This is a genomic window from Priestia sp. 53B2 (genome assembly GCF_056099005.1).
Genome location: NZ_JBLZXA010000001.1, coordinates 221,759 through 332,614, shown reverse-complemented (window position 1 = coordinate 332,614; position 110,856 = coordinate 221,759). Strand labels below are relative to the sequence as shown.

Here is a 110,856-nt window from a genome sequence, read left to right as displayed (position 1 = left end):
GTCATGCACGGCACAAGAGAAATCAGTATTGAAACATTGCCTATACCACAAATTGATGAAAATGAAGTTTTAATTAAAGTAATGGCTGTAGGAATTTGTGGCTCAGACTTACATTATTATACCCATGGTAGAATTGGTAAATACAAAGTAGAAAAACCATTTATCCTTGGACATGAGTGCTCAGGTGAGGTTGTAGCTATTGGATCAGCTGTGGAAAGATTTAGAGTAGGGGATCGCGTAGCCGTTGAACCAGGAGTAACCTGTGGACATTGTGAAGCATGCAAAGAGGGAAGGTACAACCTTTGTCCAGATGTTCAATTCTTAGCAACACCACCAGTTGATGGTGCCTTTGTTCAATATATAAAAATTCGTCAGGATTTTGTCTTTTTAATCCCGGATTCCCTTTCCTATGAAGATGCTGCCTTAATAGAGCCTTTTTCAGTTGGTATCCATGCAGCGACGAGAACAAAACTTCAGCCTGGGTCAACAATTGCGATTATGGGAATGGGACCGGTAGGGTTAATGGCTGTAGCAGCAGCGAAAGCATTTGGAGCAAGTACAATAATAGCAACAGACTTAGAACCATTGCGTCTTGAGGCAGCAAAACGAATGGGGGCAACTCACGTTATTAATATCAGAGAGCAAGATCCTCTTAATGAAATTAAAAATATTACTGAAAACGTAGGCGTTGACGTTGCATGGGAGACTGCAGGGAATCCAAAAGCATTACAATCTTCACTATCTTCAATTCGTCGTGGTGGGAAATTAGCAATCGTAGGTTTACCTTCTCAAAGCGATATTCCACTCGATGTACCATTTATTGCTGATAATGAGATTGATATATATGGTATTTTCCGCTATGCCAACACTTATCCAAAAGGAATTAAATTTCTTACTTCCGGTGCAATTGACACAAAGAATCTTGTAACAGATAGATATCCGTTAGCCGGCACACGTGAAGCGATGGAGAGAGCACTAAATTTTAAAAACGAATGTTTAAAAATTATAGTGTATCCAAACGAATAAAAACATTATACTTGAAAGCTAGGTTTCTAGTTGGTATTTATGACAAGATTCTTGAACTTTTAATTTTCAGATGCGGAGTTAAAATAGGACATTTGCAACTAAACCGCATCTGTTTTTTCTTTAAGGTAAATGTTTATAATACGGACTTTCTACTAGCTTTCTTAACATATTTTTGAAAACGCATTCTGGAGGTATTACCTATGTTAAACGCAGAACAATCACAAATATTAGAGGCTGAAAGTAAAGGTAAACCTAATTCTATTCCTAGGTTATCCTGGTTAGAACGGTTTGGATATGGAGCGGGAGACATGGCATATAATATTGTTTTTCAATTCGTTAATGCCTATCTACTTTTTTATTATACTGATGTCGGAGGTATCCATCCTGCAGCTGTTGCAACGCTATTTTTAGTAGTACGAGTTCTAGATGCTATTTGCGACCCTATAATGGGAGTTATTTTAGATAAAACTAATACACGTTGGGGAAAAGCCAGACCATATTTGTTATGGGTCTCACTTCCTTTTGCTTTATTCACTATCCTATGTTTTACCAACCCTCACTTAGGGTCAACTGGAAATATTATATATATGTATATTACCTATATCTTATTAGGGATGACGTTTAGTATGCAAACGATTCCAGTTAATAGCTTAACAGGACGAATTACTAATAATGTTCAGGAACGCACGGTTTTAACAACTACTCGTATGATATTGGTTTATGTAGGAATCCTCCTTTCCATTTCATGCGCAACCCCTCTTGTAACAGCTATTGGAGGCGAAAATCAAGAATTTGGATTTCAGATGACTGCTCTAGTCTATGCTGCTGTAAGTATAATTTTAAATCTGTTTAGCTTCTTTACAGTACGCGAGCGCATTGCTCCTAAAAAGAGTAAAAAACATGGAATTAAAGTAACTTTATCTGTTTTGTTTAAAAACAAACCACTACTAGTACTAGTTTCGTCTTTCTTGGCATTTGCTATTGGTTTTAATATTAAACTTAGTACAATGGTTTACTATTTTACTTACAATGTTCATCAAAAGGAATTAGTATTTTGGGGCACTGTTTTATTTTTTGGAGCTGCGCTAATTAGTAACTTATTTATTCCTTTATTCTCTGATAAATGGGGTAGAAAGAGTGTAATGATTGTATCAGCTACAGTATCTCTTATTTCATATATAGGACTCCAATTTACTTCTTTTGATTCAGTTGCTTTAATTTTATTTTGGCTGTTTGCTTCGGGATTCTTTACCACTCCACTAAACACACTAGCTTGGGGGATGGTTGCCGATTGTGTAGATTATGCTGAATGGAAAACTGGAGTTCGAGCAGATGGTGTTGTTATTTCCTTAATGAGTTTTACTAATAAGTTAGGGGTTGCACTTGCTGGATCATTCTCAGCCATCTATTTGGGGATAGCAGGCTATGTAGCTAATGCAGAACAAACCGTAGCTTCCTTAAATGCTATAAAAAATATGAATGCTCTAGTGCCAGGAATTTTCATTTTACTTTCTGTATTAATAATCTGCTTTTATCCTTTAACTGAAAAAACATACAATAAAATGATTTTGGATTTAGAGAAAAAATCTAAGTAAATGAGTGTGATATAAGTGCAAAATAGCATAAGTGAAAATGCTCCAGTTGTTTGTGTAGGAGAATTATTAATTGATTTCTTTTGTAGCAATATTAATTCCAATTTAATAGAGGGACGCCAATTTTTAAAAAATGCCGGTGGAGCACCAGCAAATGTATGCGCAACCATAGCGAAACTAGGGGGTAATGCATCATTTAGTGGTAAAGTAGGTAAAGACCCATTCGGTTACTTTTTAGAAGAAACCTTAAATTCATTAAACGTAGATACTTCGATGCTTGCTTGGGATGAAAAGGTAGCAACTACCCTAGCTTTTGTGTCTCTACAAGAAAATGGTGAGCGAGACTTTGTATTTCATAGGGGAGCTGACGCTTTAATGACAATGGAGGACATTAACCTAAATGAAATAAATAAAGCTGAAATCCTTCATTTTGGTTCAGCCACGGCAATGTTAACTTCTCCATTCCGTGAAACTTATTTAAGCCTTATCTCTAGTGCTAAAGAGGAAGGAAAGTTTATTTCTTTTGATCCTAACTATCGAAGAGATTTATGGAAAGGAAGATTAATTGATTTCATCTCAATTGCAAAGAAAGCTATTGCTTTAAGTGATTTTGTAAAAGTAAGTGATGAAGAATTAGAGATTATCACAGGCATTAAGAATCATGAAGTAGGTGTTGATACCCTACATAAAATGGGAGCTAAAATTGTAGCAGTTACGCTTGGAAAAAGGGGAACATTGATATCTAATAGTAGAAAAAAAGAACTAGTGAAGAGTATTCCTATTAAGTCAATTGACTCTACAGGAGCTGGGGATGCTTTTGTAGGTGCAACGTTGTTCAAATTAGCTAATACACAGAATATCAAATCCATTAAAAATGATTTCGAGCATTTACTCGACATTATTGCATTTGCAAACCGAGTTGGAGCGCTGGTATGTACAAAGATAGGAGCAATTGAAGCACTGCCAAATATTGAAGAAATAGAAATTACTAGTGTATAAACAGCCTAGCAGTAATAATACAATAATTAGACATCATTTTATATTAGTCCTATAGCAAAGGCATTTTATACAATATACGCCTTGTCTTTGGCTATAAAAGAAATACCTCAGAGAACGTTAATTTAGTTCAGATTTTCCATATGGAGATCGATATTTACATCTACAGGCTGTTAAGCGTCATACATCTAGTCAAGAAGTTATAGATAGAGTATTAGGTGGAAATGAGATACTTTCTTTTTTATTTTAATTCTGTTTTCATAATAGAATTAAAATTCTCTTTAGCATGGTGCCTCTTTTGCACATAAGTCTTCCTCACTCTATAAAAGAAACCTCAGTTCAATTCATAAATTTGAACTGAGGTTTCTTATTATCCTCGAAAGATTAAATTTATTTTTTATTTACTTGGCGTCCACTTTTTTTCTGGCTCTGGGAACCTGTGTTGCCAACTTGAAATTCATTACCTAATTCAACATCATTTCTTTTATCTTGCTTCTCTACTTGCTCTCTTGTTTGATTCTTTTTCTGTATCCCTTGTTTTGACATTACTTATCTCATCTCGCTTTCATCTAGTATTGTTTTTAATATGTGCAACTATAAGAAAAAACATATAAATTAAATAAATAAATTGTTAGTTGCTTCTGAACCAAAGCCCTATTTGCCACTAGGCTAATCCCAGCATATAAACAATCGAGCACATCTTACATTACTACCTACACCTTACCTAATGCAGTAATTATTCTTTTTTAGTTTTAGGGTGGACGGCCAAGCTTTATGGGATTAATTTGATTTTGGAATAAGTGAGAATAGTATCTTAAAAATGACACATAATTAGTAAAACAATTACTGTTGTTTAATATGTCAAGAGATGAAGATTTTACTCATTTTTGGAGGAAGTTGTAATGGAGAAAGATCAAACTTTGAAAAATGCGATGAATGAATGGGCACGTGTAACTGAGAATCCACAAATGTTAATGACTTATGAAGTAAACCAGGAATTCCAAGTAGATGAAAAATTGACATTAAAAAAAGCTGAAAAACAAGGGGAAAAAAGAGCTATTAAGGGAGTAGCATTAAGAATGCTACAAAAAGGTATGGATAATCAAACAATATCTGAATTAACTGAGCTTACAGAAGAAGAGATTGAACAGATTCGTAAATAACGAATGTAAACCGAGGGTAGGAAGAAATATATCCAAAACAAAATTTTATTTTATCACGATAAAAAAAGGGCTACCCCAAAATAGGAAAGAGGTAGCTTGCTCTACTCAAGCTAAAAATTGAATACATTGGTTGAGTTAAAACAACTACATTATTTTAACATGTATAAAATTTTTAGTGAAACGCTATCATTTCCAGTTTTATTAACTAATTTCCTCTGCTAAAATGGAATCATAGGGATGAAGAGAGAAGGGTAGATGAGGCATATGAGTACGAGTCTATTGCTAACTTTAGGGGTTATATTTTTGGCAACAATAGCTATAGCCATTTTAATTAAGATTCCAGAAGAAGATTAAACTGAATAATAAAATGAAAAGCTATCTCAAATTATGAACGAGATAGCTTCTTTACTACTTAATGTCTCATTTGAAAAATTAAAATTAATTTTATATAGAGGAATTAGATGTATAAAAATTAATTAAAAACAAATACTTTCACTGTCATAAATAAAAAGGAGGCTAGATAAAGGTGGATGCACAAAGAGCACAAGAAATTGCCAATTCAGTGGACATGGCCAATGTAATATATAATGGAAAAAGTATTTACATTGAGCATGTAGACCAACAAAATGGGGTAGCTACAATTCATAACCTGGATGAACCAAATAATAAGCAAAGTGTTTCTATATCTGAACTAGCAGAACAGTAATTTATTCTTAAAATAAAAAAGCCGTTTTATTTAGGCTTTTTTTTATTTTTCTCTTATTTTTATCGAGAGAGGAAGAGAGGATGAGAAGAAAAAATCACCACATCAGAAAAGTGTTGTTAGATCAAGGATGTATAAAAATCTAACCATAATGAACTTCACTTTTAAGTGGAGGACTCAATATAATGAAACGCGACTCCTTATAACTTCCATCTTTCAAAGAAATCTCTTCCCAACAACAGTAAATCAAGCAAATAAGAAAATATTGTATGAGGGTTAGGGGTCATTTTTTCGCTTATGTTGACTTCTGCGAAATTATAAGGTAGAATAATTTTTGTTGGTGGCGAAACAGATATTAATTATTAAATTACTAGTCCATGTTTCATATGAAGGGGTAGCATAAGAATAAACACGACTTACTGTAAATTATTTCTATATTTATTGGTGGCATAGCTAAGTGGTAAGGCGAAGGTCTGCAATACCTTTTTCGCCGGTTCAAATCCGGTTGCCGTCTCCACATTCTAATAGAGAACTTAGAAAGGACCTTTAGCTCAGCTGGTTAGAGCAGATGGCTCATAACCGTCCGGTCGTAGGTTCGAGTCCTACAAGGTCCACCATTGAACCTGAAATATGGAGGAATACCCAAGTCTGGCTGAAGGGATCGGTCTTGAAAACCGACAGGGGTGTCAAAGCCCGCGGGGGTTCGAATCCCTCTTCCTCTTCCATTATATCTTTATTATTATCGCGGGGTGGAGCAGTCTGGTAGCTCGTCGGGCTCATAACCCGAAGGTCGCAGGTTCAAATCCTGTCCCCGCAACCATTTTTCACATGCGGATGTGGCGGAATTGGCAGACGCGCTAGACTTAGGATCTAGTGTCTTATGACGTGGGGGTTCAAGTCCCTTCATCCGCACCATTTTAGGAAGCGCACGTAGCTCAATTGGATAGAGCGTTTGACTACGGATCAAAAGGTTAGGGGTTCGACTCCTCTCGGGCGCGCCATAAACGGGAAGTAGATCAGTTTTGTAGAGCCCAAATCTGATAAGCGTGAGGTCGGTGTCAAGCCCACTTAGGCCTACCATTATTCCACAGTATTTCAGTGGGAGATCCATACAGAGAAGTACCCAAGCGGCTCAAGGGGCTCCCCTGCTAAGGGAGTAGATCGTTAACGCGATGCGAGGGTTCGAATCCCTTCTTCTCTGCCATTTTATAATTTTATCTGGTCCGTTGGCCGAGTGGTCGAGAAATTGCCCTTTTAAAAAGGTAACACGGGTTCGAATCCCGGACGGGTCATTACAAAAAAGGCAGTTTGCTGATAAAGCAAGCTGTCTTTTTATTGGATAAGAGATATTGCTTTAATCCATTATGTAAAACTAATTTAAATGTTATTAGAATGAAGATAAGAAAAACATTTGATAATAGTGGCGATAACTAGGAGTATGTCAACAGAGATATTTAATAAATTTCAACATTGTAGAAACGCTCTAGCTATAATCCCAAATGAACCAGCCCCAACAAAAAAGCACTCACCAAAGTGAGTGCTTTCCTATTAAATAAACAATCCAACCATAATACCTGTTAAAATCGAGCCCATTGTAGCGACTAACAGCATTTTCAAGCCGAACTTTGCAACCCGTGAAGCTTGTTCGCCGTTGATTGCTTGGATCGTACCAAGAACGATACCAATTGAGCTGAAGTTTGCAAATGAGATTAAGTAAGCTGATACGATACCAACCGTTTTTTCAGAAAGGTGAGGCATCATTTTTTGGAAGTCAAGCATGGCAACGAATTCGTTTGCTACTACTTTTGTTCCCATTACGCCGCCGGCTCTCATTAGTTCATCTGCCGGAATACCCATGATAAAGGCAATTGGGTAGAAGATATAGCCTAAAATGTCTTGAACAGTTAATCCGATTACGCCGTTTAATACGTAGTTCACTAATGCTAAAAGACCAACGTACGTTACAAGCATCGCTGCTACGATTAACGCAACGCGTCCGCCGTCTAGTGCTCCGTCACCGATTGCTTCAAACAGCGTGCCTTGCTTAGCAGGCGCTTTAATATCGACTTCGTTTTCATCTTCTACTTTTACAGGTGCAACGATAGAAGAAACGATTAAGCCAGAGAATACGTTTAGCGGAAGGGCAATTAATACGTATTCAGCCGGAATCATCTGCATGTATGCGCCTAGAATCGAACAAGAAACGGATACTAAAGATGTTGTTGTAACGATAAATAAACGGTTTGGTGTTAAACCTCCGATGTGGTTTTTCACCGCAATTAGCGCCGTTGTATCACCAAAAATCATTGCGTTCACTGCTGTGAAGCTTTCAATTTGGGGAAGTCCGGTAATTTTTGAAACAAGTCCTCCGATATATTTGATCCCAAAGGGTAAAATACGAGAGTAGTTTAAAATACTTAATAATGCTGAAACGAATACAATCATAACTAACGTTTGGATAAAGAAAATGCCTTTTCCTGCAAGATCTCCAAACACGAACGAAATTCCGTCGTTACCAAATGATAAGATCTTTGTAAATACACTCGTAATAAAGTCAAGCACCTTGCGACCAATCGATGTATTCATCATAAAAGCAGAGATAGCAAGCTGAATAACCAGCATAACTGCGATGCCTTTGTAGTTGATAAGTTTCTTGTCGTTTGACATGAGGAACGCAACTGCTAAGACAATTACAATTCCGATAATTCCCATTAAAATTGACATTTACTTTTCTCCTTACATGTACTCTATATTTATAAAAGAGGGACGTGCATAGAAATGACTATGTAAGTCGGCCTCTATTTTATATAAAAATCAGGACTTTCACGCTAGTTTTAGTAAAAATGGGCAAAATTTTTTAGGGCATTGTAAAAAATGATGTAATTGTAAAATAATATTTACTATGTGCTAATATGTAAAAAAACATGCAGAACTGACATAATAACTTATATTTCGACAGCCTCTACTATCTTAAATCATTTCGAACAAAAGAAAAAGAGGAAATGAAGATATTTTTAATATAATTGTGAAATATTTTTTAAACTTTCATGATATTGCCAAGATTTTAGTGGAATACACAAAAAATAAGAGCGCCATCTTTAAAATGTGGTAAAATATGACGTAATTAGTAAGGGAAAACGGGGAAGGGAGAGGTACGAATGAATCAACGTAAAATAATTCATTTAGCAACCGGCATGCCTGAACAAATGGCATACAGTCCTGACAAAGAAATGCGCACAGGCATATGCAAGAAGCAAGTAGACGAGACCTTTTTAGCAAAAAAAGGGTTTCAAGGCGACGGCGTAGCGAACTTAAAGTATCACGGCGGACCGGATCGTGCGGTGTGCGTGTATCCGTATGAACACTACAAAAAATGGAACGAAGAATTTGATACGGAGCTGCCGATGTCTGCGTTTGGAGAAAATCTTGTTGTTGCAGGCATGGTTGAAAAAGACGTATGCATTGGAGACGTTTATCAAGTAGGAGACGCCGTTATTCAAGTGACGCAAGGGCGAAATCCATGTGACACGATTACAAAGCGAACGGGCGTTAAAGGGATTTTAAAACGAATGATTGATACAAGCTATACCGGCTATCTTTGCCGCGTGCTGAAAGAAGGTACGATTACGCAAGGTGCAGAAGTGAAATTGATTGAAGCTCATCCAAACCAAGTATCCGTTTGGTTTACGCTTGATTTATATTTCCATCGCCCAAAAGATGTAGAAGGGATGAAGCGGGCTTTAGAAGTGGCTGAGCTAGCTGAAGACTGGAAGCATAAATTTCAAACGCGTATTGAAAAGGCGCTTTCCGTCGCGCAGAGATAAAAAGTAAATGCCCTCTAATCGTTAGAACGTATCTAACGATTAGAGGGCATTTTTTTCTTAGAAGCGTCCGTATCCTAAGAAATGATCTTGGTAGTAAGAAACATCTAGGTCAGCTACAGCTACACCGTGTGAACCAGCATGAATCATTTGGCCGTTTCCGATGTAGATTCCCATGTGAGATGGGCCGCTTGTGTATGTGTTTTGGAAGAATACTAGATCCCCTGGTTGTGGAGACGAAATTTTTGTCGCCATGTTCCAGTAGTTTGCTACGCTTGTACGTGAAATGCTGTGACCGCTATGGTTGAACACGTATGCGATAAAGCCTGAGCAGTCAAATCCGCTTGGTGTGTTTCCTGCCCATTGGTAAGGTGATCCTACTAAACTACGTGCAACATTTACTGTGCTTCCAGAAGCCGTGCTTGTTGTTGGAGCAGGTGCTGGTGTGCTTGTTTCTTGTGCTGCAGATGGAGATGCAGATGCTGTAGAAGTAGAAGGAGTTGATGTGCTTACACCTTTTACTTGACTTGCGCTTGGTTTACCTGATGCAATTGTTACGTAGCTTGAGCTTTTTGAAATCCATTTGTTTGGTGCAATTTCAACTAAGCCGTTTGCTTCTTTTAAAATAGCAAACTCTTGGCCTTGTGTTGCAGTTCCAACGACCGGAGATGAAAAGCTAGCTCCTTGACGAATATTTAACGCACTCACGTTTACGATGACTTTTTGATTAGTAGTAGTAGTTGCTTGTTGTTGAGGTACGCTTGGCGTTACCTTTTCTTGTACGGGTGCTGGTGCAGCGCCTCCGTCATTTGCACTTGCTGAAGTTGTGCTAAATGTTAGGGCAGCGGGAACAAGTAATGCTGCTAACCCCATATTCATAACTGTACGATTTGCTTTCTTTAGCATGTTCTTTCTCCCTTTCCATAACTTGTTTTATTCACAACTGTGAGTCTATCAATCCTGACAGGAAAAGTAAACATCTAATTCCAAATTACGACATTTTGTAACATAGTTTTAATATTAAAGAGCGGTATAAGTAGAATTGTCACCTTCTCTGTAATAATTCTGACAATTTATCTAGGTAGAAATGTTTAGGGAATTCATAGATTTATTAGAAAATATGTAAAGGGTATGGAATTTTTCTATTTTTATGTTAAAAAAGAGGGGGAATTAAGGAAACAGCGGCTATTTAGCTGCTGTTTCTAAGAGATATAGTTCGATGGTAATATAGTTTACTAACTCATCTATTGAATAACAGGTTACAAATTTCAGCTAATGTATATAGAGAGAATACCAAAACTAAGTAAAAAAACCGTATTCGCAACTCGAATACGGTTTTTCGTTTATTCAGTGACTTCAGTTTCATTTGCTTTTAGCTTTTCATAAAATACGCCAAGCGAAGTCGTTACATACGGAACGAGCCATAATAACCCAATGCCAAGCGTGATGATACTTAAAATTCCCCAGCCGATAAAGCTTAAAACAAGTAAAAAGTAGGTCCACTTGTAGCCGTTCATTAACCGTCTGCTTTCAGTAATAGACTGGTTGACTGAATAATCTGGGTTATCGCGGAATACGTAGTAAGCCTGTGAATAGGCAAGGCTTTTGATGATGCCGGGAATGATTAATAAAATGCTCCATAGCACGGTATAAATAATCGTTAGCAAGTAAAGTCCGAGTGTTCTAAAATATAAGCCCGCAGATGAAAACGAATCAAACACATTTCCAACACGTACACTTTCTCCTCGCACCAAACGCAGCAGTACCCAGTAGTAAGAGAAAAAGAGCGGTACGAGCAGCAGGGATACAATATTAGCTAAGGTAGACTGAGAGTATTCGGTTTCGGACCCGTTTGGAAATCCGTTGATTAAAAAGTCAATAAGTCCTGGAATACCGGCAGCGATTAGATACGTAACGAACGTAAGCAGTACGGCAAATCCCCAGCGGTTTTTCAGCGCTGCGAGTGCACCTTGCTTCACTTCTTTTATTCTCATAACTTGATGTCCCCCTCTAGGTGAGTTTATACAGAGAATTTAACCTGTACATTAGTCAATATATTAGCGATTTTTGAATATATGAATGCTTGCACTAATAAGTTGTGTAAAGATTTTTTAGACGCTTGAAATTTGTGGAAAGTTCTTTAAAATGGAAGTATAAGGATATTTTAAGTGGGAGGAGAAAAGGAAATGACGCTTTTGTATTTGCTGATTCTGGCAGTCGTCTATGTCTTTCTGGATTTTTGCCTGCGAAAAAAGCTGCATACAAAGATGAAAAAGCTATTGGAGAAGCTTTAAAGGAAGGCGTCCTCTGTTTATCACAATTGAAATGGTGATGCTTGCTGCGTTTTTAGTGCTGATCTTTGTTATACCTCCAGCCTACACCTCTGTTTTTATATTTCTTTTCTTTTTTTTCCTATACGTAATTCGAGGTTTCGAAGAATGGAAGTTTGAAAGAAAGCAAAAAGAGCACTACCACTCGTGGTTTGGTGCAACTTTTTTCTTATTAGGGACGTTTATATTACTGATGACAGATATGTAAAACAAAATTGAGACATAACGAAATGAAGCGCGGTTGATTTTCGTGCAAGGCTTCGCTTTCCGCGGGCGGCCGGTGAGCCTCCTCGTCGCGTGCGCTCCTGCGGGGTCTCACCCGTCCCGCTTTTCCCGCAGGAGTCTTCGTCTTGCCCTCCAATCAACCACTAGAAACACCTACATATATGAAACAAGCCTACGTTCACCATACCCATGAAAAAATCCGAACGAATTTGATTCTCCATCAAGAATCAAGTTCGTTCGGATCTTCCTTCAATCAAACTACTTTTCTCACGTCCTTATTATTTTACGTAAAGTATTGAACGACCGTGCTTTTGTTCTTCTCTACGTTAACACGAGCATACGCGCCGTTAATAAGCGTGAGCTGAGGAGGGAGGTGGCCGCAGTCGATATCATAGATAACTGGAATATGTAAGTCTGAGGCAAGGTCATGATACACATCTTCAGCGGTGTAGGAATCAACGGGTTTATTAGCGCTGCTTCTGCCGAATAAAATACCTGAGCAGTTGTCAAACCAGCCCGCTAACTTAAGCTGAAGAAGTGAACGGCGAAGGTCAGCCGTCGTCAGTTCACAGTTATCAAAATACCAAATGACTGGATCAGCAGGAATATGTTTTTCTCGAAAAGCTTTTACGTCTCCAAAAGGAGTGCCCGCTAAGTGTCTGATCACGTCAATACATCCTCCGAGCAGACGCCCTTCGATGTGAACGTCGCTTAACTCTGTATGTTTCCAAGCGGTTTGTTCCGTTAAATGAAACACGCATGGTGACGGATTATCGTGCTGCCATTCTTTTTGATAGCAATCAGAAGAAACTTGAACCACGCTTTCTCCTTTTTTGGTCGTCAGCACCTGCTGCCACATCGCAGTCGTTGGATCCCAGTATTCTCCTCGTAAGTCCACAAAGTTGGTTCCATGAGCCGTTGCAATCCCGGTATTAAGTGTAATAGCCAGCAAAAGAACGCTGGTGTCAGAATAGCCAAGCACCCATTTTGCTGTCCATTTTGTAAAGTCGAGATGTTCAAGAGTTTCAATCAGCAGTTCGCCTCCCCAAGGAGGAATAATAATATCAATAATGTTTTCATCTTCTATCATGGCTTGAAGCTCATTCGCACGTTTTTTAGGAGAAGCGGACTTTGCTTTGTGCTGCGTCCAAACGGTTTCTCCCGGTATAACAGAAAAGCCTTTTTCCTTCATTCGTTCACACGATAAAGAAAACATGGAATGAAGAGCTTGAGGTACACCAGAAGAAGGTGCGGTTACGCCGATGGTAGGGTTAGATGTAAGAAAAGGATAGGTAATCATAGCGGCCTCCTTCAAAGGTTTTAGCTTATTTTACCAGCGAGGGAAATACTGAACAAGCTTATTTTTTATTTAATTTAAGAGTGTTGATAGGTTTTATAAAAGAAATTCGTATTAATAGATGTAAAAGCAAGCGGAAAGGAGCAATGTCATGGAAGATGACTGGATTGTTGCATGTATAACGAGAAAAAAAGAAAAAGGATTAGAGCTGTTAATCGATCAGTACGGAGGATTAATTACCTCTATTGTACGCAAGCATTTAAGCACGTTAAAAAGCTACGAAGAAGAGTGTGTAAACGACGTGTTATTAGCGGTATGGCACCATATTCACCGCTTTGATTCGGAGAAAAACACGTTTAAAAATTGGGTTGCAGCTGTTGCTAAGTACAAAGCCATTGACTATCAGCGCAAATACATAAAAACGCAGCATGAATCCCTTAGCGAAGCGGAATTTGATGAAAAAGCAGAAGGTAGCGTCCAAGCAGGCGACGTGGAAGAACTTTTAGGTCACTTAAATGAAGGAGACCGCGAGCTGTTTAAAGCGTATTACTTACAAGAAATTGAGCTTAAACAAATTGCTCAAAAGCAGCAGACCACGATCAGCAATTTATATAACCGGCTGTCGCGCGGACGAAAAAAATTAAAAGCGATTTTCAAATAAGAAATAAGGAGGGACAAAGATGAAAAATCAATATGACTTATTAAATGGATCTTCTGTAGATTTTGATGAATATGAAGAAATTGAGCTAACGGCAAGCGAGAAAAAGCGAATGAAAAAACGCTTAAAGCGTGACATAAAGCCGACTCGAAAAAAAGCGCGTCCGCTGATCGCCGCTGCGGTGCTGCTGCTTGCTGTGACACCTGTAATGATGCAAAACGAAACGGTATGGGCATCGGCTGTGCGAATCAGTCAGCAAATTGGCCAGCAAATCGAGCTGCTTATGAACAAGCCTGAAGGCAGCTTGAGCAGCTATAAAAAAACGGTAAATGAAACGGCAACGGATCAAGGCATTCAAGTAAAAGTAAATGAGCTGATGCTTGATGACAGACAGGTGCTCCTTGGGTTGACGATTAGCGCAGATGAATTTAGAAGAACCGCACTAGGGCTTCACCGAGACGCGCCAATTCGACCGGGAGAGCTGCGCGTGAAAATTGGAAACATGTCGTTTTTTGATTCGGCTTCAAGTATTAGAGAGGAACCAATCAAAAACAAAGACGGAAGCTGGAACTATCTGTACGCTTTAAAACTAACGCAAGCGGACACGAACGGAGACGGGAAAATCGATGTGGAAGGCTACAATGTGCTAGATCATATTGATCCGAATAAAAACTATCAAATCAGCGCTCAGTTCACGAGCCTTGATTTTGAAAAGAATCCTGCTCAGACGAAAAGTGGGAACTACCGAGATTCTTACGGGGAGATTAAAGGAAATTGGACCGTGCATACAAGCGTAAACGGCTCAAAAATTATTGCTGACACAAAAGTGTATCCGTTAAATAAAGAAATTCCGATTAATGAAAAAGGAATAGAAGGCTTATTGTCTATTAAAGAAGTTCGCGTATCGCCTGTTTCGATTAAAATGCACTATACGTTTACAGCTTCAAAAGGAAGCATTCGAAACGGAACGAACGTGGGCGTAAAAATAAAAGACCAAAATGGAAGAGATCTTTCTGAAAGCGGCAGTGGAGGAGGAACAGACAGAGTGCTAGAAATAGACGAAGAGTACCGAAACGACAAAGGGGTGGTTATGCTTCGATTTGTTCCGTATGTAAGTGATTGCGAAAATGACAGTTCAAAAGATTTAACCTCGGACGCCTTTAATTTGAAGGTAAATAACAAATAACAAAATAAAAACCAGATGCCTGCTTAGCGGGCATCTGGTTTTTATTAGATATCCATTTTATTTAACAAGCGAAGAAACGTCTGTAATTCTTCATCCGTAAAATGGCTAAGCTTTTCACCATATTCTTTAGTGAGTACTTTTTCCATTTCTTCTGCAAACGCTTTTCCTTTATCCGTAATGGATAAGTAGACAACGCGGCGGTCTTTTTGACTGCGTACGCGCGTGACAAATTCTCTTTCCATGAGACGGTCGCTGACGCACGTCATGCTGCTGTTTGAGATGTGCATATGCTCTGCAATCTCAGAAACGATATGATTGCCTTCTTTATACAGCAGGCGAAGCGCTAAAAATTCATTTAAAGGAATATATGATTTTAAAGTGGGGATAACCGATAGCTGCATTTTTTTCGTTTGGTTTCGCATCGTGGAAACCACATTTTGGATAAGTTGATCTCGTGTATTCATAGAGGTTGTATGCTCCTTTTTCCGTTCAAACAATTCTTTTTCTTTTCTATTGTACCATATTGTTCATAAAGAGAAGAGGCAGGTTTTTTAGAGAAAAAAAGAGAAGTAGTACATATCTGTTGCGATAGAAAGGGGCTTGAGTGATGGAAAAGGTAATTGAGTTTAAAACGACGCTGCTTCCTTTTGATGGAGCAAAGAAGCTTTTGAACGCAAATAATTCGGAAAGTGACTTATTATACAAGGAATATTATGATCTAGGAGACGGTAAGCAGATGTGCACGCTTGTGTTTGAACGCTATTTTTTCCGCACCGGCGGCAGAGGATCACTAACGATTATTTTAGAAAATGTGTCGGGTCCAAACAAAGTTAAGTGTATTCCTTCAGGAAGCGCAGAAGGGATATTAAATATTGACTGGGGAGCAAGCAAAGATTTTGTACGATGGGTAGAAAACGCACTGTCTGCTTATACGTTAGAAGAACCGCAAAGATAAAGGCAAAGCTGGAGAAGGCAATAAGCTTCTTCAGCTTTTTTGTGAAGGAAATGACGAGTAGAGAAATGAAAAGATGCAAAAGCTACTGTAGAAATAAGAACTTTATGTGGACAATAAGCATTTTTTCTCTTTTTACCGGATAAATGAGTATAATATGAAATTGCAGGAAGACTTCACATTTACATAACAAAGGAGAACGTAATGAAAAAACTCAGCATCGTATTATTCGTTTTAATGATAGCTATAGTAGGCTGTTCAAAAGGAAATGATTCAAGTTCCAAAGAAGTAAAAGGAACGATTGAAGTACCGGAATCAATTCAAGCAAATGAACAAGTCAAACTTAAAGTCCTTGTGACGCAAGGAGATAAAAAAGTGGAAAACGCGGATGACGTGCAGTTCCAAGTTGAAAAAGAAGGCTACATCAATCAAGAAATGACAAAAGCACCGCACGAAGGAAAAGGTGTATACAGCACGGACTATACGTTTAAAGAAGACGGCGAATATATGATTACCGCTCACGTTACGGTAGACGGTGACATGAAAATGTTTACGAAAAAAGTAGAGATAGGCAAGTCTAAAGAGTAAAGCATACAGATGAAGAAGGGGCTTATATAGCCATAAAAAAGAGAATGTCACGCGCATTCTCTTTTTTTAATAAGGTCGTTTTTTCAATGTTTTTTACCGTTAAAACGAAATGGTCCAATTTTTTAATCATTTCTTTTCCTACTAGACACCAAACTAAATATTGAGAAAATATGTTAAAATTAGGATAATAACAGTAATCTTGTTCAACTAACGGGACAGTAAAGTTGAACAAAACCTTTTTTCTAAAAAAGAATATTCTCTTTCCTTCCGTAATTAACAATGAAGGAAATTTAGTATAGGGGATGAAAAGAATGAATCATTTTCTGAATCGGATTGCCAAAGACTTAACTAATACGAACTTAGAAAGGTATTGGCCAAATTTCGAACTTGTTGCTTATGCATTGTACGATAAAAACAGTGTATTCCTGTTCAATCATCCTAGATATAATCAAGTTCCTCCTAAAACATATAAAATTTTAAAATGGGACGAGCAGTTTGTGGGAAATACGCTTATTCTATTTGATGGCTATCCTACTGCTATTGCTGATATGGAATTGTACGATGACTATGAAGGACTTTTTTCAATATTGGTCCACGAATTATTCCACGGAAATCAGTATATAAAAGAGGAAAAACGCTTCCCTGATGAAATGCTGGGAATAACCTATCCCTTAACAAAAGAGAATGTAGAAATTCGAAATCGGGAAAGAAAAAATCTTTATAATGCATTGTTAGAAACTGATATCAGTAAAAAGAAAAAGTATTTAAAGAAGTTTATCGGCCTAAGGGAAAAAAGGGCAGAAGGAATAAAAGAGCATCTAACATATGAAAATTTAATTGAATCTGTTGAAGGACCTGCCTGGTACGTTGAAATAAAGGCTTTTTCAGAAAAATCCTCGCTCGCTAATGATTTGATTTTAAAAAAATATGGAAAAAATCTAATAGACGTGGTTGAACCCACTTCCAATATAAGACGGAGCTGTTATAGTTCAGGCTTATTTATGTGTTTGTTGCTGGATGAATTGTCACCTGATTGGAAGGAAAGTTTTTTGGATACTAATGCAACACTATTTGACTTGATTAAACGTCTTAATATTGCCGCTGGAAAAAAGGCAATTGAAGATGTTCAAATAAGCCATGAAACAGAAGCAGCAGTAAATTTTGCTGTTGAATCAAGGAAGAAAGAACTTGATGAATTCGAAGAACAGATAGGAACCCATCTTTTTATCGAAGGAGAAATCATTGCTTTATCTTTTGATCCGATGAATATTGTCCCTTTGGAGGGCAGGTTATTACATAAAAATTATATAAAAGTAAGGATAAATAACCAAGAATACCTTGTCCAACAACCATCTCTTACCTATTGTGCAGAAGGATTAAAAAATATAAATAAATTACTCGTCGTATTAAAGGATAAACCATTGGAAACTGGTGATTCACTTTTAATCACGGGTATCGGAGAAATAAAGGGGCAGTATGCAATAGAGGGAGATACGATCAATTTGGTTGTTAAATAGATTGTAAGGGCGCATTTTATAGGAAGCAAGGTCCCTTACATAATAAAGAAAGCTCGCAAACCTCTATTGCGAGTTTTCTTTTGGGTTCCTACGATATAGCAACAATATTTACGAAAACAGCTTTTTTAAGAAGAACGCTTTAATCTACGTAATTGGATAACTCAATTAAATTGTAATCAGGATCTCTAATATAAACAGAAACAATAGGGCCTACAGCACCTGTTCGTTTGACCGGTTCTTCTTCGATTTCTACATCATGTTTTTGTAAATAACTAATTACGCTTTCAATTTTTTCTTTTGTGATAAAACATAAATCAGCAGAGCCGGGAAGAGGGTGCTTTGCTTTTGGCTCAAATTCATGGCCTGCTTGATGTAAGTTTATTTTTTGTTCACCAAAACGAAGCCCTATTCTTCCTTCTCCGAACGTTTCTTTTTGCATGCCGAAAATAACCGTATAAAAGTGAGTCGTTTTTTCAATGTCTTTTACCGTTAGCACAAAATGATCCAACTTTTTAATCATTTCGTTTCCTCCTCACAATGTAAACTTTCTTTCTCTGACGGTAGGGTAAGTACTGGGTGAGATCTGAGAGGTTTTTCTATAAATAAGTATATCATTTGTAAGGTGGAGGATAGCCAAAGACAGCTTTATGTCCATTTCTAGTTCAAAAGAGCGTTTTATAAATAGTCTGTTTTCTAAAATATTATGGTTTTACATAATACATTAAAGAATTATGGAATTTTATGTTAATATTAGAGAGATTATGTTTAAAGGGCAGTTATACAGAATACAAGGTTATTAAATTTTATACACGAAAGTGCCATTTATTTGAGTGTTTTCGCCTTGGAAGTTTGTTGATTAGAGGTGTTGAAAATTTAAATACATATTAAGAAAGGAGATGCCCATATGTCTATGGGGATTATTTCTTTAATCACTTTTGTTATCTGGTTTGTAGCAATTCAAGAGTTTTTAAAACCTGAAAAGAATCAGAGTAACCGAAAAATAATGATGTTAACATCCGCAGGCTCCTTGCTGACGCTAGTTCTGACCATTTCTCTTTTTCAAACACTATAAAAATACCTCAACAAGCAATTTTTCCTCGGCTATCAGAAGCGTAATGTAGGCAGTCCTGGGTTCTTCTGTGGGTGTATAATTTGATTTTCTGAAAAACGATGGTAAAGGGGGAGTAGAGATTGTGAAGAAGAACTACACATTAATCTTTTGTTTCCTATTTTTGTCATCAATGATAGGCGGGCTGGCGTTAAAAGATGCGTCTTCCTATTCAATGATGATTGGAAGCGGGTTAGGGCTCATCTTTCTTTTTTGCTCCGCTTATTCTGCAGAAAAAAAGAAAAAGAAGCTTGTGAACTGATGGTTCGCAGGCTTCTTTTTTTCATGCAGTAGGCTAGTTTTATACGACTGACAATCTTATTTATAAACGCTGGACGGGATTTTAAACGTATGAATGCCGTTAGAATAAGGGCCGTACTCATACTCACCAAATATAATGGCAATTCCGCTACTTGTGTAGTAAAACTGATCTTCTTTTAAATTTACAGACTTAAACTCATTAACCCAGAATTGAGCACCTTTTTTATTACGAGCAATCATTTCATTGCGAATATAGTTATTAACTTTATTTAACTTAGTATTATTGTTAATAACATCTTTTAAATTAATTTGTCGAGCTTTTAACAAATCGTAATTGTACGTATCAATCCAAGCGTTGCCGTGAGCGCCGCCAGCGTACGCATCATTCGTAATAGCAACACTTAAAATATTATCTTGGTTGTAAGGTACAGAGTATGTCATATTACGAGAATAAGGACCTGGTGCCCAGCCGTTTTTGCGGTCTTCCTTTTCTTGTTCTTTTAGCTCGTTGTGTTCTTTTTGTGCTTCTTTCGCAATGTTTAAAAACTTTCGATTATAGCTAGCCTCAAATGGTTTATTGATAAGGCCGGATACCTGGGGATAGCTAATGTTGCTTGCTAAAGATTTCTTCGTAACCGTTACTCCTAGTGCTTGAATTTTGTCACTAGGCGCTTTTTCATACTTAATACTTGATGACTTTTGAGCATAGGTACCCTTTGATACTCCATAAAGACCACCAAATTTGCTAGACTCAGAATACACGCGGAATACTTGCCCTTTTGTCACTTTTCTAGCTGCTACTAACTTGTTGTTTTCGATGTTGTAAAGATTCGTGTTCTTTAAAACGGTAACGCGTCCTATTTGCCCTTTAACCAGTTCCTGATTCCCCCACACGACTTTTGCTTCTGAAACTGTTTGCGGAGCAAGCGGTGAGAATAACAAAGCCAAACCTAAAACAACTGCGCTAACTCTTTTGAACCTTTTCATAAAAGCCCCCTAAAGTGATTTTTGTAGGTTTTAAAGCTAATCGATACTTTATTTTCAAAAAAAACCCATTCACCAGTATAGCATATTTTTACAGCTTTTTACTTTTATCAATTCGTTTTTACTAAATTATTTTTCGACTTGATTCCTCTTATTAAATGATTAAATAAAATAGACCGGCGCACTTTATGCCTTTAGTAGAAATAAGAAAAAACACAGTATTTTACCCTGGACTAAAAAAGTTTCCTGTGGTAAACTTTCGGTATCATGACAAGTAAAAACTGAAAATTTTAAATAAATTATGTTGACATGTTCATTTTTCTGCACCAGCAGAATACCCTATTAAAAATCAACGAGCATATTTTTTTACCTTAAAAGTTGGTCTGATGAAAAAAACATAACCTTAGGTAAAAAATGAGAAGGGACGAAAAATAGATGGCTAGTGTAAATAATTATCCATTGTCTACATTTACGACAGGTGAAACGGTACAGCTAGAGCGAATCGAAATCGAAGGTGCCTTAAAGCGACGCTTGTTAGATTTAGGATTTATTCCAGGAGCAATTATCAAAGTGCTTCAAAAAAGCCCGTTAGGAGATCCTGTTGCTTATCAAGTCAGTCATACAACAATTGGTCTCAGAAAAGAAGAAAGCTCAAAAATTTATGTAAAAAAAGTAGGTGACGATGATGAGTAAGTATCGTATTGCATTAGCAGGAAATCCGAACACAGGAAAAAGTACGTTATTTAATAGCTTGACCGGTCTTAAGCAGCACACGGGAAACTGGACGGGAAAAACGGTAGCCAAAGCAGAAGGGACGTTTGAACATCACCAGCAGCTCTACACAATCGTCGATTTGCCTGGAACATATTCACTGTATTCAAACTCGGCAGATGAAGAAGTAGCGCGTGACTATATTTTATTTGAAAGACCTGACGTTACGGTTGTGGTGGTCGATGCAACGGCGATGGAACGAAATCTTAATTTAGCGCTGCAAGTGATGGAAATGACTGAAAACGTCGTGATCTGTGTGAACTTAATGGATGAAGCAAAGAAAAAAGGAATTGTGATTAATGAAAAAAAGCTGGCTGAATCGTTAGGCGTACCGGTTGTACCTATATCAGCACGTAATAAAAAAGGGATTACAAATTTGCTAGATGCAATTGAAGGAGTCGTGCGAGGGCAGGTAAAGCTTAATCCTTACCAGGTGCAGTACACAAAAGAAATTGAAGCGTCATTAAAGGAGCTAGAACCTCAAGTCGCTTCTATTGTGGGAAATCAATTTCCTCTGCGCTGGATTGCTTTACGGGTTCTTGATGGAGACACGTCATTTTTAGAAACGATTCAGCAGCGTCAGCAGCAAGATATCAGTCACACAGAAAGGAGGAACAGCGCATATGGGAAATCCGTTAACTCCTGAAAACTCATTAGCGATGGAACAGCTAACGCGCTATGCGCAGCAGGCAAAAGAAAAAGATCATCGTTCAAATATGGTCGCAAGCATTTACAAGTCTTCACAGCAAATATGTAAAAAATCAGTTGTGTACGAAGACCGCTCAAAGCTTCAGCGCACAGAAAAGCTAGATAAAGTCTTTACCTCGCCAATTTGGGGCTTTCCGATTATGCTTGGTATTTTATCGGTTATCTTTTATATCACCATAGCCGGCGCAAATGTTCCTTCCGGATTAATCGCACAAGGTTTTGGCTGGGCGGAAGGGTATTTAACAGCTTTCTTTCAAGCAATGCACGCGCCAGAATGGCTGCACGGAATTCTTGTATTAGGGCTGTTTCGCGGCACAGGGTGGGTTATTAGCGTCATGCTGCCACCGATGGCTATCTTTTTCCCTGTTTTTGCGCTTTTAGAAAACTACGGCTACTTGCCTCGCGTAGCGTTTAATATGGATCGTTTGTTCAAACGAGCAGGCGCACACGGCAAGCAGTCACTGACAATGGCGATGGGATTTGGATGTAACGCCGCAGCGATTATGTCGACTCGTATTATTGAATCGCCGCGTGAACGCATGATGGCGATTTTAACAAATAATTTTGTTCCGTGTAACGGCAGATGGCCTACGCTGATTTTATTAGCTTCTTTATTTATGGCGACCGGCTTTACAGGAAGCGCTAAAACCTTTGTAACGGCGCTTGTGGTAGTCGGAACAGTGTTATTTGGAATTGTGGTGACTCTGTTCGTATCGTGGGCACTGTCTAAAACGGCACTGCGCGGGGTTCCAACTCACTATACGCTAGAGCTTCCGCCTTACCGCAAGCCGAAATTTGTTGATACAATTGTGCGCGCGACGCTGGATAAATCGCTGTACGTGTTAAAACGCGCGATTATCGTAGCCGCACCCGCAGCGGTGTTAACGTGGGTACTGGCCAACATCTATATCGGTGATACGAGTATTTTAATGCATTTTGTTCAGTTTCTTGATCCGTTTGCTAAATCGCTAGGACTAGACGGTTATATATTAGCTGCTTTTATCATTGGCTTGCCGGCTAATGAAATTGTCGTACCAGTTTTACTGATGGCGTATTTATCAACGGGTTCATTAATTGAAATTGAAGATGCGACTCGACTCAAACAAATTTTCCTTGATCACCACTGGACGTGGCTAACGGCCCTTAACATGATGTTGTTTTCGCTTCTGCATTTTCCGTGCGGAACGACGCTTGTGAACATTTATAAAGAAACCAAAAATGCAAAGTGGACGTTTCTTGCTTTTGCAATACCAACAGTGATTGCGATTGGCGTTACGTTTACGGTTGCTCAAGTGGTAAAAGCGTTTAACCTTATTTAAATATGAAATAAAAGTGCAGGGCTTTGAAAAGAGCCCTGTATTTTTTATGAGTAGTCAATGAGATAGTATAATAATAGGGTGAACTTGATTGCTATTTGTTAGGTTAAATGGTAATTTGTATGATGTAGATTCATTTCATGTATAAGATAAATTAATAGATAAAACGTGCAGATAGATTGCTAAAAGGGGACTGACTGTGGGGTTATTTTTCAGCAAAACAAATTCAAAAAAAGCTAATAAGTATCAAACAAGGCTATATTCTTGCTTCACCATTCTCATCATAGTGAATGTGATCAACAGCTGGTTTCTCGATTGGTTTTGGCTTTATATGACCACAAGCAGTATCCTTGTTATACTAGTGGTATTCCTGCTCAAAACACCTAAACGCGATTCTAATGAAGAGTGGAAACAGCTAGAAATAGACAAAGACAAGGCTTTTGAAAACAAAGTCAATCTTTTGATTCGAAATGGCAGAAGAGACGTTGATGTTATTAAATACATACGGAAAGAAAAAAATCTTGGTTTGCTTCCTGCGAAGCAGTATTTTGATCGTATTAAAGCGTCAAGTGAATAATAAAAAACGACCTCTGGTAAGACGAGGTCGTTTTTAGTTACAGGCAGATGGAACCCTGCGATGTCTCATGTAAGATTAAAATAAGTCCAAAATAGCTAGTAAAAGGAGAGAAGGATATGCTTATACTTTATGATGAGCTGTACGGAAAATTTGAAGCAGACGGCGTTCTTTTAGAACTCATTCAAAGTGATCCCGTACAGCGTTTAAAAGGAATTTACCAAGGCGGAGCGAGCCGGTTTGTAAATGAAAACTGGAATACTACTCGATATGATCATTCCGTTGGTGCGATGATGCTTGTACATAGACTCGGAGGCTCTTTGGAAGAGCAAATAGCGGCTTTATTACATGACGTTTCACATACGGCATTTTCTCATGTGATTGACTATGTTTTGGAACAAAAAGAAGAAAATTATCATGAAATGATTTACGAACAAATTGTGACCCAGTCGTCTATTCCTCATATTTTAAAGAGCGCCGGTTTAAACTGGCGAGATATCTTACTTGATGAAAGCCAGTGGACGCTGCTCGAACAGAAAGCTCCGCACTTATGCGCTGATCGCGTTGATTATACGCTGCGGGATTTGTACGTATGCGGGGAGATTACTTTACAAGAAGTGCATGCGTTTTTGGATCAGCTTGTCGTATTTAATGGACAAATGGCATGCAGTAATTTATCAGCGGCAGAGTGGTTTGTGGATGCTTACTACAAAGAAGTGATTGGCTTTTTTATGAATCCGCTTAATATGTTTGGAAATTATCAGCTGACGAAAATTATCAAGCTCGCTTTGCAAAAAGATATTTTATCCATAGAAGATTTTTTAAAACAGGATGACGATGTGGTTCGGTTGCTGAAAAATGCTGGAGACATCAGCATTGAAGGGATGTTATCGGCTCTTTTTAACAGCAAAGTACAAAAAGGAACAGCGTCTTGTCATGATGTTCACCAAACGACAAAAATGCGCTGGGTTGATCCTCTTGTTATTGGTTCAGATGGGGCGACTCCTGTATCTCAGTTATCACTTACCGCTAAAAGAGTAATAGAACAAGCAAAACAAAGGATAGAAAAAGGAGTATATCTCAACATTCAGGCTCCGTTATAAAGAGAATCATTACATAAAGAAAGGGATGCATAATAACGTGCATCCCTTTCTCTCATAAGAAGTTTTATAGACCTCTAAGGAAGCCTTCTCTTAACGAACTTCATCACGCTTCGCGTTTAACTCTTTAATCGTTTCACCTTCAACTAACACAGGCTGATAGTAGGTTTCGGTTGGCAACTCTTTTTTGCCCTGCAGCTTTTTAATAATCCAGTCAGCCGCGTCGTGTCCCATTTGTTCCTGCGGATGGGTTAACGTTGTTAAATTAATCGTCGCATTTTTAGCGATGTATGAATTGTCTTGACCAATAATTGACAACTTGTCCGGAATGGAAATGCCAAGCTGCCTGCATACATTTACAACTTCTAATCCGACTTCATCGTTATAGCAGACAAGGGCCGTCATTTCATCTTGATTTTCAGTGAGAAACGTTTTTAAATTAGCGTACAAATCGAGCTTTGTTTCGGTATTAAAAGACAAAATTTGCTCAGGCTGAAAGCGGAGCTTTGCTTCACCGAGCGCTTTTATGTAGCCTTTCATTCGATACTTTCCTTGAAGGTCATCCATTTTTGCGATGAGCCCAATTTGTGTATGTCCTTTTGAAATTAATTCGTTTGTGGCAAGGTAACTTGACTGAACGTCGTCTAGACAAAAAAACGGAACGTCCAATTCTTCGTAGTAAGCGTTAATCATTGTAAACGGAACGTCTTGTTCTTTGAATGATAAATAATACGAGATGTTTGGATTGTACAAATTACTTTTTGTAGGCTCAACAATTAAGCCGTCTACTCCGTAGGAAAGCATCATTTCCAACGCTTTTTTTTCTTGTTCCACATCATTATTCGTACTCGCCAGCAGCAGCGAATAATTATCTTTATTTAATCTGCTTTCAATTCCGCGAATAATAGAAGGGAAGATATAGTCGGAAATATACGTGGTAATAACGCCGATCGTTTTGTTTGCAGAAGCCCCGGTCGCTTTGGATTGATACTGATTGCTTACATAGGTGCCAGATCCTTTTTCGCTTCTTAAAAATCCTTCATTAGACAGCTCTAAAATGGCTTTTCGAACCGTATGTCTGCTGACACCATACGTTTCTTGCATGACCGATTCAGTCGGGATTTGTTCGCCGATGCTGTAATCGCCTGAAAGAATTTTGCTTTTTATATCCTCAATAATCACCTGATATTTTGGCTTCATGTTTTCACTTCTTTCGTAGTTGTATACATTCAACTTTTTTTATGTGTAAAATTTGTATGGACATATTTTATCATGAACGTGAATAAATGAAAAGATTTCCTTGGTTTTTAATCGAAAGGAGAATGATTTAAGGGTTGGATACCGACTTTTTAAAAGTTCAATAAGGGAAGAGTAGGGTGTTTTGGATATTTGTGTGCATATATAATTTTTATATTGACAAATGTACGTACAAATAAATATACTTAAGTTGTTAACAAATTCAAACAGCGTTACATAAAACGGAAAGCGCTTCCTTACTGCTATAGGTATCTTTATAGCTATCAGAAAGGAGATTAAACGTGAAAACAGCTCAAGAAAGCATAAAACAAGCAATTGCGAAAGGGAAAACGTCCCTTGGAATTGAACTTGGATCTACTCGTATTAAAGCAGTGCTGATTGATGAAAACTTTGAAACGATCGCATCTGGAAGTTATGAATGGGAAAATCTTTTGGAAGACGGTTTTTGGACGTACAACTTACTCGATATTATTACAGGTCTGCAAAGTGCTTACCGTGAAATGAAGCAAGAAGTGGAACGAAGCTACGGGATCACGATTCGAACAGTTGGCTCCATCGGCGTTTCAGCTATGATGCACGGATATATGGCGTTTGATAAAACGGGTGAGCTGCTAGTTCCGTTTCGAACGTGGCGTAATGCAACAACAAGCACAGCAGCAAAAGAATTAACTGAACATTTCCAATTTAATATTCCTGAACGATGGAGCATTGCGCATCTGTATCAGGCAATCATCAATCAAGAAAAACATCTGCCGCGCATTGACTACATGACAACGCTAGCCGGCTATATTCACTGGCTGCTGACGGGCAGTAAATCGCTTGGAATTGGAGATGCTTCGGGGATGTTTCCGATTGATGAACGCACGCAAAATTACAGTGAAGCTATGATTAAGCAGTTTGATGAGCTCATTTCTCATAGAGGATATCCGTGGAAACTAACAGATATTCTGCCTGCAGTTCATACTTCAGGCGAGCAAGCAGGTACATTAACAGCGATAGGAGCTAGCATTTTAGATCAATCAAAAAATTTGCAGCCGGGCATTCCATTTTGTCCTCCAGAAGGAGATGCAGGAACAGGAATGGTGGCGACAAACAGCGTGAGAAAACGCACGGGAAATGTTTCAGTAGGAACGTCCGTTTTTGCGATGATTGTATTAGATAAAAAGCTTTCAAACGTTTATCCGGAAATTGATTTGGTTACCACGCCAAACGGCAGTCCAGTTGGAATGGTTCATGCGAATAACTGCTCAAGCGACTTAAACGCCTGGCTCGGATTGTTTCGTGAATTTTCGGAGGCGATGGGGCAAAAAGTAGAGTCGGATAAATTGTTCGAAGTGATGTTAAATAAAGCGCTAGAAGCTGATCCTGATGGAGGGGGATTGCTTAGCTACGGCTATTTCTCAGGTGAAAATATTACCGGAGTAGAAAGTGGACGTCCGTTATTTGTCCGTTCAGCAAAAAGCAATTTTAATCTAGCAAACTTTATGCGAACGCATCTTTTTACAGCTTTTGGTGCTTTGAAAATAGGAATGGATCTTTTAGTCAAAGAAGAAAACGTAATGATTCACAGTATTTTAGCGCACGGAGGGTTATTTAAAACGCCGGTAGTTGGCCAGAAAATGATGGCAGCGGCAATTAATACCCCGGTTTCCGTCATGGACACAGCAGGAGAAGGAGGCGCGTGGGGAATGGCTATTCTTTCTTCTTATATGCTCAATAAAAGTGAGAATGAAAGTTTAGAAGATTTCTTGGATGATAAAGTCTTTAAAGAAGTGACCGCACAAGAAATTTATCCTGACGAACTCGATGTAAAAGGATTTGAAGCATTTATTAAAAGATATAAAAAAGGGCTAGTGATTGAAAAAGCAGCTGCAGAGCACCACAGCGAAGAACGGGAGGAGTTAGTGTGCTAGATAAATTAAAAGAAGAAGTATTTCAAGCAAACGTCGATTTGCCAAAACACGGACTGGTCAAGTACACGTGGGGAAATGTAAGTGCAATTGATCGAGACCGCGGTTTGTTTGTGATTAAACCAAGCGGCGTTACGTATGAAAAAATGACAGCCAAAGACATGGTAGTCGTTGATTTAGATGGCCACGTGGTAGAAGGTGAGCTTAATCCGTCATCTGATACGCTGACACATGCCGTACTCTATAAACATTACCCGCAAATTGGCGGTATTGCCCATACGCATTCAACGTGGGCGACCATTTGGGCTCAAGCAGGACTTGATGTGCAGGCAATGGGAACGACTCATGCCGATACCTTTTATGGTTCCGTACCGTGCGCGCGCTTTTTGACAGAAAAAGAAGTGAATGACGGATATGAAGTGGAAACGGGCAAGGTAATCATTGAAACATTTGAAGAGCGCGGCTTAGATGTGCTAGCGGTTCCTGGTATTTTACTTCAAGGACACGGGCCGTTTACGTGGGGGAAAGATGCCAAATCGGCGGTAATGAACAGCGTCGTACTAGACGAAGTATCAAAAATGAACTTCTTTACTCAAAAATTAAACGGGCTGGCTGAAGAGCTGCCGCAGCGTATATTAGACAAACATTATTTACGAAAACACGGACAAAACGCGTATTACGGGCAAGGACAGTAAAAGACTTACATAGAGAAAAGGGGATTATCATGTTAAAAACGACTCAAAAAGAATTTTGGTTTATTGTTGGTTCACAGCATCTTTACGGAAAAGAAGCGCTAGCAGAAGTAAAAGCACACGCGCAAGCGATGACTGATGCTTTAAATGAAAGCGGTATCTTGCCTTATCCGATTGTTCTGCAAGATTTAGCTGTGAGTGCTGATACGATTACAAGCATGATGAAAGAAGTGAATTACCGAGATGAAGTTGCCGGCGTAATCACGTGGATGCATACGTTCTCGCCTGCAAAAATGTGGATTCGAGGCACCAAGTTACTACAAAAACCGCTGCTTCATTTAGCAACACAATTTAACGAAAGCATTCCTTGGGAAACGATTGATATGGATTTTATGAACTTGAATCAGTCTGCTCACGGTGATCGTGAATACGGCTTTATCAACGCGCGTTTAAAGAAACAAAATAAAATTGTAGTAGGCTACTGGGAGCGCCCCGAAGTACAGCAGCAAATTGCACAATGGATGGATGTAGCCGCTGCTTATAACGAAAGCTTCAACATCAAAGTCGCGCGTTTCGGCGACAATATGCGCAACGTCGGAGTAACGGAAGGAGATAAAATTGAAGCGCAAATTCAATTTGGCTGGACGGTTGACTACTTTGGAATCGGTGACCTTGTTCAATATGTAAATGCCGTTACGGAAGAAGAAATCAATGATTTATTTACTGAATATGCAGACGCGTACGAATTTGTCTACGGTGACTATTCTGTAGAAGACTGGGAGTCTAGCGTAAAAGTACAGGCAAGCTATGAAATTGCGATTAAACGTTTTCTAGATGAAGGCGGCTACAGCGCTTTTACGACTAACTTTGAAGATCTATACGGTATGAAACAGCTTCCTGGTCTAGCCGTACAGCGCTTGATGGCACAAGGATACGGCTTTGCTGGTGAAGGAGACTGGAAAACAGCGGCGCTTGACCGCCTGCTCAAAGTAATGAGCCATAATCAGTCAACGGGCTTTATGGAAGACTACACGTATGAATTGGCTCCCGGACGTGAGTCTGTGCTTCAATCACACATGCTTGAAGTAGATCCAACGCTAGCGGTAAACAAACCAAAACTAATCGTTTCGCCGCTAGGTATCGGTAACCGCGAAGACCCGGCTCGCTTAGTGTTTGACGGTAAACAAGGAGAAGGCGTAGTGGTTTCCATGGCGGACTTCGGCACGCATTACAAGCTGTTAATTAACGAAGTATCGGCATTTGAGCCGGAAGTTCCAGCTCCAAATCTTCCGGTAGCGCGCGTGCTTTGGAACATTAAGCCGAACTTTCAAGACGGCGTTAAAGCGTGGATTGAAAACGGAGGAGGCCATCATACGGTTCTTTCATTAAATTTAACGACGGATCAAATCGTGAGCTATGCAAAGCTTGTTGATCTAGAGTACGTCATTATTAAGTAAGCATCACTACTTCCGAGGGAGCGCTGCTTCCTTGGAAGTGAAAATATAGCGTTAGTAAAAGAACGCCGTTTTTAGAAATAAATGAAAGCGTTTTAAATTTGTGTGATAGGAAGCAAAACTAAGACAATACAAAGGGGATATATAATCATGAGTAAAGTATCAAGTAAGTTTATCTTCTTCTTCGGCTCATTTGCCGGTATTTTATTCGGTTATGATATTGGGATTATTGCTGGTGCAGAAGGTCATATCCGTGAAGCGTTTCATTTAAGTCCGCTCTGGCTGGGGATTGTGGTTTCGTCGCTAATGGGAGGAGCAATTATCGGTTCCATTTTAAGCGGGTTATTAGGCGATAAGTTTGGACGAAGAAAGTTAATTTTAATTTCGTCTATCATCTTTCTTTTAGGCTCCATCGGTTCAGCGATTGCACCAGAGGAAATTACGTTAACGATTGCGCGCGTCTTTTTAGGTACAGCAGTAGGAACGGCTTCTTCTTTAGTTCCTGCCTATATGTCAGAAATCGCACCTGCTAATATTCGCGGGAAGCTTTCAGGTTTAAATCAGCTAATGATTGTAATTGGATTATTATTAAGCTATATCGTAGCCTTTATTTTTGAGCCGGTTCCAAACAGCTGGCGACTCATGCTTGGCAGCGCCGGTGTTTTTGCGATCGTCTTATGCATCGGTATGATTAAGCTTCCAGAGTCACCTCGCTACTTAATTAAAAACGGAATGGCAGATAAAGCGCGTGAAGTGCTGCGCACGCTTCGCCGGTCAACAGCTGAAGTGGAAGCTGAAGTGTCTGAAATTGAAAGCGTAGCTGTGCATGAAAAATCAGGCATTAAACAGCTGTTTCAGAAAAAGTTTCGTTTAGCTTTAATTATCGGTGTCGGAATGGCAACTTTTCAGCAGATTCAAGGCTCAAACTCAATTGTTTATTATGCAACAAGCATTGCTCGTCAAGTTGGTTTAGCCCCGCAGGTAGCTGCTGGTTTTACGGTCATTGTTGGGGTAATCTTCGTTGTGACAACACTTATTTTTCTGCAGTTTGTTGATAGATTCAACCGCCGTACCATTCTTACGATTGGCGGCGCGGGTATGGCTCTTTCATTTTTCACACCGGCTATTCTAGGAGCATTAGGTGTTAATGAAGTCGTCGTTAACTGGGTTACGTTAATTGCTCTTTGTTGCTTTATCCTTTGCTATGCGTTTTCATGGGCGCCGCTTACGTGGATCATTGTAGGAGAAATTTTCCCGCTTTCTGTACGCGGAATCGGTGCTGGGATTTCATCTGCTTTTAACTGGACAGGATCGCTGGCAGTGGGGCTTGTGTTTCCTATTTTAGCTGATCAGTTTAGCTTGGGCATTATCTTTTCAACGTTCGGGATCATTTGTATTCTCGGATTATTCTTCATACGTTTTGTAGTTGTTGAAACAAAAGGACGTAGCCTAGAGCAAATTGAAACGGACATGGCAGCTCGTTCTGCAAGGAAGTCTTTAAGTCCGGTTGAGCGTAATAAGTACGTTTGATTATGGTGAACGCTCTACTTGTAAGAACCCTTTGCTATCTCAGCAAGGGGTTCTTTTTTAGATTAGGAGGATTCTAGCTTTTATGTTGCCCTATCAGTGCTTAACAAAATGAAAGGATAGATAGGCTATGGAAACTAATTTAAATGTGCGTTCTGCTTACAAGAAGGTAGTGACCTTCATCAACAAATTCTCATATAAATAAGTAAGCTTGTTTACTTTTAACTGAATTTATTTAGTAATAGGGGGATTAACTAGTTGATGAATTTGACGCTTCATGAACGTTCTGAAAAGTTATTAAAGCAAAGAATTAAACAATTAAATCCGAGAGATCCATTTAACTTTGTTTTTATGGGTGACAGCAGAGGTGACGGACCAAACGATAATTGTTTCACGATGAGCGGTGAATTTGAGCTTGTATTAAAAAAGGCGGTGGAATTGGACCCGCTGTTTATTATTCATGGGGGAGACACCGTCTATACAGGGAAAAAAGAGTACTTGGAGCACTTTGTTAAGGTTGTTGAAAAAATCGCACCAAACATTCCTATGTTTGTATGCGTAGGGAATCATGATGAACTGTACCTTGATGAAAGCAATCTCGAAAACTTCAGAGCTACTATCGGAAAAGTACACTGAATCATTGATATTCCTATCTTCAACTTCCGGTGCATCGCATTAAATAATGTCATCAGTCCCAAGAATAAAATATATGGATTTACAGATAAAGAGCTTAATTATTTAGAGCAGCAGCTAGAGGATGCTCCTCGTAATACCGTTGTAGCCATGCATGCGCAGCCAAATATTGGCCGGTGGTCAAACCTTGAAGGGTTTCCTGTAACGACTCCTCAAAGTCAGCAATTTTTTGACTTGCACCGCGTGAAAAAAGTGCTCGTTAGCCACGTGCATGCATATGACGAACAGTTTATTAGAAAAAATAGAAACGGGACGTTTACGCTTGGAAGAGGCACTGATTTTGTATTGTCAGGAGGCGCCGGTGCTCCCCTTGATTTTGAGCTGCCTTTAATTTTAAATAATTATAATTTTACGGAGTTTTTTGTAAGCAGATACGACATTTTAGGTCCTCTTCTTTGGAAGGATTTTGGACGACCTCGAAGAAATTGTTTGTAAAAACAAGAAAGTAGAAAGCTAGGTTTAGCCAAAAGCGTGCCCGTGATTCACAGCCAGACTTTTGGAAGATTATGCATAATGTTTAAAGAAACCTTGTAGCAGAAGGCTAAGTCAAACGTTATAATAGATAATGAATGATGATATATTCTCTATATTTGTCATATATTTGTATTACATATGTAATTAAAGAAAAACATTCACTTGATATACTGTTTAATGACTTAACTTTATCTTAAAATTTACAGTGAAATGCCTGTTTATAAAGGCTTAGAACATACACAGCAAATGGAGGAGCAATCATGGCAAACGAAAAGATGCAAGAAGGACTTGATCGTTTTATCAAGGAGGATTTAAATGACCTTTTAGGTAGACTGTTCCCCTTAATGGATCGGGAGTGTGCCGAAGAAAAAAGAAAGCTTATTGAAACGGCGGTAGAGTACATTTATTCTTCAGGCTATCACCAAGGAGCAAAAGATTTAATCGAAACACATCGAAAAGATGATTACAAATTGTTAAGGCAAAAATTAGCGTCAACGCCTCCTGAAAACTAATTTTTTTGAAATTTCTTTTGACAACATAAATGTAAGGTGTTAAGATGACTCTACATTCAAAATATTATAAATAATTAAAACTCTTATTGAGAGAGGCGGAGGGACTGGCCCTGTGAAGCCCGGCAACCATTTAACATTCTTGTTGAAAAGGTGCTACATCCTGCAAAGCGTACAGCTTTGGAAAATAAGAGAGGATTTCATAGATACTATGCCTCTCTATTCGTGATAGAGAGGCTTTTTATTTTATGTGAATATGTTTTGAATGAACAATTTTATAAAAATGCATCAGGTGCTGTGTAACGAATATACGCAGCTTAAAAGGGAAGACCGGTGAAAAGCCGGCGCGGTCCCGCCACTGTAATGGGGAGCAACTTATTAACCACTGTTTCATGTTGAAATGGGAAGGGATAGGAAGCGATGAACCTAAGTCAGGAGACCTGCCTGTTGTATGCACTTAAGCTCTACGGGATATAGAGAGGAGTGAGGAATACGTGTTGGGAAAAACAGGCTATCTCAACTTTAGTTAAGTATGCGTATCATCTCTCTTTTCATTTCGAAAAGAGAGATTTTTTAGTTTATCGATAAAAAAATATACAGGGAGTGGAAAAAATGAGCAGTGTAAAAAGTTCAAACTTAGGTTATCCAAGAATTGGTGAAAAACGAGAATGGAAAAAAGCGCTTGAGCAGTTTTGGGCAGGAAAGCTAGAGAAAGATATCTTTCTGCAGGAAATTGAAGCTCTTCGTCTAGCACATCTAAAAAAACAGCGTGATGCAGGAATTGAATTAATTCCAGTCGGTGATTTTAGCTTATACGATCATGTGTTAGATACAGCCGCTATGTTTGGTCTAGTGCCAAAGCGCTTTGATTATGACGGAGGACCAGTATCGCTTGAAACGTATTTTGACATCGCGCGAGGAACAAAAGGTGCGGTAGCCTCTACGATGACAAAATGGTTTAACACAAATTATCACTACATCGTACCAGAGCTTGAGGAATGTACGCCGTCCCTTGTAGAAAATCGCCCGCTTCAATTTTACAAAGAAGCAAAACAGAAGCTGAATATTGAAGGCAAGCCTGTGATTTTAGGTCCAGTAACATTTGTGAAGCTGTCAAAAGGATATAAAAAAAGTGAGTTTAAAGAAGTAGTTGAACAATTTGTTCCTCTTTATGTGACTATCTTAGCGGAGCTGCAAGCGGAAGGAGTAGAGTGGGTACAAATAGATGAGCCGGTTTTAGCTACAACGCTATCAAAAGAAGACCTCGCACTGTACAAAGAAGTCTATCAAGCTTTGAAAAAAGCGGCACCGAATGTAAAAGTCATTTTGCAAACGTATTTTGACAGCGTTGATTATTACCAAGAAGTTGTTTCTCTTCCCGTTCATGGAATTGGTTTAGACTTTGTGCATGACCGAGGAGAAAATCTCACGGCGCTTAATCAATATGGGTTTCCGACTGATAAAGTGCTGGCAGCAGGAGTGATTGACGGACGAAACATTTGGCGTGAGAATCTGGATGAACAGCTTTTAACAATCAGTGAAATTGAAGAAGCTGTATCAAAAGACCGTTTGATTCTGCAGCCTTCATCAAGTCTACTACATGTTCCTGTTACGGTGAAAAATGAAGAAACCATTGAGCCAGTGTTAAAAAATGCGCTCTCTTTTGCAGATGAAAAGCTAAAGGAAATTGCGCTGTTAACAAAAGCGGTGCAGCAAGGAAAAGAAAAAATAGAAGAAGAAATAAACGTAAGCAAACAGGCAATTCAAGCATTAAATGGATCATCTTTTCGAAATCATCAAGACGTACAAAAAGAGCTGAAGCAGCTGCACAGCTATAAAGCAGAGCGTCAAGCGCCGTTTGACGTACGTCAACGCGTTCAGCAAGAAGCTTTTCAACTGCCGCTTCTTCCAACGACAACAATTGGAAGCTTTCCGCAAACAAAAGAAGTGCGAAAAGAGCGTCTAAAATGGCGTAAAGGCGAGTTAAGCGATGAAGCATATGAAGCGTACATTAACGAGGAAATAAAAAAATGGATTAAAATTCAAGAAGACATCGGCTTAGATGTCCTTGTGCACGGAGAGTTTGAGCGTACGGACATGGTCGAATACTTCGGTGAGAAATTAGGAGGCTTTCAGTTTACGAAGTTTGGCTGGGTACAATCTTACGGTTCTCGCTGCGTGAAGCCGCCGCTTATTTACGGAGATGTATCGTACGAGCAGGCGATGACGATCAAAGAAACGGTCTACGCACAGTCTCTAACAAATAAGCCGGTCAAAGGAATGCTGACGGGGCCGATTACGATTTTAAACTGGTCGTTTGTGCGTGATGATATCCCGCGCTACGACGTGGCAAATCAAATCGCGCTTGCTCTTAGAAAAGAAGTAGAAGCACTTGAAAGTCAGGGCATTTCAATGATCCAAGTAGATGAACCGGCGCTTCGTGAAGGATTGCCGTTAAAACGAGAAAACTGGGACAGCTACTTAAATGCTGCGGTGTATGCGTTCAAGCTAGCCACGGTATCGGTGCAAAACGAGACGCAAATTCACACGCATATGTGCTATTCAGAATTCGAAGAGATTATTGATGCGATCAAAGCGCTTGATGCCGACGTGATTTCTATTGAAACATCTAAAAGCCACGGTGAATTAATTTATGCATTTGAAAAACATACGTACAATCAAGGAATCGGACTTGGCGTATATGATATCCACAGCCCGCGCGTACCGAAGCTTGAAGAGCTTCAGCGAAACATTGACCGCGCTCTGCAGGTACTTGATCCTGCATTATTTTGGATTAATCCCGACTGCGGCCTTAAAACAAGAGGAATCAGCGAGACGGTTGAAGCTTTAAAAGTGATGGTTGAGTCTGCAAAACAAACCAGACAAAATTTATTACAAAACGTTTAATGATAAGAAATTAAAGACTAAGCAGTGTAACCGCTACACTGCTTGGTCTTATGGGATTTTAAAAGGCCAAAAATATCCATTGACACTTCCCCTACATTTTTGTATCTTTTTAAAGGTGTTTTTAAAATCAGGGAGGTACAACATGAGTAACAACAGTACGCAGCACGTTAAAATTGTAACAGCGGATCCATCAGCGCTAGGTCTATTTGGACTTGCCATGGTGACACTTGTTGCATCGTTTCAAAAGCTTGGGGTAACCGATGGTGTTTCATTGGTATTGCCATGGGCGATTTTTTTAGGCGGAATAGGGCAGTTAATCGCGTCTATGCAAGATTTCAAACATAATAATACCTTCGGCGCAACTGCTTTTGGTGCCTTCGGGTTATTTTGGCTAGGTGTAGCTATGACATGGCTTATTCAGCTTGGAGCATTTGGAGAAGCGCTCGCAAAAGAAGCGGATCCGAAGCAGCTCGCATTTGCTTTTGTCGGCTACTTGATTTTCAGCGTTTTTATGACAGTTGGAGCAATGGGCACTCATAAAGTATTATTTATTATTTTTGTGTTAATTGATTTCTTATTCATTGGATTATCGCTAAGTACATTTGATGTGGCATATGAATACACACATTTATTAGCAGCAGTATCGGAGCTATTGATTGCTCTGTTTTCATTCTATGGATCTGCAGCGGCCGTATTAAATACTCACTACGGTCGAGTTGTGCTTCCGGTGGGCAAGCCATTTGGTGCATTTATTAAATAATCAAGACGTTAATTAAAAAGCGAAGTAGGATTGAATTCTGTATGATGCAGAGGTCAATCCTTTTTTGTTTGGGCGTTTTTATATATAGTAGAAAGAGATAGTTATATGTAATAGAAGCTTTTAGAGAAAAAAGAGAAATACATAATGAGAGGAAACGTTTCAATGATTATAAGAAAAGTGGATGAAAAAGATTTAAACCAATTAATTACGTTAGAAAACAAAGGCTTTACACCTGAAGAAGCTGCCTCAAAAGATGCATTTATTACGCGGATCAACACCATTCCTGATACGTTTATCATCGCCGAAGAAAATGAAGAAATAATCGGATATGTGAACGGTCCCGTCATTTCAGCTCCGTTTATCACGGATGATTTGTTTGAAAAAACGATTTCGAACCCTGAGACAGGCGGTCATCAAAGTATTTTAGGGATTGTCGTAAATCCTAAGCATCATCACAAAGGAATTGCGAGTAAGCTGCTAAGAGAGTTTGAAAAACAAGCGCGCAACAAACTGCGCTTAACGGTTACTTTAACATGTAAAGAAGAATTGATTCCTTTTTACGAAAAAAACGGATATGTGAACCAAGGAGTAGCGGAGTCTCAGCATGCAGGCGTGCAGTGGTTTAATATGAGTAAGAAGCTTTAATGTTACTACTCTGAATCGCTTGTTACACCGCTAATGATTTCCGTGCAAGGCTTCGCTTTCCGCGGGCGGCCGCTGAGTCTCCTCGTCGCTTGCGCTCCTGCGGGGTCTCACCTGTTCCGCTTTTCCCCGCAGGAGTCTTCGCCTTGCCCTCCAATCATTAGCTAGAAGCACCTACATACACGAAACCTACGTTCACCATACCCATAAAAAAATTAGCACGAGGTGAATTCTTAATCAAACTCGTTCGCATTGTCCTTCAACTAACCTACTTTTGTTCCAACCTCTATTTCAGTTATGTAAAAGACTCTACTTTGTCAAACATATTTGACAGTAACAAGGAAGATAATATAAGATATGGATGTAAAAAGTTTTTTACATTTTAGAGATGAGTGATGAATGGTGGAAAATCGAATTAAAGAACTGCGTAAAATCAAACGGATGTCTCAAGACGAACTGGCAAAAGTATGCGGCGTATCGAGACAAACGATTAATGCAATTGAAAACAATAAGTATGATCCAAGCTTAACGCTAGCTTTTCAGCTGGCTGAGGAGCTGGGAGCAACAGTAGATGAGCTGTTTTTATTTAGAAAATCATGATTTAGGTAAAGAGTAGAAGGTAATCTGAAGCAAAGAGCTTACTAGTAGGCGTTTTGACACTTCTGTCTTATAAGCGAACAATACATAAATAAGTATAAGATTAATAATACTTTTATCACTTCATATAAAAAAGATTTACAGAGCAACGGTGGTGAAATGAATGAAAAATCGAGCTGCCGAAGTAGCTCTTACAAGTACGGGCATGGTACTGTTGGTGGTAACGTTAATACTTCCTGTTCCGGGATTAATCTATAGTCTGCTTGTAGGAGGCAGCATTCTATTAAAGGGCTGCGGAACAGGAGGGATAAAACGATGTATCACCTGAATGCAGCATGGTGTAGAAAAGGAGGTTCCTTTTGAAAAAAGAACGATTATTATAGGCGCACTTTTATTTATCGTAGTATTTTACTTTACATACACAGGGAAAACCTATCAGTTAAAAGATGTCATAAAAGTAGACGAAGCAAACGTTACGCGTATTGAAATAGATACGGACGGAGGAAAACGTGTAGTAGACGATAAAAAGAATATGAAAGAGATCGTACACTCTTTGTCAAAAGTAGACGTGAAAAAAAGCAAGGAACGAGATCCAAAGTATGATCAGGCTTACTGGGTAAAAATCGTTGAAAACGGAAAAGATGCGTATGGTTTAACGATTTACGATGATGATTACATAAAAGCATTTAACTTTGAAGATAAAAAACAGGCTACGTATAAGATTGTTAAGGATCAAAAAATAGATGTTAAAAAGCTGTTTTCAACTAAATAAACCTGAAAAGTACCATAAGTTTTTTCAAGCCTACTAAAAAAGACAGCCTGCGCTGTCTCTTTTTTTCACAAAAATAGATTGAAAATTTTGACTATTTTAAGCAGAATTAATCCTTGCCTATATAATTAATAAATGATTGGATTAGGTCAATATCAGGGTTAACCAATAGTGCTGGAAGAAGGCCGAATGTTAATAATACAAGAACGTTTGCTCCAATAAAGATACGAAGTGCTTTTTTGATTTTCATGATATTTCCTCCCTTTTTTATATTTTCGTATAAAAAGAGAAAAAAATCAATAGAAATGTGACGAAATTGTGAACTTTTTGTCTGAGAGTCCCTGATAGATTATAAAAATTCCCTCTCTATACTAGATAAAGAGGGGATATAGCAAGTCATAAAATATGTAGAAACATTAAAAGTACATGCGCAGATTCCCGATGAAACGATAAAGAAAATAGCATGAAAAACCAATTAAGATACATCCTGCCGCAATAGAAACCCATTTAATATAAAGCTGATTCAGCACTTTTCTAGTTCCGGAGACAATCGTCATTAAGCCTAGGTCATGAATTAAAATCCCTGTTAATATTCCAGCGGCAATCAGCAGGAAATGAAAAGAATGAGAGGATTGAAGCGAATTGGTCAGCACCGTTCCAAACACGCTGAGCCAAAAAATGAGATTGCTAGGAGAAATCGCAACAAAGATCCCGTTCACATAAGAAGATGCAAACGACTTTTTTACGTGTTCTCCAGGAGCCGTTATGTCATGGTCGGCATGTCTAATGCTGTCATAGCCAATATAAAGTAAAAAAAGCGCTCCTATAAGCCACATGATAAGTTGGATAAAAGGAGCAGATAAAAAAGAAGCCAATCCAGAATAAAGAAGCACAATTAGTAATAAATCAACTGTCATTCCTCCGAGTCCAACAACCCATCCGTGAAGAAACCCGTTTTTTAAACCTTGCTTTGTCATTTCAATCGTCACCGTGCCAACGGGAAGGGCAATTGAAAGACCGAGCAGTACATTTGTTAAAAATAACGTCACCAAAAACAAAACCTCTTTCAATCTCGTATCTACTATCGTTTTCCGTTTAAGTGGTCTTTCATTATATAAAAATATGTAATAAAATTCAATATTATGTATAAAAAAACATATGATGAATATAAGAGGAGGAAAAAAGTAAATGAAATTAATTTGTGAATCGTTGGAAAAAGAAGACTATACGCAAGAACTTCCAGAGGTGAACTTTACACATCCTTTGATTCAACAAAAGGTACGTGAACTCAAAAGCGGCTTGCCTTATTCTTCACTAGCGTACATAAAAAAAGCATATGAGTTTGTGAGAGATGAAGTATCTCATTCCTGGATATTCAAAGCAGAATCATCACGAAAACCGCTTTACAGGCTTTAAAAGAAAAGGAAGGAATTTGTTACAGCAAGTGTAATCTATTAGCTGCTTTGCTGCGTGCAGAAGGGATTCCTGCAGGCTTTTGTTATCAAAGGCTGATACTTGGAGATACGTTAGACACAGGCTACTGTATTCATGCCTTAAATGCTGTCTACATTAAAAGTGAAGAGAGATGGATCCGATTAGACGCAAGAGGAAATAAAGAAGGAGTGCAGGCCGACTTTTCGCTAAAAAAAGAAAAACTGGCTTTTCCGGCGAATTCTATACGGGGTGAAATTGACTATCCGGTTATTTATACAAAACCTCATAAAAAAACAATGGACGTGTTGTCTCAGTACGAAGACTGCTTAGATATGTATTTGCACTACTTGCCTACCGAGCTATAAAAAGAGGTTGGGACAAAAGTATTTTAGTTGAAGCGAGATTAGAACGATGAATTGAGATTCTTGGTGGAGAATCCAACTCGTTGGAATTTTTTATTGGAAGGTTTCATGTATATGGCTGCTTCTAGCTTATGATTGGAGGGCAAGACGAAGATTCCTGCGGGAAAAGCGGAAGCTACGAGGAGGCTCACCGGCCGCCCGCGGAAAGCGAAGCCTTGCACGGAAATCAACAGCGGTGTAACAAGCAGTTCAGCTCATCTCTCCAATTTGTTCGTCTTTAGGCAAAATGGACTCAGTTATGCCTCAACCTCCTCACCATTTTAAACGCTTTCCTGTACGTTGACTGACGGTCTTTTAAACGCAGCAACAAACCACACAATATTCGTAATCAGCAAACCTAAACAAGAAATCATTATTCCTATAATTGAAGCTAAGTTTCCTGAGAAATCTTCTAATCCGAATAAAAACAGAGCCGGCATCAGTAATAGAGTACTAGAAGCGAATAAAAGTCCGATGCTGCAAAAAGCGGCCATCACAAATTTTAAGAAATTGATTCCCAATATATAAAAAGCTAAAGGCAATAGGTATAAAAATAGAACCATGCCAAGAGATAACCACAGCTCTGTTGAACCAAACGTATTAACGTTGGGGCCTGAATCTGCTAGAGGAGAAAGCGAACCAAGAACCAAAATGAAGCAGAAAAATAGTGCAGAAAGCAAAGTGGCGATTATCACACTATTTTTTGCTGTAGAATTACGCACTGTTTTTTAACCTCCTTTCCAATAAATAAGTATATGGATTAATTTTACAATACAAAAGTTTATAAATCACCAGTTTTTTACAAAAATAGTTTAGTAGGTTGGATAATAATGAAGAAAAGCTGGGTTAAGATAATACACGTGTACATATTTTTTGTGCGGACCTGGATAGTGGGTTTCGTGCCAATATTGCGCCAGTATTGTTTGAATAGGGTGCGAATGAGGGGCTTCGCCGTAATGTCCGTAGTAGAGGCCGCTGCCTGAATAAGGAGAATACACAAAATCACCTGCCTGTTTAAATGAATGTGTTACACGGTATGTTTTTGTATTGAATAATGTTCTTGTAGAATGTAAAAAGGGCACAAATAGGTCGTTTGCTGTATAAATGCCTCATTCCAGTAAAAAAGACCTCTAAAAGCAAGAGGTCATAAGCTAGGCATCTGTATGTTCTTCACTTGGATTTCTTTGAAAATCCAAAAAACGAGTTCCTTGAAACGTCAGCATTCCTTCGTCTCCTTCTGCAAGTATGCCGTATTCACGGCCTGAAACAGTAAATTCAGAGCGGTCGGTGCTTTCAAACTGAAAGGTTACGTAGTAAGTTGTAGACGTGTGAGAGTGATGATGTTCGTGAGCGTGACTGTTGTGGCGATAGACGTTTGTCCGTTTGTCCGTAATTTTTGCTTTTACGAAGAGACGGGGAGACTGCTCATTTTTACTCCATGTGCCGATCCCTTTAAAAATAGAAAATAGAAAAATACCAATAACAATAACAAAAAATAGCATCACAAACGTAGGCATTCCGTTAAATAACGCGTCATCTGGAAAAAAAGCGCCTCCGCTTACGTCATCGGGCACATCACCTTCAAAAACAATGTCATCTCCGGACGGATCATCTTCAAATATCATTTCATCTTCAAACATTCGTATTCCCTCTTACTATAAATACGATTACTGAATGGAAAAAGTTTCATCTTTATAGTAGGCTTATGATAGGATAGCTAGTTACTATTCATACATATGAGTGAACAAGGAAAAGGAGAGATACACATGGGGAAATACAAAGTTGTTATGTCTGGAAAAACATGGCCAAACGCTTACGAGAAGCTAGCGGAGCACTGCGATATTCAAATGTGGGAAGGAGAAGGAAAGATTCCACAAGAAACGCTGCGCGACTGGCTTCGTGATGCCGACGGCTTTTTTAATATCGGCCACATCACAGTGGATGAAGAGCTGTTAGAAGCAGCGCCGAATCTGCGCGTTATTTCTCAATCAGGCGTCGGGTATGACAGTGTAGATGTCGAAGCATGCACCAAAAAAGGGGTGCCGTTTAGTAATACGCCAGGCGTGCTAGTAGAAGCAACGGCTGACTTAACGTTTGGGCTCTTGCTGTCAGCAGCTCGCCGCATTCATGAAGGCTATGAAAAAGTGAAACAAGGAAACTGGGAAACGGTATTTGGCGTCGATTTATTTGGAAAAACGCTTGGTATTGTTGGAATGGGCGATATCGGAAGCGCCGTTGCCAGACGAGCAAAAGCGTCCGGCATGAACATCGTTTACCACAACCGAAGCCGCAAGCATGAAGCCGAAAAAGAGCTTGATGCCGTATACCTTTCATTTGAAGAACTTCTTCACACAGCTGACTGTATCGTATGCTTAGTGCCGCTTTCAGATGAAAGCAAGGGCATGTTCGGAGAAGCGGAATTTAAAACAATGAAAAACAGCGCGTATTTTGTAAACGCAGCGCGCGGAGGGTTAGTGGATACGGAAGCACTGTACGAAGCGCTGAAAAATGAAGAAATTGCGTATGCCGCACTAGATGTAACAGATCCAGAACCGCTTCCGGCAGATCATAAGCTGCTGCAGCTTTCAAATGTGTTAGTAACACCGCATATTGGAAGCGCTACGTACGAAACGCGCAATCGAATGGCAGATTTAGCCGTACAGAACTTGCTGTTAGGACTTGAGAAAAAGCCTTTAGTGACGTGTGTGAATGAAGAAGTGAATTACAAGTAAGGAGAGATTTTTTGTTAAAAGCATTACAGCTTATTCTTTCAATTATTACTGTTGGACTGGCTCTTTATATCATGCTCACTCACAGCTACCAGTTCCTTTCGTTTTTAAATATACTGCTCGGGTTTACCATGCTAGTTTTAGGAGCAATCGAGTGGCAAAAGAGAAAGAAAATCAGCGCGTGGCTGCTGTTTTTCGTTGCGCTGTTCAGCTGGTTTGTTGGTATGTACCGCATGACCATTTAAAAACGCTTGGCATATGCCAAGCGTTTTTTTAATGTGCTTCCAGCTTTGTTTCTAACACTTTTTCAATAACCGAAGCTACTCCGTTTTCATCGTTCGTTAATGTAACATCATCAGCTAACGCTTTAATTTCTGCGTGCGCATTTGCCATAGCGATTCCTTTTCCAGCCGTTTGCAGCATCGATACGTCGTTAAAGCTGTCTCCAATGGCAATGGTATCGTGAAGAGAGCCGCCAAGCTCTTTGACAACGTAGGTTAATGCGTTTCCTTTTGACGCGTCTTTATGTTCGAGTTCAAAGTTATGATCAGCGGAAGAGACAAGCGTCATGTCGTGCTGCTTGCTAAAGTGATCCCAGCCTTTTTTTCGTTTTTCATCATCAAATGAAAAAGCCAGTACGTTATAAAGCTCAGCGTTTGTATTTAAAATATCTTCATAGGATGCAACAAAGGCAAATCCCGTTTGGCTGTACTGTTTAGCCGCTGCGTGATGAAGTCTTTCTTCGTCCACATTTTTATTGGCGCTTTTTACTCGGTCAATTTCAATAGCCAGCAGCTCACGGCCTGAGTTTGGCGTATAAATTGCATGTTCAGCAAACACTTCATAGTAAAATTCGTTTGCATCCAGCCACTGAAGCGCTTCTTTTACGTGATGTGCATCAATCGGAACAGAATGTCTGAGCTGTCCATTCGGGTCATGAATAGTCGCTCCGTTTGCGGCAATCACCCAAAGATTTGAAAGCTCAGCTTTTTTTAAAATTTCCTGCACGTCGAAATAAGCACGCCCTGTAGCAACCACGACTTCAACTCCGTGTTTTTGCGCTTTTTTAATTGCTTCTGCATTAATTGTACTAATTTCACTGCTGCTATTTAAAAGAGTTCCATCTAAGTCTGTAAAAATCATCTTCATAAAATATCTCTCCCTTTGACTATCATTACTTGTTTTTGCGTGTTTTATCTTGTTTATCCTACAATAAACGAAAAAACACTGATAATCAAGCGTTTTTACATTGTTTTTACAAAATAAACAAGTATAATAAAGTAAAAAGCAGAAAGAAAACAGGTGAACAAGCAATGTTAAAACAAGAAAGACGCAAACAAATTATGAATTTGCTTGAAAAAGAAGGGCGAATTGTGGCTACGACGCTTAGCCAAACGCTGAATGTTTCAGAAGATACAATCCGCAGAGATCTGCGGGAAATGGACGCGCTTGGTCTGCTGCAGCGCGTACATGGAGGAGCGCTTCCGCGTTCCACGTCTGCGGTTGATTACAAAGAGCGAAAACGTGAATTGATGGATGTTAAGCATTCACTTGCCGTTGCGGCGCTTCCGTTAATTAAAGACGGGCAGGTGCTCTTGATGGACGGAAGTACAACGAATATTCAGCTCGTCAAAGCTTTTCCAAAGAATTTAAACGTTACGGTTATTACAAACAGTCCGTTAATTACCGTTGCACTAGCGGAACATGACTTTGTAGAAGTTGTTTCTCTTGGAGGAACGTTTCGAAAAGAATCGATGGTCACGATAGGACAAAGCGTGGTTGATACGCTTAAACAAATTCGAGCGGATCTTTGTTTTTTAGGCGTATACGCAATCGATCCTAAAATCGGTATGAGCATTCCTTTGCTTGAAGAAATGCACATTAAAAGCCAAATGATTAAAAGTGCGAGTGAAGTAGCGGCTATTGTAACAGCGAAAAAACTCAATACATCGTCAACGTACACGTTCAGCTCAGCCAACTCACTAGATTGGCTCATTACAGAAGAACATGTGAACGAAACCGTATTAAATGCTTACCGCGAAATCGGCATTGAAGTGATCACAAATAAATAGTAGTTTTAGTAAGGAAGTATATGGTAATGTAGAGTAAAAAGGAGCTTGAGCGATGAGCGAACAAATAGATGTTACGCAGGAATTAGCGAAGCTTCAGCAAAGAGTCGAACACCTAGAGGAAAGAGTGGAAAAAGCAGAGTCTAAGCAAGGTCCTTTGCGGTCATTCTGGGAAGCCATACGATCGATTTTAATTGGATTGTTCATTGTAGGACCTGTAGCGGCAATCATTCTTGGCGTTTTAGCGGCACTAGCGGGAAAATGAAAAAGGTTGAGATATAACTAAATCAATATAATCTCAAGGCGAACAAATTGGATAAATGATCTAGTATGTTCGCTTGTTACACCGCTGTTGATTTCCGTGCAAGACTTCGCTTTCCACGGGCGGCTGGTGAGCCTCCTCGTCGCTTTCGCTCCTGCGGGGTCTCACCTAGTCCGCTTTTCCCGCAGGAGTCTTCGTCTTGCCCTCTAATCAACAGCTAGAAGCCGCTACATATATGAATGTTCACCATACTAATAAAAATCCGAACAAATTTGATTCTCAATCAAGAATCAAACTCGTTCGGATTTTCCTTTGACTAAAATACTTTTGTCTCAGTCTCGTTTTATTATTATTTTTCTGAATCAGAACGAAACTTCGTGCTGACAAAAATGATAATGGCTAACAAAATAACAATTGGCAGCCAAATAATTTCAAATTTATAAGCAGGCTCTGCAAGTGCGGCGATAACAGCGCCAAAGCAGTAAAGTACAAGAGACAGCGCGCGAAGAATGGCATCGGTTGTAAACGTTTTGCGGTAGCGAGGGCTGCGCAAACGTGCCGTTACGTCTTCAAAGAAATTAGCAAGCGTCCCTGTTAATACAGTTGTTGAAATTCCGGCTACGCCAAGCTTTCGAGCAGCCGTTGTTTGAAGACCCATTGCTGAGCTTAATAAGAAAATAAACAAGTAAGTTAAGTGTAAAGAAGGAGAAAACGAAGATAAAAGTGCAAAAACAAGTAAAAGTAATCCTTCTATTCCAAGGACAATCGTTACGGCTTTAGGCCAAAACGTTTTTTCTTTGTTTCCAACAAGGATTGCAGCGCCTACAACTCCTACAATAAAACCTCCTAAAGCTGTGAGGGAATGAAAAACAGTTGTTTCAAGCGAGTTTCCGATTGCTAACCCGAGCAGCACGATGTTTCCGGTCATATTTGCAGTAAAGATATGGCCAAGGCTTAAGTAGCCAATTACATCGACGATACCCGCTGTTACGCAAAGAACGAGTAAAATAATGTTTCGATAAGTAGAATTCGTCACGGTAAGTCATCCTTTCTTTTTATACCAACTAAACAGTTTACCGTGAAGAAAAAAATCTGTCCAGAGAGTTGTCTTACAAATTTTTAAGCGTGTCCCACCCAAAAGCCACTTCAGATAGAGATCTGCCGTCAATGATCACGTCAGCGCGATCGATTCTTTTTCCGCCAAGCGCTTCGTAAAACTGACAGGCGCCGTTTTGTTCAAAAGCCCATGTGAGCATCGTATGTATATGTTGGTTTGCCAACTCTTGCGCTATTTTATGCATAAGCGCTTTTCCAATTCCTTTTCGCTGATGCTCTGCGAGTAAATACATGGCATACAGTTCTCCGGTATAGGAAGGATGCTTGCAGGTTCTTTCTTTACCATAAGAAGCGAAGCCTACGATTTGACCGTTTTCTTCTGCAACGAGAATAGAATTTGACTCCAGCTGCTTTTTCCAAAGAGGTTTTCGCTTTTCAGCGCTCAAAGAATCTAAAAAAGAATCCGTAACAAGTCCTTTATAAGTTGATTTCCAGCTTTCTACGTGTACATTTGCGATGCTTGCTTCATCGCCAATTCTGCCTTGACGTATCATATGCTCACCTCGTTTTTTCTATATTTTAACATAATTTTAAAGCGGGCATCCCCGTTTTTCTGTTTTCTTTGTATATATATAGTAGCTATTTTACATAACAAAGGAGATGACGTAATGAGTAAATTATTATTAAAAGAACAGCCGTTAATCGTACTGCCGGCGCTAGCAGTTAAAGTAGGAGTGAACGGAGCGCTGTTTCTTCAGCAGCTTCACTACTGGCTTGAAAAAAGCGTAAATGTACAGGACGGATATACGTGGGTATATAACACCAATCAGCAGTGGCTGCAGCAGTTTCCATTTTGGTCGCTTTCAACGATTCAACGCATCATTTCAAAGCTTGAAAAAGAAGGCCTGATTATAAAAGGAAAGTACAACCGCTCTAAATTTAACAACACGGTCTGGTACCGGATTGATTATAAGAAACTAGAAGAGCTTATGCCAAGTGATGAGTTTGAAGAGCTCGAAGATGTCAATTTGACAGAAGGGGAGAGTCAAATTGAAGCAGCGGATTCACTCACTGTGACGGCTTCATTAACAGAGACTACAGCAGAAAATACAAATCAAATAAAAAGAGAAGAAGACGCGCATGATGCTTACGTACAAACGTTAGAAGCCGCTTTTATTGCTAGAAGAAACCGAGGGGTGTATCCTTCAGCAAGTGACTTGAAGCATATGTACGAAGTCGCAAAAAGCGAAATACCTGTAGAAGAGGCGCTCTCTGGACTGCATGAAGCATTTGATCACTAGGTGCCTAAATACAGCGGCGATACCATTCGGGCATTTGCCTATATCAAACAGCATCTTTTTCATAAGCATTATGTAACGTCACAGCGTACGCTAGCGAGTCAGCAGACTGAAAAGCCGCTTTCCTACGCTACTAAAAAGCGCGTCATTCGCAAGGAATTGACGCCGGATTGGCTAAGAGAAAATGAAGAGACAGAGCCTTCAGCTCTTGCTTTTAAAGACGATGCTCACTTTGAAGAAGAAAAGAAAAAGCTTGCTGAAAGTCTTCGTGAGCTGGAGCAGGAATTAAAAAATAATTGAAAATACCCCTGGACTTTTATAAGATAAAAGATAGTAAACCTTTTGAATACGAAAGGTTTACTAGGTAAAAGAAAAGCGGCTTTTAAAGAAGGTGCGCCATAAACGTGATAAAATTTTTGTTTTTGCTGTTTATGCCAACAATCTTTGTTTTTTTCGGTTTGTGGCTTATCCAAAATGTGTTGGTAACATTTGTTTGCTTTTACGGCTGGATGTTTATGATTTTATATGCGAATAATAAAATTAACTTTAAGGTAGCGCTTACAAAAAAATCTCTGTATGTGGGAACTCTGAGCGGAGTTCTATGTGCCGCTGTGATAATTGGAAGCAGCCTGTTTTTTTCTGGTAAAATCTTTCATGCAGAAGATATGCAAGCGGTTTTGCAAATATGGGGATTTAGCGAATGGAAAGTTATCATTTTAGCCGTCATTTTGATTTTTATTAACCCTTATTTAGAAGAAATGTATTGGCGAGTATATATACAGAATAAAGTGAAGAAGCATCTATCTTTACCTGCTTCAACCATTGTTACATCAAGCTTTTATACGCTTTATCACCTGTTTATTATTCTGCCCGTTTTTGCGTTTCCTTTTAATTGGATCTCGGCTGCAGGCGTTTTTTTAGCAGGTATAATGTGGGCGTGTATAAGGGAACGATATGGTGCCGAAACGGCAATTATTAGTCATGCGTTAGCGGACGCGGCGATTATGATTGTATACGGATTATATGTAAGATAGTGGTATTATGTCAAAAAACCATGAATCGTTATTCATTTATAACTTGTTTTCATGGTATAATAACAATAATAGTAAAATTTTATCAACACATTTGAATTGAAATAATGTATACTTGTAATACAAAGATTGAAGCGTTTACATAAATCGGAATACACATAGTTAATCTGGGTCCGATGAAAACTAAAAAAAAGAGAGAGATAATTACTTGGAGGAGGAATAGAAGTATGTTTGTACCTATTGAGCGTAAAAAAGTATCTAGTCAAGTGCTTGATCAATTAAAAAAGATGATTAAAGAGAAAACGTTCCCGCCAGAGTCTCGTTTGCCGTCGGAACATGAGTTATCCAAAATGTTTGGAGTGAGCCGCGCACCAATTCGTGAAGCACTAAGCGTTCTTTCTGCCAGCGGATTAATTGAATCACGACAAGGCGGAGGAAGCTACGTAAAGCGTGTAAACTTAGTTGGCATGCTTGATCCAATGACGTTTGAAATGGTTGAAGCAGATCAAGTGCTTGAATTAATTGAAATGCGTATTATCATCGAGTCGCAAGCAGCAAGCTTAGCCGCGCTGCGCCGTACGGATGAAGAACTGATTGAAATTAAAGAATCGTTAGAAGCATTTAAAAAGACGGTTCATAACAGTGAAGAAATTGGACATGAAGCGGACTATCGTTTCCATCATGATATTGTAAAAGCTGCTCATAACTCATTCCTTCTTCATGCTGTAGAAGATTTAGGTCATTTGTATCGAAAAGCGCTTGCTTATTCGTTAAATAAAAGCCAAAAAGAAAATCGCAAGCAAACGGATGCCGATCATGAGCGTATTTTTGAAGCGATTAAAAATGGAGAGCCAGAAGAAGCAGCAGAAGCGGTTCGTGATCACTTAGAGCACGTTCGCCAAAAAGTAATGGTATCTCAATAATAAAAAACGATAGCCTCAAGGGCTATCGTTTTTTATTATTTCGTTCATGTGAGGAAATAAAACATGTTGAAAACGAAAATTTACGCTTAAGCCGGTGCGAATGTGCCGGCTTTTTTGTATGAAAAAAGAGAAAATATCTAATTATACTCTTGAATAATCAGAAAATACAGTATTGTTAATAATTTTATAGCGTGGTATTTTTATTAACAAATGTTACTTTTATTTACATTTTAATGTTAGTTAATCTAACATTAAAAGGAAGGGGAGGGATAAGATGCTTTCATCAAGCGTCGGGTATTTGATTTTACTGATTTTTGGAGGAGGCTTTACAGCCGTTACAATCATGATGCAGCGCCGTCAAGGAAAGGAAATGACGGCTGAGCAGTTTAGTACAGCCGGAAGAAATGTAGGCGTTGGTCTGGCGAGTGCATCCATTATTGCTGCATGGACATGGGCCGCTACGTTAATGATGTCTTCTTCTACAGGCTATCAGTACGGCATTAGCGGACCGTATTGGTACGCAGCGGGAGCAAGCATTCAAATTTTGCTGTTTGCCATTGTAGCGATTAACCTGAAGAAAAAAGCGCCGAACGCTCATACGTTTTTAGAATTTATTGCACAGCGTTTCGACGTAAAAAATCATCGTTTAATGCTTGGCTTTGCTCTTATGACAAATATTATTGTGACCGCCATGGTTATTTTAGGAGGAGCCATTGCTTTAAACTCTCTTACCGGGATGAATATTTTTGTTGCCGCTTTTTTAATTCCTCTTACGTTTACCATCTACACCATGATTGGCGGTTTAAAAGCCTCATTTGTTGCTGATTATTTTAACACCGTTTTTATTTTTATTATTTTATTTATTTTTGCTGCTGCCGTCTATTATAAGTTCGGCGTAACAAGCGTGTACGAAGGGCTGAAAAATCTGCCTCAGTCACAGCATATGCTTACGATGGCATCGGTGCCGGGCCTTTTGTTTGGGATGATTAATATTATAGGGAACTTTGGTACGGTCTTTGTGGATCAAGCATACTGGCAGCGTGCCATCGCAAGTAAAAACAGCGCTGCTTCAAAAGCATATATTTACGGCGGAATTGCCTGGTTTTCGATTCCCTTTGCCGTTGCCACTTTCCTAGGTGTAAGTGCGGCTGGGCTTGGAATTGCTGTAGATTCACCGGATTCTATCGCGCCCGTTATGGCGTCACACGTGCTTGGAAATCTAGGTTCTATTTTGTTTTTAACGATGCTGTTTATGGCGGTAATGTCGACAGGAGCGGCTGAATTAACGGCGATCACAAATATTATCGTAACGGACATTTACCTGCGTTCTATCAATCCAAAAGCAAGCAGTAAAAAAATCTTAAGCACGTCGCGAAAAGTGACGCTTGGCTTTGGGCTGGCGATGGGCGTGTTTTCCATTTTACTGTTTTACTTAGGAATTAGCCTTGGGTTTGTGTATATGGCCATGGGTATTTTCGTCAGCGGAGCCGTTATTCCCGTTACGCTTGGACTGATGTGGAAAAAAGCGACGAATACAGGTGCATTTTACGGCGCGCTTTTAGGAATGATTGGCGGCGTTGTCGCATGGAACACATCTGCTTACTTGATTAACGGTCACATTGATGTAGAAGCCCTTGGCGGACTGTATCCAATGCTTATTGGAAATTCTACCGTTTTTATTATCAGCGGAGTTATATCAATCGGACACGGTCTGCTTGCTAAAAAAGAATTTGACTTTGATGAACTAAAAGACAAATTCAAAAGCTTTGATGAACATGGAGATGAACCATTAAGGGAGGAAGTGGCGTATGGATCCACAACAACAGTTAAATAAAGATGCAAAGCTTTGTACGCGCTGGGCGCTGGGACTTACATTTTTGTTTGTCCTCTTGTTTCCAGGCGTGATGTTTTTAACGGGCTATCAATACACGCTTTCCTTTTTTAAAGGCTGGACGTATCTTGCGTTTGGCTGGCTGATTATTGCAGGGATTTGTATTATTGTTGGGCCTGTGGTGGAGTTTGTGAGGGAGAAGAAGGAGAGAGATACAATTTAATTTGTCAAAACAATATGAATTTCAAATGTGTTAGTTATAAAAAAAATCACAAATCATATTCTAGTGAATATGGTTTGTGATTTTTTTGTAAAGATATTTAAAATTGTGTTAATTTTTGGTAAAATATACTTTACTCTATAAAACTGTATTATGGTGTTAAACGGGATTTTACTATTTTATTTGACTGTCTTTTGACATAAATGAAGGGAGGTGAAGTGAGTGTATATCGTCTCTTTAGAAAAAGCATGTTATGCAGAACTTCAAGCAGTAGGTTCAAAAGCTTACAATCTCTCAAAAATGATTCAGCACGTTTCTCATATCCCTACAGGATTTGTTTTAACATCTCACGCGTTACATTCCTTTTTAACGTTTAACCAAATAGAAATAAAAGCAGAAGATAGCAGCGTCATAGAAAAGAAGATTCAAAGCGGTACTTTTTCTTCAGCTCTGCAAAAAGAAATTATTTCTTCGTATGCCAATATTCAAGGTGCTGGTGTGAAAGCCGTAGCCGTAAGATCTTCTTCCGCACTTGAAGATTTGGAGAATGCGTCTTTTGCCGGACAGTATGAAACGATATTAAACGTAAGAAACAGAGAAGAACTTTTGACAAGTATAAAAAAATGCTGGGCTTCTTATTTTTCATCCGTTGTTCAAGCGTACGCCGAAGATAAAGAAATTTCGCTTTCTAATCCACAGATGGGTGTCCTTGTACAAGGAATGGTTGAGGCTGATGTATCAGGTGTGATCTTTAGCGTAAATCCTATTACAGAAAGTGAAGATGAAATAGTCATTAACGTGGCGTACGGCTTAGGAGAGGGAATTGTATCAGGTGGTGTTACGCCGGATTTATTTATTATTCATAAACAATCAAAAAATATAATGAAAGAACTAGGATTAAAAGAGTATAAGCTAGTGTCAGATTTTACAGGAATAACAAAAGCTGTGACAACAGATAAAGAAAAAAATGAATTTTCTATATCAGATGAAACAGCACTACAGCTGCTTCGTTTAACGAATCAAGTAGAGCAGTATTGTCAGTACGCTGTAGACATTGAATTTGCCATAAAAAATGAACATATTTATTTGCTTCAAGTGAGACCTGTTACTACATAATGAAAAGGAAAGGGGAAATCAAATGAACGTATTATCTGCATTTCAAAACAACCTATTTTTAAGTGAGGAAGAAAAACAAACGGGATTTTGGGTACAAGACAACCTACATATCGCACATGCACTAAGTCCTTTATACGCTTCCTTTCAGCTTCCGGCAATGACTTATGGGACAAAGCAAGGTTTTGAAACGTTAAAACTGCCTATCTATCAATTTGTAGTGAAATTAGCAGATGGAAAAATGTATCAGCAAAATATCCCGTTTCCCGGTGACGTAAATGATCGCTTAAAGGAGCACCAAGAAGCAGTGAAGCCGCTGTTGCCTCGACTTAAACCTAGATTATACAAGTACGTTAACGAGGTGTTTTTACCTTTTTATACGGAAGTTAAAAGAAATGCAGAACGTCCTTTATCTTTAAAAGAAGCAGAAGAAAAAGTAAAAGAACTGCATGATTTTTATAAAAAAGCTTGGCAGCTTCACTTTGAAATTGTCATGCCAAGAAGTGATTTAGGAATGATTTTAGAAGAGCTATATGGAGCCTTGACCGGAGACGCGAATACCGCTTACGTATATGATCTGCTGGAAGGCGTAATGAACAAGTCACTTGAAACGGATCAAGCACTGTGGGAACTAACTGACAAAGTCAAAGATTCTAATCAATTAAAACAAGCTTTTACGGCACAGAAGTCAGAAGACATAGAAGCAAGTCTATTAGGCACAGCTGAAGGAAGAGAATTTTTAAAGAATCTGCAAAGCTTTTTGAATGAGTATGGCTATCGTTCTGCAAATTCGCATGAGTTTATTGATGAAACGTGGGTAGAGAATCCTTTACATGCGCTATCGGTTATTGCTGGCTATGTGCGTAAAGATTACGACTTCAAGAAAAATTATGAAGGGGTCGTAAAAAAGAGAGAAGAAAGCTATCGTGACGTACTCGCAAAAATGCCGGAGTGCGAAGAAAAAGAGCAGTTTAAGCTGTTTTACGGCTGGGCATTAGACGCGTGGGGGTTAGATGAAGATCATCATTTTTATATCGATGCGATGCTGCCTGCTACAGCAAGACTATTTTTGCTGAATGTAGGAACTCTTTTAGCTGATCACCAAGTGATTCATCAGCCTCAAGATATCTTTTATTTTTATTACGATGAATTGCTGGAAGTATTAAAAACGCCCGTGGCATCTCATGAACTGATCGTCAATAGAAAGCAGGAGTTTGAAGAGAATCGTCATAAAAAAACGCCGCCTGCTTATGGAACACCTCCTCAAACAGGAGAAGATCCTTTATTGGAGCGGGTATTCGGAAAAATGGGGCCTCCAGAAGTAGATGAAACGCAAAAAATCTTTAAAGGAAGTGCCGCTTCAAGAGGCGTTTATACGGGAGTGGTAAAAATTATTTCAGATCCAAGTCAATTTTCTAAACTTGAACAAGGAGAGGTTCTTGTGTGTGAAACAACAGCACCCGCTTGGACCACGTTATTTTCGCTTGCTGGCGCAATTGTAACCAATGCAGGAGGAATCTTATCTCATGCAGGAACAGTGGCTCGTGAATATAAACTTCCAGCGGTTCTTGGCACAAAAGTAGCTATGGATCTACTAAAAGACGGAGATGTTGTTACCGTAGACGGAACTAACGGAGTGGTGACGATTGAACAGCAGTAAGCCGTCTTTGATTATCTTTTCCATTTTAACGGGAACTTTTTTAATTCCCGTTAATTCCACTATGATTGCGGTAGGCTTACCGTCTATTGCCAAAGCGCTTCATCTTTCCATCGTACATGTATCAGTAGTGGTAACTATTTATTTAATTGTGATGGCAGTTGCTCAGCCCATCGCGGGGAAACTTGGCGATTTATATGGAAATAAAACTATGTTTGTAGCTGGAATGATTATTTTTTTAGTGGGATCAGCGGCCTGTGTGTTTTCATATAACTTACTTTCACTCACGGTCTTTCGAACGCTGCAAGCATTAGGAGGCGCACTAGCTACGCCTAACGCAACAGCCATTATGAGACACAGTTTGCCAAAAGAAAAGCTTGGAAGAACGCTTGGGTTATTTGGGTTGTCAATGGGGCTGGGAGCAGCTGTAGGGCCTGTATTAGGTGCCTTTTTAATTAAGTATCTGGGGTGGACGTCGATTTTTTGGTTTAACGTTCCTTTTGCTGTTCTATCGTTGATTTGTTCATTTATATACGTGCCGTCTATCGTAAAACAAAAAGCAAAAATGCTGGATATATGGGGCGCTTTTTTACTTGGAGTAAGCATGACGAGCTTTACGCTAATGCTGACGCACCGTGATTTGTTTAATGCTTGGACTATTTTTATATGCATAGCGTCTATCGTTCTTTTCATTGTGCAAGAACGCAAAGTCCAAGAGCCGCTGATTGATTTTAAGCTTTTTAAGGTTCGTCCCTTTTTTTCTTCAAATCTTTCCATTCTATGCAGTAATTTTATGATGTATAGTACCATTTTATTTGTTCCGATTTTATTAGAGAAGCAGTATGATATTCGTTTAATTGGTGTGCTTCTTTTCTTTTTTTCACTAGCCATGTCTATTTCTTCTTGGCTAGGAGGATTGTTAGCAGAAAAGGTAGGGAAAGAACATCCGATACGATTATCGTTTCTTATTTCATTGCTTGCGGCGATGCTTTATTTCCACTTAGCGAATGCCTCCACTTCTTATACCATTGTATCTTTATTAGCAGGAGGAGTGGGAGCAGGAATCGGTGTTTCATCTATGCAGGCTATGAATATTCAATCTGTCAAAAAAGAGCAATCAGGCACTGCATCGGGCATTTATTCCACTTTTCGTTATATTGGAGGAATGTTAGCGTCAGCTGCGGTGAGCTTGTTAGTAGGTACTACTGGTCTATTGGTGGTTCTATGTATAGCCGGAATAGCAGGATTCCTTGTGTCGTTAGTTGGAAAAGAAAAAGAAAAGCAAGTTTCCTTGTCCAAAGACGTTTTTAAATAAAAAAAGAATAGCCAGCGGAGAAGCAGACATTTTTTTTATTGCACGTGCTGAAAATGAGGATGTGCTAGTCCAAAGGCTACTCTATTTTTAAGTTATCGCTCTTTTTTCAATTTTACACACCCACCGGTAATACTGAACCATCACCCAAAAAAGCACTGGATTTAAGAATAGTGAATACCACCACGTCCACCATCCGTAGTGAAAATACCCCCAAGGAGCAGGGAGAAGGGCCACTACTTCATAAAGTAAAACAGCAACCGACCAAACGAAGATATAGGCGGCTTTTTTTGTGAGTTTTCCGGCAAAAGGATAGTAGATAAGAAAAAGCATGTTCACCGGCGGAATGAGAACAGTATAGGCAAAAATACCTTGCCAGTCTGTATCAGGTGTAAAATACCAGTAGCCGTGAAATTTAAAATTAATAAAAACGTCAAAGATATGCTGAGCAGCAATGGTGAACATCCAAATGTGAACAATTTGATTTGCTGTGAAGCGCTTGTTTGTTTTAAAAGCAAGAACGTTAAATACTAAAATAGAAAGAATTAATCCAATCATATTGGTTCTCCTTTTGGTTTCTTGACTATATTGTATAATTTTAGGAGATTGAATCCAATAGAGAAATGGACATACTACGAATTTTCTGCGGTGTTTTTCACAGGGACGGACTGTATTTTTTTTCGATTTCTTAAAAATGCGATCACGAGTAAAAGAGAAGGAATGACAATTTGAAACGGAAGATGTAAAGTGAACGGAATGATTTTTAACCCTTCATATACATGTTCGAAATAGTTTTGAGCAAGAGACAATGAATAAAACAAAACGACTAAGCCAATTGGAAATACAAGCGGTGACGGGTTTTTAAGCTTAAACACGTGGGAAAGGCCCAGCACAGCGGCATAGAAAAACAGACCGATTTTAAAGAAGCCGCCAGTGATTAAAGCCAGCATAAAAAACACATCAAGCCGTTCTAAAAAACCTGCGAATTGAATGCTTTGAACAGTGCTTAAAAGTGGAAAAGCAGAGCTCGATGTTAAGGTGACGCCCAGCACACCTATATTCACAATCATTGTAATCATAAGGTTAATACCGTTTAACGTAATTGCGCTGAATACAATCAGAGCGGTCTTTTTCACATTTTTTGTGTATGGAAAGATCATTGCAAATACAATCACTTCGCCAAAAGGAAAATAGAGCGTTTGACTGTACGCAACGCGCAGCACCGGAGCGATGTCTTTTTCAAGAATCGGCCGCAGGCTTGTAAAATCAATAAGGCCGGAAACAAAGATAAGAATAAAGCCAGCAACGGCGAGAACATAGATAAAAATAAAGAGCAGTTCTGCTGAACGTGCCATTACTTCAATCCCTTGACGAACGGTATAGATAATCCCAAGCATCAGCAAAGCGTTCACCATAAAAAGCGGCGTATCGGGATAGACGAAGGTGAGAAGCATTGCTCCGAAATCACGCAGCACCCGCGCGGCTCCGTTAGCAAAATATAATACGTAAAGAAAAGCAAGTATGCGCTTTTTAACATGGAGCATATGCATCATGTAAGTAAAGAGTTGGGAAGAAAATAGGAATATTTTGTTAAAAAATAAGTGGGCTAGCCGAAGATATAAGAGAGAAGTACGTAAAAGGAGAGAGCGCGTTGGATTTATTTGAAGTTATATTAAGTATACATATTGGACTGGGCATAATTTGTTTGCTTTCAGGAATGGTGTCTATGCTAGCGGCTAAGAAAAAAGGACGGCATACCAAATGGGGAGAAGTGTATCACGGTTCTTATGCAGCACTGGCTGCCACAGCTATCATGTTAGCGATTTGGAAATGGAATGAAATTGCCTATCTATTCTATATTGCCGTATTTTCATACGGATTAGCGATCTACGGCTATGCAGCACGCAAGCAAAAATGGAAGAGCTGGCTTCAACACCATATTCGCGGTATGCTGGGGTCTTATATCGGAGCCGTTACCGTGCTGCTTGTGAATGTTGGAGACGGTATTCCGCTGTTAAACAAGCTTCCCGATCTTTCATATTGGTTTTTGCCGACGATTATTGGCAGTCCGCTTATTTACATAGTCGCAAGACGCTATAGAAAAACTTCTTCCGTTTCTAAAAAAATATCATACTAACCAAAAAAGCCTTTTACCACAAAAGGCTTTTTTCTATGGCGAACATTTGTGCTATGATAGAAAAGCAAGGAGGCTACAGCATGAAAGAAAATCATCAGTTTACCATACATACGAATAAAGAAAAGCTTGATATAGAGGTCATCTACTCGTACCTTCATCATGAATCGTACTGGGCAAAAGGAATTCCGCTTCACCTTGTTCAAACGTCTATTGAACATTCCGTTTGTTTTGGCGTGTATGATAAGTGCGATAAACAAGTAGGGTTTGGACGGATTATTTCAGATTTTGCGACGTTTGCTTATTTGGCGGATGTGTTTATTCTGCCGCACGCCCGAGGCAACGGGCTTGGAAAAGCGCTGGTACAAGAAATGATTGGCTATCAGCCGATTCAACACGTACGAAAAATTTTATTGGCAACAAAAGATGCTCACGGTTTGTATCGTCAGTACGGATTCAAGGAAGTTAAAAATAAGCAGCTGTTTATGCAAATTTTTAAAAAAGGCATGTATGAGCGGGGGCTTTATTCAAAAGAAAATAAAATACTGCCTGGAAAAGAGGGATAAGTATGGCTGAAGAATTACGTAAAAGCGTGTTTAATGAAGAATTGATTACGCACTTAAGCGACGCTTTTTCACGTGAAATGAGTTCATTTGATAAAAAAGTGTTTCATGAACTGGTTTTTCAACAGGACTGGGAAGACTTAGGGCTGAAAGAGCGTATGAGAAGAATTACGCTTTCGATGCATGAAGTGCTGCCGGAAGATTATGAAGAAGCGCTTCATATTCTCTATAAAGTGGCTCCAACGGTAGGAGGGCTTCAAGGCACGATTTTTCCAGATTATGTTGAACTGTACGGATTGAACGCTTGGGAAGCTTCAATAAAAGCACTCGCTTTTTTTACGCCGTTTTCCACATCAGAATTTGCGGTGCGTCCGTTTTTAATTCAAGATAAAAATCGAATGCTTGAGCAAATGATTGAATGGGCAGGAGATGAAAACCATCATATTCGCAGATTAGCAAGCGAAGGGAGCCGGCCTAGACTTCCGTGGGGACAATCAGTACCTGCGTTAAAGCAAGATCCAAAACAAACGCTGCCGATTTTAGAGCAGTTAAAATGCGATGAATCGCTCTATGTCCGCAAAAGCGTAGCCAATCATTTAAATGATATTTCTTACATAGAAAAAGATTGGATGCTTGATGTGGTGAAAAGCTGGTACGGAAAAGACGTTAAAACCGATTGGATCGTTAAACATGCGTGCCGTTCACTTTTGAAAAAAGGAGATCCTGAAGCTCTGTCTCTTTTTGGCTATGGAGATGACCCAGGAGTGAGTGTCACAGAGCTTAGCTTACAGCCGCATACTATTAAAATCGGCGATAACATTGACTTTTCCTTCCGATTATCGGTGAAAAAAAACATGCCGCTTCGCATAGAGTACGGAATTCATTATGTAAAAGCAAAAGGAAACCGCACTCAAAAAGTGTTTATGCTAAAAAATGTTCAAGCAAAAGCAGGCCAAACGCTTACAGCCACAAAAAAACATGCGTTTAAAGATTTAAGTACAAGAAGACATTACAGTGGTACGCATACGCTGTCTGTTATTGTAAACGGAGTGGTAAAAGCAGAAGCGGACTTTGTGATAGAGTAGCTCTTTCCTCATGGAGAGAGCTTTTTATGTTTTTATAGAGCTGATGAGGAAACTTAAGTCAATAGGTTGCTGCCTCTTTACTTATTTACAAAATCGACTGATAAACATCCATTTAAATTCCTTTTATGGTATATTAATCCTTAAGGAGTGGTGAAGTGAAGAAATTTATGGTGGGCACATTGAGTGCTTTTTTGGCAATGTCATTGGTAGCGTGCTCAAACTCTGCTAGCAAAGAAGAGAGCGGCTATAGCATTCAAAAAGTGAAAGTCAAGATAACGGATGATGCCGATTTAATTGGAAAAGTTGGTATACAAGATAGCAAAGGAAAAATGGTCGACGTAAAACCAAAAGCGCTTTATTACGAGTTTAAAATGAAGCAGCAAGGCAAGCGTAAATTCTATCAAAATGATAAAGACGAAATAGAAGCTAAAATTATACCGAATGAAGATTTAAAGAAAGCATCTATCAATATAGTAGGCGTTAATGTATTTGATGAGGGGCATGATCAGTTCAGCACAGGTATGGGAATTGAAGAGTTTAACTATATGAAAAAAGGAAAAGTCGATGTGCACTACGATCTGGGCGCGACTGTTAAAAACAAAGAAATGCCCATGGCTCCATCCGATCAGAAATTAAAAAAACTCCAAAAGGCTGCGAGGCATGGAAAACTCGTCATCACAAGAAATAACAAAGAAATTGGCCGATATGATTTAGAAACGCTAGAATCCGTAAAGAAATGAACATAGGAGAGATAGCTACATGGAATATGAAACAGCTAGACTACCGCAAAGCGGTCTCGAGGAAGTTCTGAGTTTTATAGCAGTTCATACATAAAAAAGAGGCTGGGAGAAACGTATTTTAGCTGAAGTGAAAAATGAACTATTTATCGAAAATTGATTCATAGTTCGTGTTTTTTTATTAAGATGGTGAACGTAGGTCTCATGTATGTAGCTGCTTCTAGCTGTTGATTTTGTTATGTCCAAATCTCTTTGTTATAAAACCGCACTCGTCTCCTACATTAAAATAGTCAAAAAGGTTCAGTTCCCTTATCTTGAAGTTATTTCCTTAAACGGTATAATTATTTATGTAACATTTTAAATATTTTAAAAATTTAAAATGTCTAATCAAGGGGATGGGGAGGAGTAAATGAATGAAAAAAACTGTAAAACGAACGGCCGTGCCGGCTCTTTTGTCGATTGGATTATTGCTGTCGCCGCTTGCGGTACAAGCTGAGATGCCTTATTACGGAAAAGACTATAGCCAGCCGGAAAAAATTAAAGCGCTTTATCCGGAAATAAAGGTGAATGAAGCAACGCCGGCATTTATGAAAGGACAAGACGCATTTACGACTCAAGAAGAAATGATGAGCTATGTCCAAAAGCTTGCTCATAAAAGTCCGTACGTAAAGCTGAAGATTATCGGAAAGTCACAGCAAGGACGGGACATTCCAGCTCTGTATTTTTCAAAGGAAAAGAAATTTGCGGATGGAAAAACATCCAAAAAGCCAACGATTTGGCTTCAAAGTCAAATTCATGGTAATGAACCGGCAAGTGGTGAATCCGTACTCGCCGTTGCGACGCGTTTGACAGAAGACTTTGGAAAAGATGTGCTAAATAAAGTGAATATCGTCATTGTGCCGCGCATTAATCCAGACGGATCTTATGCATTTAAACGTCAGCTAGCAAATAATTTAGATGGAAACCGCGACTACATAAAGCTTGAAAGCCCGGAAGTGCAGAGCGTACGAGCTGAATTTAACCGTTTTTCACCGGAAGTCGTCATTGATGCTCATGAATATACGCCTTACAGCAGCGGATTTAAAAATATCGGTAAAGAAGGCGTGTGGAAGTATCACGATATTTTACTGCAGTCCGGTCGAAACTTAAATATTCCGCAGAACATTCGCGACGTGTCTGATGAGCTGTTTGTGAACAGCACGCTTACGGCAATTGAAAAGCAAGGATATTCAGGAGAAGTATACTATACGTCTCAAGTGAATAAACAGGGGCAGCTTGAAGTGGAAGAAGGCTCAGTTGAACCGCGGATCGGTCGAAACTCATTAGGCTTGTATCCATCGTTTTCGTTTTTAGTCGAAAGCAGGGGAATTGGTATTGGCCGAGAAGATTTTCCGCGGCGAGTGAGTGCGCAAATTGCTACGCAAGAAAAGCTGATTACGCAAACAGCCGCTCATGCCAAACAAATTAAAGCGCTGATTGCAAAAGAAAAAGCGGCGCTTATCAAAAAAGGAAAAAATGCAAATGATCATGATCCAATTGTTGTGAACAGTGAAAATAAAAAAATACCAAACTCTACGTTAGAAATGGTTGATGTGGAAAGTGCGTCTGTTAAAGAAATTCCTGTGAGGTACTACAGTGCGAAGAAAGCAACGCCGACGCTTGTCCGCGAACGTCCCACTGCTTATCTTTTAAAACCAGGACATGAAGAGTTAGCAGCAAAACTGCAGGGACAAGGAGTAAAAGGCTTCAAGTTAACGAAAGAAACCGCTCTTTCCGTAGAAGCGTATAGCGTTAGCAGCCGCATTAAAAATGAAGCCTACGAAAACAAACCAAATGTAGACGTGCAAACAATCGTCAAGCCAAAAACGGTGACGTTCCCAAAAGGAAGCTACGTCTTTTTAACGTCTCAGCCGCAAAACAATTTATTGTCTCTATCGCTTGAGCCGGAATCTGTGGACAGCTTCACAACGTTTGGGTATTTGCCTTCAGAGGTAGGACAAGAGCTTGATGTTTACCGGTTTACGCGTTCCATTGTAAAGTCGCCTTTGCAAAAAGAATCCCGTAAATAATGAAAAAGCGTGGAGCTTGGCTTCACGCTTTTTATATTGAGATTTTTAAGAAGAAACCCACTCTCCGCCGTTTACATGCAGCGTTTGCCCCGTGACAAACCGTGAGTCGTCGCTTGCGAGATACACGTAGGTCGGAGCAAGTTCAAACGGCTGCCCTTGGCGCTCCATCGGATTGTCCACTTGTGTTACTTGATCAGCTGAAAAGCTTGCTGGAATGAGCGGCGTCCAAATGCGGCCCGGCGCTACGGCGTTTACGCGAATGCCGGCTTTAATCACGCTATTGGAAAGCGCACGAGTGAAACCAACAATGGCTCCTTTGGTTGCCGTATAGTCAATTAACTGTTCATAGCCTTTATACGTTACAATTGAAGCAGTATTAATAATTGAGCTGCCGGCTTTTAAATGAGGCAGAGCGGCACGCGTCGTGTAAAAGTGCGAGTAGATATTCACTTTAAACGTATGATCAAACTGCTCATCGGTGATGTCTAAAAGACTCATCTGCTGAAACTGAACGCCTACGTTATTGCACAAAATATCAAGCTGGCCGAACGTTTCTACCGTTTTTTCGACGATGTCTTTACAATGGTGTTTGTCCCGCACGTCGCCGGGAAGCAGCACACATTTTTGACTCAGTTCTTCAATGCGTGCTTTCGTACGGTTCGCGTCTTCATGTTCATCTAAATAAGCAATCGCAACGTTCGCTCCTTCTTTAGCGAAGGCAATGGCAGCGGCTGCTCCAATTCCGCTGTCACCGCCTGTAATGAGAGCAACTTTTCCTTTTAGCTTGCTGCTTCCTTTGTAATGCGGATTTTCGATGATGGGACGCGGAACCATCAAACTTTCTAACCCGGGCTGGCGAAGCTGCCGCTGCTCAGGAACCGTAATCGGAACGTCTTCATAGCGCGTAATTTTTCCGTAATTCGGCTGCATCGGATACCCTTGCTTGTCCTGATAAAATTCATTGTTTGGACACATAAAACAACCTCCTCAAAAAGCATCACTCTTTCACTCTATAACATAGATGTATCTCTCATGCATACGTATAAAGAGTGTAGAATGCGAGAAAGAAGGTGGGTTCATGCGATATTACTACAGTGAAGAAGTGAAGCTATTGCTAATGGACGGGTCAAATCAGACAGTAGAAGTAATCTATAACTCTGATGCTCAGCCTTTTCTGCTGCCGCTTTTAGGACCTCGTCCTCCTTTTTATGTAAACCCGCGCTATGAGAAGTATCTGCCTGTTTTATAGTACAAAGAGCCCTTCTGCATGAAGGGCTTTTAAATTGGCATTCTCTTTTATTTTCCTCGTGATTGCTCACGTGATTCATGGCGGTTTTTTCTCCTTCTAGAGAGGAAATAAATAAAAAAGCCGATTAATACAAGCAACGTGATAAGCAAAATACTAGTAGGAAAGTAAAGAGAGCCTATCTGAATTCCCAAATAATTTAACATCGTTATAACTTCCTTTCTTGATAGACAATGGTTTATTTTACTAAATACCCTTATAAGCTAATAAAAAACGTTTCCGCTGTTTTAGTAGGGAATTGATTGACTCTGTGCGCCAATAACCACGATATGCCCTTGTTTCATTTCTTCTTTATACCGGTTTGCTTCTTGATTGGATAAGCCGAGCGAAGCCATCTTTGAAAGAAGCTCATCTTCTCTTGAAAGAAGTTTATTTACCGCCGTTTCAAACATACCTTGCTCTGCCTTTCTGTACTTTTTTGTATGTGTTGCCTCCGTTAAATTCTTAGCCCATTCTTTATCGTAGGCCAGCAGATAAATATCTTTGCTTGTAAATCCTTTCTTTAAAAAAGAACGGATGACGCAGGCTACTTCCTCTTGGTTTTCTGCTATTTGAATGTGTTTCATACACGAACCAAACCTCCTGATAAAAGATATTTCTGAAATACATCTTCTACTCATTCTGTAGCCTTTGTTTCCAACTTTAAACTTGTTTTCTATGAATTTTCTATGATAGTAAAAGAGAATAGAAACATCATAAATTTTTAAAAAAAGATGTTTGAACTTCAAAACAGAAGGCTAAACCTAGACTATACTAAAAAGTTCCATCAAAAATAGGAGGAGATTAAAATGAATTTACAAGATCAACAAACACAAGGTCAGCCCCAACAAACGCAAGACCGCCAGCCGGGTATCGAAAGTGAGATGAATCCTCTCCCTATTTATGAGGATGACAATTACATTGGTACAGGAAAATTAAAAGGAAAAGTAGCGCTAGTTACCGGGGGAGACAGCGGAATTGGACGAGCTGTATCCATTGCTTATGCGAAAGAAGGAGCGGACGTAGCGATCGTTTACTTAAACGAACATAGCGACGCCGAGGAAACAAAAGCCCGCATTGAAGAAGAAGGTGTAAGATGTCTGCTGATTGCAGGAGACGTAGGAGACGAATCGTTCTGTAACGAAGCGGTAGAAAAAACGGTGAATGAGCTAGGAAAGCTTGATATCCTTGTGAACAATGCAGGAGAGCAGCATCCAAAAGAAAGCATCAAAGAAATTACGAGTGAACAGCTTGAACGAACGTTCAAAACGAACTTTTATTCATACTTTTATTTTACGAAAAAAGCGCTTGATTATTTAGGAAAAGGCAGTGCGATCATTAATACAACGTCAATTAATCCTTACCGCGGAAATCCTCAGCTGATCGATTATACGGCGACAAAAGGTGCAATCAACGGCTTTACGCGCAGTATGGCGCAAGCACTTGTCAAAGATGGCATTCGCGTTAATGCTGTAGCGCCGGGACCAATCTGGACACCGCTTATCCCGTCTACTTTCTCAGGTGATAAAGTAGGAGAGTTCGGTACAGACACACCGATGGGCAGACCTGGGCATCCTGTGGAGCACGTAGGCTGCTATGTGCTGCTAGCTTCAAATGATTCATCTTATATGACGGGTCAAACGCTTCATGTCAACGGCGGAGATTTCATGAACACATAATTGCTTCACCTATAGTAAAGGAGGAGAAAAGATGGGAGAACGCCAGAAAAGATCTATTTCAAATACACCAAAAAAAAGAGATGAAACGGAACAGCGTGTAACAGATCAAGACGAAACGTTATTTGAACGTTTCAAAGAAGAAGAAACGGTTGATCCTATGCCGTTGGAAGATATAAGACTTGAACAAAAAGAAGAGAAAAATAAAACGAAAACGAAAGATGAATCAGGTTCTGAAAACATTCATCACAGAAAATAAAAAACAGCCTTCTCGGGCTGTTTTTTTTGTTTGTATCCCTATATTAATGAGTGCTAGAAGCAATTACAATTTTTGAATCATCTTCTAATGCCTGAGCAAGATTCGATTTAATTCGTATATGATTAAAATTTAAACCAAGCTGCATCGCAGTAGTGGCTAATTCAGGACGAATGCCCGATAAAATCGATTTAACGCCGATTAAATCAAGGGCATTGATCAGCTGAAACAGCTCGTGCGCGACCATTGTATCGATCATCACAACTCCTGACAAATCAATATACAAATGAGCGATTTGCTTCTCTGCACACTGTTTTAACGTGCTTTCTAGGATCATTTTGGCTCTTGCTGTATCAATATCGCCGACTAACGGTAAAAGAGCAACGTCTTTTTTAATCACAATAACAGGTGAACTTAATTCATGAATCATTTCCTGCTGAGAGCGGAGGCGGTTTGAGGCATATTCCTGCGCTTCTGTGATGAATTTTAAAATAATAATATCAAATACTCTTATTACTTTTTCATTCCATACATCGAGGTGCTGCTGAGTGATGTCATCATGAAGTTCTGCAAATCGGCGAATATACTCACAGTATTGTTTGCGGACGTTCATAAATTCCTTAATAATACTTTGAATGGGGGTTCTGAGATGCTGCTGGTCTTTGGCAACTTTATTTAGCCACGTGTTAAAAGATTCAAAAAAGCTTTTTTCATCTTCTATAAAGACGTTGCTAATATATAAATGAAATTCATAATTTTGCGCTTTCAAGCGTTGAATGACGTCAGGATCGTTAGAGGTATATACGCCTTCAGAAGATTTTTTGTCCAAAGATTCATACCATTCTTCCGTCATATTTGGTGCACTTTCTAGCAGATAAGAACGTAAAGCGATATCTTTCTTCACTGTTATTCTCCTCTCAAACTGATAAAGCATCGCGCAGGTGCGCAATGTATTTATTATAGCACCTTTTCTATAAAGATGGATATGAAATGTATGTTTATTTTGCGTGTTAGGTTTTAAATGATTGTATATAGGGAAAAATTCTAATAAAAGGGGAAAGAGGGAAAGTATGAATACCGTGACGAACGATCAGTGGAAATGGTATCAGTTTGATTTAGAAGAGGCAGATGGAATAGCTGATATAATCAAAGACTATCAATATCCAAGAAATGAATGGTTTTGCCAGCAGCTTCAAAAGAAAAATTCTAATCATATTCAAGTAGATGTAATAGGAGAAAGTGAGCTCATTTATGGTTCACTGATTTATCATAAGGAGTCGTTTGATCAAAAAAATTACGATTCGTTTCATTTTTATATTACCGAGGAGTTTATTATAACGGCAGGAATCGATTTGAAAATCCTCGAGAACACCAATCATGAACGAATGATTGAACGCATGAAGCAGTCTGCTAACACGGCGGAAAGTTTTTTTATTCTTTTAGGCGAAATTATGAAAAAACACTTAAATGGGTTTGATCAGTTTGAAAGTCATTTCAGAGAGCTTCTGTGGGAAGTGCGCCATAATAATAACATCGAAGTGTTAGATGAAATTCACAAAGCGCGGTATGACCTGCTTATATGGACAAATTTAATCAGTTCTGTTCGAGAAGTCACTATGGGAATAGAAGAAGCGTTTCATAAAAAAATTAACCAAACGGTCGAATATCAGCGGATGTGTAAAAAAATTGAAATTGGCTTAACGCTGATTGAACAATATCAAAAAGAATTTGACGCGTTAATTAAATTAGAAGAAGTTGTGTCTACTCATCGAGGAAATGAGATTATGAAAGCTTTAACGCTGCTGACAGCAATCAGCACGCCTTTAACGGCTTTTGGAGCTCTTTGGGGAATGAACTTTAAAGGGATGCCGGAGCTTGATTTGAAGTTTGGCTATATCTATGCACTCATTTTAATTGTCCTTTCGACCGTTGCCATTTATCTCTATTTACGAATGAAAGGGTGGACGGGCGATCTGTTAAAAGGAAGAAAAAAGAATTCATTTTTTAAATAAGTTTTAATAAAAGCAGCCGCTTAATAAGCGGCTGCTTTGTTGTCTGTTATCCTCGCCTCCACGTCGTAGGCTCACCTGAACGAAGGCACCTTGGAAATAAATCGTTTTCTTTTAGCTTTACTTGATTGCCGTTTTCGTCGGTATAGCGACCGGTTTGCGGAACCAATTCTCCGGTTGAAAAGGCGTCATCTACAGGCTTCCACGTCGTTGATTCACGTGTGCGTGGGCAAGGTGTAAAAAGATCATCTTTTTGAAAGAGTTTAATTTCACCTTCCGCACAAACGTAAGCGCCCGATTCTGGTACAGCTTCACTCGTTCGATAAATGTTCTGTACGGTCTTCACACGCATCCAACCTTTCTTTTTGATTAGTTGTATTTTAGTGTTCCGGTCGTGGCGTCCATGTACGTACGGTCTTCTATAATATCTGAGTCGTCTAGCTTTCTAAAAGGAGCGCAGTAGCATACAACACCCGTCTCGATTTCAATTTCTTGAAATCCGTACGCACGGCAAAGGTAGTCACTGACGTCGCTTGGAGCTGGATGCGTATCCAACTCATCTAATGCTTCATTAAACATCTCTAAAAATTCTTTTTTCGAAAATTTCTTCTCATGATGCAGTGTTACTGGATCTCCAGAATCTGTTCCTTGTGCTAACGCGTAAAAATACATCGTCCTCACTCCTTGCATATATATAGTCGAGCTTTTTCTGAAATGTGTAAACAATGATTGTTAGTAAGTAAATTCCCTTAAATAAAAGAAATAAACGCGTTTGGAAGAAAACGATTTCTTTATGATTGCTATCTTAACGAGAATTCAGTGCTATCAGCGTTTGATAGCAAGCTGCCACAGGGTGATAATCGGCTTTAGGAGCCGGGCTTTTTTTCGAGCTGTAGCGTTCGTTTTGCTGATTTAACAGCTGATACCAGCCTCCATATGTGTGATCGATAAAGTGTTTCTGACAGTAGGAGAACAGGGCGTCGTATGCTTTCCAATATCCGCTGTCTGCGGTTTTTACCCCGAGCAGTGAAGCCGCAGAAATAGCTTCGGCCATCACCCAGTAGTTTTTATCCCGATCAATGACCTCTTCTTGAGGAGACAGCGCAAAGTAAAGACCTCCGTACTTAGCATCCCAGCCTCGGTTCCAGCCCATATCAAACAAATCTTTTGCACGTTCTGTCATCCAGTTTTCCGAACGGTGCCGATCAAGCCATAAAAGCAGCTTGCTCCATTCAAACTGATGTCCTGGTATAAAGCCGTACGGACGAAATTCATCTTTTGTATTGTTTTTATTGTAGTCCCAATCCGGCTGCCAGTCTGTATCATAATGCTCCCAAACCATGCCGCCGGATCGTTCAGCAAGCTGCTGAGTAACGCCTTTTGCAAGCGTGTACGCTCGGTCTAAGTATTTTTTATCTCTTGTTGCTTCAAAGGCAGAAAGCATCGCTTCGCACATATGCATATTTGCATTTTGGCCGCGATATAAAGAAGAAGCTGACCACGATGCGTCCCATTCGTCTCGGTAAAAGCCGTGCGCATCTTCCCAAAAGTACTTTTCCATCACGTCATATACCTGTTCAATTGTTTCTTTTGCTTCTGAAATGCCGGTTTGATATGCGATAGAAGAAGCTAAAAGAGCAAAAGCGTGGCCATATGCTTGTTTGGAATCATCTTTTACTTCTCCGTCATCGGCTATTTCAAAAAAATATCCGCCGTGCTCTCTATCATAATGGTTGTTTTGTAGAAAACGAATGCCGTGCTGAGCTGCTTCTTTGCACCAATCCGGTCCGTCTAAAAGAGCCCCTACACTGAAGATATAAATAAAGCGCGCCGTACTTACCAAGTGCTTTGAATGCGTGTTGTTGACGGTGCCATCGTCGTCGTATTCATGGACATACCCGCCGTTTTTATGGTCAATACAAGCGGGGTAGTAGAAATGAAGCGTATCAAAAATATGCTGTTTTAATGTGTGAGGTTCTCGAAACGCAGTTGAGGAAAAATCCGTTGCCGTGTTCATTTTATCACCATCTCAATCTTTGTTTTTAGTTATTTTTTACCCTAAGCAGTTGGGAGTAAACGCAAGGGTTTTTTTGCTGTTTCTGCTCTATTATTCTATTTTTGTTGAAAATGTATCAGTTTGGAAACAAGTTTGAAATATTTTGATATACTTTTGACACGATTATCCGGTATTCTAAAAGTACGTGCTAGCTGGAACGAAGTAATGGTAAACCTCTAGACGTCGAATAATTTTACTTAATGTTGTTCAGTTAAGGTTGAGCTTAAACATCGGATCCTGTTTTCACTTAACCTATTAAACTAGCAGCATGTATTTCTATTATATTTTGCAAATGAGGTATAAAAAATGACAGAAGTGAACAAACAAAGATTTTACAAAAAATTAGCGGTAACAGGTCTTGCTTTTACACTTGTAGGGGCAGGAACTCTAGGTCTTCATTCTTTACATTTTACGGGTGAGCCAACTGTAGCAAGCGCAGCGGCGGAAACATATACAACAACGGCGAATTTAAATATTCGAAGCGGCCCATCGACGTCCAACGCGATTATTGCAACGGTCAAACAAGGCACGCAGCTAACGGTAGTTGGACAAGCAGCAAGCGGCTGGCTGAAAGTAAGCTATCAAGGCAAAACGGGCTACGTAAGCAGTGAGTATGTTAAAAAGTCAGCGAGTTCAACGGCCAAAACCTATGTAACAACGGCAAATTTAAATATTCGAAGCGGCCCATCGACGTCAAGCGCGATTGTTGTAACGGTCAAACAAGGCACGCAGCTAACGTCGACAGAACAAGCAGCGAACGGCTGGCTAAAAGTAAGCTATCAAGGCAAAACGGGCTATGTGAGCACGCAGTATGTAAAGGAATCAACGGGTTCTTCTGAGCCGGCTCCAGCTCCGGCAGCTTCTGTCTATGTGGCGACGGCGAATTTAAATGTTCGAACAACTGCTTCAACTGCTGGTGCGATTATGGCAACACTTAAAGCTGGCACACAGCTCGACGTAACGGCTAAAGCAGCAAACGGCTGGCTGAAAATTACGTATCAAGGTAAGGTTGGTTATGTAAGCGGTCAATACGTACGAGCATTAACTGGCATGAAAGTGGTTTCGAACCCTGAAAGTATACAAGTTGTTGTGAATAAACAAAACAAGCTTCCGGAAAACTACGTTCCGAAAGATTTAGTATATACAACCATTCCATTTACATTCAAAGAACAAACGGAAAAGAAAAAAATGCGCAGTGAAGCAGCCGCTGCTATTGCACAGTTATTTGCGGGTGCGAAAAAACAAGGCGTTACGCTTCTTGGCGTATCAGCTTACCGTTCACACGCAGCGCAAAGCGCGCTTTTTAGTTCATATGTTCAAAGAGACGGCTATGATAAAGCGGCAACTTATAGCGCATTGCCAGGCACGAGTGAACATGAAACGGGTCTTGGTATTGATGTAACAAAAGGAGACGGTACATGTGCTGCTCAAGACTGCTTTGGCGGAACTAAAGAAGCAACTTGGCTCGATGCCCACGCAGCAGAATATGGATTTATTATTCGTTATCCAAAAGGGAAAGACGCGGTAACTGGCTATAAATATGAACCGTGGCATTTGCGATATGTAGGCAAACCAGTGGCGCAGGCGATTAAGAGTAAAGGAATTACGCTTGAAGAATATTACGGAATTAAGTAGTTTAAAAAAGAGGCTAGAATAAAAGTAGCTTAGTTGAAGGAAGATCCGAACGTGTTTGATTCTCTATCAAGAATCAAACACGTTCGGATTTTTTTATTATTGTGGTGAAGGTAGGTTTCATGTATGTAGGCGCTTCTAGCGGTTGAGTGAAGGGCAAGGCGAAGACTCCTGCGGAAAGCGAAGTCTTGCACGGAAATCAACCGCGGTGTAACAGATAATCCCTACGAGCTCCTTTGTCCCATTTGTTCGTCTTTAATTTAGTTATGCTTCAATCTCTTTTATTTTTGTTCATCATGTTTACCCTTCTTGTGAAGGAGGGTAGGTAATGATACAAAAGAACTACTGTTTGTGCATTTAAAGTTGTGTTTGTGTGTTAAAAGATCTAGTGTATATTTCATACAGAAGTGTAAAGTACAGGGGGCGTTCATCTGTGAAAAAACGAAGGAGATGCATCCTATCATGTTGAAAGATCATATGTTTGAATTTTATTTTGATCAAATGAATGAGTTGGTTTTTTTAGCGGAAGTAAAGAACCAACATCTTTATTATAAAAAAATGAATAAAGCTGCTGCTAAGCTTGTACGGTGCCAAGGAGAAGCGGGCATGCGGCTAGAAAGCGTACTCCCTGAGTGGGCGTATCACTCCCTTTACCCTTACTATATGAAAGCGATGGAAACAAAAAAGCCAGTTACCTACCATGATATAAATACCTTTTCAGATGAAGCTGAAGCGTTTGAAACAACGCTTACCCCAATTTTTGATGATACCGATAATAGTACGCACCTATTAGTGATGAGTAAAAATATCCAGAAGTTAAAAAAAGAATTAGCCCAAAGCATGGAGCAGTATAAATCGCTTTTTATGAACCATGAAAACGCCATATGCATGATGGAGTTAAGCGGTAAAATTGTTCAAGCAAATCCCGCCTGTGAGCAAATGTTCGGCTGCGATACGCAGGATATCATCAACAGTTCTTACATGCAGCTTCTAGAAGAACCGAAGATTGATGCTTTTGTCTAAAAGCTAACGTTCCATTTGCTTAGTTATTTGTTGGAGAAGGAAATCTCGCTGCTTCAAAATGTGAGCCATCTTCGGATGTGACGATTGTACCAGCTATGCTGCTTTGAACAAAAACTTCAACGCGATCTCCAGCTTCTAAATTGTAAATAGTAGACACGGATACCGCATTAACAAACGGTGTGTTCCCGCCAAAGAAATCGTTAACGATAGCGATAGCGGTTGTCCCATTTACACGTATTTCTATGCGAGTTCTATAATCTAGCATCTGGTCGTTAGGAGAGAATCCAATTGTAGCAATGATGGAATATACGCCATCTTTTTTGGGGCGGAAGGTAGAAGCAATCGGGTTATATTCATTTGCTAAATCAAATTGTTCAGTTGGGAAAACTGCTTTTACAAACGTATTTGCAGGAACATTTTGAGGCATCGTTAAATTGAGCGCTCTAAATGCTGACTCCCGCGTGCTTCCTTTTTTTCCTTTATCTTCTTTATATTTAGAAGCCCAATCATGTGATTCCTCATAGAAATCTTCTTCGCGTCCATAAATCCAAACTTGTGATTCTTCAGAGCTATCTTCTTCACGTCCATAAGCCCAGCCGCGTGCTTCCTCAGGGGCATCTTCTTGATGCTGCTCTTTCTTATTGTTAAGGGAAGCCTCGCGAGATTTCTTCTTGTAAGGATAAGATTTTTCTACATAATATTTGTCATCTTTATCATTGTAATTGAAATAATACTTTTTTATAATAATCACCCTTTCTTTGCAGTATTCTATACTGTATTCACTCATAGAGGAAATGTTTGGATACTTGTCCAACAACTCTAGAACTGTTTTTTTAAATAGCTAATAGTAACTAATTTTGAATGTAGAATTATTTGCATCATATAAAAAAACACCTCTTTTGAACAAAAGTCGAAGAGGTGTTTTTGGGTTCGAAGAGTATTTGATTCGACATTCTACCCATAACCTGTATGTAAATTTCACTCTATCAGTCAACTGGGTGTACTTTTATAGCGCTGGGTCCTTTAGCTCCTTCTTGGATTTCAAACTCTACCTTTTGTCCTTCTGCCAGGTTTTTATATTCCTCACGGTCGATCGCGTTGGAGTGAACGAACACTTCTTTTGATCCGTCTTCGGGTGTAATAAATCCAGATCCTTTTGATTCGTTGAAAGATTTAACGGTTCCTTTATGTTTGCTCATTGAAAAAGCCCCCTTATAAGTATAGAAATAAATTCATAGTAGTTTTTTACCCAAACGCTGAAATTTCAATCATGTTTATGGTAGGTATACCGGTAGAGATAAAAGTAAATAGGGAGGGCTTAACAATTTTTTCATTTCGGTTATATTTTTATATTGTATGTGATATAACTATTGTTATAAAATGTAATCGTTAATTCTGCTAACTAAAGGAGATAAAGAAAAAAATGAGGGATGAGTTGCTATATATAGGGAAGAAAATTATCGATAATAAACAGGAATTAGCGATACAATTTTCTGATCTAATGGACTCTGAATATAAGCGGAAGCTTGTTTACCACGAAGAAAGCGAAGTTTTAAAATGGAGAGCAGAACTCATTGAGTATTTAGGCGAGTCGTTATTCGAAGAGCACTCGGTCGTTTTAAAGAAAATCATTCAGTGGGGTACAGATATAGGAAAAGTGGCTGTGGAAAACGGACTTTCTTTGAGTCAAACGTTAAAATCGCTCGCGCTGTTTCGAACAGTGATATGGGGTGTTTTTACAGAAGAGCTTCAACAGAAGCAGTTTGCTCCTATTACGATGCTTGATGTAAGTAAAAAAATTGACCCGATGCTTGATCAGCTTAATCATATATTTGTTGAAATCTACGAAGAACATAATACGGGCACCATAAAACACGCTTATGCAGCGCTAGAAGAATTATCAGTTCCCATCGTTCCTCTTTCTGAAGGAATTGCTGTGATGCCAATCGTTGGACAAATTGATACGCATCGTTCGCAGCTTATTATGGAAACGGCTTTAGAAAAAAGTGCTCAGCTGCAGCTGAGTTATTTAATATTTGATATTTCAGGTGTTCTTATCGTCGATACGATGGTAGCGGACAATATTTTTCAAATTGTAAAAGCCTTACAGCTTATCGGAACTAAAACGATGATTACCGGGATACGTCCGGAAATCGCGCAAACCGTTGTTGATTTAGGCGTCGATTTTGGAACAATCAAAACAAGAGCGACGTTAGAAAAAGGCCTCGAAGAAATAGGCTTTAGCAAACTGCCAGAAAATCCACAAAGAAAAAAAGACAAATGGCGTTATTAATAAATAAAAAGCCCAGAGGCTAGGACAAAAATATTTTAGTTGACGTTAAATCCGAACTATTAATCTGATTGATGGTTCGGATTTTTTGTTGTTATGGTGAACGTAGGTTTCATGTATGTGGCTGCTTCTAGCTGGTGATTGGAGGGCTTATATTGCAAAAAATTTAAGGGGAACTCACAGCGTGACATGTTACATTCTTTGTAAAAATGGGTATTGGTAAAAAGAAGCATTTCAAGCGCTTTTCAATCACAATAGCCGTCTAAAATTAATTAATTGTTAATTTTGAATAACGTAAATTATTTAAATACTTAGACAAACAAATGAGGAAAATATATACTTATTAGTGTTGTCACGAAAAGATAAAGGGGAGAAACAAGGATGGATATCAAACGTCAAAACGTTGATTTTGGTAACTCAATTTTTCAAACGCTAGTGGATGGTTATTACTATGAAATTCCTACAAACGTAGTAGAAATCACAAAAGATCAGGCAGAGGGTCATTTTCCTTCAAGTGTAAATGAACCGGAATTACTTCTTCAAAATTTACTAATTTCTACAACAATCGAAGGCGGAGAAAAGTATTATTTAGTAGGAGACGCAGCAGAGAAACATGTGCTAGGCAATATCCATATTAATAAGTTACATAATAAAACTGAATCTGATATTCCTTATGTGATGTTTTTAGCTTCAGTTGCTTATTACAACATACTTAAAGGAAAAGACAAAGAGGATAATCATGTGACGATTAATTATTTCTCGACTATGCTTCCGATTTGGCTGCTTAAGAAAACAAATAAATTCAGTGAAATGCAGCAGAAGATGGCCGAACGTTTTCAAGGAGAGCACACGGTTACGGTATTGACTCCTGGGTTAGAAAAAACGCTCACTGTGAACATTGAAACGAGCAAATGCCGTATTGAAAGCGAAGTGGCTCGCTGGGCGATCAAAAAAGATTTTGAATTACAAGATAGAGAAGAAGCAAATGCATTCAAACATTTTGAAACACTAATTGTAGATTTGGGCGGAGGCACGGTTGACCTTGCGCTGCTTCCTGCAGGACTTCACGCTCCTAAAAGCAGAAATTCGCTGAAGTGTCTTACGGATATTTCATATTTGAAGCATATTGAAAAGCTAAGAAATGAAAAGCTGCTTGAGTATTTTGATGATGTTCGTTCATTAGAAGAATTTATTATTGCCAATATCCATAAAGCAAAAATGGAGCAAAGAGACGGCAATAGCGGGAAAAAAGTAGATCTCACGGAGCCTATTCACGCTTCGCTTAGAGAATACACGCAAATTTTATTAACGAAAGTTGAAAATCTATTTCCATCGCCAAAAGATAAAGTCTATAAATATATCTATATTGGAGGACTGGCTCCTATTCTTCAACAGTTTATTGCAGAGCAGATTGATAACATGTACGGGGAAGAAATCAGAGAAGAAAATCATCTTTTCTTGCCGGAGACACGCAAATTAAATTTATACGGTCTTGAAATTTTAAGCAGACATGAAACAAACGCAGTTCACGTTTAAAAAGGAGGAGCATATATGAGTTATCAAAACACTCGCCTTAAGGAAGCACTAGATGATTGGTACGGTCAGCTAAGCTCCCAAATGGCTGCACCATTTTATTTACTATCAAATGCGTTTCTGACAGCTGGTAATCTATCAGCAGATATGATGGGAGCAAGGGAAAAGACCGTAAGTAATAGAGATGAACGTGCAAATTTCACAATCGATACTGCTGACATTCCGTCAGAAGTGTCTTCATTTCTGAAAGAAAAACAGCAGGCAAACGAGCTGCAGGACTATGTAGTAAGACTCATACAGCAAGACTTGCAAAAAATGAGCAAAGAAAATGAAGTGAAGACGCTCGTTCATTCACTTCGAAAAGAGCTGTTGGGCGAAATTGACTTACTAAAAAAAGAAATGAATTCACGTCTTGCTGCAAATCGTGAGGAGTATGAGGCCTCGCAGACAAAGGAACTTCAGGATTATGTAGCGAAGCTTGTGGAACAAAACGGGCAGAAAGACAGCCGGGAAGAAGATTTTCAATCGTTAGTTCATTCATTAAGAGCCGAGCTGTTAGGCGAAATTCATTTGCTTAAAAAAGAGCTGGGCTCTGCGTCAGCTCCTTCTTATAAGCAGCTGAAACCCGTTAGGAATGAGGAAGAAGAAACATTTAAAGAAGGTCAGCTAATTAAAAGTGAAAAAGTGACCGGAACCATTCAAGAAGATATCGATGTAGATTTCTAAATAGAAAGTAGAGGCGTGATATGCCTCTACTTTTATTATTTCTCTATTTAAAATGAGGCTGGGGCAAAAGTATTTTAGGTGAAGGAAGGTCCGAACGATGAATCTAGATTCTTGATGGGAAATCCAATGGACCAATGTAAAAGCTTTAGCTTATGAATTATAAAACTCTTTTGTTTCTTTTTAGCTTTTTTCGAAAGTATAAGCCAAGATCAAATGTAGCGATGGTACAAATACTGCACTTTATCATAAACCAAAATAACGATTCGTTTATACCAAATCCGCCAATCGAAGCTTTTAGTTCATTTAGCTGCCTGAGAATTAAATTTATGTCGTTTTCATAGGCCACAGTAAAAGATTTAATCACAAGCATAGTCATAATGACTGCTTCTACAGATGTATATAGAACTTTTCTTACTAGTTTAAGAGAAGGATTTACGTTTGATTTGGGAATTTTATAAAATAGTTTCATCGCATATTTGCCTTTCAGTTATTTTAAGCGGTTTAAAAAGATTAGTTTATTCTATAATTCTTTCCTTGGCTACAAAATCCTTTATGTATAGCAAGTTTAAAAAAGGCCCGCTAGAAAAGGTAGTACACCGATTTTCTAGCGAGCTTCTTTAGTCAACATCTATCTATTTACTTAGTAATGATCCTGAAAAAGCGTTCCAATCCTGCATAACGCTCTGCTTATTTTTAATGTTCTTCAGCCAGAGCGTTTGCTTTTGTCACATGAACCGTGCCAAATGGATGGTTTGGAGGAGCGTATATGGAGTAAAGCTTTAGCGGAGTGGTGCCGATATTGGTGACATCATGCCACGTTCCGGCAGGGATAAATATCGCATCATCATCGTAGACTTTTCGTTTAAAGGTTAGATTGTTTTTACTTTTGCCCATTTGAACAATGCCTTGCCCTTGTTCAATGCGCAGGAATTGATCAACGTTAGGGTGGATTTCTAAGCCGATATCTTCACCGGGCTTAAGACTCATTAACGTCACTTGTAAATGTGTTCCCGTCCATAAAGCAGTGCGGTACGTATTATTTTGCTTTGACGCTTCATTAATGTTAATAACAAATGGTCTTGGTCCGTAGTCCTTTAATTTACCGTTTCTTTGCTGAAACTGTTCGCTGGTGTGATAGTGATTCGGCACGTAATAACTATATGGCTGCCAGCCGTAGTACACTGGGGTCTGCCACTGATGATAATAAGGTGTATAGTGCATACTCATTCTCCTTTTCTCGTTTAATTTTTCTTTTCATCCTATGCCTTTGTCAAAAAGGTTGATACCATTTGCCTTTTTGTCCGCGGTCTTTATCCACTTATTTTTTGCTGAAATCATGTGATTAATGATTTATCTGAGCTCTTTGATTGTTTTGCGGTGGTTAAAAAATACTTTCATCACTTTAATACGATAATTCATTAAAAAATATATCGTATGAAAACGTTTTATTTGATATAATTTTAGGAGATGAAAATTATTTTAAAGGGTGACGTTCATTGAAAGAAAAAAAACTTCAAGAATTAACTGAACATCTTAATAATTTATTCAACAATTTAATTCACGGATCTATCACAGAAGGTGAATTTAATGAGCTGTCCGAAGAGCTTTACAGAAAGCAAACTAGGCTGCGCTATGAGATAGAGTGTGAGAAAGGTTCGTATTATAGAGAATATTTTAGAGGCTAAGACTTTGTATTAGACTGCTTTATAAGAAATAAGAAAAGGCCTTCACTTAGGAGGCCTTTTCTTAACTTCTAACAGAAAGTGGAGTGTTACTTTCTATTTCAATAAGTATATTAGTATATTTACTTTATGAAAAATAAAACTGTTGAAGCTCTAAAACTCGCTATTCACCCCCAAAAACCTGTATGATAGGTTTAAGATTACCGCATATGAGATATATGTATAGTAAAAAGGGGTGATGAGCTGTGAAGTGGTATAAAGGAGTTGTCATGCAAGTCTTAATGACAGAAATCGAAACAGCAAGAGAGCATATGGTTATGTTAGGACTTACAGAAGGCTTTACAAGTCGTAATACAGTTCGAATCAATCAAACCCTTGATTATTTATTAAATGAACTAAGTAAAGTAATGGCCGCAGATTAATCGTATTTTATATAAAAATGAAAAGAGCTGCTGACTTCACGGCAGCTCTTTATAAGTTGACTTAACGTTTACTTTAATGTTTATGATACTATTTATACAGTTACCTTATAGCAAAGAAAATAACGGAATCTATTATATATATTGTATAGTAGAAACCTAGAAGGCGAGTTGAAAGCGCCCGTGAGAAGGGAAGCTTAGATACATAAAGCAAACGCCGTACTAAGAATGGCGATGGAGGGTATAGTGGAATGGAATATCATATTAAAGAGGCCGCTGCAAAGGTAGGGCTGCCTACGCATACGCTTCGATACTACGAACAGCAAGGGCTTTTACCTTTTATAAAAAGAGATGAGAACGGAAATCGTATTTTTAGCGAGTCCGATATCGAGTGGCTAGAATTTATTATTTGCTTGCGAAAAACGGATATCGCTCTTTTAGAATTACGTAAAATTGTTGAATTAACACAACAAGGCGATGATACAATCGGTTTGCGCAAGCAGATATTTGAAAAGCATAGAGAGAAAATGATGGAAAAACAAAGAGAGCTGGACGCAGCTTTTAGAAAAGTTGAAACGAAAATCGACTACTATGATAAATTAGAGCAAAAGTATCAGGAAGAGCTTTCATCTAAAGCCTAATTTACCGTTTGTTTTTCTTATTTTATAAAGAAAGAAAAAGCGGGCAGCTAATCCAATTAGCTGTCCGCTTTTCTCTAAATTTACAGTGTAGAAATGTCAATAACAAATCGATAGCGAACATCGCTGCGAAGAACGCGCTCGTACGCTTCATCTACTTGCTTAGCATCGATGACTTCAATCATAGGAGCAACGCCGTGTTCAGCCGCAAAATCAAGCATTTCTTGTGTTTCACGAATGCCGCCTACAAGTGAACCAGCAATGCTGCGACGTCCCATGATAAGTGAGAATACGCTGTACTGATCTGGGTTAGCCGGTGCGCCAACGTTAACAAGTGTTCCATCTACGCGAAGTAAAGATAAGTATTGATCCACGTTTAGGTTAGCCGATACCGTGTTTAAGATAAGGTCAAAGCGACCCGCTAATTCAGTAAATGTCACTTCATCACTTGTTGCAAAATAATGATCTGCGCCAAAGCTTAGAGCTTCTTCTCTTTTATTGTTAGAACGGCTCAATACCGTCACTTCAGCACCCATTGCATGTGCAAATTGAATCGCTACATGTCCAAGACCGCCCATTCCCACGATCGCCACTTTTTTGCCAGGACCAGCATTCCAGTGCTTTAACGGAGAAAATGTTGTAATCCCTGCACATAGAAGCGGACTTGCTGCATCCATACTTAAATTATCAGGAATACGAACAACGAATCCTTCTTTTACGACGATTTTTTGGCTGTAGCCGCCGTATGTAGGGTTTCCGTCATAATCCAACGAATTATACGTTTGAACAACGCCTTTTGTACAGTATTGCTCGTCACCGTTCACACAGTACTTGCACTCTCCGCAAGAGTCAACGAAACATCCAACGCCAACGCGATCGCCAACCTTGTATTTTGTTACGTTTTCTCCAACCGCTTCAACTACTCCTGCGATTTCGTGACCAGGAACCATCGGGAACATCCCGCCGCCCCACTCATCAAATGCACTATGAATATCAGAGTGACAAATACCGCTAAACTTAATATCAATTAAAACGTCATCTGCTCGCAGTTCTCTGCGTTCAATCGTCGTATTCTCGAATTTTGCCTTTGCATGCGGCGCACTTAGAACACGTGATGTTGTTGTATGTTGATGATTATTACACATAAGTAAAAACACAATCCTTTCGTTATAAACATAACCAGTTTGCTAACACAGTTAGACTCACTGACTATATTCGATATATTTAAAAGCTACAACACTAGCTTAAACGTTAAAGTCGACTTTAAAGCAAGCCCTTTTTTGAAAAAATTTTTCTTTCTATGATTTTATGAAAAAAGGAAAGTGAGGAATAGTATAGCAGCTTTTTATCTATGTTTAGTTAAAAGAAATTCTTCAAGGGTGCGAGCGGCGGCGTGTTCATCCACTCCATTTGTCAGTAACGTTATTTCATCTCCTTTTTTAACAGCTAAAGCCATGACCTTCATCATGCTTTTTCCACTTACACATTTTCCATCTTTCGCAATAAAAATGTCACTTTGAAATGAACAAGATTCACGTGCAAATAAAGCTGTATGTCTAGCTTGAAGTCCTCCAGAAAGCTGCACCGTCATTCTTTTAATCAGCATTTTATTTCCCCTTTTTTGTATTTCAAAACTATAAAACTAGCTTAAACGTTAAAGTTAACTTTAAGGCAAGAGGTAATTTGGATAAAAAGTGGAAAGGGAAGAAAAGGTAAGCTAAGCCTAATATTAATGCACATAGTGATCCTGCTGTTAGTATGAGGGAATGTAAACGAAGCGTAATGCCGCTTTTAAAAGAAAGTTCTCATACATCCTTTTGTTGCATGAGCAAAACACGTAAGAAGAGACCTAAAAAAGAAAGAAAAATGATGAAATACTAAGCAAATGAGAAGATTTGCCTCTTTTAACAGGTATGTGTACGTTTTCATGCGGAATGTTTCCGTTTCCACTGACTTTGTCAAACAGCAGACAATTGTTGATAATAGAGCTATATAAGAGGCAAAGGGGACGATGAGATGAAAAAATCTATTTCAAAAGTAGAGAAGTTTATAACTGAATTTAAAACGTCAATGACAAGCTACGGAGAAGCAATTATAAAAGTAAAAGGAAACTGATTATAAAAAATGCAGGTCATTTTTTTATAAATCTATTCCATAAATTCATACTAAATAATCATACTATTAAAATAAGAAATATAACTTTGCTCATAAAAGCTTTGTCTATTGTTGAAATAACAGTAGATAAAGCTTTTTTGTGCGGTTATATAAGTGGATATGATAGCTTTTATAACTAGCATTTTTAGAAGGAATAAGTTTTTAGGTACATGCAGTGTATAAAAAATTCTGAAATTTTATTATTGACTGAAAGCGTTTTTAATATTAATATTAATTCAAACTTAACCAATATTTAACCAACACATAACAAAAGAGTTTTTTTATCTACAAATGAAATCGATTTCATTTGTAGAGTTATAAGATTGGTAAGTTTTATCACTATCTATTGCCAGTGAGGCAGCATTACACAATAAGGGGAAAAGAGGAATCAAAATGGGAAACGAAAATATTCTGTGGGGAATTGCTCCAATCGGCTGGAGAAATGATGATATTCCTGAAATTGGTGCAGAAAACACATTGCAGCATCTGTTAAGCGATATCGTCGTAGCAGGCTTTCAAGGAACGGAAGTGGGAGGATTTTTTCCCGAACCAAACATATTAAACAAAGAGCTTGAGCTTCGAAATTTAAGAATCGCAGGGCAGTGGTTTAGCAGTTTTATCATTCGTGATGGCATAGAGGAGACGTCAAATTTATTTCACAAACATTGTCAGTATTTGCAGGAAGTGCATGCTGATGTGGCGGTCGTATCTGAGCAAACTTACAGTGTTCAAGGGATTGAAAGAAATGTTTTTGCTGAAAAACCTTATTTCAGTGATCAAGAATGGGAAGCTTTATGTGCAGGATTAAATGAGCTCGGGAAAATCGCAGCAGAATACGGTTTACGTCTTGTCTATCATCACCATATGGGGACAGGTGTACAAACATTAGCTGAAATTGATCGGTTAATGGAAGGAACGGACGCAAATCATGTTCATCTGCTATATGATACGGGACATATTTACGTTTCTGACGGAGACTATATGGAGTTATTACATAAGCATATAGATCGTATTAAACACGTTCACTTTAAAGATGCAAGAAGAAACGTGCTGGAGCAGTGCAAGAGAGAAGGAAAGTCATTTTTGCAGTCGTTTCTAGCCGGTATGTTTACCGTGCCGGGTGATGGATGTGTAGATTTTACAAACGTGTATAAAGCGTTAGTGGATTACAATTACAAAGGATGGATTGTAGTGGAGGCGGAACAGGACCCTTCTATTGCGCATCCATTGGAATATGCTTTAATGGCCCGAAAGTACATTAACGAAAAGTTAGTTATTCATTCTTAAAATAAGACGGGGGAATTAGCATGGGTAAACAGGGAAATCAACATTCATTTTTACGTACGATCATTTTAGTTTCTACGTTTGGTGGACTGCTTTTTGGATATGACACGGGAGTTATTAACGGGGCACTGCCTTATATGTCTGAATCTGATCAATTGAATCTCAACTCTTTTACTCAAGGTCTTGTAACGAGCGCTCTGTTATTTGGTGCTGCATTTGGGGCAGTGGTAGGAGGCAGGCTAGCGGATTATAACGGACGGCGTAAGACGATTCTGTATCTTGCCATTCTATTTTTTGTTTCCACAATTGGATGCACGATTTCGCCAAACGCCGCCGTTATGATTCTTTGCCGTTTCCTATTAGGACTTGCTGTAGGGGGCGCATCTGTTACCGTACCGACATATTTAGCAGAAATGTCTCCAGCTGAAAGCCGGGGAAAAATGGTAACTCAAAATGAACTTATGATTGTTACTGGTCAACTTCTTGCCTTTACGTTTAACGCGATTATCGGAAATATGCTAGGAGAAAACCCTCACGTTTGGCGATATATGCTGCCAATTGCCGCCATTCCAGCTGTCTTTTTATTCTTTGGCATGCTTAGAGTACCAGAAAGTCCGCGCTGGCTTGTGTCAAAAGGGAAAAATAACGAAGCGCTAACGGTTCTTCAAAAGATACGAGAAAGTAAAAGAGCCAAATCAGAGCTGCAGGAGATTGAGAGCGCTTACGAGCAAGAAGCAAAAATGGAAAAAGCAACGTTTAAAGACTTAACAACTCCATGGGTTCGAAGAGTTGTTTTCCTTGGTATTGGAATTGCTGTCGTACAGCAAATTACCGGCGTAAACTCCATCATGTATTACGGCACTGAAATTTTAAAAGACGCAGGGTTTCAAACAGAAGCTGCTCTTATTGGAAATATCGGAAATGGAGTCATCTCCGTTTTAGCCACGTTTGTAGGGATTTGGCTGCTAGGTAAAGTTGGACGCAGACCAATGCTTATAACGGGATTGGTAGGAACGACTACTGCCCTGCTGCTGATTGGTATATTTTCTCTTGTATTTGAAGGGTCCGCGGCACTTCCATATATCGTATTAGCACTAACGATTACGTTCCTCGCATTTCAGCAAGGAGCTATATCTCCGGTAACGTGGCTAATGCTTTCAGAAATTTTCCCTTTACGATTAAGAGGCTTAGGGATGGGTGTTACCGTATTTTGTCTGTGGGGAATTAACTTCCTTGTAGGGTTAACGTTTCCGGTTTTACTGGCCAGCATTGGCTTATCCACTACGTTTTTTGTTTTTGTTGTACTCGGCATCGGAGCGATTTTATTTGTTAAAAAGTTTTTACCGGAAACGAAAGGGCTTACACTTGAAGAACTTGAGCAAAGGTTCCGCAGCTATGATAATGAAGACGCTGACGTCATGAATGACAATAAAATTATTTAAGTGAAGAATGGAGAGAATCATTATGAAACTATGTTTTAACGAAGCAACAACATTAGAAAATTCAAATCTTGTAAAGGACCTTGAGTATTGCAGCAAGCACGGATATGATTATATCGAAATTCGCACAATGGATAAACTCCCTGAGTATTTAGAAAGTCACTCAATGGATGATTTAGCGCAGTTTTTTAATACAAACCATATTAAACCGCTAGCGCTGAACGCTTTAGTTTTCTTTAATAACCGCAGTGAAAAAGAGTACCAGGAAGTGATAGAAGAGTTTAAGAGTATGCTAGAAACCGCTCAAAAGATAGGTGCTCCCTATATCGTAGCCGTTCCTTTAGTAACGGAACAAAAAATAGTAAAAGCAGAGATTAAAAATAGCTGCGTACAAGTGCTGAATGAATTATCGGAATTGGCTGAACCTTACGGAGTTAAAATCGCCGTTGAGTTTGTAGGACACCCTCAGTGCACGGTTAATACGTTTGATCAAGCTTATGACATTGTGCAAACTGTGAACCGAGATAACGTAGGATTAGTACTTGACTGCTTCCACTTCCATGCGATGGGATCAAAACTAGAAGACTTAAAACAAGCGGATATTTCTAAAATATTTATCGTTCATATCGATGACACGGAAGATTTTCCTATTGGCTTTTTAACAGATGAAGACCGAGTATGGCCAGGTCTAGGAGCGATTGATTTAGATGCTATTTTCTCAACATTAAAAGAAAAAGGCTATAATGACGCGGTATCTGTAGAGCTATTTCGACCTGAATATTATCAATTAAACGCGGAAGAAGCAATTAAGACGGCTAAAGAGACAACCGTTAAGGCTATCTCGGAATACTACAGCTTTCAAACAACAAAATCATATTCATGATAAGGAGTGTCAGTCAGTGACGTTAGTATCTTCAAAACTAGTATCAATGAAAGATATGCTTCATGCCGCTAAAAAAGGAAACTATGCGGTTGGTCAGTATAATATTAACAGCCTGCAGTGGGCACAGGCTATTTTACAAGCTGCCGAAGAGGAAAAAGCGCCTGTCATTGCAGCCGTTTCAGACAGGCTTGTCGACTATTTAGGCGGATTTAAAACCATTGTAGGCATGATCGAAGGTTTGTTAGAGGAAATGAATATTACTGTTCCTGTCGCGCTTCACTTAGATCACGGTATGAGTGTAGAAAGATGTAAAAAAGCTATCGACGCTGGATTTAGCTCGGTCATGTTTGACGGTTCTCACTATCCAATTGATGAAAATATTGCCATGACTAAGCAAGTAGTAGACTATGCTGCTGCTCAGTATGTCTCCGTTGAAGCTGAAGTCGGAACAGTCGGAGGCATGGAAGACGGGCTTGTTGGCAACATCGTGTACGCTGATCCCGCTGAATGTCTGCGTCTTGTAAAAGAAACGGGAGTCGATGCTTTAGCGGCTGCTTTAGGTTCAGTTCACGGACAGTACCAAGGCGAACCGCAGCTAGGCTTTGATAAAATGAAAGAAATAGCTGATTTAACAGATGTGCCGCTGGTGTTGCACGGAGGTTCTGGTATACCAAACTATCAAATTCAAAAAGCAATAGCTCTTGGACATGCGAAAATTAATGTGAACACCGAGTGCCTTCAGGCCTGGACGCGCGCTGTCCGTCACACGTTGGAAAGCGACAGTGACGTGTATGATCCGCGAACCATTCTTACACCGGGAAAAGAAGCGGTTATGGCGACTGTAAAAGAGAAAATGAGAGAGTTTCATACAAGTCATAAAGCTTAATAAAAAAGAGGCTGAGACAAAAGCATTACAGTTGAAGCAAGATCCGAACGATGAATGGAGATTCTTGACGGAGAATCCAGCTCGTTCGGATTTTTTCTTTGGTAGGATTTTAATCGATTGAGTTGCTTCTAGCTGATGTATCTAACTTGTTTGTCTTTAGCTGGAAATAATGGAGTTATGTCTCAATCTCTCTTTGTTTTAGCAGTTACTCTTCTAGAAAATGCCTTTTGTAAAGGTTATAATAGTAAGTAACAAAAAAGCGAAAAGAAAGGTAAACGGGGGAGGTAGAAATGTTAAAAACGAAGCGAATTCAACAAATTCAAGAGTATGTTTTTGAACATGAATCTGTCTCATTAGATGATTTGGTTTCGGTGTTTGAAGTCTCCAAAAACACGATTCGACGCGACGTTCAAAAGTTAGTGGATGAAGGGCATATTAAAAAAGTATATGGGGGAGTAGCCGTTAATCATGTGAAGCTTGAATCATTTAATGAAAGACAAACAAGAAACCAGTTTCAAAAGCGTTTAATTGCCAAAACGGCAGCTCAGTACGTAGAAGACGGAGACGTCATCTTTATTGATTCAGGAACCACCACGTTAGAAATGATTGAATTTCTAAAAGACAAATCAATAACGATTGTTACAAATAGTTTAGATGTTATAGTAAAAGCCTTGCCTTTTGATGCGTTAAAAGTAATTTCTACGGGCGGCTATCTTGAGCGTGAAACACAATCATTTTCAAGCTTTAACCATACCAATCCTGTAAAGAACTACAACTTCGATAAAGTATTTATGGCTTCTACGGGTATTTCCATATCAAATGGCGTTACCAATTCATCGCCCGTTGAAAGTGAAATCAAAGAAACGGTCATAAAAAGAAGTACAAAAGTGTTTTTATTAGCAGATCATACAAAATTTGATAAGTATGCAATGATTACGTATTGTCAGCTGCATGAAGTGGATTATTTAATTACAGATAAAGTGGACGTCAGCTATCAGCACTATGCAAAAGAAAATGAGATTACGCTTATCCTTGCGGAAGAATAAGTGTTTTTGAGTGATTATACATATGCTTAGACTTAGAGCCAGTAGGCATACAAAAGAAGTATGCCTTTTCTTTTTTCTTCACATCGCGCTCCTTTAGAAAGCGATTACAGTGAATGAAAAGATAAACTAACAAAATTTTTAAAAAAGTGTTTACAAAGTAAACTGAATATTATAAACTAAGTTCATAGATAAGAAAGCGCTTTTAAAACTAGATGAAATCGATTTCATCAAACTGAGCTACATGTATAATAAGATTAGTTTTACTGGTAAGACAGAGCATAAAAAAATGATGGGGAAGTTAAGGATGGAGTTTGAAAAATATTTTTTTAACACCAAATGAAATCGATTTCATTTGAAAGTGGAATTTATGATGAATTTTCGAGCTTTTCTCCATCTTCAAGCGTTAAAAAGTGCAGGGGTTGAAAGTATTTGTCTCATCGCTAAATAGCAGCTGAAACAAAGGAAAAAGCCATGAAGTAAGAGGATAGAACCTCATATATCACATTAAATGAAATCGATTTCATCTAAAAATATGAAAAAAGGGTAGAAAAATCAATCTGATGGTGATTAATTTCAGAAGATAAGGTAGGAAGGTATATGAAAACGATAAGGTTAACAACGAGTCAAGCTTTAGTAAAATTTCTAAATCAGCAATATGTAGAGTTTGATGGAAAAAAAGAGCGCTTCATCAAAGGAGTATTCACCATTTTTGGACATGGAAATGTGGTTGGGATCGGGCAAGCGCTGCAGGAAAACCCAGGCGAGCTTGAAGTGTATCAAGGCAGAAACGAGCAGGGAATGGCTCATGCTGCAGTAGCCTTTGCAAAACAAAAACATCGAAAGCAAATCATGGCCTGCTCTTCTTCCGTTGGTCCAGGCTCAGCGAATATGGTTACATCGGCTGCGACAGCTACTGCAAACAATATTCCGGTGCTGCTTTTGCCAAGCGATGTGTTTGCCACTCGCCAGCCTGACCCGGTTCTTCAACAAATTGAACAAACGCATGATTTATCTCTTTCTACAAATGATGCTTTCCGGTCCGTCAGCAAGTACTGGGATCGAGTCAGCCGTCCAGAACAGCTGATGTCGGCTATGATCAATGCGATGCGTGTATTAACAGATCCGGCAGATACAGGAGCCGTTACAATCGCGCTGCCGCAGGATGTACAAGGGGAAGCGTGGGATTTTCCAGAAAGTTTCTTCCGTGAGCGTACCCATCTTATTGAACGCCGCGAGCCTTCGCAAGAAAGTATTAGAAATGCAGTGAAGCTGATTAAATCAAAGAAAAAGCCTCTTCTTATTTTAGGCGGCGGCGTTCGTTATTCAGAGGCTGCGAATGCATTTGCTGCATTTGCTGAAAAGTTTCATATTCCATTTAGCGAAACGCAAGCTGGAAAAAGCGGTCTTGAAAGTAATCATCCTTTAAATTTAGGAGGAGTTGGCGTAACGGGTAACAGCGCTGCTAATAAAATAGCGCAATCAGCGGATTTAATTATTGGCGTGGGTACACGTTTTACAGATTTTACGACTTCTTCAAAGCTGTTTTACGCTGAGACGGATGTATTAACCATTAACATTTCTGAATTTCACGCATCAAAATTGGAGGCTACTAAAATTGTCGCGGATGCCAAAGTGGGTCTTGAAGCTCTTTCGTCTGCATTAGAAGGCTATAAATCAGGCTATGAAACTGAAATTGAAGAAGCTAAATCAGAGTGGAATCAAGAGCTGACTCGTTTAAAAAATATTGCATACACAGGCGAAGAATTTATTCCGGAAATTAAAGGGCATTTTGATCAAAGCCTGTCGGAGTATAAAGATAGCCTAAGCACCGAACTTGTCCAAACGACTGTGCTTGGTAAAGTAAACGAACTAATTGCACCTGATTCTATTATTACATGTGCAGCGGGAAGCCTCCCGGGTGACCTTCAGCGCATGTGGATCTCAAATGAACGTAATACGTATCATCTTGAATATGGATATTCATGTATGGGCTATGAAATTGCTTCTGCCTTGGGCGCTAAGATGGCTGAGCCGGATAAAGAAGTGTATGCAATGGTAGGAGACGGAAGCTACTTAATGCTTCATAGTGAGCTGGTAACGAGCATTCAAGAAGGAATTAAAATAAATATTGTTCTTTTTGATAATTCCGGCTTTGGCTGCATTAACAACTTGCAGATGGATAATGGAATTGAAAGCTTTGGCACAGAATTCCGCGTTCGTAATCCACGGACGGGGCAGCTTGATGGAGATATTATGCGCATCAACTTTGCTCAATCTGGAGCTGCGTACGGAGCAAAAACATACGAAGTGTATACGATGGAAGAGCTTGAATATGCCATTGAAGATTCAAAAAAGCAAAGTGTTAGTACACTGATTGACATTAAAGTTCTTCCAAAAACAATGACGGACGGCTACGATTCCTGGTGGCATGTAGGAGTAGCAGCCGTATCTGAAAGCTCAGACGTTCAAACGGCGTTTGAAGGCAAAGAAAATCAGTTGCAAAAAGCAAGAAAATATTAAGCTCTTAAAAAACTAGAAGCTTTAGCTTACTCGGTTAAAGAGTGTCCCTAGCATAAACACGTTAAAAAATAAGACATAGAAAGGTGTGGAAAGTAATGGCTGATTTAATCGTACCAACAAAAACAGCTGACAGTGATGGAAACGTACTAAGCATCACGCCGGAATCTGCAGGATGGGAGTACATTGGCTTTGACGTTTACTCATTAAAAAAAGGTCAGAAGCTTAAAAAGAACACGGAAAATCAAGAGATTTGTATTGTGATTTTAACCGGTAAGTCCAACGTTTCTACAAAAGAAGAGAAATGGGAAAACATTGGACAGCGAATGAATATCTTTGAAAAAATCCCTCCGTACTCCGTATATGTATCAAATGATGATCACTATGAAGTAGAAGCTGTAACCGACTTAGAAATTGCGGTGTGCGCAGCGCCTGGAAAAGGTACATACCCTGCTCGTTTAATTGCGCCGCAGGATGTGGGCGTAGAGCATCGCGGAGCAGGAAATATCGCGAGACAAGTCCATAACATTCTTCCAGAACAAAAGCCGGCCGATAGTCTGCTAGTAGTGGAAGTGTTTACGCCGGAAGGAAACTGGTCAAGCTATCCTCCTCATAAGCACGATCAAGACAACTTGCCGCACGAATCGTATTTAGAGGAAACGTATTATCATAAAGTCAACCCAGGACATGGATTTGCGATTCAACGAGTATATACGGACGATCAATCTTTAGACGAAACAATGGTCATTAAAGATGGAGATGCAGTCTTGGTTCCTAAAGGCTATCACCCGGTATCTGCGCCTCCAGGTTATGAAGTTTATTATTTGAACGTCATGGCTGGTCCTGTGCGAACATGGAAATTTAATAATAGCAAAGATCATGAATGGATTATGGAAGAAAAATTAGCATTAAAGTAAGGAGACGACGCGAGTATGAGTTATTTAACATTTGATTCACAAAAGCGATTTGACCTTCTTGCAGTAGGAAGGCTTTGCATCGACTTAAATGCAAATGAATTTAATCGCCCGATGGAAGAAACGATGACGTTTACAAAATACGTAGGAGGATCTCCTGCTAATATCGCCATTGGTCTTTCTAGGCTTGGAATGAAGACAGGCTTTATTGGAAAAGTGTCAAATGACCAAATGGGCCGCTTCAGCACTAGATATTTAAACCAAAATAACATTAACACTGAAGGTATTGTAGTTGATCAAACAGGGGCCGTAACGGGACTCGCCTTTACTGAAATTAAAAGTCCTGAAGAGTGCAGCATCCTGATGTACCGTGATAATGTGGCAGACTTAAAGCTTGATCCAACAGAAGTTTCTGAAGAGTATATTAAGCAATCAAAAGCGCTGCTTATCTCTGGAACGGCTCTTGCTAAAAGTCCTTCAAGAGAAGCTGTGTTTCTTGCTCTTGAATACGCGAGAAAACATAGCGTAGTTGTATTATTTGATGTCGACTACCGTCCGTATACGTGGGAGTCAGAAGCTGAGACTGCCGTCTACTATAATTTAGCGGCTGAAAAATCAGACGTGATTATCGGTACGCGAGAAGAATTCGATATGATGGAAAAGCTTTTAAATTATGAAGAATCAAATGATCAAGTTACAGCTGAACGATGGTTTTCTCATCATGCTAAGATTGTCGTAATCAAGCATGGAGGAGAAGGGTCGATTGCTTATACAAAAGACGGCCAGTCTCATCGAGGCGGCATCTTTAAAACGAAAGTGCTCAAAACATTTGGAGCTGGCGACTCCTACGCATCTGCCTTTATCTACGGGTTAATGCAAGGGTTTACAATTCCTGAAGCGATGAGATTTGGCGGTGCTTCTGCTTCTATCGTTATTTCAAAACACAGTTCTTCAGATGCGATGCCAACTGTAGAAGAAATTAAGCAGTTTATGGATACAGCGGAAGAAGTTCTGCAACAAGCGTAATCAAAAATTGAGAGGAGAATGAACATGACACAAACAACAGTAAAAACAGTAAAAAACTATATTGGCGGCGAATGGGTGGATTCATCTACAAGTCTAACAGAACCAGTTTATAACCCTGCAACGGGTGAAGTCATTGCAGAGGTGCCTCTTTCAACAAAAGAAGATGTAGATCAAGCGGTACAAGCTGCGAATGAAGCCTTCAAAGGATGGGCAAAAACAGCCGTGCCAAAACGTGCGCGTATTCTATTTAAATATCAGCAGCTATTAGTAGATAACTGGGACGAATTAGCGAAGCTTGTGACGCTTGAAAACGGAAAAAGCTTTAACGAAGCGCGCGGCGAAGTACAGCGCGGAATTGAATGCGTAGAATTTGCAGCAGGTGCTCCTACGTTAATGATGGGAAAACAGCTTCCTGATATTGCAACTGGCATTGAGTCTGGCATGTATCGTTATCCAATCGGTGTTATTGGCGGGATCACGCCGTTCAACTTCCCGATGATGGTTCCTTGCTGGATGTTCCCTCTTGCAATTGCTTGCGGTAATACATTTGTATTAAAGCCGTCTGAACGCACGCCGCTTTTAGCTGCAAGATTAGTAGAATTATTTGAAGAAGCTGGATTGCCAAAAGGCGTATTAAACATTGTAAACGGCGCGCATGATGTGGTAAATGGCCTTCTTGAACATAAATTAGTGAAAGCAATTTCGTTTGTAGGTTCACAGCCAGTAGCTGAATATGTGTATAAAAAAGGTACGGAAAACTTAAAGCGTGTTCAAGCATTAGCCGGTGCTAAAAACCATTCAATTGTATTAAATGATGCAGATTTGAACGTAGCAACAAAACAAATTATCGGAGCCGCTTTCGGATCAGCAGGTGAACGCTGCATGGCAGCATCTGTCGTAACGGTGCAAGAAGACGTGGCAGATGAATTAATTTCACGACTCGTTCAAGAGTCAAACAACATCGTAATCGGAAACGGATTAGAAAAAGATGTTTTCTTAGGACCGGTTATTCGCGAAAACCATAAAGAACGTACGCTCAGCTATATTGAATCTGGCATAGAAGAAGGAGCTCGCTTAGTTCGTGACGGCCGTGAAGATCATGCGGTAAAAGAGAACGGCTATTTTGTTGGACCAACTATTTTTGATAACGTTACACAAGAAATGAAAATCTGGCAAGACGAAATCTTTGCACCGGTGCTTTCTATCGTGCGTGTAAAAACGTTAGAAGAAGCAATTGACGTTGCCAATAACTCTCGATTCGCAAACGGAGCTTGTATCTATACAGACAGCGGCGCAAGCGTACGCGAGTTCCGTGAAAATATTGAGTCAGGCATGCTAGGAGTGAATGTAGGGGTGCCGGCACCTATGGCGTTCTTCCCATTCTCAGGCTGGAAAGACTCTTTCTACGGCGATCTCCATGCCAACGGTACGGACGGCGTAGAGTTTTATACAAGAAAGAAAATGGTTACGGCACGCTACTAAGAATTCACTTATCGTACTATGGGATGCTAGCGACATTTGCTAGTACCCTGTAGTACAATCTAATAAAAAAATAAAAGTCGGTTTTTTCGTAGTAACAAAATGGAAGTGATTAGTTGAGCGCTACAAGTACCGTCAAAGATAAGTATCTTTTTGCAGCTGTTTCGTTTATCTTTTGGTTCTCGCAGTTTATTTACGTACCTATTTTGTCTCCTTATATGGAAGGGCTAGGAGGCAAGTATGCCTTTATTGGTTTAGTGTTAAGCAGCTATGGACTCATGCAGCTGTTATGTCGCCTTCCGCTCGGGATCTTTTCAGACTTTGTGAAAATGAGAAAACCGTTTGTTATCTTCGGCATGATAGCCAGCATGTCAAGCTGCCTGCTATTTTCGTTGACCGACAGCTTAATAGGCGTGTTTATATCACGCTGCTTGGCTGGATTGGCAGCGGGAACGTGGGTTGCCTTTACGATTTTATATTCAAGCTACTTTGAACGTGAAAAAACCACTCGTGCTATGAATATTATCTCATTTATAGTGGTTTTGGCTCAGCTTTTGGGTATGAGTTTAAGCGGTTACATTGTAAGTGAGTGGGGATGGCACGCTCCGTTTTGGATAGGGACGGTCTTGAGTGTAATAGGCGCTATTCTTTCTCTTTTCATTTACGAGCCTAAAGAGAACGTAAAGAGATCGCCTATAAAGCTTAAAGAATTAATGAGCGTAATAAAAGAGCCGTCACTATTAAAAATTTCGCTGCTGTCTATTTTAGCACACAGCATTATTTTCACGACCATGTTTGGTTTTACTCCTGCGTACGCCTTAAGCGCAGGATTTAAAGAGAGCGAGCTGAGTTTGATTGTTTTTTCCTTTATGATCCCTCATGCAGCTGCTCCTCTTATTATGGAAAAGCTATTTGTTTGGCGATTTGGAAAATGGAGCATCTTGAAGGCCGCATTTTTTCTGGCTGCATTCTTTACCTGTATGATTCCTATGACGGAAAATAAACTTTTGCTTTGTATCATTCAAAGTGTGAACGGTTTTTCATTAGGATTAGTGTTTCCTCTTATGCTAGGAATGTCTATTGAAAGAATAGCTGTAGAAAAAAGAGCTACGGCGATGGGAGGCTACCAAGCGCTGTATGCGTTAGGAATATTCGGAGGTCCTTTTGCTGCAGGAATATTAAATTCTTGGATGGGACTTAAAGCAGGCTTCTTTTTTGCAGCAGCCTTAGGGTTAACCGCTACTGCTTTTGCAGCAGCATGGGATAAAAAACCATCGTCATATAAAATCTTTAAAGCAAAATAAAACGTATGGAAGCAAGCATCTATTTCTATTTTTAAAGCTCACATATTAAAGGAGGCCATAGATTATGGTGTTGAAAATTGGTGTTATTGGAACAGGAGCAATCGGACAAGATCATATTAGAAGAATTACAAATACGTTATCAGGGGGCAAAATTGTTGCGGTTACGGATGTAAATCAAGAACAAGCAAAAGCTATTGTAAAAAATCAAAACTTGGATGCCGTTATTTACGATGATGGACATGAGTTAATTAAATCAGAAGAAGTAGATGCAGTTGTTGTGACTTCTTGGGGGCCGACGCACGAAGAGTTTGTACTGGCAGCGATTCAAGCTGGAAAACCTGTATTTTGCGAAAAGCCGCTTGCTACCACGGCAGAAGGCTGCAAAAGAATCGTTGACGCTGAAATTACACACGGCAAGCCATTGGTGCAAGTTGGCTATATGCGCCGCTACGATACAGGGTATCGCGCTTTAAAGAAAGTGATTGAAAGCGGGCAAATTGGTGAAGCACTAATGGTTCACTGCGCACACAGAAACCCTACGGTACCTGATACATACACGGGCGATATGTCAATCGTTGATACATTCATCCATGAAATTGACGTTTTGCGCTGGTTATTAAATGACGATTATGTATCGGTTCAAATCGTGGCGCCGCGAAAAACGAGCAAGGCACTTGAACATCTGCAAGATCCAATTATGGTGCTGCTTGAAACGAAGCAAGGCGTTCGAATTGATGCTGAGGTTTTTGTAAACTGCCAGTACGGCTATGATATTCAATGTCAAGTAGTAGGAGAAACAGGAATCGCTAATTTACCTGAACCTTCAAGCGTCGTGTTGCGCAGTGAAGCAAAAAAATCTACTGAAATTTTAGTAGATTGGAAAGATCGATTCATTGACTCTTATGATACAGAGCTTCAAGACTGGATTAACTCAACGCTTAAAGGCGAAGTGAATGGACCAACTGCTTGGGATGGTTACGTTGCGGCCGTTACTTCAGATGCTTGCTTAGAAGCAAAAAAATCAGGAAACATTGTTCCTATTTCGTTAGGCGAACGTCCTGATTTCTATCATAAAACATTAACCGCAGCAGGCAAACTGTAAGCATAAAAACGTTTTGTTTACAACACAGCTTAATTAAAACTTAGGGGATGGACACGTCTGGTGTGCATAAAAGAAAGGGGAGTTTTACATTGCGTTTAGCATATGATCCGTCACATTACCGTGACAATACAAGTTTAAAAGATACGATTGATACAGTTGCAAGATTAGGTTATGAATACGTAGAGTTATCTCCGCGCAAAGATTTTATTTGGTTTTATGAATACCCAAAAGTTGATAAACAGCGTATAAAAGACTTAAAAAGATACTGTGCCGATGCTGGGGTGAAAATTTCTTCTGTACTTCCGGTGCAGCAGTGGTCTTCACCAAATGAGCAGGAGCGTGAAGCGGCAGTAAGAAACTGGAAGCGTACAATTGAAATTACTTCTGAGCTGGAAGTAGATTTAATGAACAGTGAATTCAGCGGCGACAAGAGCCGGCCTGTTGAAAGCGAAGCGGCTTTTGTTAAATCGATGGAAGAGCTGATGCCAATTTTTGAAAAAGAAGGAATTAAGCTTAACCTCCAATCGCATCCAAATGATTTTATTGAGTTAAACACAGAAGCTATTGCAATGATTCGTGCGCTGGATAAAGACTGGATTAAATTAGTTTATTCTGTCCCTCATGCTTTCTTTTATGACGATGGCATTGGCGATGTAGCAAAGCATATTGATGAAGCAGGTGATTTGCTTGCACACGTTCTGATTGCTGATACGCTTAACCATAAAGCAGCGTTTGGACTGCGCTATATTGTAAATCCGCCTGATGCGAAGGTAACGATTCACCAGCATTTAAATCCTGGTGAAGGAGAAATTGATTTTGACGCACTGTATCGCAAATTAAGAGAAATTAAATTTGACGGCATCGTAACAAACTCTGTATTTGCCTACCCTGATCGACCGGAATGGTCAAACGAAGTAACGTTAAAGTCAATTAGAGAAGGATTAAATATTAAAGAAAGTCTAAACATTTAACGTGATTGACTGAAGTGATGCGAAGCATAAAAAGATATGTTTTGCATCACTTTTCATGGTTTATGCTTGAAAGAAGATCAGAACTTGTGGGCATAGCTAGTTTAAAATAGTCTTAATTGTTCTATTCGGCCCCCACCATGATGATAAAGAGAGGCTTTATTATGCTAGTAATGTATAATAAAGATAGATGCAAAACGGATAGAACTTTTTATTATAAAATGTTAATTACTACAGATAAAGGTGAGTGAACGTATGTCAGTTAAAATGAGTGATGTGGCCAAACTAGCTAATGTAGCTCCAGCTACTGTCTCGCGAGTTCTTAGTCAGCCCCACCTAGTAAGCAAAGAAACGCAGGAAAAAGTTTTAAAAGCCATTGAAGAATTAAATTATCAGCCCCATATCATCGCAAGACAGTTCAGAAAAAAAGAAACAAAAACCATTTTAGTAGTTGTTCCTGATATTACCCACCCGTTTTTTTCTGAAGTTCTTAAAGGAATTCAGCATACGGCCATTAAAAGCGGCTACCGAGTAATTTTAGGAGATACAGAAAACGACATTGAGCGAGAAGGAGAGTTTGTTGATTTATTATTCCAAAAGCAAGCGGACGGCATGATCCTTCTAACAGCCCGCATGAATAAAGACAGAATTGAACAAGTCTCCAGACAGTTCCCTACGGTTCTTGCGTGCGAGTATATTGATGGCTTAGATATTTCTACCGTATCTATTGATAATATTAGCGGGGCACGAAAAATAACGGAGCATTTAATAAGCCTTGGGCATACCAAAATTGCGCATATCACTGGTCCTATGAATGTTATCTTAAGCCGTGATCGATTAAAAGGGTACCGCCAAGCGATGATTAGTCACGATTTACCCGTGGATTCCGCTTTTATTCAAGAAGGAGATTTTAGCTTAGAGTCCGGTTATCATCAAATGATTCGCTTATTATCGTTAGAACAACGGCCAACTTCCGTATTTGTTTTTAACGATGAAATGGCGATAGGAGCGATAAAAGCCGCAAAAGACAGCGGGTTAAAAGTGCCTGAAGACATAGCTGTAGTAGGGTTTGATAACTCAAAAATGTCGGATATCATTGAACCTCATATTACAACAATTGAGCAGCCTAAATATGAAATTGGAAAAAAAGCGATGGAATTATTGCTTGGATTAATGAGCGGAAAAGCGTTAGAACAAAAAAAGTTTGTATTAAAAGATGAACTAATTGTACGCGAGTCTTGCGGAAGTAAATCTACAGTAAAAAATTTTATCCAGCTTGAAGGCTCAGCTAAGAAAATTAACTAGTGCTGTTTAAATGCTATGATGTTTTTTGCTGAGAAGTAAACAAGAGAAGCCATCAACTTTGTCTTTTCTTGTTTACAGCAAAGCGGAATTGATAATTTGATAAAAAAAAGAAGGTGACTTTAGTGAGGATTACGGGAACGGTATTCAAAAAAAGAACATATCCAAAGCATAACTATAAAAGAATGGATCACCTTTCTTTTTTAGAGGTGAAAGATAACATCTCCTTTGATGGTGATGTGCTGAAAATCCTTCCTGTTCTTAGTAAAAAATCAATGGAATGCTGGAATATCGGAGATGAAATTGATGTGGAAGGTGAAATGAAGTATATTCGCATCATTACTTCATTAGGAAAACTCAGTCTGCTGCCTGTTCCGGTGTTTATCGTCAAAACAATTAAAGAAATAAAACCTTCTTCGATAACTAGCTAAGTTGTCAGATATAAAACTGCTGTTCATTATCATAAATCAGGTGTAGATTTTAATACGTATTGAATTCTGAAATTTCTTATAAATTACAGGTTCCTTCAGATAAGAAGGAGGTGGAGCATGTGACAGCTAATCTTATCGCAGGGAAAATTTCTTTAAATGAACGTGTCCATCGTACACAAGGAAACGGAGTGTCTTTTCATGTTCACTACTGGGGAGTTATGCCCAAGCACTATGATAATGTCCCTCATAAGCATTCTTTCTTTGAGGTGTGTTACGTACTTGAAGGGAAGGGAACTTATATAGACGATGGGCGTCCCTATCTGATAAAAGAAAATACAATATTCCTTTCAAGGCCCGGGGTATTACACCACATAAAAAGCGATACTGGTCTTTTTCTCTTGTATGTAGGCTTTGACCTGATTGAATCGGAATCAACTGAAAAGTGCATCACACTAATAGAAGAAGCTAAACGATGTTCTAGAGTAGTGATAGATGTAAAAGAAGATGGAACTGCTCCGTTCATTTGGAAGTCTCTTTTGAACCATGCAACAAAAAGTGAAGGTATCTTTTTTGAAGAAATACTGACAAATTTAGCTCATTCTCTTATTGTTTCGCTCATAAATACTTTTGTTTTCCCTTTAAATTACCATCATCAGAAAGCTGTTCAAAAGACATCTTCTTTAACCCTTAATCTTGCAAAATTATATATTAAAGATAATCTAGCCAATTCTATTAAACTTACGGATACAGCGACTCATTTACATCTATCTAGCCGGCATCTGTCTCGTCTATTTAAAACTGAATTAGGTGTCAGCTACTCGGAATATGTACAAAATGAAAGAATTCAAAGAGCTGCGATACTGCTCAAAACCACTGATTTATCGATTAGAGATATTGCTCAAGAAACAGGGTTTCCAGACGTTCACTACTTTACGCGTGTTTTTACTGCTTCGATGCGCAGCTCGCCAGGACGTTTTCGTTCTCTATATACAAAATTAAAAACAACTGCATATAAAGATTAGCCAACTCTTCTTTGCTTACGGTCATGTGTCACAAGCAGAGGAGAGTTATTTTTATTGAATAAAATTAACCTGGATTCAAAAATGTCCTGAAAAGATAAAAAGCAGTCTTCTTAAAACAAAGACGGTTAAGATTCAAGATTATATAATACAGCTATACTTTATAGAAGTTGAATAAAAGCGTTTACAATTAGTGTTTTTAGCTTGTTGAGATTAAAAGCTGCAGACGAGTTTTTTAGGAGGAGAAGACGATGAAATTATCTTATGTAACAGACAGTTTAGGACATTTGCCTTTTGAAGAAATGTTAGATGTAATCGCAGAGATGGGAATCAATACGATCGAAATGACCACAGGGGGTTGGTCGCCGGCACCCCATTTGAAACTAAATGAATTAGTAGAAAGTGATGATAAGAGAAGTGAATTTTTACACGCATTAGAAAAGCGTAACGTCAAGCTTTGTGCGTTAAATTGTTCTGGAAATCCTTTAGATCCAGGTGAACTGGGAAGAGAACATCGGGAAGTAACGGATAAGACGTTTGAACTGGCAAAATTATTAGGTATAAAGAAAGTGATCATGATGAGCGGATTACCAGCTGGAAGTTCTGAAGACAAAATTCCAAACTGGATTACCTATACGGTAAGCTGGCCACCAGTGTTAAAAGATATCTTAGATTATCAGTGGAATGAAGTAGCCATCCCCTACTGGAAAGAACTCGTTAGGAAAGCTGAAGCCTGCGGTATCGAAAAAATCGCTCTTGAAAACTTCAGCTCTCAACTAGTCTATAACCCTGAAACGTTATTTAAACTTCGTAATGCGGTGGGACCTATCGTAGGATTAAATTTAGATCCAAGCCACTTAATCTGGATGGGCGCGGATCCGATTTTGTCAGCTAGAGAACTAGGAGCAGCCATTCACCATGTTCATGGAAAAGACGTGCGCCTTGAGCGACATCTATCAGGAGTAAACGGAGTGATGGAAACAAAAGAAGTGACGGATGTAGCAAATAGAGCCTGGAATTACGTGGCCGTAGGCTGTGGTCAAGATTTACAGTGGTGGAAAGAGTTTTTCTCCGTTGTTAAGATGATGGGCTATGATGAAGAAGTTTCTTTAGAAATGGAAGATTTAACGATGTCAGTTGAAGCAGGGTTTCGAACTTCAGTTGAGGCATTAAAACAAACGCTTAGCTTTTAATTTAAAGGAATTTCCACGTTCTAACCAGAAAAACAATATATATCATTTTCTGGAGGAATACGATGAAAGAGCTAAAAAGGTTAGAACCGCTGCAAGCAGCTACACAATTCATTTTTAAACATTACCCTAACTGTCAAGGTGCATTACTCGCTGGAAGCGTGGTGAGAGGAGAAGCTACGTGCACGTCCGACCTTGATCTTGTTATTTTTGACGATAGCTTTACCTCTTCTTTTAGGGAGTCGCTCATTGAATTTGGATGGGCAATTGAAGTTTTTGCTCATAATCTGACTTCATATCAAGCCTTTTTTAAAAGCGACTGTAAGAGGGCTAGACCGTCACTACCGAGAATGATTTCCGAGGGAATTATTTTAGCGGATAAAGGAGTGGTTCAGTCTATAAAAGAAGAAGCAAAACACTTACTAGAAAAAGGCCCGGAAAAATGGCCGGAAGAGACAATTAGATTAAAAAGATATTTTATAAGTGGTGCCTTAGATGATTTAATCGGTTCTTCAAATACAGGTGAAGCACTTTTTATTGCTAACACGCTCGCTTACATAACGCATGAATTTGTTTTAAGAACAAACGGTCATTGGATCGGTGATTCTAAATGGATTGTACGGTCTTTGGATAACTACAATAAAAGCTTTAATAAAGAGTTTGTGGAGGCATTTGAAATCTTTTATAAAACAGGGAGTAAAGATAAAGTGATTCAACTAGTTGATAAAGTGTTAGCACCATATGGAGGCCGGCTGTTTGAAGGATTTTCACTGGGGAAAGAAGGGTTGAATCAGTAGCATAGTGCTCGTTATAACCCCACTACTATTTCTTGCTAGTAGTGGGGGTTGTTTTTTAGGAATATTCACGTCTGCTTAAAGAGTTTGCCCGTTATCAATCGTAAACACTTGGCCTGTCACGGACTCTTGCTTTAATTGAAACAGAATAGCATCTGCGATATCTTCAGGAGAAGAAATGCGCTGAAGAGGTAGATTTCCTGCCAGCTGATACATTTTATCTTCGTTGCCGGACCACCATCTTGTGTCGACTGCACCAGGAGAGATGCAGTTTACTCGAATATGGGGTGCTAAGGCAATGGCTAACGACTTAGTCATTGTATGAATCGCTGCTTTTGTCGCTGCATAGGGAATAGACGAGCCGATTCCAGTTGTACCCGCAACACTTCCTACATTAACAATCGCTCCTGACTTTTGCTTTTTCAAATGTGGAACGGCTGCTTTTACACAGTGAAACATGCCTTTTACGTTTACATCATATAAAGAGTCCCATACGTCATCAGTTACAGACTCTAAGTCATTCATAGGGATTTGAGCTGTAATACTAGCATTATTCACTAAACCATCTAACCGTCCGAATTGTGTAATGGCTTGATAGACCATTTCATTCACTTCATGCTCGTTGGCTACATTCGCTTTAAAAGCAAAAGCCAGACCTCCTTTCTCTATAATTTTCTCCACAACTTTTTTGGCTTCTTTTTCTGAGTTGCTGTAATTTATAACAAGTTTCGCGCCCATGTCAGCCAACTTTAAAGCCGTTGCTTTGCCTATACCAGTGCCGCCGCCCGTAATAATAAATACTTTATTTTTAAAATCGATCATTTCTATAAACCTTCCTTTCTCTTAACATCTTTTATTATATCTTCGATGGAAAAAAGGATATAATAGGTAATACTAAGAGAGGTATCATTTAAAATGATATCAACGGAGGAATTAAAATTGGAAAGCCAAGACTTACGAATTTTCAAATGTGTGGCAGAATCAAAGTCCCTATCAAAAGCTGCGGAGATATTAGGATATGTGCAGCCGCATATCAGCCAGCGGATTAAAAATCTAGAGGAAGAATTAGACACCAAATTATTGATACGTACGAATCGAGGAGTCACGTTAACAAATGAAGGGGAAGCTTTGCTCAACTACGCCCAGCGTATTTTACGTTTAATGGAGGAAGCTAAAGGAGAAGTTAATCCGAATAAGTTTAAAAGATCCTTGACCATTGGCGCCTCGCAGACGGTTTCTGCTACTAAAGTTCCTTATTTGTTCTCGTCTTTTCTGAAAGAACATCAAAATATTGAAGTTAAAATAAAAACAGATAGAAAACAAGTCTTGCAAGAAATGCTTTCGTACGGAGAAATTGACGGACTTTTTCTTAGCGGTACCTATAACGAGGCTCAGTTTGAAACGGTTTATCACTATGCAGAAAAAATGGTGCTTATCTCACCTCGATATGAAGCTAGAGAAGAAAAAGACCAACCAACGCTACTCATCAATAGTGATGTAACCTGCATCTATAGAAACAGACTATTAGAGTTTTCAAAAGAACATCATATACATAAAGCCAACATCATGGAATTTGATTCATTAGAAGCTATTTTACAAGGCGTCCGCGATGGACTTGGAATAAGTGTAGTCCCCGCTAGCGTAGTAAATTCTCGTGGTGATATGAAAAGCATTGAATATCAAGAGCTTTCAGAAGACGTTCATATTGATTTTGTAGTAAAGAAAGGGAAGCAGCGCTCTCAAAGTCTTAAACAGTTTATTCATTTTTTAGGGAGTCTATAGATTCTGTCTTGAGGTGGCGTGATGTCTTCTCTTGTCTAGTACATTAAAAAGAACCCTTAATGCCTGAAATGCGCTTCAAGGGTTCTAAACTTTTTTGTGTTCCTAAGATTATGCAGCTAATTTTCTACATTCATCCGCGCATTTCAAGCAGGCTTCCGCACATTTTTGACAGTGGTCATGATCGTGTTTCTTACACTCATTTCCGCATTTTTCGCAAATTTCGGCGCAAACTCCAGCCAGTTCAGCAGCGAAAGGCGTTCCTCTTTCTAGAGCTTGTTCCAAATACCCGCAAATATCTGCACATTCTCGGTCAAAACGGATACAATCCACCATCATCCCTACATTTTCTTCTTTTAGACCAGCATCAAAACAATGGTTGCATGCGCTCATACAGTCATGCAGCGTTTGAATAAATGATTCACCAAGGACTTTTGTTTTTAAAAACAGAAATAGTTTATACAAAAACAAAAGGAGTAGGTTCTATGAAGATTTTCCTTTCCAGTTCTATAGAAAACGTTGAGTGGTCCAGAATGAAAGAAATTTACCGCTCTGTCGGGTGGAAGAACCATGATGAAAAAAAGATTAAAAAAGTATTTCAATCAAGCAACGTAGTAGCAATCGCTTATGATGAAGATAACATAGCAGGGTTTGGCAGAGCTATTTCAGACGGTGTGTTTAATGCTGCCATTTATGATGTTGTGGTTGACGAGCACTATCAGAACAAAGGAATTGGGCAGCAAATTATAAAAAACCTGCTTGCTCAGCTTGATGATATTTCCTGCGTTCACCTTATTTCCACAGCAGGTAATGAAGAGTTTTATAGAAAAACAGGGTTTCGTAAAATGAAAACTGGTATGGCACGCTATTTAAACCCAGATTTAGCGGAAGAATATTTGAAATGAGCTATGTCTAAGATTGTCAACTGGGTGACATTTTAGAGTATGTACTAAATGAATAATAAAGAGGATGTAGAAAAATCTAACGTGTTCCCTTTTGAGGTGCAAACATTGCAAATCGCATCACACTTTTTTTATCAATATAATTCTCAATCGAGTTCTCTAATTAAATAAATCAATAAAAGCAGAGAAGGGACAGCAATTAAGCTGTCCCTTCATTTTAATTTCAATACCTAATCCTCATGGTTGAAGGAATTTGTTGTCTTTTATTATTAATTCTCTTCGTCGCTTTTGTATTCCAAAATATCACCTGGCTGACAATCCAAAGTCTTACATATTGCTTCTAATGTTGAAAAACGAACCGCTTTTGCTTTCCCATTTTTCAGGATGGAAAGATTCGCCATAGTAATTCCAACCCTCTCTGAAAGCTCCGTTACGCTCATTTTTCGTTTTGCTAGCATCACATCAATATTAATAATAATTGCCATATCCTTCACCTCAGACCGTTAAATCATTTTCTGATTTTATGTTAATCGCTTCTTGCAAAAGCCTTTGGAGAACAGCAGCAAAAACTGCGATAACCAACGAAGCAAAAGGAATGACCATTCCAACAAAAATGAGCCCTGGGGCATCGTCTTTATCTGCCACGAGATAATAGACGGGCAAACCTAAGACATGCAAACTACAGATAGAAATGGCGCAGTATTTGATTCTCATTAAAATTCCAACAGACAATTCAGAGAAAGCAATGTTCTTGTCAATATAACTCAACAGTTTAACAGCTTGATAAAGGGCGAAATAAAAAGGGAATGTTCCTCCATATAAAAGGATGAAAATGATATATTTTATGGAATGAATACCTAAGAAATCCGCTACCGCATCTGCCAGTTCAGGAACCAGAAATATGCACAAAGTGAGAACCAGAATTCCAATGAGAATAACTGCTATCTTCAAAAATAATGTGGTTGCTATCTTCATAAAAAACACCTCTCCTATATTTCGAAATGTTAATTGTTTTTTGGCTGTGAATCCATGACATTCTTTATAGGTTTTTGAAACACGTCCACAATGGCCGCGATGATACTTGTTGCCAAGATGCCCATTAGACCTAGAGATATTGGACCTGCTGCATCATCACCTGTGAATTGAGCATGCGCCCTTAAATAAACTATTGCTAACAAAATAAAGAAAATGACAGTAAAAGTGCATTTTTTTATTACCTTCAAAGATTGAAGAGATAACTCAGAGAAAGCGTTATTCTTCTCGATATAGGTTAAAAGCTTAAAAGCTTGATACCACGCCACAGAAAACGTAATACATATTCCATATGTACATACCAAAAGTGGATATAACGAATAATCACCAGGACGCTCTATAGCATCTCTTCTGGCTGCTTCAGGCAACAAAAATATACATGCGGCAAGCACTGCAATTCCAATCAGAAAAATTATTACCTTTAAGAAAGTGGTAGAACCCCGTTTAACATTCATAAAAAACACCTCACTTATTTAATAATAATACGAATTTAAAATATGATTTATCGTTTTACAATAAAATATTATCGTTTTTTTATTATATTATTGTTGTTATTGAAATATCCTTTTAATTTTAAACAAAATAAAAAGCATTTCTTATTATAAAGAAATGCTCTTACTTTAAAATGTTGAATTTACAACTTGTTCAACAAAACTTCCAAACAGTTTAATAAAGTAAATCAACAATGAAAGATAGAACCTACTTGAAATAAATAATATCCTTAAAACTCACTAAATAATTCACGGTTAAATTCAAATAATTATTTCCATATTCGAGAATTTTCATGCGAATTCGTGCTTGAATTTAAGTGGAAATAGCAAATATAGAAGTAATACCAAGAAAATAAAAAACGTGAATTCACGCTAAAAATGCATTATGAAATTAAATTTTTCCCCTCAGAAAAGAACCCGTAAATAAAAATCTATGTCCTCTTTTTCTTTGTGGTATTAAGACTTTGTAATCTGTATATTTCAATTCAGTATTATATGGTATTATTTTCTTTAGTTAGGAGGGTATTTGAAATGAGTATTCCAAAGGAAAATAAGCCGATTGTACTGACAGTTATTTTGATGGCGGCTGCATTTGTTGTGTTTTTTGCAAATTGGCTGTTTCCGCAAAATTCAATTTTCCCAAGTACAACCGGTGACTTGACTATTCCGCTGGGGTTGTTTTTCGCCATAGACGTTGGCTTTATTGTGGCATTAGTTTTAGGAGTCCGAACCAAAAAAACGAGCTTTGTGTGGTTTAGCATTATAGCAAACAGTATCTTTTTTTGTTTTGCTTTCTGGCTTAATTTTTTTATTAGCAATTGCGAATGGAATTTCTGAACCGTAAGCTTATTATTTTTATTATAGGTGAATGATGAGGATTTAGAGAGGTTGATAGATTATGATGATAGGCGGTCCTTTATTGATTGCGCTACTGCCAGGTGTGCTTTTACTCCTTGTAACCTGGCTGTTCAGAAAGATGAAGTGGAAAAAAGTCATTAGAATGCTTCCTTCAATGCTAACCGTTATTGCTGCCGCTGTTCTTTTTTACATTGGCTATGTAGAGGTAAGAGGCTTTGAAGGTGCGGGCTATTTGTTTTTATCCATGTTTTTGCTTTTATTCGCGCTTGTATCCTATATCGTAGCTAAAAAGCCTGTACAATAATTTTTATAAACTTTATAAATTCTTTATAAATCCCTCCTATACTACGTGTAGGGGGGATTTAATATGAAAAATATCATTTTAGATGTAAAAAGCGTTTCGAAAAAAGTAAGACGTCGTCACTTAGTAAAAGAAGTATCGTTTCAAATTAACGAAGGGGAAATATGTGGACTGTTAGGACCTAACGGTGCTGGTAAAACGACTTTGATTCGTTTATTGACCGGGTTGATTAAGCCAACCGGGGGAGAAGTTTTTATTAATAACAAACATATTTTTTCACAAAGAAAAGAAGCGCTGCGAAGCGTTGGCGCAATTGTAGAGTCGCCCATCTTTTTTCCTTATATGACGGGAAAAGAAAATCTAACAAATTTAGCTCGCCTGCATTCATTTCACACAAAACAGAAAAGGCAACAAAGAGTAAAAGAAGTGCTTGATATCGTGGGATTAACGGGCAGAGAAAACGATAAAGTTCGAACGTATTCTCTTGGGATGAAGCAAAGGCTCGGAATTGCCCAAGCGCTCTTAGGCGACCCGGACTTGTTGATACTAGATGAGCCGGCCAACGGCTTAGATCCAATGGGCGTACGTGAACTGCGCGAGCTGCTTTTTATCTTAAAACGCGACTATAACAAAACGATTTTGATTTCTAGTCATTTGCTGGATGAATTACAGCGAGTATGTGATCAAATTGTTGTGATGAGAGAAGGAGAGTTAATGTGGGACGGCGCTCTAGACCAGTTAGCATCCGGTAAAAATCTTGAAGATGCCTTTGTAGAGCTGGTGTCACAATGAAGGAGCTGTTAGTAGCGGAGTGGGAAAGACTTTGGAAACGAAAAGTGGCGTGGCTGACCTTTCTATTAGTGCCGGTGGTGCTGTTAGTTGCTTCTTCCTATCTCCAAAAACAAAATGGAGCACTCACAGTCGATTTACCACAGTATACGTTTGCGGGAAACTTTCCTGTGCTGAGCTTAGCTGAAATGTTATTTACCGTTTTTAATGCCATGTTCTTAGTTTTTATTACGCTGGTTGTTACCGGCGAATATCGGTCAGGACAGCTGCGAATGGTCATGATACGCTCGTATTCGTTTAAAGAAATTATCATAGCGAAAGCCGCAGTGCTTATGCTGTTTAATTTACTGTTTTTTATTACGTATTTTTGTATGAGCTATGCGATAGGCTTTCTGATGTTTGAACACCCGCAAAGCTACTTTGTGTTTTATCACAGTCATGCTTTCAACATAAAAGAAGCGCTGCTATATAATCTTTCATTCTATGGATATGCCTATTTAACGACTGTTGCGATATGCTGTGTGCTGTTTTTTATCTCTGTCATCAGCAAAACGACCACTACGGCTGTTGGCATTGGGGTTGCTTTTATACTGATTTCCTTTTCGTATCCGAATTTATTAACAGGGTTTAAGCAGTGGATGAGTGAAGAGCTCTTTGGACAGCTGTTTTTTACTTCCGTACCAATGATTCAATGGCAGGGTATTACAGTCATGATGGCAGAAAAACCGCAGTTTGTAGGCTGGAATTTCGGCGTGTTAGGTTTTTATGTTCTATTTTTTAGCGGTTTAACGTATGTAGCTATTCGAAAAAAAGAATCATTTCTATAAAAGGAGAGAAGACATGATGACAGGACTTTTTATCAGTGAATTAGAGCGAACGTTTAAACGAAAGAAAACAGCGGCTGTATTAGCCGTGTACGCAGGGTTACTTGCTTTTATTTGGTTCTTTTTATTTCGAATGGGAGGCACTTCGTTTTTCGATGCAGACCATGACGTGAAAATTGATTCTTTAAATTCCGCGCCTTTGTTTCTTCGAGAGCTGTCGTTTGTTATTACGTTTATTATCATTCCTATGTTTGTGGCAGATAGCTTTAACAGCGAGTACACGTCGGGAGCTCTGCGCATGGTATTAATTCGACCGCATCATCGTGTAAAGCTGTTTTTTGTAAAATGGACCGTTCAATGTTTGCTAGTCTTTCTTCTTCTTAGCATGACTTGGGTAGTGGGGACGGTTGTTGGAAAAGTAGCTATGCCTCATGTGAATGAAACAACGTTTTTAGGAGGACAGACTGTAGGAACTGTTGGAGCATTCCTATATTCGCTAAAATTTTATGGCATTTGTTTTTGTATCTTTATAGCGGTTATTAGTATCGGGAGTATCCTGAGTGTCCTAATGCCTAATTCCATTTTATCTTACGTAGCAACCATTGGTGCTTTAATTGGAAGTGTGTATGTGTCAGATAAACTAAGCTTCTTTTTCTCTGTAACCGATTCTGTTTTTCATGAATTAAGCAGCTCGAACTCTGAATTTTTAGTAAACCTATTATTTCCAATTTTAATCATTAGCCTTATAATAAACCTATTCGTATGGAAAAAGAAAGAATGGGTAGGGTGAACTGGAGATGAATCAAACAATTTTACTAGTGGATGATGAAAAAGACATTATTTCATTTATGAAAGATGCGCTGCAAGATGAAGGATATGAGGTGCTGTTCGCTTACGAAGGGCAGGAAGCGTTAAAAAAGTTAAAAATAAATCCAGACTTAATTGTGCTGGATGTGATGATGCCAGGCATGGACGGCTTTGCTCTTTGTGAACTGATCCGAAAAAGCATATCATGCCCCATCATCTTTTTAAGCGCCAAACAAACGGAGCAGGACCGTGTAAAAGGGCTATTAGTGGGTGGAGATGATTATTTAGTTAAGCCTTTTAGCATGAAGGAACTGAAGGCCCGCATTTATGCCCATCTGCGCCGAGAGCAGAGAATTAGCAATAATTCCTATAACAGGCTTCACTTTGGAGAGTTAACCATTGATTTAAACGGCTATCAAATTTTACATAGCAATGAAGTGATTTCGTTTACTTCGAGAGAATTTGAGATTCTTCATTTTTTAGCTCTTCATCCAGGACAGGTATTCACACGTGAGCAGCTGTATGAAAAAGTGTGGGGCTACGACGCGGAAGGAGATTCGTCTACCATTACGGAACACGTAAAAAAAATTAGAGCAAAACTATTAAAATATGACGAAACGCCTTACATCTCAACCGTTTGGGGCATTGGCTACAAATGGGTAAAATAAAAAAATGGATGAACCGGGCAACGTTAAAAGCGCAGTTTGTTTTATCGTTTCATTTGATCTTGCTGTATAGCCTGCTCGCTACGCTTTTAACATGGGGCATTGTCATCACGGTGAACTGGGTTCTTATGCCGGGAGCACTACATCCAGCAAATTACTATGAAAAACAGATTCCTGATATTCTGCAGTTTGTGAATAAAAAAGATGATGCGCTTCTTTCTAAAGATGCTAAAAATCAAGTAGAATCTGTTATTCCGCTAGAAGGAATGGATTATCAAATTATAAATAAAAAAGGGCAAATCGTGTATGGATCCATGTCCACTTCATACATAAAAAATAAACGGGATCTTTATTCTCAGGTCAATACAAATATCCATTCAGGTAAATATATTATAAAAGTTTATCCGCTTTTTAATTCAAAAGACGAAGTAAACGGAGCGATTGCGCTAAGATA

General features: G+C 39.0%; 128 protein-coding genes, 7 tRNA genes, 1 pseudogene and 2 riboswitches (2 of these 138 only partly in view). Of the genes and pseudogenes, 98 read left to right on the top strand and 38 right to left on the bottom strand.

Annotation, left to right across the window (positions count from 1 at the left end):
- The 3 genes from ACN6NE_RS02035 to ACN6NE_RS02025 form a co-directional block, all read left to right on the top strand.
- On the top strand, nt 1–1,026 hold the 3' portion of the coding sequence (locus ACN6NE_RS02035; RefSeq protein ID WP_474324256.1) for an NAD(P)-dependent alcohol dehydrogenase. 36 nt of this gene lie to the left of the window's left edge; 1,026 of the gene's 1,062 nt are visible here — the last part of the coding sequence; its start codon lies beyond the left edge, outside the window; the stop codon is at nt 1,024–1,026.
- 200 nt (nt 1,027–1,226) lie between these two features.
- Nucleotides 1,227–2,621, top strand: a complete 1,395-nt coding sequence (locus ACN6NE_RS02030; RefSeq protein ID WP_474324254.1) for an MFS transporter — start codon at nt 1,227–1,229, stop codon at nt 2,619–2,621.
- Nucleotides 2,622–2,636: 15 nt separating this feature from the next.
- Nucleotides 2,637–3,617 (top strand): carbohydrate kinase family protein, encoded by a 981-nt coding sequence (locus ACN6NE_RS02025; RefSeq protein WP_129703358.1) that lies wholly within the window; start codon nt 2,637–2,639, stop codon nt 3,615–3,617.
- 387 nt (nt 3,618–4,004) lie between these two features.
- Here the strand turns inward: ACN6NE_RS02025 and ACN6NE_RS02020 are convergent, their stop codons facing one another.
- Nucleotides 4,005–4,160, bottom strand: coding sequence for a hypothetical protein (locus ACN6NE_RS02020; RefSeq protein WP_165351631.1), 156 nt, complete (start codon nt 4,158–4,160; stop codon nt 4,005–4,007).
- A gap of 356 nt (nt 4,161–4,516) precedes the next feature.
- On the opposite strand from ACN6NE_RS02020, the gene ACN6NE_RS02015 reads away from it, so the two are divergent.
- The 9 genes from ACN6NE_RS02015 (at nt 4,517) to ACN6NE_RS01975 (ending at nt 6,684) form a co-directional block, all read left to right on the top strand.
- Nucleotides 4,517–4,777: a hypothetical protein gene (locus ACN6NE_RS02015; RefSeq protein WP_129703356.1), complete on the top strand. Its 261-nt coding sequence runs from the start codon at nt 4,517–4,519 to the stop codon at nt 4,775–4,777.
- 526 nt (nt 4,778–5,303) lie between these two features.
- On the top strand, nt 5,304–5,483 hold the full coding sequence (locus ACN6NE_RS02010) for a small acid-soluble spore protein H (protein WP_057244115.1): 180 nt from the start codon (nt 5,304–5,306) through the stop codon (nt 5,481–5,483).
- A 440-nt stretch (nt 5,484–5,923) separates the two neighbouring features.
- Nucleotides 5,924–5,997 (top strand) — tRNA-Cys (locus ACN6NE_RS02005).
- Between the two features lie 23 nt (nt 5,998–6,020).
- Nucleotides 6,021–6,097, top strand: a tRNA-Ile gene (locus ACN6NE_RS02000).
- A gap of 15 nt (nt 6,098–6,112) precedes the next feature.
- A tRNA-Ser gene (locus ACN6NE_RS01995) sits at nt 6,113–6,205 on the top strand.
- A gap of 18 nt (nt 6,206–6,223) precedes the next feature.
- Nucleotides 6,224–6,300, top strand: a tRNA-Met gene (locus ACN6NE_RS01990).
- Nucleotides 6,301–6,310: 10 nt separating this feature from the next.
- Nucleotides 6,311–6,395, top strand: a tRNA-Leu gene (locus tag ACN6NE_RS01985).
- Between the two features lie 9 nt (nt 6,396–6,404).
- Nucleotides 6,405–6,481, top strand: a tRNA-Arg gene (locus ACN6NE_RS01980).
- A 112-nt stretch (nt 6,482–6,593) separates the two neighbouring features.
- Nucleotides 6,594–6,684: transfer RNA gene (locus tag ACN6NE_RS01975), tRNA-Ser, on the top strand.
- Nucleotides 6,685–7,028: 344 nt separating this feature from the next.
- Here ACN6NE_RS01975 and ACN6NE_RS01970 read toward each other — a convergent pair.
- A complete protein-coding gene (locus ACN6NE_RS01970) occupies nt 7,029–8,204 on the bottom strand; it encodes a NupC/NupG family nucleoside CNT transporter (protein WP_013058262.1) in 1,176 nt (391 codons plus the stop codon).
- 434 nt (nt 8,205–8,638) lie between these two features.
- On the opposite strand from ACN6NE_RS01970, the gene ACN6NE_RS01965 reads away from it, so the two are divergent.
- A complete protein-coding gene (locus tag ACN6NE_RS01965) occupies nt 8,639–9,304 on the top strand; it encodes an MOSC domain-containing protein (protein WP_474324251.1) in 666 nt (221 codons plus the stop codon).
- Between the two features lie 57 nt (nt 9,305–9,361).
- On the opposite strand, the gene ACN6NE_RS01960 is transcribed toward ACN6NE_RS01965, so the two are convergent.
- Together ACN6NE_RS01960 and ACN6NE_RS01955 are read right to left on the bottom strand one after the other, a co-directional pair.
- Entirely contained in the window at nt 9,362–10,207 is an 846-nt protein-coding gene (locus ACN6NE_RS01960; protein ID WP_129703352.1) for a C40 family peptidase, read from the bottom strand.
- Between the two features lie 437 nt (nt 10,208–10,644).
- Nucleotides 10,645–11,295: a DUF975 family protein gene (locus ACN6NE_RS01955; RefSeq protein ID WP_129703350.1), complete on the bottom strand. Its 651-nt coding sequence runs from the start codon at nt 11,293–11,295 to the stop codon at nt 10,645–10,647.
- A gap of 125 nt (nt 11,296–11,420) precedes the next feature.
- On the opposite strand from ACN6NE_RS01955, the gene ACN6NE_RS01950 reads away from it, so the two are divergent.
- Nucleotides 11,421–11,633 (top strand): hypothetical protein, encoded by a 213-nt coding sequence (locus tag ACN6NE_RS01950; RefSeq protein WP_240702281.1) that lies wholly within the window; start codon nt 11,421–11,423, stop codon nt 11,631–11,633.
- Complete coding sequence (locus ACN6NE_RS01945) at nt 11,627–11,839, top strand: DUF4181 domain-containing protein (protein ID WP_474324249.1); 213 nt, start codon at nt 11,627–11,629, stop codon at nt 11,837–11,839. Before ACN6NE_RS01950 ends, ACN6NE_RS01945 begins: the two co-directional genes overlap by 7 nt.
- On the opposite strand, the gene ACN6NE_RS01940 is transcribed toward ACN6NE_RS01945, so the two are convergent.
- Nucleotides 11,814–11,996 (bottom strand): hypothetical protein, encoded by a 183-nt coding sequence (locus tag ACN6NE_RS01940; RefSeq protein WP_129703348.1) that lies wholly within the window; start codon nt 11,994–11,996, stop codon nt 11,814–11,816. The genes ACN6NE_RS01945 and ACN6NE_RS01940 overlap by 26 nt on opposite strands.
- A gap of 143 nt (nt 11,997–12,139) precedes the next feature.
- Nucleotides 12,140–13,156: a S66 family peptidase gene (locus tag ACN6NE_RS01935; RefSeq protein ID WP_474324247.1), complete on the bottom strand. Its 1,017-nt coding sequence runs from the start codon at nt 13,154–13,156 to the stop codon at nt 12,140–12,142.
- 148 nt (nt 13,157–13,304) lie between these two features.
- Here ACN6NE_RS01935 and ACN6NE_RS01930 point away from each other — a divergent pair, with 148 nt between their 5' ends.
- Nucleotides 13,305–13,814, top strand: a complete 510-nt coding sequence (locus tag ACN6NE_RS01930) for a sigma-70 family RNA polymerase sigma factor (RefSeq protein ID WP_129703344.1) — start codon at nt 13,305–13,307, stop codon at nt 13,812–13,814.
- Nucleotides 13,815–13,833: 19 nt separating this feature from the next.
- Nucleotides 13,834–14,997, top strand: a complete 1,164-nt coding sequence (locus ACN6NE_RS01925; RefSeq protein ID WP_129703342.1) for a DUF4179 domain-containing protein — start codon at nt 13,834–13,836, stop codon at nt 14,995–14,997.
- 44 nt (nt 14,998–15,041) lie between these two features.
- Here ACN6NE_RS01925 and ACN6NE_RS01920 read toward each other — a convergent pair whose 3' ends face one another.
- Nucleotides 15,042–15,461, bottom strand: a complete 420-nt coding sequence (locus tag ACN6NE_RS01920; protein ID WP_016765035.1) for a MarR family winged helix-turn-helix transcriptional regulator — start codon at nt 15,459–15,461, stop codon at nt 15,042–15,044.
- A gap of 143 nt (nt 15,462–15,604) precedes the next feature.
- On the opposite strand from ACN6NE_RS01920, the gene ACN6NE_RS01915 reads away from it, so the two are divergent.
- From ACN6NE_RS01915 to ACN6NE_RS01905, 3 genes are all read left to right on the top strand, one after another.
- Entirely contained in the window at nt 15,605–15,952 is a 348-nt protein-coding gene (locus ACN6NE_RS01915) for a DUF6054 family protein (RefSeq protein ID WP_129703340.1), read from the top strand.
- A gap of 201 nt (nt 15,953–16,153) precedes the next feature.
- The gene (locus tag ACN6NE_RS01910) at nt 16,154–16,537 is read left to right on the top strand and encodes a FixH family protein (RefSeq protein ID WP_043981069.1); all 384 of its coding nucleotides are present in this window, start codon (nt 16,154–16,156) and stop codon (nt 16,535–16,537) included.
- A 311-nt stretch (nt 16,538–16,848) separates the two neighbouring features.
- Nucleotides 16,849–18,054 (top strand): hypothetical protein, encoded by a 1,206-nt coding sequence (locus ACN6NE_RS01905; protein WP_474324244.1) that lies wholly within the window; start codon nt 16,849–16,851, stop codon nt 18,052–18,054.
- Between the two features lie 139 nt (nt 18,055–18,193).
- Here ACN6NE_RS01905 and ACN6NE_RS01900 read toward each other — a convergent pair whose 3' ends face one another.
- Nucleotides 18,194–18,574, bottom strand: coding sequence for a VOC family protein (locus ACN6NE_RS01900; protein ID WP_129703336.1), 381 nt, complete (start codon nt 18,572–18,574; stop codon nt 18,194–18,196).
- A gap of 384 nt (nt 18,575–18,958) precedes the next feature.
- On the opposite strand from ACN6NE_RS01900, the gene ACN6NE_RS01895 reads away from it, so the two are divergent.
- Nucleotides 18,959–19,126 carry a hypothetical protein gene (locus tag ACN6NE_RS01895; protein WP_164796049.1) on the top strand — a complete coding sequence of 56 codons (168 nt, stop codon included), beginning with the start codon at nt 18,959–18,961 and terminating at the stop codon, nt 19,124–19,126.
- A gap of 121 nt (nt 19,127–19,247) precedes the next feature.
- A complete protein-coding gene (locus ACN6NE_RS01890) occupies nt 19,248–19,424 on the top strand; it encodes a hypothetical protein (RefSeq protein ID WP_165351630.1) in 177 nt (58 codons plus the stop codon).
- A gap of 56 nt (nt 19,425–19,480) precedes the next feature.
- On the opposite strand, the gene ACN6NE_RS01885 is transcribed toward ACN6NE_RS01890, so the two are convergent.
- A complete protein-coding gene (locus tag ACN6NE_RS01885) occupies nt 19,481–20,410 on the bottom strand; it encodes a DUF3298 and DUF4163 domain-containing protein (protein WP_129703334.1) in 930 nt (309 codons plus the stop codon).
- Nucleotides 20,411–20,842: 432 nt separating this feature from the next.
- On the opposite strand from ACN6NE_RS01885, the gene ACN6NE_RS01880 reads away from it, so the two are divergent.
- From ACN6NE_RS01880 to ACN6NE_RS01860, 5 genes are all read left to right on the top strand, one after another.
- Nucleotides 20,843–21,100 (top strand): FeoA family protein, encoded by a 258-nt coding sequence (locus ACN6NE_RS01880; RefSeq protein ID WP_013084241.1) that lies wholly within the window; start codon nt 20,843–20,845, stop codon nt 21,098–21,100.
- Entirely contained in the window at nt 21,093–21,824 is a 732-nt protein-coding gene (locus ACN6NE_RS01875) for a FeoB small GTPase domain-containing protein (protein ID WP_013084240.1), read from the top strand. Before ACN6NE_RS01880 ends, ACN6NE_RS01875 begins: the two co-directional genes overlap by 8 nt.
- Before the next feature lie 13 nt (nt 21,825–21,837).
- Nucleotides 21,838–23,205, top strand: a complete 1,368-nt coding sequence (locus tag ACN6NE_RS01870; protein ID WP_165351638.1) for a ferrous iron transporter B — start codon at nt 21,838–21,840, stop codon at nt 23,203–23,205.
- A 196-nt stretch (nt 23,206–23,401) separates the two neighbouring features.
- Nucleotides 23,402–23,779 carry a hypothetical protein gene (locus ACN6NE_RS01865; protein WP_129703330.1) on the top strand — a complete coding sequence of 126 codons (378 nt, stop codon included), beginning with the start codon at nt 23,402–23,404 and terminating at the stop codon, nt 23,777–23,779.
- 116 nt (nt 23,780–23,895) lie between these two features.
- Entirely contained in the window at nt 23,896–24,879 is a 984-nt protein-coding gene (locus ACN6NE_RS01860) for an HD domain-containing protein (RefSeq protein WP_474324241.1), read from the top strand.
- Nucleotides 24,880–24,969: 90 nt separating this feature from the next.
- On the opposite strand, the gene ACN6NE_RS01855 is transcribed toward ACN6NE_RS01860, so the two are convergent.
- On the bottom strand, nt 24,970–26,076 hold the full coding sequence (locus ACN6NE_RS01855) for a GntR family transcriptional regulator (RefSeq protein ID WP_129703325.1): 1,107 nt from the start codon (nt 26,074–26,076) through the stop codon (nt 24,970–24,972).
- A 338-nt stretch (nt 26,077–26,414) separates the two neighbouring features.
- Between ACN6NE_RS01855 and ACN6NE_RS01850 the strand changes: the two genes are divergently transcribed.
- The 10 genes from ACN6NE_RS01850 (at nt 26,415) to ACN6NE_RS01805 (ending at nt 37,704) form a co-directional block, all read left to right on the top strand.
- A complete protein-coding gene (locus ACN6NE_RS01850; protein WP_474324238.1) occupies nt 26,415–28,046 on the top strand; it encodes a xylulokinase in 1,632 nt (543 codons plus the stop codon).
- Nucleotides 28,040–28,738 carry an L-ribulose-5-phosphate 4-epimerase gene (locus tag ACN6NE_RS01845; RefSeq protein ID WP_474324236.1) on the top strand — a complete coding sequence of 233 codons (699 nt, stop codon included), beginning with the start codon at nt 28,040–28,042 and terminating at the stop codon, nt 28,736–28,738. Before ACN6NE_RS01850 ends, ACN6NE_RS01845 begins: the two co-directional genes overlap by 7 nt.
- Nucleotides 28,739–28,767: 29 nt before the next feature.
- Complete coding sequence (gene araA / locus ACN6NE_RS01840; protein WP_129703320.1) at nt 28,768–30,192, top strand: L-arabinose isomerase; 1,425 nt, start codon at nt 28,768–28,770, stop codon at nt 30,190–30,192.
- Between the two features lie 147 nt (nt 30,193–30,339).
- Nucleotides 30,340–31,719, top strand: coding sequence for a sugar porter family MFS transporter (locus ACN6NE_RS01835; RefSeq protein ID WP_129703317.1), 1,380 nt, complete (start codon nt 30,340–30,342; stop codon nt 31,717–31,719).
- 258 nt (nt 31,720–31,977) lie between these two features.
- On the top strand, nt 31,978–32,352 hold the full coding sequence (locus ACN6NE_RS01830) for a metallophosphoesterase (RefSeq protein ID WP_474324327.1): 375 nt from the start codon (nt 31,978–31,980) through the stop codon (nt 32,350–32,352).
- A gap of 147 nt (nt 32,353–32,499) precedes the next feature.
- On the top strand, nt 32,500–32,844 hold the full coding sequence (locus ACN6NE_RS01825) for a hypothetical protein (RefSeq protein ID WP_474324234.1): 345 nt from the start codon (nt 32,500–32,502) through the stop codon (nt 32,842–32,844).
- A gap of 299 nt (nt 32,845–33,143) precedes the next feature.
- Entirely contained in the window at nt 33,144–33,395 is a 252-nt protein-coding gene (locus tag ACN6NE_RS01820; protein WP_025750813.1) for a hypothetical protein, read from the top strand.
- A gap of 80 nt (nt 33,396–33,475) precedes the next feature.
- Nucleotides 33,476–33,586, top strand: a riboswitch (SAM riboswitch).
- Nucleotides 33,587–33,665: 79 nt separating this feature from the next.
- Nucleotides 33,666–33,854, top strand: a riboswitch (cobalamin riboswitch).
- A gap of 150 nt (nt 33,855–34,004) precedes the next feature.
- Nucleotides 34,005–36,299: a 5-methyltetrahydropteroyltriglutamate--homocysteine S-methyltransferase gene (gene metE / locus ACN6NE_RS01815; protein WP_129703313.1), complete on the top strand. Its 2,295-nt coding sequence runs from the start codon at nt 34,005–34,007 to the stop codon at nt 36,297–36,299.
- 142 nt (nt 36,300–36,441) lie between these two features.
- Nucleotides 36,442–37,059 (top strand): acetate uptake transporter, encoded by a 618-nt coding sequence (locus ACN6NE_RS01810; protein ID WP_115654544.1) that lies wholly within the window; start codon nt 36,442–36,444, stop codon nt 37,057–37,059.
- Between the two features lie 144 nt (nt 37,060–37,203).
- Entirely contained in the window at nt 37,204–37,704 is a 501-nt protein-coding gene (locus tag ACN6NE_RS01805) for a GNAT family N-acetyltransferase (RefSeq protein ID WP_474324232.1), read from the top strand.
- Nucleotides 37,705–37,726: 22 nt separating this feature from the next.
- Here the strand turns inward: ACN6NE_RS01805 and ACN6NE_RS01800 are convergent, their stop codons facing one another.
- Nucleotides 37,727–37,858: a hypothetical protein gene (locus tag ACN6NE_RS01800; RefSeq protein ID WP_474324333.1), complete on the bottom strand. Its 132-nt coding sequence runs from the start codon at nt 37,856–37,858 to the stop codon at nt 37,727–37,729.
- A 242-nt stretch (nt 37,859–38,100) separates the two neighbouring features.
- Here ACN6NE_RS01800 and ACN6NE_RS01795 point away from each other — a divergent pair, with 242 nt between their 5' ends.
- The 3 genes from ACN6NE_RS01795 (at nt 38,101) to ACN6NE_RS01785 (ending at nt 39,070) form a co-directional block, all read left to right on the top strand.
- Nucleotides 38,101–38,301 carry a helix-turn-helix transcriptional regulator gene (locus ACN6NE_RS01795; RefSeq protein WP_129703309.1) on the top strand — a complete coding sequence of 67 codons (201 nt, stop codon included), beginning with the start codon at nt 38,101–38,103 and terminating at the stop codon, nt 38,299–38,301.
- A gap of 160 nt (nt 38,302–38,461) precedes the next feature.
- Nucleotides 38,462–38,626: a hypothetical protein gene (locus ACN6NE_RS01790; RefSeq protein WP_165351629.1), complete on the top strand. Its 165-nt coding sequence runs from the start codon at nt 38,462–38,464 to the stop codon at nt 38,624–38,626.
- Nucleotides 38,627–39,070, top strand: a complete 444-nt coding sequence (locus tag ACN6NE_RS01785) for a DUF5301 domain-containing protein (RefSeq protein WP_474324230.1) — start codon at nt 38,627–38,629, stop codon at nt 39,068–39,070.
- A 106-nt stretch (nt 39,071–39,176) separates the two neighbouring features.
- Here ACN6NE_RS01785 and ACN6NE_RS01780 read toward each other — a convergent pair whose 3' ends face one another.
- The gene (locus ACN6NE_RS01780; protein ID WP_162871496.1) at nt 39,177–39,317 is read right to left on the bottom strand and encodes a hypothetical protein; all 141 of its coding nucleotides are present in this window, start codon (nt 39,315–39,317) and stop codon (nt 39,177–39,179) included.
- Nucleotides 39,318–39,483: 166 nt separating this feature from the next.
- Nucleotides 39,484–40,116 (bottom strand): LysE family translocator, encoded by a 633-nt coding sequence (locus tag ACN6NE_RS01775; protein ID WP_205654824.1) that lies wholly within the window; start codon nt 40,114–40,116, stop codon nt 39,484–39,486.
- Between the two features lie 139 nt (nt 40,117–40,255).
- Between ACN6NE_RS01775 and ACN6NE_RS01770 the strand changes: the two are divergent.
- Nucleotides 40,256–40,866, top strand: a pseudogene (locus ACN6NE_RS01770) (transglutaminase-like domain-containing protein).
- A gap of 128 nt (nt 40,867–40,994) precedes the next feature.
- On the top strand, nt 40,995–41,144 hold the full coding sequence (locus ACN6NE_RS01765; RefSeq protein WP_165351625.1) for a hypothetical protein: 150 nt from the start codon (nt 40,995–40,997) through the stop codon (nt 41,142–41,144).
- A gap of 39 nt (nt 41,145–41,183) precedes the next feature.
- Here the strand turns inward: ACN6NE_RS01765 and ACN6NE_RS01760 are convergent, their stop codons facing one another.
- Nucleotides 41,184–41,624, bottom strand: a complete 441-nt coding sequence (locus ACN6NE_RS01760) for a DUF5391 family protein (protein ID WP_474324228.1) — start codon at nt 41,622–41,624, stop codon at nt 41,184–41,186.
- Between the two features lie 429 nt (nt 41,625–42,053).
- Complete coding sequence (locus tag ACN6NE_RS01755; RefSeq protein ID WP_129703299.1) at nt 42,054–42,542, bottom strand: DUF2500 domain-containing protein; 489 nt, start codon at nt 42,540–42,542, stop codon at nt 42,054–42,056.
- A gap of 126 nt (nt 42,543–42,668) precedes the next feature.
- On the opposite strand from ACN6NE_RS01755, the gene ACN6NE_RS01750 reads away from it, so the two are divergent.
- Nucleotides 42,669–43,634 carry a 2-hydroxyacid dehydrogenase gene (locus ACN6NE_RS01750; protein ID WP_474324226.1) on the top strand — a complete coding sequence of 322 codons (966 nt, stop codon included), beginning with the start codon at nt 42,669–42,671 and terminating at the stop codon, nt 43,632–43,634.
- 11 nt (nt 43,635–43,645) lie between these two features.
- The gene (locus ACN6NE_RS01745; RefSeq protein WP_129703295.1) at nt 43,646–43,876 is read left to right on the top strand and encodes a DUF3953 domain-containing protein; all 231 of its coding nucleotides are present in this window, start codon (nt 43,646–43,648) and stop codon (nt 43,874–43,876) included.
- 28 nt (nt 43,877–43,904) lie between these two features.
- On the opposite strand, the gene ACN6NE_RS01740 is transcribed toward ACN6NE_RS01745, so the two are convergent.
- Nucleotides 43,905–44,780 carry a Cof-type HAD-IIB family hydrolase gene (locus tag ACN6NE_RS01740; protein ID WP_474324224.1) on the bottom strand — a complete coding sequence of 292 codons (876 nt, stop codon included), beginning with the start codon at nt 44,778–44,780 and terminating at the stop codon, nt 43,905–43,907.
- Between the two features lie 164 nt (nt 44,781–44,944).
- Here ACN6NE_RS01740 and ACN6NE_RS01735 point away from each other — a divergent pair, with 164 nt between their 5' ends.
- Together ACN6NE_RS01735 and ACN6NE_RS01730 are read left to right on the top strand one after the other, a co-directional pair.
- Nucleotides 44,945–45,703 carry a DeoR/GlpR family DNA-binding transcription regulator gene (locus ACN6NE_RS01735; protein WP_474324222.1) on the top strand — a complete coding sequence of 253 codons (759 nt, stop codon included), beginning with the start codon at nt 44,945–44,947 and terminating at the stop codon, nt 45,701–45,703.
- A gap of 52 nt (nt 45,704–45,755) precedes the next feature.
- Complete coding sequence (locus ACN6NE_RS01730) at nt 45,756–45,965, top strand: hypothetical protein (RefSeq protein WP_474324220.1); 210 nt, start codon at nt 45,756–45,758, stop codon at nt 45,963–45,965.
- A 76-nt stretch (nt 45,966–46,041) separates the two neighbouring features.
- Here ACN6NE_RS01730 and ACN6NE_RS01725 read toward each other — a convergent pair whose 3' ends face one another.
- The 3 genes from ACN6NE_RS01725 to ACN6NE_RS01715 form a co-directional block, all read right to left on the bottom strand.
- Nucleotides 46,042–46,176, bottom strand: a complete 135-nt coding sequence (locus ACN6NE_RS01725) for a hypothetical protein (RefSeq protein ID WP_276319756.1) — start codon at nt 46,174–46,176, stop codon at nt 46,042–46,044.
- A gap of 135 nt (nt 46,177–46,311) precedes the next feature.
- On the bottom strand, nt 46,312–46,998 hold the full coding sequence (locus ACN6NE_RS01720; RefSeq protein WP_129703287.1) for a YoaK family protein: 687 nt from the start codon (nt 46,996–46,998) through the stop codon (nt 46,312–46,314).
- A gap of 73 nt (nt 46,999–47,071) precedes the next feature.
- Complete coding sequence (locus ACN6NE_RS01715; protein WP_474324218.1) at nt 47,072–47,572, bottom strand: N-acetyltransferase family protein; 501 nt, start codon at nt 47,570–47,572, stop codon at nt 47,072–47,074.
- Between the two features lie 114 nt (nt 47,573–47,686).
- Between ACN6NE_RS01715 and ACN6NE_RS01710 the strand changes: the two genes are divergently transcribed.
- From ACN6NE_RS01710 to ACN6NE_RS01670, 9 genes are all read left to right on the top strand, one after another.
- Nucleotides 47,687–48,319 (top strand): hypothetical protein, encoded by a 633-nt coding sequence (locus ACN6NE_RS01710; RefSeq protein WP_474324216.1) that lies wholly within the window; start codon nt 47,687–47,689, stop codon nt 48,317–48,319.
- A complete protein-coding gene (locus tag ACN6NE_RS01705; RefSeq protein ID WP_474324214.1) occupies nt 48,320–48,616 on the top strand; it encodes a hypothetical protein in 297 nt (98 codons plus the stop codon). It begins immediately after the preceding gene.
- A gap of 104 nt (nt 48,617–48,720) precedes the next feature.
- On the top strand, nt 48,721–49,350 hold the full coding sequence (locus ACN6NE_RS01700) for a CPBP family intramembrane glutamic endopeptidase (RefSeq protein WP_474324213.1): 630 nt from the start codon (nt 48,721–48,723) through the stop codon (nt 49,348–49,350).
- Between the two features lie 224 nt (nt 49,351–49,574).
- Nucleotides 49,575–50,270: a FadR/GntR family transcriptional regulator gene (locus tag ACN6NE_RS01695; protein WP_013058211.1), complete on the top strand. Its 696-nt coding sequence runs from the start codon at nt 49,575–49,577 to the stop codon at nt 50,268–50,270.
- 274 nt (nt 50,271–50,544) lie between these two features.
- On the top strand, nt 50,545–52,104 hold the full coding sequence (locus ACN6NE_RS01690) for a sodium:solute symporter family protein (RefSeq protein ID WP_074895399.1): 1,560 nt from the start codon (nt 50,545–50,547) through the stop codon (nt 52,102–52,104).
- On the top strand, nt 52,079–52,324 hold the full coding sequence (locus ACN6NE_RS01685) for a hypothetical protein (RefSeq protein ID WP_129703281.1): 246 nt from the start codon (nt 52,079–52,081) through the stop codon (nt 52,322–52,324). The genes ACN6NE_RS01690 and ACN6NE_RS01685 overlap by 26 nt, the downstream gene beginning before the upstream one ends.
- A gap of 219 nt (nt 52,325–52,543) precedes the next feature.
- Complete coding sequence (locus tag ACN6NE_RS01680) at nt 52,544–53,437, top strand: PEP/pyruvate-binding domain-containing protein (protein WP_474324210.1); 894 nt, start codon at nt 52,544–52,546, stop codon at nt 53,435–53,437.
- 22 nt (nt 53,438–53,459) lie between these two features.
- Entirely contained in the window at nt 53,460–55,094 is a 1,635-nt protein-coding gene (locus ACN6NE_RS01675; protein WP_129703277.1) for a PEP-utilizing enzyme, read from the top strand.
- Complete coding sequence (locus ACN6NE_RS01670) at nt 55,081–56,406, top strand: MFS transporter (RefSeq protein ID WP_240702251.1); 1,326 nt, start codon at nt 55,081–55,083, stop codon at nt 56,404–56,406. The genes ACN6NE_RS01675 and ACN6NE_RS01670 overlap by 14 nt, the downstream gene beginning before the upstream one ends.
- 87 nt (nt 56,407–56,493) lie before the next feature.
- Here the strand turns inward: ACN6NE_RS01670 and ACN6NE_RS01665 are convergent, their stop codons facing one another.
- Together ACN6NE_RS01665 and ACN6NE_RS01660 are read right to left on the bottom strand one after the other, a co-directional pair.
- Nucleotides 56,494–56,961, bottom strand: coding sequence for a hypothetical protein (locus tag ACN6NE_RS01665; RefSeq protein WP_129703275.1), 468 nt, complete (start codon nt 56,959–56,961; stop codon nt 56,494–56,496).
- Between the two features lie 74 nt (nt 56,962–57,035).
- On the bottom strand, nt 57,036–57,989 hold the full coding sequence (locus ACN6NE_RS01660; RefSeq protein WP_474324325.1) for a GerAB/ArcD/ProY family transporter: 954 nt from the start codon (nt 57,987–57,989) through the stop codon (nt 57,036–57,038).
- A 65-nt stretch (nt 57,990–58,054) separates the two neighbouring features.
- On the opposite strand from ACN6NE_RS01660, the gene ACN6NE_RS01655 reads away from it, so the two are divergent.
- From ACN6NE_RS01655 to ACN6NE_RS01635, 5 genes are all read left to right on the top strand, one after another.
- Complete coding sequence (locus ACN6NE_RS01655; RefSeq protein ID WP_474324208.1) at nt 58,055–58,540, top strand: DUF2306 domain-containing protein; 486 nt, start codon at nt 58,055–58,057, stop codon at nt 58,538–58,540.
- A gap of 80 nt (nt 58,541–58,620) precedes the next feature.
- On the top strand, nt 58,621–59,103 hold the full coding sequence (locus ACN6NE_RS01650) for a GNAT family N-acetyltransferase (protein WP_129703269.1): 483 nt from the start codon (nt 58,621–58,623) through the stop codon (nt 59,101–59,103).
- 2 nt (nt 59,104–59,105) lie between these two features.
- Complete coding sequence (locus tag ACN6NE_RS01645) at nt 59,106–60,185, top strand: DNA alkylation repair protein (protein WP_474324206.1); 1,080 nt, start codon at nt 59,106–59,108, stop codon at nt 60,183–60,185.
- Between the two features lie 155 nt (nt 60,186–60,340).
- Nucleotides 60,341–60,925: a hypothetical protein gene (locus tag ACN6NE_RS01640; protein WP_474324204.1), complete on the top strand. Its 585-nt coding sequence runs from the start codon at nt 60,341–60,343 to the stop codon at nt 60,923–60,925.
- 410 nt (nt 60,926–61,335) lie between these two features.
- Nucleotides 61,336–62,991: a M14 family metallopeptidase gene (locus tag ACN6NE_RS01635; RefSeq protein ID WP_474324203.1), complete on the top strand. Its 1,656-nt coding sequence runs from the start codon at nt 61,336–61,338 to the stop codon at nt 62,989–62,991.
- 45 nt (nt 62,992–63,036) lie between these two features.
- Here ACN6NE_RS01635 and ACN6NE_RS01630 read toward each other — a convergent pair whose 3' ends face one another.
- Nucleotides 63,037–63,966: an SDR family oxidoreductase gene (locus ACN6NE_RS01630; RefSeq protein WP_474324201.1), complete on the bottom strand. Its 930-nt coding sequence runs from the start codon at nt 63,964–63,966 to the stop codon at nt 63,037–63,039.
- 103 nt (nt 63,967–64,069) lie between these two features.
- Here ACN6NE_RS01630 and ACN6NE_RS01625 point away from each other — a divergent pair, with 103 nt between their 5' ends.
- Nucleotides 64,070–64,240: a hypothetical protein gene (locus tag ACN6NE_RS01625; protein WP_013084200.1), complete on the top strand. Its 171-nt coding sequence runs from the start codon at nt 64,070–64,072 to the stop codon at nt 64,238–64,240.
- 284 nt (nt 64,241–64,524) lie between these two features.
- Here the strand turns inward: ACN6NE_RS01625 and ACN6NE_RS01620 are convergent, their stop codons facing one another.
- Complete coding sequence (locus ACN6NE_RS01620) at nt 64,525–64,863, bottom strand: YflT domain-containing protein (RefSeq protein WP_474324199.1); 339 nt, start codon at nt 64,861–64,863, stop codon at nt 64,525–64,527.
- Between the two features lie 222 nt (nt 64,864–65,085).
- On the opposite strand from ACN6NE_RS01620, the gene ACN6NE_RS01615 reads away from it, so the two are divergent.
- The gene (locus ACN6NE_RS01615; protein ID WP_129703257.1) at nt 65,086–65,955 is read left to right on the top strand and encodes an SDR family oxidoreductase; all 870 of its coding nucleotides are present in this window, start codon (nt 65,086–65,088) and stop codon (nt 65,953–65,955) included.
- Between the two features lie 31 nt (nt 65,956–65,986).
- Entirely contained in the window at nt 65,987–66,211 is a 225-nt protein-coding gene (locus ACN6NE_RS01610; protein ID WP_028409498.1) for a hypothetical protein, read from the top strand.
- A 43-nt stretch (nt 66,212–66,254) separates the two neighbouring features.
- Here the strand turns inward: ACN6NE_RS01610 and ACN6NE_RS01605 are convergent, their stop codons facing one another.
- Nucleotides 66,255–67,112 (bottom strand): STAS domain-containing protein, encoded by an 858-nt coding sequence (locus ACN6NE_RS01605; protein WP_129703255.1) that lies wholly within the window; start codon nt 67,110–67,112, stop codon nt 66,255–66,257.
- A gap of 166 nt (nt 67,113–67,278) precedes the next feature.
- Between ACN6NE_RS01605 and ACN6NE_RS01600 the strand changes: the two genes are divergently transcribed.
- Nucleotides 67,279–68,220 (top strand): magnesium transporter CorA family protein, encoded by a 942-nt coding sequence (locus ACN6NE_RS01600; protein ID WP_474324197.1) that lies wholly within the window; start codon nt 67,279–67,281, stop codon nt 68,218–68,220.
- Nucleotides 68,221–68,266: 46 nt separating this feature from the next.
- On the opposite strand, the gene ACN6NE_RS01595 is transcribed toward ACN6NE_RS01600, so the two are convergent.
- The 3 genes from ACN6NE_RS01595 to ACN6NE_RS01585 form a co-directional block, all read right to left on the bottom strand.
- On the bottom strand, nt 68,267–68,569 hold the full coding sequence (locus ACN6NE_RS01595; protein ID WP_240702249.1) for a hypothetical protein: 303 nt from the start codon (nt 68,567–68,569) through the stop codon (nt 68,267–68,269).
- 17 nt (nt 68,570–68,586) lie between these two features.
- Nucleotides 68,587–68,889, bottom strand: a complete 303-nt coding sequence (locus tag ACN6NE_RS01590; protein ID WP_474324194.1) for a hypothetical protein — start codon at nt 68,887–68,889, stop codon at nt 68,587–68,589.
- Between the two features lie 133 nt (nt 68,890–69,022).
- Nucleotides 69,023–70,234: an AGE family epimerase/isomerase gene (locus tag ACN6NE_RS01585; RefSeq protein WP_129703249.1), complete on the bottom strand. Its 1,212-nt coding sequence runs from the start codon at nt 70,232–70,234 to the stop codon at nt 69,023–69,025.
- A 345-nt stretch (nt 70,235–70,579) separates the two neighbouring features.
- Between ACN6NE_RS01585 and ACN6NE_RS01580 the strand changes: the two genes are divergently transcribed.
- Entirely contained in the window at nt 70,580–71,908 is a 1,329-nt protein-coding gene (locus tag ACN6NE_RS01580) for an SH3 domain-containing protein (protein WP_129703247.1), read from the top strand.
- A 459-nt stretch (nt 71,909–72,367) separates the two neighbouring features.
- The gene (locus ACN6NE_RS01575; protein WP_165351628.1) at nt 72,368–72,928 is read left to right on the top strand and encodes a PAS domain-containing protein; all 561 of its coding nucleotides are present in this window, start codon (nt 72,368–72,370) and stop codon (nt 72,926–72,928) included.
- A gap of 19 nt (nt 72,929–72,947) precedes the next feature.
- Here ACN6NE_RS01575 and ACN6NE_RS01570 read toward each other — a convergent pair whose 3' ends face one another.
- Nucleotides 72,948–73,475: a hypothetical protein gene (locus ACN6NE_RS01570; RefSeq protein ID WP_438616501.1), complete on the bottom strand. Its 528-nt coding sequence runs from the start codon at nt 73,473–73,475 to the stop codon at nt 72,948–72,950.
- Nucleotides 73,476–73,914: 439 nt separating this feature from the next.
- Nucleotides 73,915–74,127: a cold-shock protein gene (locus ACN6NE_RS01565; RefSeq protein ID WP_016764987.1), complete on the bottom strand. Its 213-nt coding sequence runs from the start codon at nt 74,125–74,127 to the stop codon at nt 73,915–73,917.
- A 224-nt stretch (nt 74,128–74,351) separates the two neighbouring features.
- Between ACN6NE_RS01565 and ACN6NE_RS01560 the strand changes: the two genes are divergently transcribed.
- From ACN6NE_RS01560 to ACN6NE_RS01550, 3 genes are all read left to right on the top strand, one after another.
- Nucleotides 74,352–75,221, top strand: a complete 870-nt coding sequence (locus ACN6NE_RS01560; RefSeq protein ID WP_129703240.1) for an STAS domain-containing protein — start codon at nt 74,352–74,354, stop codon at nt 75,219–75,221.
- 378 nt (nt 75,222–75,599) lie between these two features.
- A complete protein-coding gene (locus tag ACN6NE_RS01555) occupies nt 75,600–76,754 on the top strand; it encodes a ParM/StbA family protein (RefSeq protein WP_129703238.1) in 1,155 nt (384 codons plus the stop codon).
- A 15-nt stretch (nt 76,755–76,769) separates the two neighbouring features.
- Nucleotides 76,770–77,477, top strand: coding sequence for a hypothetical protein (locus ACN6NE_RS01550; RefSeq protein WP_129703236.1), 708 nt, complete (start codon nt 76,770–76,772; stop codon nt 77,475–77,477).
- 157 nt (nt 77,478–77,634) lie between these two features.
- On the opposite strand, the gene ACN6NE_RS01545 is transcribed toward ACN6NE_RS01550, so the two are convergent.
- Nucleotides 77,635–77,946, bottom strand: coding sequence for a hypothetical protein (locus ACN6NE_RS01545; protein ID WP_129703234.1), 312 nt, complete (start codon nt 77,944–77,946; stop codon nt 77,635–77,637).
- 224 nt (nt 77,947–78,170) lie between these two features.
- On the bottom strand, nt 78,171–78,698 hold the full coding sequence (locus tag ACN6NE_RS01540) for a cupin domain-containing protein (RefSeq protein WP_129703232.1): 528 nt from the start codon (nt 78,696–78,698) through the stop codon (nt 78,171–78,173).
- A 275-nt stretch (nt 78,699–78,973) separates the two neighbouring features.
- Here ACN6NE_RS01540 and ACN6NE_RS01535 point away from each other — a divergent pair, with 275 nt between their 5' ends.
- The 3 genes from ACN6NE_RS01535 (at nt 78,974) to ACN6NE_RS01525 (ending at nt 80,219) form a co-directional block, all read left to right on the top strand.
- Nucleotides 78,974–79,162 (top strand): hypothetical protein, encoded by a 189-nt coding sequence (locus ACN6NE_RS01535; RefSeq protein ID WP_013058178.1) that lies wholly within the window; start codon nt 78,974–78,976, stop codon nt 79,160–79,162.
- 242 nt (nt 79,163–79,404) lie between these two features.
- On the top strand, nt 79,405–79,581 hold the full coding sequence (locus ACN6NE_RS01530; protein WP_474324190.1) for an aspartyl-phosphate phosphatase Spo0E family protein: 177 nt from the start codon (nt 79,405–79,407) through the stop codon (nt 79,579–79,581).
- 248 nt (nt 79,582–79,829) lie between these two features.
- Nucleotides 79,830–80,219, top strand: coding sequence for a MerR family transcriptional regulator (locus ACN6NE_RS01525; RefSeq protein WP_129703230.1), 390 nt, complete (start codon nt 79,830–79,832; stop codon nt 80,217–80,219).
- 80 nt (nt 80,220–80,299) lie between these two features.
- Here ACN6NE_RS01525 and ACN6NE_RS01520 read toward each other — a convergent pair whose 3' ends face one another.
- Both ACN6NE_RS01520 and ACN6NE_RS01515 read right to left on the bottom strand, forming a co-directional pair.
- Nucleotides 80,300–81,361, bottom strand: a complete 1,062-nt coding sequence (locus ACN6NE_RS01520; RefSeq protein ID WP_474324188.1) for an NAD(P)-dependent alcohol dehydrogenase — start codon at nt 81,359–81,361, stop codon at nt 80,300–80,302.
- 200 nt (nt 81,362–81,561) lie between these two features.
- Nucleotides 81,562–81,822, bottom strand: a complete 261-nt coding sequence (locus tag ACN6NE_RS01515; protein WP_129703226.1) for an HPr family phosphocarrier protein — start codon at nt 81,820–81,822, stop codon at nt 81,562–81,564.
- Nucleotides 81,823–82,763: 941 nt separating this feature from the next.
- On the opposite strand from ACN6NE_RS01515, the gene iolE reads away from it, so the two are divergent.
- The 17 genes from iolE to ACN6NE_RS01430 all read left to right on the top strand — a co-directional run bounded on the left by iolE (nt 82,764) and on the right by ACN6NE_RS01430 (nt 101,957).
- Entirely contained in the window at nt 82,764–83,657 is an 894-nt protein-coding gene (iolE, locus tag ACN6NE_RS01510; RefSeq protein ID WP_129703224.1) for a myo-inosose-2 dehydratase, read from the top strand.
- Between the two features lie 20 nt (nt 83,658–83,677).
- A complete protein-coding gene (locus ACN6NE_RS01505) occupies nt 83,678–85,096 on the top strand; it encodes a sugar porter family MFS transporter (RefSeq protein WP_045290907.1) in 1,419 nt (472 codons plus the stop codon).
- Between the two features lie 22 nt (nt 85,097–85,118).
- Nucleotides 85,119–85,976 carry a 2-keto-myo-inositol isomerase gene (iolI, locus tag ACN6NE_RS01500; protein WP_043981178.1) on the top strand — a complete coding sequence of 286 codons (858 nt, stop codon included), beginning with the start codon at nt 85,119–85,121 and terminating at the stop codon, nt 85,974–85,976.
- 46 nt (nt 85,977–86,022) lie between these two features.
- A complete protein-coding gene (fba, locus tag ACN6NE_RS01495; RefSeq protein WP_474324324.1) occupies nt 86,023–86,862 on the top strand; it encodes a class II fructose-1,6-bisphosphate aldolase in 840 nt (279 codons plus the stop codon).
- A 290-nt stretch (nt 86,863–87,152) separates the two neighbouring features.
- Nucleotides 87,153–87,908: a DeoR/GlpR family DNA-binding transcription regulator gene (locus ACN6NE_RS01490; RefSeq protein WP_098334258.1), complete on the top strand. Its 756-nt coding sequence runs from the start codon at nt 87,153–87,155 to the stop codon at nt 87,906–87,908.
- A 597-nt stretch (nt 87,909–88,505) separates the two neighbouring features.
- Nucleotides 88,506–90,428, top strand: a complete 1,923-nt coding sequence (iolD, locus tag ACN6NE_RS01485; protein ID WP_129703218.1) for a 3D-(3,5/4)-trihydroxycyclohexane-1,2-dione acylhydrolase (decyclizing) — start codon at nt 88,506–88,508, stop codon at nt 90,426–90,428.
- Nucleotides 90,429–90,523: 95 nt separating this feature from the next.
- Nucleotides 90,524–91,342: a 5-deoxy-glucuronate isomerase gene (gene iolB, locus ACN6NE_RS01480; RefSeq protein ID WP_129703216.1), complete on the top strand. Its 819-nt coding sequence runs from the start codon at nt 90,524–90,526 to the stop codon at nt 91,340–91,342.
- 15 nt (nt 91,343–91,357) lie between these two features.
- A complete protein-coding gene (iolC, locus tag ACN6NE_RS01475; protein WP_129703214.1) occupies nt 91,358–92,365 on the top strand; it encodes a 5-dehydro-2-deoxygluconokinase in 1,008 nt (335 codons plus the stop codon).
- Nucleotides 92,366–92,389: 24 nt separating this feature from the next.
- Nucleotides 92,390–93,847 (top strand): CoA-acylating methylmalonate-semialdehyde dehydrogenase, encoded by a 1,458-nt coding sequence (locus ACN6NE_RS01470; protein ID WP_129703212.1) that lies wholly within the window; start codon nt 92,390–92,392, stop codon nt 93,845–93,847.
- A gap of 113 nt (nt 93,848–93,960) precedes the next feature.
- Nucleotides 93,961–95,148, top strand: coding sequence for an MFS transporter (locus tag ACN6NE_RS01465; RefSeq protein WP_474324185.1), 1,188 nt, complete (start codon nt 93,961–93,963; stop codon nt 95,146–95,148).
- 64 nt (nt 95,149–95,212) lie between these two features.
- Nucleotides 95,213–96,250 (top strand): bifunctional inositol 2-dehydrogenase/D-chiro-inositol 1-dehydrogenase, encoded by a 1,038-nt coding sequence (iolG, locus tag ACN6NE_RS01460; RefSeq protein ID WP_129703209.1) that lies wholly within the window; start codon nt 95,213–95,215, stop codon nt 96,248–96,250.
- Between the two features lie 89 nt (nt 96,251–96,339).
- On the top strand, nt 96,340–97,221 hold the full coding sequence (locus tag ACN6NE_RS01455) for a sugar phosphate isomerase/epimerase family protein (RefSeq protein ID WP_129703207.1): 882 nt from the start codon (nt 96,340–96,342) through the stop codon (nt 97,219–97,221).
- 252 nt (nt 97,222–97,473) lie between these two features.
- Complete coding sequence (locus ACN6NE_RS01450) at nt 97,474–98,523, top strand: LacI family DNA-binding transcriptional regulator (RefSeq protein WP_474324183.1); 1,050 nt, start codon at nt 97,474–97,476, stop codon at nt 98,521–98,523.
- A 122-nt stretch (nt 98,524–98,645) separates the two neighbouring features.
- On the top strand, nt 98,646–98,951 hold the full coding sequence (locus ACN6NE_RS01445) for a hypothetical protein (RefSeq protein WP_129703203.1): 306 nt from the start codon (nt 98,646–98,648) through the stop codon (nt 98,949–98,951).
- 119 nt (nt 98,952–99,070) lie between these two features.
- On the top strand, nt 99,071–99,973 hold the full coding sequence (locus ACN6NE_RS01440; protein WP_129703201.1) for an AraC family transcriptional regulator: 903 nt from the start codon (nt 99,071–99,073) through the stop codon (nt 99,971–99,973).
- A gap of 248 nt (nt 99,974–100,221) precedes the next feature.
- Nucleotides 100,222–101,163 (top strand): sugar phosphate isomerase/epimerase family protein, encoded by a 942-nt coding sequence (locus tag ACN6NE_RS01435; RefSeq protein ID WP_129703199.1) that lies wholly within the window; start codon nt 100,222–100,224, stop codon nt 101,161–101,163.
- Nucleotides 101,164–101,225: 62 nt separating this feature from the next.
- Complete coding sequence (locus ACN6NE_RS01430; RefSeq protein ID WP_474324181.1) at nt 101,226–101,957, top strand: nucleotidyltransferase domain-containing protein; 732 nt, start codon at nt 101,226–101,228, stop codon at nt 101,955–101,957.
- Between the two features lie 75 nt (nt 101,958–102,032).
- Here ACN6NE_RS01430 and ACN6NE_RS01425 read toward each other — a convergent pair whose 3' ends face one another.
- Nucleotides 102,033–102,776 (bottom strand): SDR family NAD(P)-dependent oxidoreductase, encoded by a 744-nt coding sequence (locus tag ACN6NE_RS01425; protein WP_474324179.1) that lies wholly within the window; start codon nt 102,774–102,776, stop codon nt 102,033–102,035.
- Nucleotides 102,777–102,893: 117 nt separating this feature from the next.
- On the opposite strand from ACN6NE_RS01425, the gene ACN6NE_RS01420 reads away from it, so the two are divergent.
- Nucleotides 102,894–103,736, top strand: coding sequence for a LysR family transcriptional regulator (locus tag ACN6NE_RS01420; RefSeq protein WP_129703193.1), 843 nt, complete (start codon nt 102,894–102,896; stop codon nt 103,734–103,736).
- A gap of 108 nt (nt 103,737–103,844) precedes the next feature.
- Here ACN6NE_RS01420 and ACN6NE_RS01415 read toward each other — a convergent pair whose 3' ends face one another.
- Nucleotides 103,845–104,198 carry a four-helix bundle copper-binding protein gene (locus tag ACN6NE_RS01415; RefSeq protein ID WP_474324322.1) on the bottom strand — a complete coding sequence of 118 codons (354 nt, stop codon included), beginning with the start codon at nt 104,196–104,198 and terminating at the stop codon, nt 103,845–103,847.
- Nucleotides 104,199–104,218: 20 nt separating this feature from the next.
- Between ACN6NE_RS01415 and ACN6NE_RS01410 the strand changes: the two genes are divergently transcribed.
- On the top strand, nt 104,219–104,638 hold the full coding sequence (locus tag ACN6NE_RS01410; RefSeq protein WP_129703191.1) for a GNAT family N-acetyltransferase: 420 nt from the start codon (nt 104,219–104,221) through the stop codon (nt 104,636–104,638).
- Nucleotides 104,639–104,904: 266 nt separating this feature from the next.
- Here the strand turns inward: ACN6NE_RS01410 and ACN6NE_RS01405 are convergent, their stop codons facing one another.
- From ACN6NE_RS01405 to ACN6NE_RS01395, 3 genes are read right to left on the bottom strand one after another with little or no spacing between them, the layout of a single operon-like run.
- On the bottom strand, nt 104,905–105,120 hold the full coding sequence (locus ACN6NE_RS01405; protein WP_029714934.1) for a helix-turn-helix domain-containing protein: 216 nt from the start codon (nt 105,118–105,120) through the stop codon (nt 104,905–104,907).
- A gap of 10 nt (nt 105,121–105,130) precedes the next feature.
- A complete protein-coding gene (locus ACN6NE_RS01400) occupies nt 105,131–105,610 on the bottom strand; it encodes a DUF2975 domain-containing protein (protein WP_129703189.1) in 480 nt (159 codons plus the stop codon).
- 29 nt (nt 105,611–105,639) lie between these two features.
- Nucleotides 105,640–106,122, bottom strand: a complete 483-nt coding sequence (locus ACN6NE_RS01395; RefSeq protein WP_064471916.1) for a DUF2975 domain-containing protein — start codon at nt 106,120–106,122, stop codon at nt 105,640–105,642.
- A 567-nt stretch (nt 106,123–106,689) separates the two neighbouring features.
- Here ACN6NE_RS01395 and ACN6NE_RS01390 point away from each other — a divergent pair.
- From ACN6NE_RS01390 to ACN6NE_RS01360, 7 genes are all read left to right on the top strand, one after another.
- Nucleotides 106,690–106,995, top strand: a complete 306-nt coding sequence (locus tag ACN6NE_RS01390) for a hypothetical protein (protein ID WP_474324178.1) — start codon at nt 106,690–106,692, stop codon at nt 106,993–106,995.
- 61 nt (nt 106,996–107,056) lie between these two features.
- The gene (locus ACN6NE_RS01385) at nt 107,057–107,320 is read left to right on the top strand and encodes a YesK family protein (RefSeq protein WP_129703183.1); all 264 of its coding nucleotides are present in this window, start codon (nt 107,057–107,059) and stop codon (nt 107,318–107,320) included.
- A gap of 63 nt (nt 107,321–107,383) precedes the next feature.
- Nucleotides 107,384–108,109: an ABC transporter ATP-binding protein gene (locus ACN6NE_RS01380; protein WP_474324176.1), complete on the top strand. Its 726-nt coding sequence runs from the start codon at nt 107,384–107,386 to the stop codon at nt 108,107–108,109.
- Nucleotides 108,106–108,933 carry an ABC transporter permease gene (locus ACN6NE_RS01375; RefSeq protein WP_129703179.1) on the top strand — a complete coding sequence of 276 codons (828 nt, stop codon included), beginning with the start codon at nt 108,106–108,108 and terminating at the stop codon, nt 108,931–108,933. The genes ACN6NE_RS01380 and ACN6NE_RS01375 overlap by 4 nt, the downstream gene beginning before the upstream one ends.
- 13 nt (nt 108,934–108,946) lie before the next feature.
- Entirely contained in the window at nt 108,947–109,720 is a 774-nt protein-coding gene (locus tag ACN6NE_RS01370; protein WP_129703177.1) for an ABC transporter permease, read from the top strand.
- Nucleotides 109,721–109,727: 7 nt separating this feature from the next.
- Nucleotides 109,728–110,405 (top strand): response regulator transcription factor, encoded by a 678-nt coding sequence (locus ACN6NE_RS01365; RefSeq protein WP_129703174.1) that lies wholly within the window; start codon nt 109,728–109,730, stop codon nt 110,403–110,405.
- Nucleotides 110,393–110,856, top strand: partial view of a sensor histidine kinase gene (locus ACN6NE_RS01360; protein WP_474324174.1) — the 5' end (the start) only. Its footprint extends 1,000 nt past the window's final position; the window shows 464 of its 1,464 coding nt (coding positions 1–464); it begins with the start codon at nt 110,393–110,395; its stop codon lies beyond the right edge, outside the window. The genes ACN6NE_RS01365 and ACN6NE_RS01360 overlap by 13 nt, the downstream gene beginning before the upstream one ends.

Excerpts from the sequence above, each read along its gene's own strand:
- iolG (WP_129703209.1), top strand. The coding sequence starts at position 95,213 with ATGGTGTTGAAAATTGGTGTTATTGGAACAGGAGCAATCGGACAAGAT.
- ACN6NE_RS01390 (WP_474324178.1), top strand. The coding sequence starts at position 106,690 with ATGAGTATTCCAAAGGAAAATAAGCCGATTGTACTGACAGTTATTTTG.
- ACN6NE_RS01915 (WP_129703340.1), top strand. The coding sequence starts at position 15,605 with ATGGAAAAGGTAATTGAGTTTAAAACGACGCTGCTTCCTTTTGATGGA.
- ACN6NE_RS01545 (WP_129703234.1), bottom strand. The coding sequence starts at position 77,946 with ATGAAACTATTTTATAAAATTCCCAAATCAAACGTAAATCCTTCTCTT.
- ACN6NE_RS01515 (WP_129703226.1), bottom strand. The coding sequence starts at position 81,822 with ATGCTGATTAAAAGAATGACGGTGCAGCTTTCTGGAGGACTTCAAGCT.
- ACN6NE_RS01370 (WP_129703177.1), top strand. The coding sequence starts at position 108,947 with ATGATGACAGGACTTTTTATCAGTGAATTAGAGCGAACGTTTAAACGA.
- ACN6NE_RS02020 (WP_165351631.1), bottom strand. The coding sequence starts at position 4,160 with ATGTCAAAACAAGGGATACAGAAAAAGAATCAAACAAGAGAGCAAGTA.
- iolD (WP_129703218.1), top strand. The coding sequence starts at position 88,506 with ATGAAAACGATAAGGTTAACAACGAGTCAAGCTTTAGTAAAATTTCTA.
- ACN6NE_RS01690 (WP_074895399.1), top strand. The coding sequence starts at position 50,545 with ATGCTTTCATCAAGCGTCGGGTATTTGATTTTACTGATTTTTGGAGGA.
- ACN6NE_RS01925 (WP_129703342.1), top strand. The coding sequence starts at position 13,834 with ATGAAAAATCAATATGACTTATTAAATGGATCTTCTGTAGATTTTGAT.
- ACN6NE_RS01695 (WP_013058211.1), top strand. The coding sequence starts at position 49,575 with ATGTTTGTACCTATTGAGCGTAAAAAAGTATCTAGTCAAGTGCTTGAT.
- ACN6NE_RS02015 (WP_129703356.1), top strand. The coding sequence starts at position 4,517 with ATGGAGAAAGATCAAACTTTGAAAAATGCGATGAATGAATGGGCACGT.
- metE (WP_129703313.1), top strand. The coding sequence starts at position 34,005 with ATGAGCAGTGTAAAAAGTTCAAACTTAGGTTATCCAAGAATTGGTGAA.
- ACN6NE_RS01880 (WP_013084241.1), top strand. The coding sequence starts at position 20,843 with ATGGCTAGTGTAAATAATTATCCATTGTCTACATTTACGACAGGTGAA.
- ACN6NE_RS01665 (WP_129703275.1), bottom strand. The coding sequence starts at position 56,961 with ATGATTGGATTAATTCTTTCTATTTTAGTATTTAACGTTCTTGCTTTT.
- iolI (WP_043981178.1), top strand. The coding sequence starts at position 85,119 with ATGAAACTATGTTTTAACGAAGCAACAACATTAGAAAATTCAAATCTT.
- ACN6NE_RS01805 (WP_474324232.1), top strand. The coding sequence starts at position 37,204 with ATGAGAGGAAACGTTTCAATGATTATAAGAAAAGTGGATGAAAAAGAT.
- ACN6NE_RS01675 (WP_129703277.1), top strand. The coding sequence starts at position 53,460 with ATGAACGTATTATCTGCATTTCAAAACAACCTATTTTTAAGTGAGGAA.
- ACN6NE_RS01490 (WP_098334258.1), top strand. The coding sequence starts at position 87,153 with ATGTTAAAAACGAAGCGAATTCAACAAATTCAAGAGTATGTTTTTGAA.
- ACN6NE_RS01900 (WP_129703336.1), bottom strand. The coding sequence starts at position 18,574 with ATGATTAAAAAGTTGGATCATTTTGTGCTAACGGTAAAAGACATTGAA.
- ACN6NE_RS01825 (WP_474324234.1), top strand. The coding sequence starts at position 32,500 with ATGCATGCGCAGCCAAATATTGGCCGGTGGTCAAACCTTGAAGGGTTT.
- ACN6NE_RS01375 (WP_129703179.1), top strand. The coding sequence starts at position 108,106 with ATGAAGGAGCTGTTAGTAGCGGAGTGGGAAAGACTTTGGAAACGAAAA.
- ACN6NE_RS01645 (WP_474324206.1), top strand. The coding sequence starts at position 59,106 with ATGGCTGAAGAATTACGTAAAAGCGTGTTTAATGAAGAATTGATTACG.
- ACN6NE_RS01425 (WP_474324179.1), bottom strand. The coding sequence starts at position 102,776 with ATGATCGATTTTAAAAATAAAGTATTTATTATTACGGGCGGCGGCACT.
- iolB (WP_129703216.1), top strand. The coding sequence starts at position 90,524 with ATGGCTGATTTAATCGTACCAACAAAAACAGCTGACAGTGATGGAAAC.
- ACN6NE_RS01630 (WP_474324201.1), bottom strand. The coding sequence starts at position 63,966 with ATGTGTCCAAACAATGAATTTTATCAGGACAAGCAAGGGTATCCGATG.
- ACN6NE_RS02030 (WP_474324254.1), top strand. The coding sequence starts at position 1,227 with ATGTTAAACGCAGAACAATCACAAATATTAGAGGCTGAAAGTAAAGGT.
- ACN6NE_RS01575 (WP_165351628.1), top strand. The coding sequence starts at position 72,368 with ATGTTGAAAGATCATATGTTTGAATTTTATTTTGATCAAATGAATGAG.
- ACN6NE_RS01945 (WP_474324249.1), top strand. The coding sequence starts at position 11,627 with ATGGTGATGCTTGCTGCGTTTTTAGTGCTGATCTTTGTTATACCTCCA.
- ACN6NE_RS01590 (WP_474324194.1), bottom strand. The coding sequence starts at position 68,889 with ATGTATTTTTACGCGTTAGCACAAGGAACAGATTCTGGAGATCCAGTA.
- ACN6NE_RS01505 (WP_045290907.1), top strand. The coding sequence starts at position 83,678 with ATGGGTAAACAGGGAAATCAACATTCATTTTTACGTACGATCATTTTA.
- ACN6NE_RS01820 (WP_025750813.1), top strand. The coding sequence starts at position 33,144 with ATGGCAAACGAAAAGATGCAAGAAGGACTTGATCGTTTTATCAAGGAG.
- ACN6NE_RS01960 (WP_129703352.1), bottom strand. The coding sequence starts at position 10,207 with ATGCTAAAGAAAGCAAATCGTACAGTTATGAATATGGGGTTAGCAGCA.
- ACN6NE_RS01550 (WP_129703236.1), top strand. The coding sequence starts at position 76,770 with ATGAGTTATCAAAACACTCGCCTTAAGGAAGCACTAGATGATTGGTAC.
- ACN6NE_RS01755 (WP_129703299.1), bottom strand. The coding sequence starts at position 42,542 with ATGTTTGAAGATGAAATGATATTTGAAGATGATCCGTCCGGAGATGAC.
- ACN6NE_RS01395 (WP_064471916.1), bottom strand. The coding sequence starts at position 106,122 with ATGAATGTTAAACGGGGTTCTACCACTTTCTTAAAGGTAATAATTTTT.
- ACN6NE_RS01615 (WP_129703257.1), top strand. The coding sequence starts at position 65,086 with ATGAATTTACAAGATCAACAAACACAAGGTCAGCCCCAACAAACGCAA.
- ACN6NE_RS01470 (WP_129703212.1), top strand. The coding sequence starts at position 92,390 with ATGACACAAACAACAGTAAAAACAGTAAAAAACTATATTGGCGGCGAA.
- ACN6NE_RS01970 (WP_013058262.1), bottom strand. The coding sequence starts at position 8,204 with ATGTCAATTTTAATGGGAATTATCGGAATTGTAATTGTCTTAGCAGTT.
- ACN6NE_RS01910 (WP_043981069.1), top strand. The coding sequence starts at position 16,154 with ATGAAAAAACTCAGCATCGTATTATTCGTTTTAATGATAGCTATAGTA.
- ACN6NE_RS01855 (WP_129703325.1), bottom strand. The coding sequence starts at position 26,076 with ATGAAGCCAAAATATCAGGTGATTATTGAGGATATAAAAAGCAAAATT.
- ACN6NE_RS01810 (WP_115654544.1), top strand. The coding sequence starts at position 36,442 with ATGAGTAACAACAGTACGCAGCACGTTAAAATTGTAACAGCGGATCCA.
- ACN6NE_RS01930 (WP_129703344.1), top strand. The coding sequence starts at position 13,305 with ATGGAAGATGACTGGATTGTTGCATGTATAACGAGAAAAAAAGAAAAA.
- ACN6NE_RS01860 (WP_474324241.1), top strand. The coding sequence starts at position 23,896 with ATGCTTATACTTTATGATGAGCTGTACGGAAAATTTGAAGCAGACGGC.
- ACN6NE_RS01750 (WP_474324226.1), top strand. The coding sequence starts at position 42,669 with ATGGGGAAATACAAAGTTGTTATGTCTGGAAAAACATGGCCAAACGCT.
- ACN6NE_RS01625 (WP_013084200.1), top strand. The coding sequence starts at position 64,070 with ATGCGATATTACTACAGTGAAGAAGTGAAGCTATTGCTAATGGACGGG.
- ACN6NE_RS01875 (WP_013084240.1), top strand. The coding sequence starts at position 21,093 with ATGAGTAAGTATCGTATTGCATTAGCAGGAAATCCGAACACAGGAAAA.
- ACN6NE_RS01790 (WP_165351629.1), top strand. The coding sequence starts at position 38,462 with ATGAAAAATCGAGCTGCCGAAGTAGCTCTTACAAGTACGGGCATGGTA.
- ACN6NE_RS01955 (WP_129703350.1), bottom strand. The coding sequence starts at position 11,295 with ATGAGAATAAAAGAAGTGAAGCAAGGTGCACTCGCAGCGCTGAAAAAC.
- iolC (WP_129703214.1), top strand. The coding sequence starts at position 91,358 with ATGAGTTATTTAACATTTGATTCACAAAAGCGATTTGACCTTCTTGCA.
- ACN6NE_RS01740 (WP_474324224.1), bottom strand. The coding sequence starts at position 44,780 with ATGAAGATGATTTTTACAGACTTAGATGGAACTCTTTTAAATAGCAGC.
- ACN6NE_RS01405 (WP_029714934.1), bottom strand. The coding sequence starts at position 105,120 with ATGGCAATTATTATTAATATTGATGTGATGCTAGCAAAACGAAAAATG.
- ACN6NE_RS01385 (WP_129703183.1), top strand. The coding sequence starts at position 107,057 with ATGATGATAGGCGGTCCTTTATTGATTGCGCTACTGCCAGGTGTGCTT.
- ACN6NE_RS01905 (WP_474324244.1), top strand. The coding sequence starts at position 16,849 with ATGAATCATTTTCTGAATCGGATTGCCAAAGACTTAACTAATACGAAC.
- ACN6NE_RS01565 (WP_016764987.1), bottom strand. The coding sequence starts at position 74,127 with ATGAGCAAACATAAAGGAACCGTTAAATCTTTCAACGAATCAAAAGGA.
- ACN6NE_RS01895 (WP_164796049.1), top strand. The coding sequence starts at position 18,959 with ATGTCTATGGGGATTATTTCTTTAATCACTTTTGTTATCTGGTTTGTA.
- ACN6NE_RS01595 (WP_240702249.1), bottom strand. The coding sequence starts at position 68,569 with ATGCGTGTGAAGACCGTACAGAACATTTATCGAACGAGTGAAGCTGTA.
- fba (WP_474324324.1), top strand. The coding sequence starts at position 86,023 with ATGAAAGATATGCTTCATGCCGCTAAAAAAGGAAACTATGCGGTTGGT.
- ACN6NE_RS01785 (WP_474324230.1), top strand. The coding sequence starts at position 38,627 with ATGCAGCATGGTGTAGAAAAGGAGGTTCCTTTTGAAAAAAGAACGATT.
- ACN6NE_RS01435 (WP_129703199.1), top strand. The coding sequence starts at position 100,222 with ATGAAATTATCTTATGTAACAGACAGTTTAGGACATTTGCCTTTTGAA.
- ACN6NE_RS01365 (WP_129703174.1), top strand. The coding sequence starts at position 109,728 with ATGAATCAAACAATTTTACTAGTGGATGATGAAAAAGACATTATTTCA.
- ACN6NE_RS01735 (WP_474324222.1), top strand. The coding sequence starts at position 44,945 with ATGTTAAAACAAGAAAGACGCAAACAAATTATGAATTTGCTTGAAAAA.
- ACN6NE_RS01430 (WP_474324181.1), top strand. The coding sequence starts at position 101,226 with ATGAAAGAGCTAAAAAGGTTAGAACCGCTGCAAGCAGCTACACAATTC.
- ACN6NE_RS01620 (WP_474324199.1), bottom strand. The coding sequence starts at position 64,863 with ATGAAACACATTCAAATAGCAGAAAACCAAGAGGAAGTAGCCTGCGTC.
- ACN6NE_RS01450 (WP_474324183.1), top strand. The coding sequence starts at position 97,474 with ATGTCAGTTAAAATGAGTGATGTGGCCAAACTAGCTAATGTAGCTCCA.
- ACN6NE_RS01685 (WP_129703281.1), top strand. The coding sequence starts at position 52,079 with ATGGATCCACAACAACAGTTAAATAAAGATGCAAAGCTTTGTACGCGC.
- ACN6NE_RS01525 (WP_129703230.1), top strand. The coding sequence starts at position 79,830 with ATGGAATATCATATTAAAGAGGCCGCTGCAAAGGTAGGGCTGCCTACG.
- ACN6NE_RS01380 (WP_474324176.1), top strand. The coding sequence starts at position 107,384 with ATGAAAAATATCATTTTAGATGTAAAAAGCGTTTCGAAAAAAGTAAGA.
- ACN6NE_RS01830 (WP_474324327.1), top strand. The coding sequence starts at position 31,978 with ATGAATTTGACGCTTCATGAACGTTCTGAAAAGTTATTAAAGCAAAGA.
- iolE (WP_129703224.1), top strand. The coding sequence starts at position 82,764 with ATGGGAAACGAAAATATTCTGTGGGGAATTGCTCCAATCGGCTGGAGA.
- ACN6NE_RS01730 (WP_474324220.1), top strand. The coding sequence starts at position 45,756 with ATGAGCGAACAAATAGATGTTACGCAGGAATTAGCGAAGCTTCAGCAA.
- ACN6NE_RS01560 (WP_129703240.1), top strand. The coding sequence starts at position 74,352 with ATGAGGGATGAGTTGCTATATATAGGGAAGAAAATTATCGATAATAAA.
- ACN6NE_RS01835 (WP_129703317.1), top strand. The coding sequence starts at position 30,340 with ATGAGTAAAGTATCAAGTAAGTTTATCTTCTTCTTCGGCTCATTTGCC.
- ACN6NE_RS01610 (WP_028409498.1), top strand. The coding sequence starts at position 65,987 with ATGGGAGAACGCCAGAAAAGATCTATTTCAAATACACCAAAAAAAAGA.
- ACN6NE_RS01885 (WP_129703334.1), bottom strand. The coding sequence starts at position 20,410 with ATGAAAAGGTTCAAAAGAGTTAGCGCAGTTGTTTTAGGTTTGGCTTTG.
- ACN6NE_RS01965 (WP_474324251.1), top strand. The coding sequence starts at position 8,639 with ATGAATCAACGTAAAATAATTCATTTAGCAACCGGCATGCCTGAACAA.
- ACN6NE_RS01585 (WP_129703249.1), bottom strand. The coding sequence starts at position 70,234 with ATGAACACGGCAACGGATTTTTCCTCAACTGCGTTTCGAGAACCTCAC.
- ACN6NE_RS01400 (WP_129703189.1), bottom strand. The coding sequence starts at position 105,610 with ATGAAGATAGCAACCACATTATTTTTGAAGATAGCAGTTATTCTCATT.
- ACN6NE_RS01710 (WP_474324216.1), top strand. The coding sequence starts at position 47,687 with ATGAGTAAATTATTATTAAAAGAACAGCCGTTAATCGTACTGCCGGCG.
- araA (WP_129703320.1), top strand. The coding sequence starts at position 28,768 with ATGTTAAAAACGACTCAAAAAGAATTTTGGTTTATTGTTGGTTCACAG.
- ACN6NE_RS01520 (WP_474324188.1), bottom strand. The coding sequence starts at position 81,361 with ATGTGTAATAATCATCAACATACAACAACATCACGTGTTCTAAGTGCG.
- ACN6NE_RS01635 (WP_474324203.1), top strand. The coding sequence starts at position 61,336 with ATGAAAAAAACTGTAAAACGAACGGCCGTGCCGGCTCTTTTGTCGATT.
- ACN6NE_RS01650 (WP_129703269.1), top strand. The coding sequence starts at position 58,621 with ATGAAAGAAAATCATCAGTTTACCATACATACGAATAAAGAAAAGCTT.
- ACN6NE_RS01765 (WP_165351625.1), top strand. The coding sequence starts at position 40,995 with ATGATTGGAGGGCAAGACGAAGATTCCTGCGGGAAAAGCGGAAGCTAC.
- ACN6NE_RS01555 (WP_129703238.1), top strand. The coding sequence starts at position 75,600 with ATGGATATCAAACGTCAAAACGTTGATTTTGGTAACTCAATTTTTCAA.
- ACN6NE_RS01870 (WP_165351638.1), top strand. The coding sequence starts at position 21,838 with ATGGAACAGCTAACGCGCTATGCGCAGCAGGCAAAAGAAAAAGATCAT.
- ACN6NE_RS01600 (WP_474324197.1), top strand. The coding sequence starts at position 67,279 with ATGAATACCGTGACGAACGATCAGTGGAAATGGTATCAGTTTGATTTA.
- ACN6NE_RS01410 (WP_129703191.1), top strand. The coding sequence starts at position 104,219 with ATGAAGATTTTCCTTTCCAGTTCTATAGAAAACGTTGAGTGGTCCAGA.
- ACN6NE_RS01935 (WP_474324247.1), bottom strand. The coding sequence starts at position 13,156 with ATGATTACCTATCCTTTTCTTACATCTAACCCTACCATCGGCGTAACC.
- ACN6NE_RS01795 (WP_129703309.1), top strand. The coding sequence starts at position 38,101 with ATGGTGGAAAATCGAATTAAAGAACTGCGTAAAATCAAACGGATGTCT.
- ACN6NE_RS01580 (WP_129703247.1), top strand. The coding sequence starts at position 70,580 with ATGACAGAAGTGAACAAACAAAGATTTTACAAAAAATTAGCGGTAACA.
- ACN6NE_RS01715 (WP_474324218.1), bottom strand. The coding sequence starts at position 47,572 with ATGATACGTCAAGGCAGAATTGGCGATGAAGCAAGCATCGCAAATGTA.
- ACN6NE_RS01780 (WP_162871496.1), bottom strand. The coding sequence starts at position 39,317 with ATGAAAATCAAAAAAGCACTTCGTATCTTTATTGGAGCAAACGTTCTT.
- ACN6NE_RS01540 (WP_129703232.1), bottom strand. The coding sequence starts at position 78,698 with ATGCACTATACACCTTATTATCATCAGTGGCAGACCCCAGTGTACTAC.
- ACN6NE_RS01920 (WP_016765035.1), bottom strand. The coding sequence starts at position 15,461 with ATGAATACACGAGATCAACTTATCCAAAATGTGGTTTCCACGATGCGA.